This window comes from Micromonospora sp. CA-246542, from assembly GCF_050942905.1.
Taxonomy (GTDB): Bacteria; Actinomycetota; Actinomycetes; order Mycobacteriales; family Micromonosporaceae; genus Micromonospora.
On the sequence record NZ_CP192040.1, the window covers coordinates 3085800 to 3196948 of the forward strand.

111 protein-coding genes and 1 pseudogene (2 of these 112 cut by a window edge) are annotated in these 111149 nt (G+C 71.5%); 67 read left to right on the forward strand and 45 right to left on the reverse strand.

Annotated features, from left to right (window positions below; genetic code table 11):
• Window positions 1–375 carry the beginning of a DUF5919 domain-containing protein gene (locus ACQP0N_RS14405; protein WP_433120718.1) on the reverse strand. Its footprint begins 720 nt before the window's first position, so the window shows 375 of its 1095 coding nt (coding positions 1–375); its start codon is at window positions 373–375; its stop codon lies beyond the left edge, outside the window.
• 154 nt (window positions 376–529) lie between these two features.
• On the opposite strand from ACQP0N_RS14405, the gene ACQP0N_RS14410 reads away from it, so the two are divergent.
• A complete protein-coding gene (locus tag ACQP0N_RS14410; protein WP_355049946.1) occupies window positions 530–1159 on the forward strand; it encodes a hypothetical protein in 630 nt (209 codons plus the stop codon).
• 22 nt (window positions 1160–1181) lie between these two features.
• On the forward strand, window positions 1182–1784 hold the full coding sequence (locus tag ACQP0N_RS14415) for an MBL fold metallo-hydrolase (RefSeq protein ID WP_433120720.1): 603 nt from the start codon (window positions 1182–1184) through the stop codon (window positions 1782–1784).
• 29 nt (window positions 1785–1813) lie between these two features.
• On the opposite strand, the gene ACQP0N_RS14420 is transcribed toward ACQP0N_RS14415, so the two are convergent.
• Window positions 1814–2626: a helix-turn-helix transcriptional regulator gene (locus tag ACQP0N_RS14420; RefSeq protein WP_433120722.1), complete on the reverse strand. Its 813-nt coding sequence runs from the start codon at window positions 2624–2626 to the stop codon at window positions 1814–1816.
• Between the two features lie 69 nt (window positions 2627–2695).
• Between ACQP0N_RS14420 and ACQP0N_RS14425 the strand changes: the two genes are divergently transcribed.
• Both ACQP0N_RS14425 and ACQP0N_RS14430 read left to right on the forward strand, forming a co-directional pair.
• On the forward strand, window positions 2696–3412 hold the full coding sequence (locus ACQP0N_RS14425) for an SDR family oxidoreductase (protein ID WP_433120724.1): 717 nt from the start codon (window positions 2696–2698) through the stop codon (window positions 3410–3412).
• Between the two features lie 163 nt (window positions 3413–3575).
• Window positions 3576–4607, forward strand: coding sequence for an extracellular catalytic domain type 2 short-chain-length polyhydroxyalkanoate depolymerase (locus ACQP0N_RS14430; protein ID WP_433120726.1), 1032 nt, complete (start codon window positions 3576–3578; stop codon window positions 4605–4607).
• Between the two features lie 12 nt (window positions 4608–4619).
• Here ACQP0N_RS14430 and ACQP0N_RS14435 read toward each other — a convergent pair whose 3' ends face one another.
• The 8 genes from ACQP0N_RS14435 to ACQP0N_RS14470 form a co-directional block, all read right to left on the reverse strand.
• Entirely contained in the window at window positions 4620–6050 is a 1431-nt protein-coding gene (locus ACQP0N_RS14435; RefSeq protein WP_433120728.1) for a DUF6297 family protein, read from the reverse strand.
• The gene (locus ACQP0N_RS14440) at window positions 6047–6670 is read right to left on the reverse strand and encodes an ABC transporter ATP-binding protein (RefSeq protein ID WP_355049939.1); all 624 of its coding nucleotides are present in this window, start codon (window positions 6668–6670) and stop codon (window positions 6047–6049) included. Before ACQP0N_RS14440 ends, ACQP0N_RS14435 begins: the two co-directional genes overlap by 4 nt.
• A gap of 72 nt (window positions 6671–6742) precedes the next feature.
• On the reverse strand, window positions 6743–7429 hold the full coding sequence (locus ACQP0N_RS14445; RefSeq protein WP_433120731.1) for a tetratricopeptide repeat protein: 687 nt from the start codon (window positions 7427–7429) through the stop codon (window positions 6743–6745).
• The gene (locus ACQP0N_RS14450; protein WP_433120733.1) at window positions 7387–9141 is read right to left on the reverse strand and encodes a hypothetical protein; all 1755 of its coding nucleotides are present in this window, start codon (window positions 9139–9141) and stop codon (window positions 7387–7389) included. The genes ACQP0N_RS14445 and ACQP0N_RS14450 overlap by 43 nt, the downstream gene beginning before the upstream one ends.
• Window positions 9138–10904, reverse strand: a complete 1767-nt coding sequence (locus tag ACQP0N_RS14455) for an ABC transporter permease subunit (protein ID WP_433120735.1) — start codon at window positions 10902–10904, stop codon at window positions 9138–9140. Before ACQP0N_RS14455 ends, ACQP0N_RS14450 begins: the two co-directional genes overlap by 4 nt.
• Window positions 10901–12181: an extracellular solute-binding protein gene (locus tag ACQP0N_RS14460; protein ID WP_433120737.1), complete on the reverse strand. Its 1281-nt coding sequence runs from the start codon at window positions 12179–12181 to the stop codon at window positions 10901–10903. Before ACQP0N_RS14460 ends, ACQP0N_RS14455 begins: the two co-directional genes overlap by 4 nt.
• Window positions 12178–12810 (reverse strand): ATP-binding cassette domain-containing protein, encoded by a 633-nt coding sequence (locus ACQP0N_RS14465; protein WP_433120739.1) that lies wholly within the window; start codon window positions 12808–12810, stop codon window positions 12178–12180. Before ACQP0N_RS14465 ends, ACQP0N_RS14460 begins: the two co-directional genes overlap by 4 nt.
• Window positions 12811–12901: 91 nt before the next feature.
• On the reverse strand, window positions 12902–13879 hold the full coding sequence (locus ACQP0N_RS14470; protein ID WP_433120741.1) for a helix-turn-helix transcriptional regulator: 978 nt from the start codon (window positions 13877–13879) through the stop codon (window positions 12902–12904).
• Between the two features lie 44 nt (window positions 13880–13923).
• Between ACQP0N_RS14470 and ACQP0N_RS14475 the strand changes: the two genes are divergently transcribed.
• The 5 genes from ACQP0N_RS14475 to ACQP0N_RS14495 are packed head-to-tail and all read left to right on the forward strand — an operon-like array spanning window position 13924 to window position 17846.
• Window positions 13924–14403: a hypothetical protein gene (locus ACQP0N_RS14475; RefSeq protein WP_433120743.1), complete on the forward strand. Its 480-nt coding sequence runs from the start codon at window positions 13924–13926 to the stop codon at window positions 14401–14403.
• Window positions 14403–14864, forward strand: a complete 462-nt coding sequence (locus ACQP0N_RS14480) for a hypothetical protein (protein ID WP_355049932.1) — start codon at window positions 14403–14405, stop codon at window positions 14862–14864. Before ACQP0N_RS14475 ends, ACQP0N_RS14480 begins: the two co-directional genes overlap by 1 nt.
• A gap of 10 nt (window positions 14865–14874) precedes the next feature.
• On the forward strand, window positions 14875–15402 hold the full coding sequence (locus ACQP0N_RS14485) for a PH domain-containing protein (RefSeq protein ID WP_433120745.1): 528 nt from the start codon (window positions 14875–14877) through the stop codon (window positions 15400–15402).
• Between the two features lie 58 nt (window positions 15403–15460).
• Window positions 15461–16987: a flavin-containing monooxygenase gene (locus ACQP0N_RS14490; protein ID WP_433120747.1), complete on the forward strand. Its 1527-nt coding sequence runs from the start codon at window positions 15461–15463 to the stop codon at window positions 16985–16987.
• Window positions 16974–17846: an SDR family NAD(P)-dependent oxidoreductase gene (locus ACQP0N_RS14495; RefSeq protein ID WP_433120749.1), complete on the forward strand. Its 873-nt coding sequence runs from the start codon at window positions 16974–16976 to the stop codon at window positions 17844–17846. Before ACQP0N_RS14490 ends, ACQP0N_RS14495 begins: the two co-directional genes overlap by 14 nt.
• Here ACQP0N_RS14495 and ACQP0N_RS14500 read toward each other — a convergent pair whose 3' ends face one another.
• The 3 genes from ACQP0N_RS14500 to ACQP0N_RS14510 all read right to left on the reverse strand — a co-directional run bounded on the left by ACQP0N_RS14500 (window position 17847) and on the right by ACQP0N_RS14510 (window position 21057).
• Window positions 17847–19316 (reverse strand): cryptochrome/photolyase family protein, encoded by a 1470-nt coding sequence (locus ACQP0N_RS14500; protein ID WP_433120751.1) that lies wholly within the window; start codon window positions 19314–19316, stop codon window positions 17847–17849.
• Between the two features lie 75 nt (window positions 19317–19391).
• Entirely contained in the window at window positions 19392–20567 is a 1176-nt protein-coding gene (locus ACQP0N_RS14505; RefSeq protein WP_433120753.1) for a low temperature requirement protein A, read from the reverse strand.
• Window positions 20568–20637: 70 nt separating this feature from the next.
• The gene (locus ACQP0N_RS14510; RefSeq protein WP_433120755.1) at window positions 20638–21057 is read right to left on the reverse strand and encodes a hypothetical protein; all 420 of its coding nucleotides are present in this window, start codon (window positions 21055–21057) and stop codon (window positions 20638–20640) included.
• Window positions 21058–21239: 182 nt separating this feature from the next.
• Between ACQP0N_RS14510 and ACQP0N_RS14515 the strand changes: the two genes are divergently transcribed.
• The 5 genes from ACQP0N_RS14515 to ACQP0N_RS14535 all read left to right on the forward strand — a co-directional run bounded on the left by ACQP0N_RS14515 (window position 21240) and on the right by ACQP0N_RS14535 (window position 25520).
• On the forward strand, window positions 21240–22325 hold the full coding sequence (locus tag ACQP0N_RS14515) for an S-(hydroxymethyl)mycothiol dehydrogenase (protein ID WP_433120757.1): 1086 nt from the start codon (window positions 21240–21242) through the stop codon (window positions 22323–22325).
• A complete protein-coding gene (locus ACQP0N_RS14520) occupies window positions 22325–22954 on the forward strand; it encodes an MBL fold metallo-hydrolase (RefSeq protein ID WP_433120759.1) in 630 nt (209 codons plus the stop codon). The genes ACQP0N_RS14515 and ACQP0N_RS14520 overlap by 1 nt, the downstream gene beginning before the upstream one ends.
• An 80-nt stretch (window positions 22955–23034) precedes the next feature.
• Entirely contained in the window at window positions 23035–23466 is a 432-nt protein-coding gene (locus ACQP0N_RS14525; RefSeq protein ID WP_433120761.1) for a VOC family protein, read from the forward strand.
• A complete protein-coding gene (locus tag ACQP0N_RS14530; RefSeq protein WP_433120763.1) occupies window positions 23463–24575 on the forward strand; it encodes a DUF3626 domain-containing protein in 1113 nt (370 codons plus the stop codon). Before ACQP0N_RS14525 ends, ACQP0N_RS14530 begins: the two co-directional genes overlap by 4 nt.
• Before the next feature lie 231 nt (window positions 24576–24806).
• Window positions 24807–25520: a hypothetical protein gene (locus ACQP0N_RS14535; RefSeq protein ID WP_433120765.1), complete on the forward strand. Its 714-nt coding sequence runs from the start codon at window positions 24807–24809 to the stop codon at window positions 25518–25520.
• A gap of 59 nt (window positions 25521–25579) precedes the next feature.
• Here ACQP0N_RS14535 and ACQP0N_RS14540 read toward each other — a convergent pair whose 3' ends face one another.
• Window positions 25580–26965, reverse strand: a complete 1386-nt coding sequence (locus ACQP0N_RS14540; protein ID WP_433120767.1) for a hypothetical protein — start codon at window positions 26963–26965, stop codon at window positions 25580–25582.
• Window positions 26966–27180: 215 nt separating this feature from the next.
• Between ACQP0N_RS14540 and ACQP0N_RS14545 the strand changes: the two genes are divergently transcribed.
• The 4 genes from ACQP0N_RS14545 to ACQP0N_RS14560 all read left to right on the forward strand — a co-directional run bounded on the left by ACQP0N_RS14545 (window position 27181) and on the right by ACQP0N_RS14560 (window position 31379).
• Entirely contained in the window at window positions 27181–27492 is a 312-nt protein-coding gene (locus ACQP0N_RS14545; protein WP_396799501.1) for a MazG-like family protein, read from the forward strand.
• A 916-nt stretch (window positions 27493–28408) separates the two neighbouring features.
• Complete coding sequence (locus ACQP0N_RS14550) at window positions 28409–28972, forward strand: hypothetical protein (RefSeq protein ID WP_433120769.1); 564 nt, start codon at window positions 28409–28411, stop codon at window positions 28970–28972.
• A gap of 431 nt (window positions 28973–29403) precedes the next feature.
• Entirely contained in the window at window positions 29404–30198 is a 795-nt protein-coding gene (locus tag ACQP0N_RS14555; protein ID WP_433120770.1) for a hypothetical protein, read from the forward strand.
• A 209-nt stretch (window positions 30199–30407) separates the two neighbouring features.
• Window positions 30408–31379 carry a pirin family protein gene (locus ACQP0N_RS14560; RefSeq protein WP_433120772.1) on the forward strand — a complete coding sequence of 324 codons (972 nt, stop codon included), beginning with the start codon at window positions 30408–30410 and terminating at the stop codon, window positions 31377–31379.
• A gap of 320 nt (window positions 31380–31699) precedes the next feature.
• Here ACQP0N_RS14560 and ACQP0N_RS14565 read toward each other — a convergent pair whose 3' ends face one another.
• Both ACQP0N_RS14565 and ACQP0N_RS14570 read right to left on the reverse strand, forming a co-directional pair.
• Window positions 31700–32368: a DUF1345 domain-containing protein gene (locus tag ACQP0N_RS14565; RefSeq protein WP_433120774.1), complete on the reverse strand. Its 669-nt coding sequence runs from the start codon at window positions 32366–32368 to the stop codon at window positions 31700–31702.
• A 42-nt stretch (window positions 32369–32410) separates the two neighbouring features.
• Window positions 32411–32698, reverse strand: coding sequence for a DUF2795 domain-containing protein (locus tag ACQP0N_RS14570; protein ID WP_433120776.1), 288 nt, complete (start codon window positions 32696–32698; stop codon window positions 32411–32413).
• A gap of 159 nt (window positions 32699–32857) precedes the next feature.
• On the opposite strand from ACQP0N_RS14570, the gene ACQP0N_RS14575 reads away from it, so the two are divergent.
• From ACQP0N_RS14575 to ACQP0N_RS14615, 9 genes are all read left to right on the forward strand, one after another.
• Entirely contained in the window at window positions 32858–33268 is a 411-nt protein-coding gene (locus ACQP0N_RS14575) for a DUF2267 domain-containing protein (protein WP_357121748.1), read from the forward strand.
• Between the two features lie 221 nt (window positions 33269–33489).
• Window positions 33490–34512 carry a TerC/Alx family metal homeostasis membrane protein gene (locus ACQP0N_RS14580; RefSeq protein ID WP_433120779.1) on the forward strand — a complete coding sequence of 341 codons (1023 nt, stop codon included), beginning with the start codon at window positions 33490–33492 and terminating at the stop codon, window positions 34510–34512.
• 75 nt (window positions 34513–34587) lie between these two features.
• Window positions 34588–35187: a sulfite oxidase-like oxidoreductase gene (locus ACQP0N_RS14585; protein ID WP_433120781.1), complete on the forward strand. Its 600-nt coding sequence runs from the start codon at window positions 34588–34590 to the stop codon at window positions 35185–35187.
• A gap of 7 nt (window positions 35188–35194) precedes the next feature.
• Window positions 35195–35959, forward strand: a complete 765-nt coding sequence (locus ACQP0N_RS14590; protein WP_433121628.1) for a ferredoxin reductase — start codon at window positions 35195–35197, stop codon at window positions 35957–35959.
• 40 nt (window positions 35960–35999) lie between these two features.
• Window positions 36000–36293, forward strand: coding sequence for a DUF6510 family protein (locus tag ACQP0N_RS14595; protein WP_355052334.1), 294 nt, complete (start codon window positions 36000–36002; stop codon window positions 36291–36293).
• Window positions 36294–36458: 165 nt separating this feature from the next.
• Complete coding sequence (locus ACQP0N_RS14600) at window positions 36459–37634, forward strand: alginate lyase family protein (RefSeq protein ID WP_433120783.1); 1176 nt, start codon at window positions 36459–36461, stop codon at window positions 37632–37634.
• Between the two features lie 122 nt (window positions 37635–37756).
• Window positions 37757–38164 carry a hypothetical protein gene (locus ACQP0N_RS14605; protein ID WP_433120785.1) on the forward strand — a complete coding sequence of 136 codons (408 nt, stop codon included), beginning with the start codon at window positions 37757–37759 and terminating at the stop codon, window positions 38162–38164.
• 85 nt (window positions 38165–38249) lie between these two features.
• Window positions 38250–38666, forward strand: coding sequence for a DUF5753 domain-containing protein (locus ACQP0N_RS14610; RefSeq protein ID WP_433120787.1), 417 nt, complete (start codon window positions 38250–38252; stop codon window positions 38664–38666).
• On the forward strand, window positions 38657–38845 hold the full coding sequence (locus tag ACQP0N_RS14615) for a DUF397 domain-containing protein (protein WP_433120789.1): 189 nt from the start codon (window positions 38657–38659) through the stop codon (window positions 38843–38845). Before ACQP0N_RS14610 ends, ACQP0N_RS14615 begins: the two co-directional genes overlap by 10 nt.
• Here ACQP0N_RS14615 and ACQP0N_RS14620 read toward each other — a convergent pair.
• Window positions 38832–39122 carry a hypothetical protein gene (locus ACQP0N_RS14620; RefSeq protein WP_433120790.1) on the reverse strand — a complete coding sequence of 97 codons (291 nt, stop codon included), beginning with the start codon at window positions 39120–39122 and terminating at the stop codon, window positions 38832–38834. The two genes, ACQP0N_RS14615 and ACQP0N_RS14620, sit on opposite strands and share 14 nt — an antisense overlap.
• A 149-nt stretch (window positions 39123–39271) precedes the next feature.
• On the opposite strand from ACQP0N_RS14620, the gene ACQP0N_RS14625 reads away from it, so the two are divergent.
• Both ACQP0N_RS14625 and ACQP0N_RS14630 read left to right on the forward strand, forming a co-directional pair.
• Window positions 39272–39988 (forward strand): VOC family protein, encoded by a 717-nt coding sequence (locus ACQP0N_RS14625; RefSeq protein WP_433120792.1) that lies wholly within the window; start codon window positions 39272–39274, stop codon window positions 39986–39988.
• Between the two features lie 82 nt (window positions 39989–40070).
• Window positions 40071–40619, forward strand: coding sequence for a GNAT family N-acetyltransferase (locus ACQP0N_RS14630; protein ID WP_433120794.1), 549 nt, complete (start codon window positions 40071–40073; stop codon window positions 40617–40619).
• A 114-nt stretch (window positions 40620–40733) separates the two neighbouring features.
• Here the strand turns inward: ACQP0N_RS14630 and ACQP0N_RS14635 are convergent, their stop codons facing one another.
• On the reverse strand, window positions 40734–42179 hold the full coding sequence (locus ACQP0N_RS14635) for a M20/M25/M40 family metallo-hydrolase (RefSeq protein WP_433120796.1): 1446 nt from the start codon (window positions 42177–42179) through the stop codon (window positions 40734–40736).
• Window positions 42180–42295: 116 nt separating this feature from the next.
• Here ACQP0N_RS14635 and ACQP0N_RS14640 point away from each other — a divergent pair, with 116 nt between their 5' ends.
• Together ACQP0N_RS14640 and ACQP0N_RS14645 are read left to right on the forward strand one after the other, a co-directional pair.
• On the forward strand, window positions 42296–44449 hold the full coding sequence (locus ACQP0N_RS14640; RefSeq protein ID WP_433120798.1) for an amylo-alpha-1,6-glucosidase: 2154 nt from the start codon (window positions 42296–42298) through the stop codon (window positions 44447–44449).
• Window positions 44450–44503: 54 nt separating this feature from the next.
• The gene (locus tag ACQP0N_RS14645; RefSeq protein WP_433120800.1) at window positions 44504–45805 is read left to right on the forward strand and encodes an NAD(P)/FAD-dependent oxidoreductase; all 1302 of its coding nucleotides are present in this window, start codon (window positions 44504–44506) and stop codon (window positions 45803–45805) included.
• On the opposite strand, the gene ACQP0N_RS14650 is transcribed toward ACQP0N_RS14645, so the two are convergent.
• The 3 genes from ACQP0N_RS14650 to ACQP0N_RS14660 form a co-directional block, all read right to left on the reverse strand.
• Window positions 45776–46849, reverse strand: coding sequence for an AI-2E family transporter (locus tag ACQP0N_RS14650; RefSeq protein ID WP_433120802.1), 1074 nt, complete (start codon window positions 46847–46849; stop codon window positions 45776–45778). The genes ACQP0N_RS14645 and ACQP0N_RS14650 overlap by 30 nt on opposite strands.
• Window positions 46850–46909: 60 nt before the next feature.
• Entirely contained in the window at window positions 46910–47692 is a 783-nt protein-coding gene (locus tag ACQP0N_RS14655; protein ID WP_433120804.1) for a spermidine synthase, read from the reverse strand.
• Between the two features lie 82 nt (window positions 47693–47774).
• Window positions 47775–48749 (reverse strand): DUF2267 domain-containing protein, encoded by a 975-nt coding sequence (locus ACQP0N_RS14660; protein ID WP_433120806.1) that lies wholly within the window; start codon window positions 48747–48749, stop codon window positions 47775–47777.
• A gap of 200 nt (window positions 48750–48949) precedes the next feature.
• On the opposite strand from ACQP0N_RS14660, the gene ACQP0N_RS14665 reads away from it, so the two are divergent.
• Window positions 48950–49264, forward strand: a complete 315-nt coding sequence (locus ACQP0N_RS14665; protein WP_355052350.1) for a hypothetical protein — start codon at window positions 48950–48952, stop codon at window positions 49262–49264.
• Window positions 49265–49345: 81 nt separating this feature from the next.
• Here ACQP0N_RS14665 and ACQP0N_RS14670 read toward each other — a convergent pair whose 3' ends face one another.
• Window positions 49346–49675 carry an STAS domain-containing protein gene (locus tag ACQP0N_RS14670; protein WP_433120809.1) on the reverse strand — a complete coding sequence of 110 codons (330 nt, stop codon included), beginning with the start codon at window positions 49673–49675 and terminating at the stop codon, window positions 49346–49348.
• 58 nt (window positions 49676–49733) lie between these two features.
• Entirely contained in the window at window positions 49734–50132 is a 399-nt protein-coding gene (locus ACQP0N_RS14675; RefSeq protein ID WP_433120811.1) for an STAS domain-containing protein, read from the reverse strand.
• A 186-nt stretch (window positions 50133–50318) separates the two neighbouring features.
• Between ACQP0N_RS14675 and ACQP0N_RS14680 the strand changes: the two are divergent.
• The 5 genes and pseudogenes from ACQP0N_RS14680 (at window position 50319) to ACQP0N_RS14700 (ending at window position 54742) form a co-directional block, all read left to right on the forward strand.
• Window positions 50319–52084 (forward strand): annotated as a pseudogene (locus ACQP0N_RS14680) (SpoIIE family protein phosphatase).
• The gene (locus tag ACQP0N_RS14685; RefSeq protein WP_433120813.1) at window positions 52081–53127 is read left to right on the forward strand and encodes a cobalamin B12-binding domain-containing protein; all 1047 of its coding nucleotides are present in this window, start codon (window positions 52081–52083) and stop codon (window positions 53125–53127) included. Before ACQP0N_RS14680 ends, ACQP0N_RS14685 begins: the two are co-directional and overlap by 4 nt.
• A gap of 110 nt (window positions 53128–53237) precedes the next feature.
• Window positions 53238–53585, forward strand: coding sequence for an STAS domain-containing protein (locus ACQP0N_RS14690; protein ID WP_433120815.1), 348 nt, complete (start codon window positions 53238–53240; stop codon window positions 53583–53585).
• Between the two features lie 70 nt (window positions 53586–53655).
• On the forward strand, window positions 53656–54099 hold the full coding sequence (locus ACQP0N_RS14695; protein ID WP_355052356.1) for a response regulator: 444 nt from the start codon (window positions 53656–53658) through the stop codon (window positions 54097–54099).
• Between the two features lie 109 nt (window positions 54100–54208).
• Window positions 54209–54742: an ATPase gene (locus ACQP0N_RS14700; protein ID WP_433120817.1), complete on the forward strand. Its 534-nt coding sequence runs from the start codon at window positions 54209–54211 to the stop codon at window positions 54740–54742.
• Window positions 54743–54749: 7 nt separating this feature from the next.
• Here the strand turns inward: ACQP0N_RS14700 and ACQP0N_RS14705 are convergent, their stop codons facing one another.
• The 3 genes from ACQP0N_RS14705 to ACQP0N_RS14715 all read right to left on the reverse strand — a co-directional run bounded on the left by ACQP0N_RS14705 (window position 54750) and on the right by ACQP0N_RS14715 (window position 57273).
• On the reverse strand, window positions 54750–55601 hold the full coding sequence (locus tag ACQP0N_RS14705; RefSeq protein ID WP_433120819.1) for a hypothetical protein: 852 nt from the start codon (window positions 55599–55601) through the stop codon (window positions 54750–54752).
• A 252-nt stretch (window positions 55602–55853) separates the two neighbouring features.
• Complete coding sequence (locus ACQP0N_RS14710) at window positions 55854–56279, reverse strand: OsmC family protein (protein ID WP_433120821.1); 426 nt, start codon at window positions 56277–56279, stop codon at window positions 55854–55856.
• Between the two features lie 61 nt (window positions 56280–56340).
• A complete protein-coding gene (locus tag ACQP0N_RS14715; protein ID WP_433120823.1) occupies window positions 56341–57273 on the reverse strand; it encodes a serine/threonine-protein kinase in 933 nt (310 codons plus the stop codon).
• 193 nt (window positions 57274–57466) lie between these two features.
• Between ACQP0N_RS14715 and ACQP0N_RS14720 the strand changes: the two genes are divergently transcribed.
• The 5 genes from ACQP0N_RS14720 to ACQP0N_RS14740 all read left to right on the forward strand — a co-directional run bounded on the left by ACQP0N_RS14720 (window position 57467) and on the right by ACQP0N_RS14740 (window position 63467).
• Window positions 57467–57697 carry a hypothetical protein gene (locus ACQP0N_RS14720; protein ID WP_433120825.1) on the forward strand — a complete coding sequence of 77 codons (231 nt, stop codon included), beginning with the start codon at window positions 57467–57469 and terminating at the stop codon, window positions 57695–57697.
• Between the two features lie 101 nt (window positions 57698–57798).
• Window positions 57799–58545: a response regulator transcription factor gene (locus ACQP0N_RS14725; RefSeq protein WP_357172268.1), complete on the forward strand. Its 747-nt coding sequence runs from the start codon at window positions 57799–57801 to the stop codon at window positions 58543–58545.
• The gene (locus tag ACQP0N_RS14730) at window positions 58523–60034 is read left to right on the forward strand and encodes a sensor histidine kinase (RefSeq protein WP_433120827.1); all 1512 of its coding nucleotides are present in this window, start codon (window positions 58523–58525) and stop codon (window positions 60032–60034) included. Before ACQP0N_RS14725 ends, ACQP0N_RS14730 begins: the two co-directional genes overlap by 23 nt.
• 44 nt (window positions 60035–60078) lie before the next feature.
• The gene (locus tag ACQP0N_RS14735) at window positions 60079–62241 is read left to right on the forward strand and encodes an ArnT family glycosyltransferase (protein ID WP_433120829.1); all 2163 of its coding nucleotides are present in this window, start codon (window positions 60079–60081) and stop codon (window positions 62239–62241) included.
• Window positions 62238–63467, forward strand: a complete 1230-nt coding sequence (locus tag ACQP0N_RS14740; protein ID WP_433120831.1) for a glycosyltransferase — start codon at window positions 62238–62240, stop codon at window positions 63465–63467. Before ACQP0N_RS14735 ends, ACQP0N_RS14740 begins: the two co-directional genes overlap by 4 nt.
• Here the strand turns inward: ACQP0N_RS14740 and ACQP0N_RS14745 are convergent.
• Window positions 63464–64309, reverse strand: coding sequence for an arginase family protein (locus ACQP0N_RS14745; protein ID WP_433121631.1), 846 nt, complete (start codon window positions 64307–64309; stop codon window positions 63464–63466). The two genes, ACQP0N_RS14740 and ACQP0N_RS14745, sit on opposite strands and share 4 nt — an antisense overlap.
• A 190-nt stretch (window positions 64310–64499) precedes the next feature.
• Here ACQP0N_RS14745 and ACQP0N_RS14750 point away from each other — a divergent pair, with 190 nt between their 5' ends.
• The 4 genes from ACQP0N_RS14750 to ACQP0N_RS14765 all read left to right on the forward strand — a co-directional run bounded on the left by ACQP0N_RS14750 (window position 64500) and on the right by ACQP0N_RS14765 (window position 69643).
• The gene (locus tag ACQP0N_RS14750) at window positions 64500–64649 is read left to right on the forward strand and encodes a hypothetical protein (protein WP_167517342.1); all 150 of its coding nucleotides are present in this window, start codon (window positions 64500–64502) and stop codon (window positions 64647–64649) included.
• 14 nt (window positions 64650–64663) lie between these two features.
• A complete protein-coding gene (locus ACQP0N_RS14755) occupies window positions 64664–66091 on the forward strand; it encodes a methyltransferase (RefSeq protein WP_433120833.1) in 1428 nt (475 codons plus the stop codon).
• Window positions 66084–68147 (forward strand): sulfatase-like hydrolase/transferase, encoded by a 2064-nt coding sequence (locus ACQP0N_RS14760; protein ID WP_433120835.1) that lies wholly within the window; start codon window positions 66084–66086, stop codon window positions 68145–68147. The genes ACQP0N_RS14755 and ACQP0N_RS14760 overlap by 8 nt, the downstream gene beginning before the upstream one ends.
• A gap of 212 nt (window positions 68148–68359) precedes the next feature.
• Window positions 68360–69643, forward strand: a complete 1284-nt coding sequence (locus ACQP0N_RS14765) for a citrate synthase (RefSeq protein ID WP_355052368.1) — start codon at window positions 68360–68362, stop codon at window positions 69641–69643.
• 534 nt (window positions 69644–70177) lie between these two features.
• On the opposite strand, the gene ACQP0N_RS14770 is transcribed toward ACQP0N_RS14765, so the two are convergent.
• Window positions 70178–70822 carry a maleylpyruvate isomerase N-terminal domain-containing protein gene (locus ACQP0N_RS14770; RefSeq protein WP_433120837.1) on the reverse strand — a complete coding sequence of 215 codons (645 nt, stop codon included), beginning with the start codon at window positions 70820–70822 and terminating at the stop codon, window positions 70178–70180.
• A 151-nt stretch (window positions 70823–70973) separates the two neighbouring features.
• Window positions 70974–72419 carry a glycosyltransferase family 4 protein gene (locus tag ACQP0N_RS14775; RefSeq protein ID WP_433120839.1) on the reverse strand — a complete coding sequence of 482 codons (1446 nt, stop codon included), beginning with the start codon at window positions 72417–72419 and terminating at the stop codon, window positions 70974–70976.
• 312 nt (window positions 72420–72731) lie between these two features.
• On the opposite strand from ACQP0N_RS14775, the gene glgX reads away from it, so the two are divergent.
• From glgX to cutA, 8 genes are all read left to right on the forward strand, one after another.
• Complete coding sequence (gene glgX, locus ACQP0N_RS14780) at window positions 72732–74849, forward strand: glycogen debranching protein GlgX (protein ID WP_433120841.1); 2118 nt, start codon at window positions 72732–72734, stop codon at window positions 74847–74849.
• 1 nt (window position 74850) lies between these two features.
• Complete coding sequence (gene treY, locus ACQP0N_RS14785) at window positions 74851–77157, forward strand: malto-oligosyltrehalose synthase (RefSeq protein ID WP_433120843.1); 2307 nt, start codon at window positions 74851–74853, stop codon at window positions 77155–77157.
• A complete protein-coding gene (gene treZ, locus ACQP0N_RS14790; RefSeq protein ID WP_433120845.1) occupies window positions 77154–78878 on the forward strand; it encodes a malto-oligosyltrehalose trehalohydrolase in 1725 nt (574 codons plus the stop codon). Before treY ends, treZ begins: the two co-directional genes overlap by 4 nt.
• Before the next feature lie 774 nt (window positions 78879–79652).
• Complete coding sequence (locus ACQP0N_RS14795) at window positions 79653–82958, forward strand: NB-ARC domain-containing protein (RefSeq protein WP_357122196.1); 3306 nt, start codon at window positions 79653–79655, stop codon at window positions 82956–82958.
• Between the two features lie 122 nt (window positions 82959–83080).
• Entirely contained in the window at window positions 83081–84598 is a 1518-nt protein-coding gene (locus tag ACQP0N_RS14800; protein ID WP_433120847.1) for a sugar transferase, read from the forward strand.
• 193 nt (window positions 84599–84791) lie between these two features.
• Window positions 84792–85592 (forward strand): XRE family transcriptional regulator, encoded by an 801-nt coding sequence (locus ACQP0N_RS14805; protein WP_357121859.1) that lies wholly within the window; start codon window positions 84792–84794, stop codon window positions 85590–85592.
• A 148-nt stretch (window positions 85593–85740) separates the two neighbouring features.
• Window positions 85741–86109, forward strand: coding sequence for a helix-turn-helix domain-containing protein (locus ACQP0N_RS14810; RefSeq protein ID WP_357121863.1), 369 nt, complete (start codon window positions 85741–85743; stop codon window positions 86107–86109).
• Window positions 86110–86384: 275 nt separating this feature from the next.
• On the forward strand, window positions 86385–86714 hold the full coding sequence (cutA, locus tag ACQP0N_RS14815; protein ID WP_357121866.1) for a divalent-cation tolerance protein CutA: 330 nt from the start codon (window positions 86385–86387) through the stop codon (window positions 86712–86714).
• Here the strand turns inward: cutA and ACQP0N_RS14820 are convergent.
• Window positions 86635–87885, reverse strand: coding sequence for a helix-turn-helix domain-containing protein (locus ACQP0N_RS14820; RefSeq protein ID WP_357121869.1), 1251 nt, complete (start codon window positions 87883–87885; stop codon window positions 86635–86637). The genes cutA and ACQP0N_RS14820 overlap by 80 nt on opposite strands.
• A gap of 484 nt (window positions 87886–88369) precedes the next feature.
• Between ACQP0N_RS14820 and ACQP0N_RS14825 the strand changes: the two genes are divergently transcribed.
• From ACQP0N_RS14825 to ACQP0N_RS14840, 4 genes are all read left to right on the forward strand, one after another.
• Complete coding sequence (locus tag ACQP0N_RS14825) at window positions 88370–88531, forward strand: hypothetical protein (protein WP_357121872.1); 162 nt, start codon at window positions 88370–88372, stop codon at window positions 88529–88531.
• Window positions 88518–89261: a helix-turn-helix domain-containing protein gene (locus ACQP0N_RS14830; protein ID WP_433120850.1), complete on the forward strand. Its 744-nt coding sequence runs from the start codon at window positions 88518–88520 to the stop codon at window positions 89259–89261. The genes ACQP0N_RS14825 and ACQP0N_RS14830 overlap by 14 nt, the downstream gene beginning before the upstream one ends.
• Window positions 89186–89665 (forward strand): hypothetical protein, encoded by a 480-nt coding sequence (locus tag ACQP0N_RS14835; protein WP_433120852.1) that lies wholly within the window; start codon window positions 89186–89188, stop codon window positions 89663–89665. The genes ACQP0N_RS14830 and ACQP0N_RS14835 overlap by 76 nt, the downstream gene beginning before the upstream one ends.
• Before the next feature lie 231 nt (window positions 89666–89896).
• Entirely contained in the window at window positions 89897–90364 is a 468-nt protein-coding gene (locus ACQP0N_RS14840) for a DUF3592 domain-containing protein (RefSeq protein ID WP_357121877.1), read from the forward strand.
• Between the two features lie 43 nt (window positions 90365–90407).
• Here ACQP0N_RS14840 and ACQP0N_RS14845 read toward each other — a convergent pair whose 3' ends face one another.
• The 4 genes from ACQP0N_RS14845 to ACQP0N_RS14860 form a co-directional block, all read right to left on the reverse strand.
• Entirely contained in the window at window positions 90408–92486 is a 2079-nt protein-coding gene (locus tag ACQP0N_RS14845; protein ID WP_433120854.1) for an ATP-binding protein, read from the reverse strand.
• Window positions 92483–93040 carry a DUF6879 family protein gene (locus ACQP0N_RS14850; protein WP_433120856.1) on the reverse strand — a complete coding sequence of 186 codons (558 nt, stop codon included), beginning with the start codon at window positions 93038–93040 and terminating at the stop codon, window positions 92483–92485. The genes ACQP0N_RS14845 and ACQP0N_RS14850 overlap by 4 nt, the downstream gene beginning before the upstream one ends.
• A 7-nt stretch (window positions 93041–93047) precedes the next feature.
• A complete protein-coding gene (locus ACQP0N_RS14855) occupies window positions 93048–93269 on the reverse strand; it encodes a hypothetical protein (protein WP_357121886.1) in 222 nt (73 codons plus the stop codon).
• Between the two features lie 185 nt (window positions 93270–93454).
• A complete protein-coding gene (locus tag ACQP0N_RS14860) occupies window positions 93455–94120 on the reverse strand; it encodes a winged helix-turn-helix transcriptional regulator (protein WP_433120858.1) in 666 nt (221 codons plus the stop codon).
• Window positions 94121–94195: 75 nt separating this feature from the next.
• On the opposite strand from ACQP0N_RS14860, the gene ACQP0N_RS14865 reads away from it, so the two are divergent.
• Both ACQP0N_RS14865 and ACQP0N_RS14870 read left to right on the forward strand, forming a co-directional pair.
• Window positions 94196–95329, forward strand: coding sequence for a dihydrofolate reductase family protein (locus ACQP0N_RS14865; RefSeq protein ID WP_433120860.1), 1134 nt, complete (start codon window positions 94196–94198; stop codon window positions 95327–95329).
• Between the two features lie 88 nt (window positions 95330–95417).
• Window positions 95418–96530 (forward strand): tetratricopeptide repeat protein, encoded by a 1113-nt coding sequence (locus ACQP0N_RS14870; RefSeq protein WP_433120862.1) that lies wholly within the window; start codon window positions 95418–95420, stop codon window positions 96528–96530.
• Window positions 96531–96541: 11 nt separating this feature from the next.
• Here the strand turns inward: ACQP0N_RS14870 and ACQP0N_RS14875 are convergent, their stop codons facing one another.
• Window positions 96542–99340, reverse strand: coding sequence for a CHAT domain-containing protein (locus ACQP0N_RS14875; protein ID WP_433120864.1), 2799 nt, complete (start codon window positions 99338–99340; stop codon window positions 96542–96544).
• 73 nt (window positions 99341–99413) lie between these two features.
• Here ACQP0N_RS14875 and ACQP0N_RS14880 point away from each other — a divergent pair, with 73 nt between their 5' ends.
• Both ACQP0N_RS14880 and ACQP0N_RS14885 read left to right on the forward strand, forming a co-directional pair.
• The gene (locus ACQP0N_RS14880; RefSeq protein ID WP_433120866.1) at window positions 99414–99815 is read left to right on the forward strand and encodes a hypothetical protein; all 402 of its coding nucleotides are present in this window, start codon (window positions 99414–99416) and stop codon (window positions 99813–99815) included.
• Entirely contained in the window at window positions 99812–100714 is a 903-nt protein-coding gene (locus ACQP0N_RS14885; RefSeq protein ID WP_433120868.1) for a hypothetical protein, read from the forward strand. Before ACQP0N_RS14880 ends, ACQP0N_RS14885 begins: the two co-directional genes overlap by 4 nt.
• Before the next feature lie 36 nt (window positions 100715–100750).
• Here the strand turns inward: ACQP0N_RS14885 and ACQP0N_RS14890 are convergent, their stop codons facing one another.
• Window positions 100751–101797, reverse strand: a complete 1047-nt coding sequence (locus ACQP0N_RS14890) for an aldo/keto reductase (protein ID WP_433120870.1) — start codon at window positions 101795–101797, stop codon at window positions 100751–100753.
• Window positions 101798–101869: 72 nt separating this feature from the next.
• On the opposite strand from ACQP0N_RS14890, the gene ACQP0N_RS14895 reads away from it, so the two are divergent.
• Together ACQP0N_RS14895 and ACQP0N_RS14900 are read left to right on the forward strand one after the other, a co-directional pair.
• Complete coding sequence (locus tag ACQP0N_RS14895; protein ID WP_433120872.1) at window positions 101870–102406, forward strand: TetR/AcrR family transcriptional regulator; 537 nt, start codon at window positions 101870–101872, stop codon at window positions 102404–102406.
• Between the two features lie 242 nt (window positions 102407–102648).
• Window positions 102649–103014 (forward strand): VOC family protein, encoded by a 366-nt coding sequence (locus ACQP0N_RS14900; RefSeq protein WP_433120873.1) that lies wholly within the window; start codon window positions 102649–102651, stop codon window positions 103012–103014.
• A gap of 27 nt (window positions 103015–103041) precedes the next feature.
• Here ACQP0N_RS14900 and ACQP0N_RS14905 read toward each other — a convergent pair whose 3' ends face one another.
• Entirely contained in the window at window positions 103042–103695 is a 654-nt protein-coding gene (locus ACQP0N_RS14905) for a hypothetical protein (protein WP_433120875.1), read from the reverse strand.
• Between the two features lie 111 nt (window positions 103696–103806).
• Between ACQP0N_RS14905 and ACQP0N_RS14910 the strand changes: the two genes are divergently transcribed.
• Window positions 103807–104154: a GlsB/YeaQ/YmgE family stress response membrane protein gene (locus ACQP0N_RS14910; protein ID WP_433120877.1), complete on the forward strand. Its 348-nt coding sequence runs from the start codon at window positions 103807–103809 to the stop codon at window positions 104152–104154.
• Window positions 104155–104201: 47 nt separating this feature from the next.
• Here ACQP0N_RS14910 and ACQP0N_RS14915 read toward each other — a convergent pair whose 3' ends face one another.
• The 5 genes from ACQP0N_RS14915 to ACQP0N_RS14935 all read right to left on the reverse strand — a co-directional run bounded on the left by ACQP0N_RS14915 (window position 104202) and on the right by ACQP0N_RS14935 (window position 106772).
• Window positions 104202–104792, reverse strand: a complete 591-nt coding sequence (locus ACQP0N_RS14915; RefSeq protein ID WP_433120879.1) for a hypothetical protein — start codon at window positions 104790–104792, stop codon at window positions 104202–104204.
• Between the two features lie 157 nt (window positions 104793–104949).
• Window positions 104950–105372 carry an SHOCT-like domain-containing protein gene (locus ACQP0N_RS14920; RefSeq protein ID WP_355052389.1) on the reverse strand — a complete coding sequence of 141 codons (423 nt, stop codon included), beginning with the start codon at window positions 105370–105372 and terminating at the stop codon, window positions 104950–104952.
• An 11-nt stretch (window positions 105373–105383) separates the two neighbouring features.
• Window positions 105384–105644, reverse strand: coding sequence for a hypothetical protein (locus ACQP0N_RS14925; protein ID WP_433120881.1), 261 nt, complete (start codon window positions 105642–105644; stop codon window positions 105384–105386).
• Complete coding sequence (locus ACQP0N_RS14930) at window positions 105641–106018, reverse strand: DUF2089 domain-containing protein (protein WP_357175568.1); 378 nt, start codon at window positions 106016–106018, stop codon at window positions 105641–105643. The genes ACQP0N_RS14925 and ACQP0N_RS14930 overlap by 4 nt, the downstream gene beginning before the upstream one ends.
• A 115-nt stretch (window positions 106019–106133) precedes the next feature.
• Window positions 106134–106772: a TetR/AcrR family transcriptional regulator gene (locus tag ACQP0N_RS14935; RefSeq protein ID WP_433120883.1), complete on the reverse strand. Its 639-nt coding sequence runs from the start codon at window positions 106770–106772 to the stop codon at window positions 106134–106136.
• A gap of 61 nt (window positions 106773–106833) precedes the next feature.
• On the opposite strand from ACQP0N_RS14935, the gene ACQP0N_RS14940 reads away from it, so the two are divergent.
• Window positions 106834–107502, forward strand: coding sequence for a class I SAM-dependent methyltransferase (locus ACQP0N_RS14940; protein WP_433120885.1), 669 nt, complete (start codon window positions 106834–106836; stop codon window positions 107500–107502).
• Window positions 107503–107729: 227 nt separating this feature from the next.
• Here the strand turns inward: ACQP0N_RS14940 and ACQP0N_RS14945 are convergent, their stop codons facing one another.
• The 3 genes from ACQP0N_RS14945 to ACQP0N_RS14955 all read right to left on the reverse strand — a co-directional run bounded on the left by ACQP0N_RS14945 (window position 107730) and on the right by ACQP0N_RS14955 (window position 110169).
• A complete protein-coding gene (locus tag ACQP0N_RS14945) occupies window positions 107730–108506 on the reverse strand; it encodes an alpha/beta hydrolase (RefSeq protein WP_433120887.1) in 777 nt (258 codons plus the stop codon).
• 28 nt (window positions 108507–108534) lie between these two features.
• Complete coding sequence (locus tag ACQP0N_RS14950; RefSeq protein WP_433120889.1) at window positions 108535–109419, reverse strand: S41 family peptidase; 885 nt, start codon at window positions 109417–109419, stop codon at window positions 108535–108537.
• Between the two features lie 84 nt (window positions 109420–109503).
• On the reverse strand, window positions 109504–110169 hold the full coding sequence (locus tag ACQP0N_RS14955; RefSeq protein ID WP_433120891.1) for a TetR family transcriptional regulator: 666 nt from the start codon (window positions 110167–110169) through the stop codon (window positions 109504–109506).
• A gap of 100 nt (window positions 110170–110269) precedes the next feature.
• On the opposite strand from ACQP0N_RS14955, the gene ACQP0N_RS14960 reads away from it, so the two are divergent.
• Window positions 110270–111149 carry the 5' portion of an SDR family NAD(P)-dependent oxidoreductase gene (locus ACQP0N_RS14960; protein ID WP_433120893.1) on the forward strand. The gene runs 35 nt beyond the window's last position, so the window shows 880 of its 915 coding nt (coding positions 1–880); it begins with the start codon at window positions 110270–110272; its stop codon lies off the right edge, out of view.

The window sequence follows — 111149 nt, forward strand, 5'->3', positions numbered from 1 at the left end:
GTTCGCGAGGGCCGTCCGCACCGCCCGCAACGTCTCCTCCCGGTGGGTGTCCTCCAGCAGGATCGTCCAGGTGTCCAGGATGCGCACCCGGCGTGCGCAGCGGTGCAGCCGGGCCACGAACGCGTGCTGGTCGAAGCTCAGGTGCTCCTGCACCCGCGCCCGGCGGGCCTCCTCGAACAACGGGTCGAAGATGACGTACGAGATGGCGGCGAGGACCACGCTGGAGCCGATGTTGAGCAGGAGGTCGCTGAGGAAGCCGCTGCTGCGCCAGGCGGCCAGCAGCATCACGACCGCGACGCCGAGCAGCGCTCCACCGACGACGAAGGCGCGTCGCTGCCGGCCACCACTCTCGCCCCGACCCACCCACTCGGGCATCCGGTCCCCTTCCGTCGTGGCCCGTGCCCACCAGGATGCGGAGGATACGTGCCGGCTTTGCCGCTCGCTGTCCCGTTCGCTTTCGCCGGCCGGGCCCGCTGTGCCACTCGTAGGGTGACGGTATCGGAGTCGGGCGAGCGCGGAAGGTGACGGTGTGGACGACGCGGAACGCGAGAAGGCGCTGTTGAGCGTCCTCAACACCGAGCACTACGCCCTGCAGACGTCCCGCGCCGGCACGATCGACGAGGCCACCGGCCGTGCCACCATCTTTCTGTCCGTGCTGTCGGCGGCCCTGATCGGCCTCGGCTTCGCCGCCGGCAACGACCAGGTGGTCCGGCCCTATCTGGGCGCGGTGCTGCCGATCCTGGTGGTCATCGGGCTCCTGACCTTCCTGCGGCTGGTCGAGACCATGGTGGAGAACTCGCTGGACATGAGGCGGATCCAGCGCATCCGTGCCTACTACCACCACCGTCTCGCCAGCGAGCACGACTTCTTCGCCGACGCGGTGGCGTCCGAGGACAGCGCGGACGCGGCCCGGATGCTGGTGGGCACCCGGCCCGGGCGCTGGGAGTTCCTGCTCACCACGGCCGCGCTCGTGGGCGCGGTCAACGCGGCGCTGGTCGGGTCGGCCGTCGCTCTGGTGCTCGGCATGGTCGGGGACTGGCACTGGCTGATGGTCGTCGCCGGGGTGGCGGTCGCGCTCGCGGCGTTCGGAGCGCAGTTCCTCTACATCGTCCGCATGTCGAGGGGACGTACCACCAGATCCGGCGCCGGTCGTCGCTGATGATCGCGGGTACCGTCACCGGATGCGGATCACCCGATTCACGCACTCCTGCGTCCGCGTCGAGCACGGCGGCGCGGTGCTGGTGATCGACCCGGGCACCTGGAGCGAACCGCGTGCGCTGGTCGGCGCGGACGCCGTCCTGGTCACTCACGAGCACACCGACCACGTGGACGTGCTGCGGCTGGCCGGGCTCGGCGTGCCGGTGTACGCCCCAGAGGGGGCCCGGCTGCCCGACCTCGCCCCGCTGCCGGTCACCCGGGTACGTCCGGGGCAGCGGTTCACCGCCGCCGGCATCCCGGTGAGCGCCCACGGCGGCCGGCACGCCGTGATCCACGACGGTCAGCCCGACTGTCCCAACCTCGGCTACCTGGTCGGTGACGGGCTCTACCACCCGGGCGACTCGGTGCACGTGCCGGACGAGCCGGTGCGCACCCTGCTCGTGCCCGCCCAGGGGTCGTGGCTCCGCCTCGACGAGGCGATCCGCTTCGCCCGCGCGGTGGACGCCGAGGCCGCGTACCCCATCCACGACGCGCAGCTCAACGACCGTGGCCTGGCAAGTGTGGCCGGCTGGTTCGCCGAGACCATTCCCGGCTACCGCCACCTCACCCCGGGCGACACCGCCTGAGCGACGCGGCCGTCAGCGCGTCCCTCGTTTCAGGTCGCCTGCGTGGCCAGCCGGCGCAGGGCCCGCGCGGCAGGTGATCCGGGGTCGGCCGTCATCAGGACGACCTCCTGGTCATCCTCGGGCACGAGCAGGATGTCGCAGTTCAACCGCAGCGCACCGGCCTCTGGGTGGTCCAGGGTCTTGGTGCGATGCCCGGGAGCGTGGACCGGACGCGCCTCCCAGATCTGTCGGAACTCCGCACTGCCGGCGTGCAGTTCGGCCAGCAGCGCGGCCAGCTGCGGGTCACGCGGGTAGCGGTCTGCGGCCCGGCGTAGCCGCGCCACCACGATGTGCCCGAATTCCTCGGCGCTGGAGCTCTCGTACATCTGCCCCTGGCCCAGGAAACGGCGTCGGGCCAGGTTCGTCGTCCCGCCTCCAAGGTCGCCGAGCAGTGCTCGGGCCAGCGGGTTCCAGGTGACAACGTCGTACGCCGCGTCAGTGACGATGGCAGCGGTCTCCGGCAGCCGCTCCAGCATCCGGGCCACGTGTGGGCGCACCCGCCGTACTGCGCTGACGCCGGGCGGCGCGCTCGAACCGGCCAGGCGGAACAGATGGCTGCGCTCGGCCGGCGTGAGCCGCAGTGAGCGGGCCAGCGCGTCCAGGATCCGGGGCGACGGCCGCGGCCCCCGGGCCTGCTCCAGCCGCGTGTAGTAGTCGACCGACATGTGGGCGAGTTCCGCCACCTCTTCGCGGCGCAGACCCGGCGTACGGCGGTCGGTGCCCGTCACCGCCAGGCCGATATCGGCCGGACGCAGGGCCGCCCGGCGGTCCCGCAGGTAGTGCGCCAGCTCCTGCCTCGCCATGTCGCCTCCTTGACTGCCTGGTACCGGCTGTCCCTGCCAGGGCACCCCCGACCAGGGAAAACTGGGGTCATGGATGAACGCACAGCTCTGGTCACCGGCGCCAACAAGGGCATCGGCAAGGATATCGCCCGCCTGCTCGCGGCCGAGGGTGTCACCGTGTACGTGGGCTCCCGTGACCCCGGGCGCGGGCAGCGGGCCGTCGAGGAGATCGGAGCCGGAGCCCGTCTGCTGATCCTGGACGTGACGGATCCCGACGCCGTCGCACAGGCCGCGGCTCAGCTCGACCGCTTGGACGTGCTGGTCAACAACGCCGGCATCTCGCCGTCCCTCGATCCGCCGACCGGCACCGGCGTCGAGGAGTACCGGCGCACCTACGAGACCAACGTGTTCGGGGTGGTGACGGTGACCAATGCCTTCCTACCCGCCCTGCGCCGGTCCCCGAGTCCGCGCATCGTCAACATCTCCAGTGGCACCGCGTCGCTGACCTGGAGCACCACCCCCAACCCCCAGTTCACCCCGGGAAGCGGCGCCGCAGCCGCCTACCGGTCGTCCAAGGCCGCTCTCAATGCCCTCACCGTCCTGTACGCCCAGACGCTGGCGGACGACGGCTTCAAGGTCAATGCGCTCGCCCCCGGCCTGCGGGCCACCGATCTCAACCCCCGGGCCGCCGCTTCCGGCGGTGACCCGGCCGAGGCCGCGCAGGGTGCGCTCCGCCTGGCCCTGCTGCCGGACGACGGCCCCACCGGTGGCTTCTTCTCCTGGGACGGAACGCCGGTGCCCTGGTGAGTCGTTTGGCGGCGGCGGGCGCGTCGCCACCACCCCAGTGGGTGGGCGGCGCACACAACGGCATCGACAAGCGTGTCGGTCGGGCTCATGTCGGGTGTGGTCCACGTCACGATAGCTTCGGCGCGCGTCGACGCCCCCGCCGGCGCTGCCGAGGAGAGCGTCCATGACCACACCGCGCAGAGCCGCCACCGCCCTGACCGCCGTCCTGCTGCTGATCCTGACCGCCGCGGCCCCCGCCCAGGCCGCCACCCCCGCCACCACGCCACCGGTGTCCGGCTCGCTGGGCACCTACAACATCTCCGGGGTGTACGTGGCCGGGGTGTCCTCCGGTGGCTACATGGCCACCCAGCTGCACGTCGCCTACTCGTCCCGGATCCGGGGCGCGGCCGTCTTCGCCGCCGGCCCCTACTACTGCTCCCAGAACACCGTCGCCCAGGCGCTCTACGGCTGCGGTGACAACATCTACCCGACGAACGTGTCGGCGCTGGAGACGTACACCCGCGCCTGGGCGTCGTACGGCTGGGTCGACCCGGTCGGCAACCTCTCCGGCGATCCGGTGTACGTGTTCCACGGCAACAACGACACCGCCGTCAAGAAGTCCGTCACCGACGACCTGGTCCGCTACTACCAGCGCTTCGGCGCCAGCGTGCAGTACGACAGCGGCTCGGCCGCCGGCCACGCGTGGGTCACCCCGTACGGCACGCTGGGATGTACGGCGACCGCGTCGCCCTACCTCAACGACTGCGGCACCGATCCGCAGAACGCCCTGCTGCGCAAACTGCTCGGCGGCGTCAACGCGCGCAACACCGGAGCGCTGGGCGGCACGCTCGTGCGCTTCGACCAGAACACGTTCGCCGTCAACGGGTGGGCCAACGGGTTGAGCATGGACGCCAACGGCTACGCGTACGTCCCGTCGGCGTGCGCGGCCGGCCAGTCGTGCCGTCTGCTGGTCGCGCTGCACGGCTGTGCGCAGGGGGCCGGGTCGGTGGGCACGGCGTTCGTCGACCGGGCCAACCTCAACCAGTACGCGGACACCAACAACCTGGTCGTGCTCTATCCGCAGGCCGGCACGGCGCTGAGCAACCCCAACGGCTGCTGGGACTGGTGGGGCTACCTGGGCGCGACCAACTTCCCGATCAAGGGCGGCGCCCAGCTCGAAACGATCATGAACATGGTCCGCCGCCTGGACGGCTGACGGCGATGGCCCTCAGCCCAGGAACAGCTGGAGCAGGACGACCACGGCGAGCAGCGCCGGCCCTCGGGAACCCTGCCGCAGCAGGTCGACCGGGACCATTCCGAACGGCGTGTTGACCGTCGCGCCGCCGTAGTCGATCGCCGGGCGGGTGCCGGCCCGGAAGGCGGCGGCCACCACCCCGAGCACCAGCGTCGGCGCGAGCCAGGTCGGGCCCGCGCCGACGCTGGGCAGGCTCGGCAGGGTCAGCAGCCACCACAGGCCCGCGCCGATCGCCGGCACCACCACGTGGACGCCGCGCAGGAGGGCGTCGCTGCCGCCGAGCGCCCGGCGCAGCCCGGCCGACCGGCTGACCGCGCGCAGTCCGCCGGTGAGCCGGTCGACGGCGAGGTACGCCAAGACCACCTGCGCGGCCCCGGCCAGGCCGGGCAGGGCGAGCGCGGCCGCGTACTGGACACCGACGAGACCCGCCCAGATCAGCAGGGCGCTGGGGTGCCGGCGCAGTCGTCGGACGTCCGCCTGGAGCAACGCCCACCAGCCCGGACCGGGCAGGAATCGGCTGCTGCGGACCCGGCCGACCCGCCGCCAACGACGGCTCTCCACCAGGCCGGTCAACAGGCTCGGGTCGAGCAGGATCGTGGCCGTTGCGGCGGCGTTGGCGAACTGCGCGCCGGTGGTCAGGGTGGCCCGGTCGACGAGGGGTAGCGCGCGTACCGCCAACACCGTGGCGACGACCGCGAGCGGCACGGCGACGGCGACCAGCGCGATCGTCGGCGTCGACGAGGGCCGGGGCAGTCCCTCGCCGAGGCGGCCGGTGAGCACCACGACGGCGGTGATGAAGGCCGCGGCCACCATCGGGACCGCGCCGGCCAGCGCCGGCCACCGCCGTCCCGTGCGGCTGCTCTGGGCGACGACGCTGAGCGCCAGCGTGGCGGCACCCCAGCCCGCGCCGGCGGCGGCCGCCCAGCCCAGGGTCGCCGGGTCGCTGACACCGCCGAGCGCCGCCACGGCCACCCCGAGCGCGGCCGTGCCGACCGCCGCGCCCGCCACCAGGACCGCGAGGCGCGGCGCCAGCCAGGCCCGCCGATCGATCGGCGCGCTGGTCACCCAGCTCTGGGTGGCCGGGGTGACCAGCAGCGGGCCGAACGCGCGCAGGCCGCGCCAGACGAGCCCGGCGCCGGCGAGCAGCGCGGCGAGGGCCAGCCACCACCGCACCCCCGGCTCGGCCTGGCCCACGGTGGGGGAGTCCAGCATGTTGCGGCTGGCGCTGATCGCGAACCAGCCGTACATGCCCACGAACAGGACCATGACGTAGGCGTCGCCCAGCACATCGCCGAGCGAGTGCTCGTGGTGGCGGCGGCGGGCGCGGCGCAGGTGCGTACGGACCTGTCGGGCCGTGGGCAGCCCGGCGGGCGCCTCGGCGATCGTGGTCGGCGCGGCCGTCACCGGCCGATCTCGATCCGCTCGTCCACGACCGCGTCGATCAGCTCCGGGTCGTGCGAGGCCATCAGCACGGTGGTGCCGGCGTCGCGTTCGCGCCGCAGCCGGTCGGCGAGCCACTGCCGTCCGGCGACGTCGAGGCGCTGCTCCGGCTCGTCGAGGATCAGCACCCGACGCGGCCGGACGAAACAGGACGCCAGCGCGAGCCGGCGGCGCTGCCCGCTGGACAGGGTGACCGGGAGTTGATCACGGGCCGGTTCCAGGCCCAGCTCGGTGAGGACCTCCTCGACCGGCTCGGCGTTGCCCCCGTGCGCGTACGCGACCAGCTCCAGGTGCTCGACCACGGACAGGTCGGGGAAGAAGTCGATGTCGTCCAGGGCGGCGGCCACCAGTGAGCGCACCTGCGGGTCGGTCTCGTCGGCCCGGTACCCGTGCACCCGCACCTCGCCCGCGTCCGGCCGGTCGGCGCCCACCACGCAGCGCAGCAGCGTGGTCTTGCCACTGCCGTTGGGGCCCAGCACCACCGCGATCCGGCCCGGCGGCAACGTGAAGGTCACATCGTCGAGCACGACCAGGTTGCCGAAGTTGCGGCTGAGTCCCCGCACCGAGAGAGCGTCCACGGTCACACACTCTCCCAGACCGACGCCACCGACCACGACGAGCGATCGACATCACGCCGACCCGGGGGGACACACCGCTCAGTGGGTGGCCGGCGGCGCTTCGACGTCGTGTACCAGGCGTTCGTCGGCGGCGGCCAGCGCCCGATCGTCGCCGACCTCTTCGGCCACCGTCGCCGCGTCCGCCCACAGCCGCCGCGCGTCGGACCGGTCGCCCAGCGCGGCGGCGGCGTCGCCCAGGTAGAGCAGGGTACGCCCCAGCCCCGCCGTGGGCCGGACGTCCTCGCGCAGCCGTCGGCTCTCGGCCAGCAGCTCGTACGCCGTCCGCGCCTGCCCGGGCGCGTTGGTCAGCAGCGTCGCCCCGGCGTTGAGCAGCGCGGCGGCGCGGCTGGTCGGATCGTTGACCGACTCGTACTCGCGCAGGGCGGCCCGCCAGGCCTGCGCCGCGTCCAGGTGCTCGCCGAGGCTGGCGTGCACCAGCACCAGGTTGGTCAGCGCGGCGGCGTAGCCTCGTGCGTCACCCACCGACCGGAACGTGTTCGCCGCCCGCACCAGATGGTGGTGCGCGGCGTCCAGCTCGCCCCGGGCCAGCTGCGCCGCGCCGAGGCCCAGCTGGGTGAGGGCGTGCCCGGCCCGGTCCGCGGACGATCGGTGCCGGCGCGACAGCTCCAGGTGCTCCACCGCGTCGTCGAGTTGCCCCAGGTCGAGCAGGGCCAGGCCGAGGTTCATCCGCGCCTGGGCGGTGCCCCGCCGGCCGCGTTCGGCCACCGCGAGGGTGAGCGCCGCTGCCGCCCCTGCGGGTCGTGCCGACGTCGGCGCAGCACGCCCAGCTCGTTGTGCGCCCAGCCGGCGATCTCCGGTCGGTCGTCGGCCGTCGGGGTGGCCAGGACGGTGCGGCACACCTGCTCCCACTCGTCGAGCCGTTCGACGTGGGCGAGCCATCCGCACAGCGCCACGGCCAACCGGAACCACCACCGGCGTACCCGTCGGGGCAGCGTCTCGGCCGCCCCGGCGGGCACCCGGACGACCGCGAGCAGCAACTCCTGGTGCAGGTCGAACCAGCCGTACGGGTCGTCGTCCAGCGGCAGCGACCACTCCCGGTCCGGCGGGGAGCCCAGCACGGTCAGGTTGGCGGCGTGCCGTTCCGCCCGCCGGGCCAGCTGCCGGGTGAGCCGGGCCTGCGCGGCGACCCGGGAACGGGCCGGATCGGCGTCGCGCAGGTGCAGGCGGGCGTTCGCGGCGAGCAGCGGACGGACCTCGTACCGGTCGCCGGGGGCGCCGACCACGAACGCAGCGGCGGCCAACTGGTCCAGCAGCCCGGTGATCCGCTCGGGGTGCCGGCGGGCCAGCGCGGCGATGGTCGGCCGGTCCACCGGGGCGGGCGCCAGCGACATCAGCCGGTAGAGCCGGCGGGCCTCGCGGGTCAACGCCCGGTAGGCGGTGTCCCGTTCGGTGACGAGCTGGGCGGCCGGCGAGACGGCGACCCGCTGGTGCGGCGGGGTGCGTACCGCCCGGCGCAGCGCGTCCAGGACGTCGATGTGCCGCCAGCCGTGCTGGGCCGTGCGGTAGCCCAGCGCGCGGACGGTGCGCGGCTGCCGGCCGCACAGGTCGACGATCTCGCGCACGGCCGGGTCGGTACGAGGGTCGGCGCGACGGACCCGGGCGGCCGGGGCGGCGCCGCCCGCGGCGGCGAACAGCTCGACCGCCTCGTCCGGGCCGGGCTCGGCGATCCAGTGCTCCACCACTCCGTTCAAGCCGCTGAGCGCGGGTCCGCCGGCCAGCAGCAGCCGGCAGGTACGCGCGGTCGGCGGTAGCAGCGCGCGGACCTGCTCGGGCCGGTCGACGTTGTCCAGGACCAGCAGGATCTTGCGCCCGTCGATCTTGCGGCGGATCGCGGCGGCCGCGGCCGCGAGGGCGTCCGGGCGACCGGACACCGGTGGTGCGCTGCCCAGGACCGCCGCCAACGCGGTGAGCACCTGTCGGGGAGAACGGGGTCGACCACCCCGGCGCAGGTCGAAGTGGTACTGCCCGTCCGGGAAGTCCGCCCGGCACAGGTTCGCCGCCTCGATGGCGCAGGCCGACGTGCCCACCGCCCGCCGGCCCAGCACCGCCACGGCATGTTCGCGCGCGAGCAGGTCCAGCACCGCCCGGACGTGCTCGTCGCGGCCGGTGAACCCCGCCGTGTACGGCAGGGTCGGCACATCGTCGACCGGCGTGCTGACCACCTCGGTGGGTTCCGAAGAGGTCTCCCGCCCCGACCGGCGCTGATGCGCGTACACCCCGAAGCCGATCGCACCGACGAGCCCGATCACGATGCTCGCCGGACCGAGCAGCTCGGCGGCCGGGCCGAGCGCACTGCTCACCAGCTCGGAGAGCAGATTGATGCCCACGTTGCCGAGCACGCCGCCGAGCAGCGAGAAGACGGCGGCGAGCAGCGGCCACCTCGGCCCTCGGCCCGGCGCCCCGGTGGGGCGGGTCACCGTACGCCCCCGGAGACCAGGCCGGCGACGAGTTGCCGCCGGGCGAGCACCATGAGCGCCACCGGCAGCACCGAGGCGAGCACCGAGCCGGCGGCCAGGATCCCGCTGTTGGACACGAAGCCGCGGCTCTGCCCGGCCAGGAACAACCCGAGCGGAGTGGCCTCCGGGCCGCTGAACAGCAGGCCCACCGCCAGGTCGTTCCAGACCTGGACGAACTCCAGCACGGAGACGGCGATCACGGCGGGCAGGTTGTGCCGGGCCAGTCGACGCAGCGTCCCCCACCAGCGTCGACCACCCAGCCGAGCGCCGCGTACCTGGTCGGCCGGCAGGTCGGCGAACGCGTTGCGCAGCACCAGCACCGCGAACGGCACCCCGAGCGCCACGTGCACCAGCGCCAACCCGCGTGCGGTGCCGGAGGAGAGCACCAGGCCGAGCACCTCGTTGACCGGCCCGGCGATCACCTGCACCGGGACGACGGTGGCGGCCATCAGCAGCAGGCCGGTCGCCTGTGCGGCCGGGCCGGTCAGCCACGCCAGCGGGTAGGCGGCCAGCAGCCCGACGACGAGAACCGTCGCGGTGACGACGGTGGCCAGCAGCAGGGTGAAGCCGAGCGCCCGCCACAGCTCGTCGCCGCCGAGCAGGGCCTCGTAGGAGCCCGCGCCGGGCGGGGCCGACCACCAGCCCTGCGCGGCGGCGTCGACCTGCCCGTGCGCGGAGGTCGCCAGCAGCACCACCAGCGGAAAGAGCCAGGCCACCGCGGCGGCGGCGGCGAGCACCCGGAACAGCCGGCGCGGCGGCAGCACCGGCGCCGGATCGGGCGTCGCCTCCACGCGCGGCGGCGGCCACGCCTGGCGGACGAAGAACGCCGCCACCAGCATTCCGGCGGCCACCGCCGCCAGCCAGACGACGCCGAGCGCGGCGCCCTGCCCGGTGGTGGTGCCGCCCGAGGTCTGCCAGACCCGCAGGGCGAGCACCGCCGCGTCGTCGCGGACCGACCCGGGCGTCATCACCAGGATCAGGTCGAAGGTACGGCTCGTGCCGAGCGCCACCAGGGCGAAGACCACCGCGACGGTACGCAACAACAGCGGCCGCCACTGCGCGTCCCACAGGACGTGTCGCCGGCCGCCGCCGTAGGCGCGCACCGCGTCGGCCAGGCTCGGCGGTACGCGGTCCAGCGCGGCCCGGAAGACCAGCACGGCCAGCCCCACCCACGCCCAGACGAACGCCGACATCAACGCCACCGTCACGAGGCCCGGCCCGAGCAGTTGCGGGGCGTCCTCGGCCCAGCGTCCGGTCACCCGCGCCGCGAGCAGGGTCACCAGGCCACGGGTCGGGTCGGGGTCGTACATGAGCCGGAAGGTGACGCCGGTGACGACCAGCGGCAACGCCACCGGCACCAGCAGGATCAGGCGGACCAGGCCACCCTCCTGGGAGCGGCGCGACACGACGGCGAACAGGTAGCCCAACGCCGTCACCACGGCCGGCACCAGCACCGCCCACAGCACCGTACGGCCGACCACCGCGCCGGTGTGCGGCGCGTCGAGGGCGGCCCGGAAGTGCTCCGCGCCGACCCAGTGACCGTCGGTGGTGACGCTGGCGTGCAGCGTGCGCAGCACCGGCCACAGCACCAGCGCGCCGAGCAGCAGCGCGGCCGGCAGCAGCAGCGCGGAGGTCGCGCCGGCCGCCGGGTAGGCCCGGCCCCGGCGCGGCGGGCCCACGTCGTCGAGCACCGCCAGCTCGCCGAGCACCCGGGTCTCGCTCACCGGTCACTGCCCGCGTCACGGGCCGCCGCGGCGAGCTGCGCGGTGGCGTCGTCGATCGCCCGACGGGCCGGCACGCCGCCGGTGACGTCGGCGAAGAAGTCCTGCATGATGCGCCAGATGCCGACGCCGTCGGAGCCGGTGAACGCCCCCGGCAGCTGGTCGGAGAGGTCGAAGTGCAGGGTGTCCGGTCCGCGCATCTCGCGGGCCAGTTGCCGGCGGACCGGGTCGTCGTACTCGGTCAGCGCGATCGTGGTGTTCGGCGACAGGTAGCCGCCGGCCTGCAACCAGGGAGCGAACGAGTCGGCCCGGGTCAACCACTCGACCAGCTCCAGGCCACCCCGGTCGTGGTCGAACGCCACCGCGACGTCGCCGCCGACGATCAGCGCGCCGCTGCCCGCCCCCGCGCTCGGAAAGCGGAAGGTGACCGGCTCCTCGGTGCCGCCGCGGAACCGGCCCACCACCTCGGCGGTGAAATCGGCCTCGAAGACCATCACCGCCCGCCGTGAGCGCACCACCTGGATCACCGACTCCTCGTACTGGGTGAGCAGGGCACGTTTGCCACCGCCGGGAAACGCGCCGTCGATGCTCCACAGCTCGGCGAGCCGGTCCAGGGCGTCGCGCACCGCCCGGCCCTGCCAGTCACCCTCGGAGGCGGCGAGAGCGTCGTACGCGGTGGGCGCGAGGTCGGCCAGCACGTTCTCGAACCAGTCGGTGAGGACCCAGCCGTCCGCCGCGCCGATGGCCAGTGGCGCCGGGCCGCCGTCGCGGGCGAGCGCGCCGAGACGACGGGTCAACGAGACCAGCTCGTCCCAGCTCGTCGGCGGCTCGGGCAGCATCGAGGGCAGATGCCAGATCAGGGACTTGTGCGCCGCCTTGACCCAGAGGCCGTAGCGCTGCCCCTTGGCCATCAGCAGGTCGCCGAGGCCGATCGGCACCGCGTACTCGACCGACGGTCGTACCGGGCGGAGCCAGCCCTTCGCGGCGTACTCGGTGACCAGGCCGGGACGCGAGAGGATCGCCACGTCCGGCGAGGTGCCCGCGAGGTGCCGGGCGCGCAGGAACGCGTCGATGTCGTTGCCGGCGCTGACCACCCGCACCGGGGCGGGGGCGCGGTACGCGTCCACGACCTTCTGGAAGCGCTCCAGCTCACTGCCGCTCCAGACCACCGCCACCTGTATCGAGCGGGTGCCGCCGCCGCACCCGGCCGCCGTGGCCGCCGCGCCGACGGCGGCGGCGCGCAGCAGCGTACGGCGGGTGAGGCCGCCGGCCGGCGTCACCGGGGGACCTCGTCGGGCTCGGTGAACAGGTGGTGCCGCGTCGGGATCTCGGCCAGGGTGGACGGATCGGCGGTGCAGACCAGCGTGGCGACCCCCGGCGTCTCCGACGGGGCGAGTCGGGGCAGCAGGTCGCCCAGGCGGCTGCCGCCGGCCGGCTCGACCGGCAGGTCGACGACGAGCACCTCGGGCAGGCAGACGGCGGCCCGGGCCAGCGCGACCCGGAACCGCTGCGCGTCGGAGAGCACGTGCGGAAGCAGGTCGAGCGTCGGCGCCAACTCCAGCCGCTCCACCACCGTCGTCGTCCAGTCGTCGGCCATCTCGTGCACCCGTTCGCGTTTGCGTTGGCCGTACTCGATGTTGCGGCGCACGGTGAGCTGCGGCAGCAGCGCGCCGCCCGCCGGCACGTAGCCGATCTGCCGGCGCGGCGGCGGCAGCGCCGTGACGTCCCGCTCGCCCACCATGATCCGACCGGTGACCGGGGCGGCCAGGCCGGCCAGCACCCGGGCCACGGCCGTGCCGACCCGGGGCGGCGCGACCAGCGCGGCCGTCCCGCCGGGCGCGACGTCGAGGGTGGCCGGCCCGGTGCCGGGGACGGCGACCAGCGCGCGTAGTCGTAACGTTGCCCTCACCTCCGGTGACCGCTGACGCGTCCCAGGGTGGCATACGTGGCCGACAGTCGATGTCCCGTGGATCTTCCAATGTGGTGGAAGGCGGCGGCGCCTACCCGGGGGCGTAGAGGGCGGCCAGGCCGGCGGCCGTGGCGGCCAGGCGTTCGCGCAGCGCGCCCGGGCTGAGCACCTCCACGTCGGCGCCGAGACGCAACAGGTCACCGTGGGCGTGGGTCAACGACTCGATCGGCAGCACGGCGGTCACCCAACCCTGGGCGTCGGCGGGACCGGCGGTGGCGTCCACGGCGGCCACCACCGGATCACTGCCGATCTCCCGCAGCCGCTCCCGGCCGGCGGGGGACAGGCGTACGGTGGCCTCGTCCCGGTGCAGTTGGGCGCGGAACCGCACCACGTGTTTCCGCCACCAGGCCGGCAGGTCGAAGTCGGCCGGCCGGTCGAACTCCTCGGCGAGCGGGGTCAACGCGAGGATCTGGTTGACCCGGTAGGTCGCCGGCTCGGCCCGGCCCGGTTGCGTGGCCACCACGTACCACCGGCCACCCTTGAGGACCAGGCCGTACGGCTCCAGCACCCGGGTCACCTCACCCCGCCAACCGCGGTAACGCACCCGCACGCGTTGCTGCCGCCAGACGGCCTCGGCCGTGCGGGCCAGTTCGGGGGAGGCGTCGCCGTCCGCGTACCAGCCGGGTGTGTCGAGGTGGAAGCGTTGCTGAAGTTGGATGGCGCGGTCGCGCAACGGCGTCGGCAGCGCATCGTTCAGCTTGAGTCGCAGTGCCGCCACCACGTCGCCGTAGCCCAACTCGTCGGCGGGGCCGGGCAGCCCGGCCAGGAAGAGCCGCTCGGCCTCCTCGGCGGTCAGGCCGGTCAGCCGGGTCCGCCAGCCGTCGACGAGCTGGTAACCGCCGGCGTGCCCGGCCTCGGAGTAGAGCGGGATGCCGGCGGCGTGCAGCGACTCCACGTCGCGGTAGATGGTGCGCGGGGAGACGGACAGCCGCTCGGCGAGCTGCGCGGCGGTCAGCCGGCCGTGCGACTGGAGTAGCAGCAGGACGGAGATGAGTCGACTGGCCCGCATTTCACTGACACTAGCTGTCAGCGAAGTGGTCCTACCGTCCCGGCATGGCATTTCACGACAAGGATCTACGAACGCTGGAGCCGATCGTGGTGGACGGTTGGCAGCTCAAGCGTTACCACATCGACCAGCCGGGGCAGCCGATCGAACCGGAGGTGGAGAAGGCCGCGTACGACGTACTGCCGGCGCTGCTGGCCCGCGCGGTGCGTGACGACACACCGGCCGCCGGGTGGGTGGTGCTGCACCGGGGCGCGGACACCGGCGCCTACCTGCTGGCGTACACCTGGGTGTGGGACAACGCGTTGCAGGTGCACATCGCGGTGGCCGGTCAGCCGGTGCTGGACTGCCCGGACGACGACCCGACCCACTTCGTCGAGTTGGCTCGGCGCGAGGTCGGCTGCGTCTGGGAGCTGGCGGTGCTGGAGCACGAGCGGGCCGCCTGGGTCCGGCACCTGCTGGCCCCGGAGAGCCCCGACCTGGCCGGTTACCTGGGCGACTCGCGAGCGGACGGGCCGGTGGGCCACTGATGGGCGACTTCGACTTCTACGTGGGCACCTGGAACGTGGTCAATCGGCGGCTCCGCGAACGGCTGACCGGCTGCGACGAGTGGGACGAGTTCCCCGGTGTGTCGGTGGCGCACAGCTTCTTCGGCGGGGGCGGCAACTTCGACGAGATCACCTTTCCCACCAGGGGTTTCTCCGGCGCCACGATCAGGATCTTCGACCCGGCGAGCGAGCAGTGGTCGATCTACTGGATGAACAGCGGTCGCGGCGAGTTGGAGCAGCCGCCGGTGGTCGGTCGTTTCGTCGACGGGGTCGGCCGCTTCTACGCCGACGACCAGCACGAGGGGCGTCCGGTCCGGTGCCGGTTCATCTGGTCCGGGATCACCGCGACGACGGCCCGCTGGGAGCAGGCGTTCTCGGTCGACGGCGAACGCACCTGGGAGACGAACTGGATCATGGAATCGACGCGAGCGTCCATGGACTAGCCTGCGGGTCGTGCGCAGATGGCGGCGGATGGATCCGTGGGGTGCGACGCAGGCGTTCGCCGGATTGATGGTGCTGGCCGGGTCGGCGATGGCTGTCGCAGTAGTGATCAGTGCCGGACGCGGGCTGGTGCAGGGCCGCATGGTCGCGCCGGCCGTCCTCAGTCTGGCCGTCGCGCTGCCGTTCCTCGGGTTGTGGCTGACCTTCGTCCTGCGGATGTACCTGGCCGGTGTCTACGTCAACGACGAGGGCGTACGGCTGCGGCACGTGTTCCGTACTCGGACGCTGCGGTGGTCGGAGGTGACCGGATTCGAGACGCGTCCCGCGCTGTTGTTCGGCGAGCCCACCGTGCGCGACGCCTGCTGGGTGCAGACGACGAGCGGGGCGTTCGAGTCGGCGGTGCAGCGGCGTTCCCGGGAGGTGGGCTGGCGCAAGAACGTCGGGCCGGTCCTCTCCTCGGACGACTTCGAGGGGATGCTCGCTCGGCTCGACGCCGAGCGGGCGTCCCGCCGCTTTGGCCCGCAGGTGGTCCGGCGCTAGTTAACGGCCGTTCGGTCGCGGTGCTAGGGTCCGATCACCGCCCCGGATGGAGGAAGCGATGCCCTCCGACCACGTCGACGTGCTCATCGTCGGCGCCGGCCTGTCCGGCGTCGGCGCGGCCTGCCACCTGCGCCGCGACTGCCCCGACAAGACGTACGCGGTGCTCGAGGCGCGCGACGCCGTCGGCGGCACCTGGGACCTGTTCCGCTACCCGGGCGTCCGGTCCGACTCGGACATGTTCACCCTCGGCTACTCGTTCCGGCCGTGGACCGACGCGCGGTCGATCGCGGACGGCGCGAGCATCCTCGAGTACGTGCGCGAAACGGCCCGGGAGTACGACGTGCAGCGGCACATCCGCTTCTCCCACCGGGTGACGCGCGCGGAGTGGGACAGCGCCGCCGCCCGCTGGACGGTGTACGCCGAGCGCACCGACACCGCCGAGCGCACCGACACCGCCGAGCGCACCGACACCGCCGAGACGGTGGTGCTGACCTGCTCGTTCCTGTTCGCCTGCACCGGCTACTACCGGTACGACGAGGGCTACACGCCCGCTCTGCCGGGCGTCGACGCGTACGCCGGGCGGTTGGTGCACCCGCAGCACTGGCCGGACGACCTGGACCACGCCGGCAAGCGGGTGGTGGTGATCGGCAGCGGCGCGACCGCCGTGACGTTGGTGCCGGCCCTGGCGCGGCGGGCCGCCCACGTGACGATGCTGCAACGCTCACCGTCGTACCTCATCGCCCTGGCCGCACGCGACCGGCTGGCCGACTCCCTGCGGCGTCGGCTGCCGGCGGGCGTCGCGTATCCGGTGGTGCGGTGGAAGAACGTGCTGCTGTCCACGGCCACGTTCCAGCTCAGCCGGCGCGCGCCGGGGCTGGTGAGACGGCTGCTGCGCCGGGCCGCGACGCGCCTGCTGCCGGTCGGGTACGACGTGGACCGGCACTTCTCGCCCCGGTACGACCCGTGGGACCAGCGCCTCTGCGTGGTGCCCGACGGCGATCTCTTCACCGCCGTGTCGCAGGGCCGGGCGTCGGTGGTGACCGACACCATCGACACGTTCACCGCCGACGGCCTCCGGTTGGCCTCGGGCGACGAGGTGCGCGCCGACATCGTGGTCACCGCGACCGGGCTCAACCTGCTCGCCCTCGGCGGCCTGACGCTGCGCGTCGACGGTGTCGACGTCGACCTGGCCGACACCGTCGCCTACAAGGGCATGATGCTCTCCGGCGTGCCGAACTTCGCGCTGACCATCGGCTACACCAACGCGTCGTGGACCCTCAAGGCCGACCTGGTCGCCGGCTACGTCTGCCGGCTGCTGCGCCACCTGGACCGGACCGGCCAACACGTCGTGACCCCGCTGCCGCCGCCCGGTGACGAGCGGGTGCCGCTGATCGACCTGCGCTCCTCGTACGTGCTGCGCGGTGTCGCCGCCCTGCCCCGGCAGGGCGCGCGGACGCCGTGGCGGCTGCACCAGAACTACGTCCGCGACGTGCTGCTGATGCGGCACGGCCGGCTCACCGACGAGGGTGTGCGGTTCTCCCGCCGCGCCCGCCAGGGAAGGAGCACCGATCGTGCGGAGGTTTGAGTTCGCTGGCGCGACGGCCGTGGTGACCGGCGCGGCCAGTGGCATCGGCGCGGCGCTGGCGCACGCCTTGGCCGACCGGGGCGCCGACCTGGTGCTCCTGGACCGGGACGCCGAGCGGCTGGACGCCGTCGTCGCCGCCATCGGCCTCGCCCACCCGGACCGACGCGTGCGCACGTACCGGGTGGACCTCGCCGACCCGGCGGCCACCGCGCGGGTGGCGGCCGAGATCGGCCAGCGTCATCCGCGGATCCGGCTGCTGGTGAACAACGCCGGTGTCGGCCTCGGCGGTCGGTTCGACCAGGTCACGTTCGACGAGTTCAGCTGGGTCATCGAGATCAACTTCCGGGCGGTGGCGCAGATGACGCACGCGCTGCTGCCCGCGCTCAAGGCCGAACCGGGCGCGCACCTGGTCAACATTTCCAGCCTGTTCGGGCTGATCGCGCCGGCCGGGCAGGTCGCGTACGCGGCGAGCAAGTTCGCCGTCCGGGGCCTCACCGAGGCGCTGCGGCACGAGTTGGTCGACGACGGCATCGGCGTGACGTCGGTGCACCCGGGCGGGATCCGGACCCGGATCACCGAGAACGCCCGCGTCGGCAGCGGCGTGCCGGCCCAGGAGTACGCCGCCGGTCGGGCGCAGTTCGAGAAGCTGCTCACGATCGCTCCGGAGCGGGCCGCCGAGGTGATCCTGCGGGGCGTCGAGCGACGGCGGGGCCGGGTGCTCATCGGCTGGTCGGCGAAGGTGCCCGACCTGCTGGCGCGGATCATGCCGGCGTCGTACCACCGGGTGCTGATGGTCGGCCTGAACCGGGGCGTGGCCCGGCCCGCGCCGGTCCCGCCGCCGGTCGCCGACCCCACCTGATCAGGGCGGGCTGCCGCCGCGCTTCTCCTCCTGGGCCAGCACCGCCTCCCGGTGTTCGGGCTCGTCGCGGCGGGCCAGCTCGGCGGCGAGTCGCGGGTCGGCCACCAACCGCTCCCGGTTGCGGTGCAGGAAGCTCTCGAAACCCCCGGTGTACGGGCAGGCCAACTCGCCGAGCGCCCGCTCCGGCGCGTACCGGCAGCCGGCGCAGTAGTCGCTGATCTCGTCGATGTCGGTGCCGTCCACCGCGTACGGGCGAGTGTCCACCCTGGCCAGGTCGGCGTACTGGCTCATGCCGATCACGGTCGCGTTCATCACCCAGTCGGCGCCGTCGACGAAGCAGCGCTGGAACCAGTCCGCCACCTCGGCGGGACGCCAGCCGCGCTGCAACGCGTAGTTGCCCAGCACCAGCAGCCGGGGGCTCTGGTGCGTCCAGGCCCGGTCCCGGACGGCGGCGAGCACGTCGCCCAGACAGCGCGCCTCCACCGCGTCGGCGTCCAGATCGGCGAACCACTGTGGCATCGGCTCGGTCGCGGCCAGCCAGTTCGCGCCCCGGAACTGCGGCTCGTGGTACCAGTACAACTGCCAGAGGAACTCCCGCCAACCGAGCAGCCCGCGGATGAACGGCTCCACCGCCGTACGGGGGGCGGCACCGGACCGCCACGCCTGCTCGGCGGCGCGCACGGCCGGCTCGGGGTGCAGCAGCCCCAGGTTGAACGACGACGAGAGCGTCGAGTGCGCGAACAGCGGGTCGTCGGCGCTCATCACGTCGGCGTAGCGGCCGAACCCGGGCAGCCGGTGCGCGAGGAAGTGCGCCAACCGGGCCTGCGCCTCCTCGTGCGTGGCCGGGTACCGCCGGGGGCCGTCCCGACCGACGAACCGCACCCCGTCGGCGGCCCACCCGTCGAGGTCGCGGCGGACCTGCGCGTCGATGTCGTCCTCGACGATGGGCGGTGGTGGCGGCGGGGTGGCGGGTACCGCGGGGGCCTCACCGCGCGGGCGGCGCGGCGTCGGGGCCGTGGCGGGGAGCCGGGCCGGCCCGGTCAGCACGTCGTGCCGGCGACGGGCCTGCCGGTAGTGGTCGGCCATCCGCAGCGGGCCGCGCCGGGTGCGGTCCGCCCAGGCTGCGAAGTCGGACTGGCTGGTGATGAAACCGCGCGGCGGCAGCACGGTCAGGCCGGGCACCGAACGGGCGAACGCCAGCGCGGCCCGGGAGTGCGGGTGGCACACCTCCACCGGCTCGGCGACCTGTGTCAGCGCCTCGCGGAACGTGTCGGTACGCAGCAGCAGCGCCCGGTCGCCCAGCTCGGCGGCGCGGTGGCGCAGGGCGGAGAGGATCAGGTGCGCCTTCTGCCGGTGCATCGGACGGCGGCGGAACAGCTCCCGGATCTCCACCAGGAGGACCGGTTGATCGGGGTCGTCGAGGAAATGTGGCCCGAGTTGGTCGGCCAGCAACCATCGGCGGCGTAACATCCCGCAATTCTGCCCATTTTCGGGCCGTCCCGCGCGCCGGCAGGCCGGATGATCGATGTCTGATCCAGATCGATGTCAGGCGGCGCGGCTCGTGACGGCCCCGGCGTCACGTCTGCGCAGCACCACCGTCACGGCCACGAGGGCGACCAGCAGCAGCGCGAGCACCGGCACCGGGGCCGGTCCGAGCGGCACGAGCAGCGCCACCCCGGCGACGACCGGATAGGCGACCACCACCGCGCCGTGCTGCTGACGGCGGACGTGCAGCACCCAGACGGTGAGCAGGAAGACGGCCAACGGCACGGCCACCGCGTACGCGGCGGTCGTACCGGACACGTGGGCGAGGTGCCGCTCGTGGTCCACCACCACGGGCAGGCCGGCACCGACGGCGGCGATCGCGCCGAAGATGAGGTAGTGGCCGTAGCCCCAGATCAAGGAGTACGGCAGCCGGTCCGGCGCCTCGACCGGGCGGTCGAAGTAGAGCCACCAGAGCGCGTACACGATGACCGCGCCGGCCGCCGCGAGCGCCCAGAGACCGTGGTCGCCCGCGTCCAGTCCGGTCTGGATCGCCACCGAGATCGCCAGCACCGCCTCGCCGAGCACGATCAGCGTGAACAGCCCGTACCGTTCGCCGATGTGCCCGGGGTGCCAGGGCGTCATGCCCGGCCGCTCGGCCACCGCCGGAACGAGCAGGTCGGCGAACGCCAGCAGCAGGAACGTGACCATGGCCCAGCCGTCGGGCAGCGCCAACCGCAGCAGCCAGCCGAGCTGCACGACGGTCACGCCGATCGCGTACCTGCGCGCCGCGGCCCGGTGCGCCGGATCGCCGGCGGCGGCCCGGCTCCACTGCACGACGGCGGCCAGCCGCATGACCACGTACCCGTAGGTGATGACGGTGAAGTCGCCCTCGGTGAACGCGCGCGGCACCCCGGCCGCCAGGATCAACGCCCCGGTGATCTGCACCAGCGTGGTGATCCGGTAGACGTCGTCGTCGGTGTCGTACGCCGAGGCGAACCAGGTGAAGTTCATCCACGACCACCAGATCGCGAAGAACACCATCAGGTAGCTGCGCAGCGCGTGGTCGAGGTGCCCCTCGGCGACGTCGTGGTGCAGGGCGGACGCCGCCTGCGCCACGGCCACCACGAAACACAGGTCGAAGAAGAGTTCCAGCGGCGTGGCCGCGCGGTGTGGCTCGTCCCGGCGTCGGGGCCGCATGGGCCGGTAGAACGGCCGGACCGAACGACTGTTGGTCACCGCAGCTCCTCAGGCCGGCCGTCGGGGTCGGGCACACGATAACGGGTGCCGGCGGCGCGGTTCGGCCAGGTCAGCCGCGCCGACGGCGGTGGGTCAGCCCCTCCAGCACGAGCGTCAGGCCGGCGCCGACCAGCCAGACGTCCTTGGCCAGCCCGGCGCCCTGCTGCGTCGGTCGGATGCTGCCGGGCCGCCGCATACCCGGCGTCTTCAGGTAGAGCTGCACGAGACCCGCGCCGAACGCGGTCAGGCCGAGCCCCACCAGGGGCGTCGGCACGAACGGCGCGAGCAGCGCCGCTCCGAGGGCGATCTCCGAGTACGACAGCAGCTTGGCGAACCGGGGTGGGTCCAGTTGGCCGAGCTGCGGCATCGCCGCCACCGCCATCCCGTGCATGGCCTGCGCGGCCTCGCCCTCCAGATTGCGCTTGCCGAGACCCGAGTCGAGGAAGTACGCGCCGATGCTGGCCCGCAGCGGCAGGTGCGCGATTTTCATGATCACTCCCGGTGGCCGTGGTCCGAATCGTGGCCCGCGTACCCCGCGTGACCCGCGATAACCCGCCCCCCGGCCGACTGGGCCGGCCGTGGTGATCGCGGTAGGTTCGCCCGGGGCCCACCGCCGAGCCCGCTTCACCGCCCGGCCCCGGGTCCCGCCACCGACCACCACCAGGAGGCGCAGTGAGCCAGGAAGTCCGGGGAGTCATCTCCCGCAGCAAGGGCGCACCGGTCGAGGTCACCACCATCGTGGTGCCCGACCCCGGCCCCGGTGAGGCGATCGTCCGGGTCCAGTCCTGCGGCGTCTGCCACACCGACCTGCACTATCGCGAGGGCGGCATCAACGACGAGTACCCGTTCCTGCTCGGCCACGAGGCGGCCGGCATCGTCGAACAGGTGGGGGAGGGCGTCACCGACGTGGCCCCGGGCGACTTCGTGGTGCTCAACTGGCGGGCGGTCTGCGGCGAATGCCGCGCCTGCCGTCGCGGCCGGCCCTGGTACTGCTTCAACACCCACAACGCGAAGCAGCGGATGACCCTCACCGACGGCACGGAACTCGCCCCGGCGCTGGGCATCGGCGCGTTCGCCGAGAAGACGCTGGTGCACGCCGGGCAGTGCACGAAGGTGGACCCGGCGGCGCGGCCGGCCGCGGTGGGCCTGCTCGGCTGCGGCGTGATGGCCGGTCTCGGCGCGGCCATGAACACCGGCAACGTGACCCGCGGCGACTCGGTCGCGGTGATCGGTTGCGGTGGCGTCGGGGACGCGGCGATCGCCGGCGCGGCCCTCGCCGGCGCGACGACGATCGTGGCCGTGGACACCGACAGCCGCAAGCTCGACTGGGCGCGGAAGTTCGGTGCCACGCACACCGTGAACGCCTCCGACACCGACCCGGTCGAGGCGATCCGCGCCGCCACCGGCGGTTTCGGCGCCGACGTGGTCATCGACGCGGTGGGCCGACCGGAGACCTGGAAGCAGGCGTTCTACGCCCGGGACCTGGCCGGCACCGTCGTGCTGGTCGGCGTACCGACCCCGCAGATGCGGATCGAGCTGCCACTGCTGGACGTCTTCGGGCGCGGCGGCGCGCTCAAGTCCAGCTGGTACGGCGACTGCCTGCCCAGCCGGGACTTCCCGATGCTCACCGAGCTGTACCGGCAGGGCCGCCTCGGCCTGGACGCCTTCGTCACCGAGGAGATCGCCCTCGACCAGGTCGAGAACGCGTTCGAGCGGATGCACCACGGCGACGTGCTGCGTTCGGTGGTGGTGTTCTGATGACCCTCCGGGTCGACCACGCGGTCACCGCCGGCACGTTCTCACTCGACGGGCAGACCTTCGAGGTGGACAACAACGTGTGGGTGATCGGCGACGACGACGAGTGCGTCATTCTCGACGCGCCGCACGATGTGGCCGCGATCCTCGCGCTGGTGGGCGAGCGTCGGGTGCGGGCCATCCTCGCCACCCACGCGCACGACGACCACGTATGGGTCGCTCCCGAACTGGCCGAGGCCACCGGCGCCCCGATCCTGCTGCACGCCGACGACCGGGTGCTCTGGGACCTGGTTCACCCCCACCTGCCGCCGCACGGCGAATTGCACGACGGGCAGATCGTCAAGGTGGCCGGCACCGCCCTGGAGGTGCTGCACACCCCGGGGCACAGTCCCGGCGCGTGCAGCTTCCACGCCCCGGGCCTGGGCGCGGTGTTCACCGGCGACACCCTGTTCCAGGGCGGACCGGGCGCGACCGGGCGGTCGTACAGCGACTTCGACACCATCGTCGAGTCGATCCGTACCCGACTGTTGACCCTGCCACCGGACACGGTCGTGCACACCGGCCACGGCGACGACACCACCATCGGCGCGGAGGCCCCGCACCTGCCGGAGTGGCTGGCCCGGGGTCACTGACCCGAGCGGCCGGCGGACGCGTCGGCGTTCGCCGGCCGCGCCCAGCACCGGAACCAGGCCCTGGGGTTACGATCCGGCGCATGGCCGCCGAGCACACCGCCCCCGTCGTCCGTCAGCTGCGTCTCGTCGTGGAGGCGGCCGATCACGAGGCCGCCGTGGCGTTCTTCCGGGACGCTCTCGGCCTGCCAGTGGAGGCCGAGTTCACCAGCGACGGGGACGCGCGGGTGGTGATCCTGGACGCCGGCCGGGCCACGCTGGAGATCGCCAACCCGGCGCAGAAGCGCCTGATCGACGAGGTCGAGGTGGGCCGTCAGGTGGCCCCGCGCATGCGGGTGGCCTTCGAGGTGGACGACGCCGCCGCGACCACGGCCCGACTCGTCGCCGCCGGCGCGAGCGAGGTCGCGCCGCCGACGCTGACGCCGTGGCAGTCCCTCAACGCGCGCCTCGACGCCCCCGCCGACCTGCACATCACCGTCTTCCAGGAGCTGGACACGGAGCCGGACACGCCGTGACCGCGACGTCGGAGCGCGATGAGCCGCGCTCCGGGTCTCTGACGCCGGCGCAGGCGACTGCCCTCGCGTACGTGCGGTCGGCGGCGATGACCGAGCGGACGGCGGCGCTCACCACGATCGCCCGCCACCTCGCCGCCGCCGCTGTCGACGATCCGGCGCAGCGGTTGCTCGCCACCGTCGAGCGCGGCCGGATCACCGTCAACTTCCACCCGGATCGACTGTGCGCCGACGGGCGTACCGTCGCGACCGCCCTGGCCGAGGACGGGGTGTACCGCAGTCAGTTCGTCACAGGGATCTCCGCCGGCGGGCTCACCGCGTACCCCGGTGGCGACCGCGACCGCTGGGAGCGGCGGATGTTCGGCGGCGCGTACCAACAGACCGGGGTGACCCCGGCGGACCGCCCGATCTACGGCGGGTTGAACCTGCTCGACCACGCGGACGGCGCCTGCCCCCGCTTCGGCTCCTGCCACCTGCGGCTGCGCCCGGCGGTGCTGGCGCGGGCGACCTTCTGCCTCGGCGACAGCTACCTCGGCCCCCGGGTGGCGGGGACGGTGGACGCCTTCGAGGCGCTACTCGCCGGGCTCCTGGCCGAGGTGGCCCGCACTGGCGTGTGCCTCGGCCGCGCCGAAACGGACGTCGCCTCCCTGACGCGGACGCTGCTCGACGGCCCGCCCACGCCGGGAACGGTCGGTCGGGCGCTCGACGACTACGTGGAGGCCCAGGTCCACGGCACCCTCGACCTCGCGTCCGACGTCGAGGAACTGGTGGCGGACCCGTCCTTCGTCGGCACCGCCACCGGCGAGCAGTTGGAATGTCTCGCGCGTCGGTACGGTTTCCCGCTGCGCTGGCACCCCGGCTTCGTGCTGCCCGTCGGGGAGGTCGACGCCGAGTTCCGGGGTCCCGCCATCCCGGTGCTCGCGGCACGTCTGCACCGGGAGTTCGGCCAACCGGACGCGCCGGTCGACGCGGCACTGATCGGCCGGGGCGCCGTGTCGCTGGTGACCGAGCCCCAGCGGTGGGCCGACCGGGGTCCGGTGGCCGACACCCTTGCGCACCTCAAGCAGCTCTGGCACGTGCTCGTCCGGTTCGGCGTCGCCCATCCGGGCTGACCCGTCTGCGTCGATGGTCCGGTTCCGCCCACCGGTCACCCGGGTCCGGCCGGCCATCCGAATTCCCCGGAGTGACCGGGTCCCCAGCTCGGGGTGACTCCGGCATTTCCGGAATGACCGACTCGTCAACCCGGTTGTGTCCCCCGTACCGCCGGAGCCCAAACCCCTTTCCGCGGTCACTCCCGAGGGGCGTTCACCCCGGAGCGCTCCGCACGATCGAAAGGAACCATCGTGAAGCCCGACTTCACTCGATGGCTCCCCGCCATCGCCAAGGACTCGTACCGCAAGACCGCGCTCGGCGTGGTGGGTGTGGCCGCCCTCGGTGGTCTGGCGCTCGCGCCGACCGCGACCGCCGCCCCGGTCACCTCCGGGCCGCACCAGGGCGCCGTCGCCGCCATCGACCTCGCCACCGGCAAGGCCGCCACCGCCGTGCAGCACCAGGAGCAGCCCGTCGAATCCGGCCTGACCACCGGCTCCGCCACCGGCAAGCCGCCGGCCGGCAAGCCGAGCCGCGACGAGCTGATCCCGCACGGCATCGAGGGCGCGCAGTCGCGCATCCCGCTCGACAAGGCGCAGCTCGACAACGCCCGCTCGATCGTCGACGCGGCCAAGAAGACCGGCGTCGGCGACCGTGGCGCGGTGATCGGTGTCGCCACCTCGTTGCAGGAGTCGAAGCTCTACAACCTCGGCCACCTCGGCGCGTACAACGACCACGACTCGCAGGGCCTGTTCCAGCAGCGTCCGTCGTCCGGTTGGGGTTCGCCCGAGCAGATCACCGACCCGGAGTACGCCGCCACGGCGTTCTTCGACGCGCTCAAGAACGTGGGCGGTTGGCAGGACCTGCCGCTGACCACCGCCGCGCAGACCGTGCAGGTCTCCGCCTTCCCGTACGCGTACGCGCAGTGGGAGGAGCAGGCGGCGGACATCGTCCAGCAGCTCTGGTGACCGCATCCTGAACACACCGGCCGGCCCCCGTCACGGGGGCCGGCCGGTCTCGTCTTTCGTCAGCAGGGGGCGTAGAGGCGGCGGGTGCCATCCCCGGCGGCGTACGCCTCCCGGTCGCTGAACCGGCAGCCGTAGTCGGGTCGGGCCACCACCGCCGGATCGGTCACGGTGTCGCCGGCCGGGCGCTTGCCGGTGCGTACCCAGGACACCAGGTCGTCCCAGGCGGCGCCGGCCTCGGCCGGGCTGAACTCGCAGTGCTGCGCGGCCCGGATGGCCCGCTGCACCACCAGCCGGCTACGACCGTGCCGTGCCACGTCGGTGGCGTACGCCTGCTCCATGCTGAACGGTACGAACAGATCGCCGAGGTCGTGCAGGCTGACCACCGGCGCGCTGGGACGGCCGGCGATGCGCGGCACCTCCGTGAGCGTCGGCAGGAGCCGCTGCCGGACGTTCTCCGGCGCGACCCGCCGCACGGTCGAGTTCAGGTCGACCGGACTGTTCGGGCGGTAGCGGGTGAGCAGGTTCGTGGCGAGCTGTCCGGGCCGCTGGGCGGGGGAGTCGCCGCCGTCGGTCACCATGATCGAGAAGAGGAAGTCCTTCCACACCGCGAACGCCGCGTCAGCGCCGGGACGCGGCCCGCCCGAACGGTCCACCGTCACGGCCCGCAACTGCTTGCCCCGCTCGGTGGTCGTGTCCGGGCCGGTCGGCGAGAGCCCGGCCAGCCCCAGCGTCGCCTGGATGCGCGGCACGGCGTTGCTCAGGTAGTCGGCCGGCGTGGGATAGGCCGACACCTCGGCGAGCGCCTGCGCGACCAGGTTGTAGTCCAGGTAGAAGTCGAGCAGCGCCTGGTCGCCGAGCACTCCGCACATGGGCAGGGCGCCGTCGTAGTAGCCGGGATACTGCTCCAGCGAGCGACCGATGACGTACCCGCCCATCGACACCCCGGCGAGGTACGTGCGGTGCGGTCGGCGCACCGTCCGTCCGAAGTGGTCCGCGAGATCCTTGGTGCCCAGCACCCCGGAGCGGATGTCGAAGCCGTTGCGGTCGTACGACGACGACGCCCACGCGTACCCCTGGGACAGCATCCGTTGGCGCAGTTCGAGGCCCGGCGGCTCCGGCGAGAGCACCGTGCCCTGACCCCGGTAGCCGTGCGCCCACAGCACCAGGTCGCCGTTCCACCGGGCGGGAACCTCGATGATGTACGCGGCGTGCCGGTGCACACCCTGACGTACCGTCGTCGGCTTACCCGCCACCGTCAGCGGCGTCAGCGGCGGGTTCTGAAAGGTGTAGCCGGGCAGCGGCTGGTCGCCGTCGGAGCCGCGATCCGCTGCGGCGCCTGCCGCTGCGGCGGCGGTGGGTGCGGGGCCGATCAGCCCGACGGCCAGGGTCAGCGTCGCGGTGGCGGCGATCAGGCGGCGCAGGGTACGAACGGGTACGGACAGCATCGATGCTCCCCATCGGACGGATGTCGCCTGCGGGGCGACCAGGCGGGACGGTTGCCTACCGGCCGGTAGCGCCCTGAACCTAGGACCGCCGTCGACCGGAGTCAATGGATACGCTGACCGAACGGTCAGGCCGCGGCCGTCGGGCTGGTGCGGTCCGGCTCTCGGCGCGGGTGCCGGTGTTCGGTTGGTCCGGTCCGCTGCGGTTGACTGTCGTCGTGGACGACTCGATCTGGGCGGCGGCCCGGGCTGCGCGGAGCTGGCTGGACACCGCGAACGGCACCGGGGAAACGGAACTGACCTGCCGCATCCTCAAGCTGACCGAGGAGGCGGGCGAGGCGTCCGCCGCCTGGATCGGTCTGCTCGGGCAGAATCCGCGCAAGGGTGTCACCCACACGCGCGAGGACGTGGCAGCCGAACTGGCCGACGTGGTGTTCACCGCCCTGGTGGCGATCGAGAGCCTGGGACTCGACGCGCAGACCGTTCTGGAGTCTTGTGCGAACAAGGTCCGATCCCGCCTGGGGGAGTGAGGTCCGCCGCCCTGCCCCCTGACCCGGCGGTCGTGCGGTGCCGTGATCGACACGACTTCGCCCATGTGGGGGCATCAACCGGTCCCGGACACCCCGACTTCGGCGATCCGGAGTCGACCATCCGGTCCGACCGCCGCACGCGGGCGGTATGTCCGATTGGCGAGGGCTGCTGTGGTGGCCGGGTGCCCCGTGGCCGGGTGTCCCGGGGCCGGGGAGTCGTTGGCACGCCCGGCCGTCGTGACCCCCGGACGATCGCAGGACCACAGGTCACCGCCCGCCGCCCGTCGCCCGTCGGGTCGGGCCCCATCACCTCGCGTCCTTTGCTCTGCTTCAACCCAGGAGACACCCGGTGTCCGATTATCGGACGGGCAGGTGTTTCCTGGGCTGAAGCAGAGCAAAGGCGGGTCACCGCCCCCCGGCCCCCGGGAATGACCCCGAGCCGCAGGTCGTTACACAGGGGTCCCGGCGCGGCGAGCCCCGCTCCCCGTGGGTCGTCAGCCCTCGGGAATGGCCCCCACCCTCGGGTCGTTACACAGGGGTCCCGGCGCGGCGAGCCCCGCTCACCGCGGGTCGTCAGCCCCCGGGAATGGCCCCCACCCTCGGGTCGTTACACAGGGTCCCGGCGCGACGAGCCCCGCTCACCGCGGATCGTCAGCCCCCGGGAATGGCCCCGAACCGCAGGTCATTACACAGGGTCCCGGCGCGACGAGCCCCGCTCAACGCGGATGGTCAGCCGCCGGGAATGGCCCCGACCCCCGGGTCGTTACACACGGACCGGCCGCCACGAGCCCCCCGCTCGCAGGCCGCCCCCCTCTCAAGACTTTTGAGCGCCCGGACGAGGTGCTGACACCCCCGTCACCTGATCCCCCGAACGGTGGTGTGTGGGTGTTTCCTACCCCCGAAGGAGCAACCCCTGATGAACGCGATCTTCCGCAAGAGCATGCTGTCCATCGCTGGTCTCGCGTTCGCCGGTGGCGTCTTCGCCGGCCCCATCGCCGCCCACGCCGCCCCGGCCGTGGACGCCAAGCCCGCCACCGTCGCGGTGCAGACCACCGCGCCCAAGCCGCAGGGCGACCAGTCCCACATCGACCTGAACGGTGAGCAGACCGCCAACGCCAAGGCCATCATCGCCGCCACGAAGAAGGCCGGCCTGCCCGAGCGGGCCGCGGTCATCTCGATCGCCACGAGCCTGCAGGAGTCGAAGCTGGAGAACCTGGGCCACCTCGGCGACGCCAACGACCACGACTCGTTGGGTCTGTTCCAGCAGCGCCCGACCTCCGGTTGGGGCACGCCCGAGCAGATCACCAACCCCGAGTACTCGACGACGGCGTTCCTCAAGGGCCTGCGCCAGGTTGACGGCTGGCAGGACATGCCGCTGACCGACGCCGCGCAGACCGTGCAGGTCTCGGCCTACCCGGACGCGTACGCCCAGTGGGAGCAGCAGGCCACCGACCTGGTCGCCCACAACTGGAACAGCTAAGAGATCACCGATGGCCGGCACCCGACAACGGGTGCCGGCCATCGCCGTACTCGCAGATCTTGGACAGTTTCCGTCAGCTCGGAACGGAAACTGTCCAAGATCTCGTGGGGCGACGTAGCGCAGTGGCCTTGTCGCCGCCCGCTGATCCGATCGACGGTCGTGTCCGTACCCTCCGGCGGGGACCGGCGGAGGGACAGGGCATGGCCGTGGTGGGTGACGGCAACGAACCTCAAGGCGAGCATCGAAGCGAGCATCAAGCGACACGCCGCGCAGGTCGGCGACCTGCGGAGACGACGGCCGCGGCCCGGACGGCTGCGGCGCACCTGCCCGCCGACGGCCCTGCGACGAACCAACCAGTGCCCGAGCCGGCCAGCCGGGACCGGGCGACAACGGGGAAACCGCCGCCCGAGACAGAGCCGGCGCCACCGGAAGTGGACGTCGCGTCGGGACGCTGGTCCGTCGGTGCCCGCCTGCTGCTGACCGCCGCTGCCGTCGTGCTGGTACTCGGCGTCATGGCGGTCGCGGTGATCGTGAGTGACCCCTACCGCCTCGGTCCGACCTACAGCGACACGGGTCCACGGGACACGAGGCAGGACGCGGCGGCGGCCTCCGATCAGACGATGACCGCGCCGTTGGCGGGCCGGCAGAAGGCTACGTTCGTGCTCGTCGACGGGTTGACGTCGTTCGACCTGCGGGTGACGGACCTGGGTGACGACCTGTACCGGATCAGCAGTCCGTCCGGCACGGGTGTGGCGGCCCGGCCGGTGCTCGACGGGGAGACGGTCCGGCTCGGCGTGGTGGCCGCCGGCGCGTCCGACGGACGGGCCGTACGGGTGTTGCTCAGCGAGCGGGTCGCCTGGCGTCTGCGCCTGGAGGGCGGGGTGAGCGACCAGGCGCTGGATCTGACGCGGGCGCGTCTGCGGGGAGTGGACCTTGTCGGCGGTTCCGCTCGCACCGATCTCATCCTGCCGCCCGTGGATCGCGGCGTCATGACGGTGCGGTTGACCGGCGGGACCAGCCGGCTGTCCGTCCGGGTGCCGGGCGTGCCGCCGGTGCGGGTGCGGGCGGGCGCGGGCGCCGGCTCGGTGGTGGTCCGCGACCAGCGGTGGAACGGGGTCGCCGCCGGGGATCTGGTGAGCACGCCGGGATGGGACCGCTCGCCCAACCGGATCTTCCTGGACCTGGTCGCGGGCGTCAACGCGGTGACGGTGACCGAGGCGCGGTGACCGAGGCGCGGTGACGGAGGCGCGGTGACGGAGGCGCGGTGACCGAGGCGCGGTGACCGAGGCGCGGTGGCGGTGGCGGCCCGGCGTCGATGGCCGGGGCGACGCCGGGTGGATCGAGCGCGGATCCGAACGCCCGCGCGGTTGAGGTGGCGGTCACCCCGAATCGGAAGCGCGGCTGTCGGGGGAGCGCGCGAGCGTACAGTCGGGCGGTGGAGCGTACCGAATCGATGCTGGCGCAGACCCGACCGCCCGGCGTGGCCGACGTCGATCCCGGCAGTGTGCTGCTGCCCGGCCACGACGTGCCGCTGGGTCGGTACACGACGGTGCGGCGTCTGCTGCCGCAGCGGCCCCGACGGATGGTCGGCGCGTGGTGCTTCGTGGACCATTTCGGCCCGGACGATGTGGCGCAGCGACCCGGCATGGAGGTTCCGCCGCACCCGCACACGGGGCTGCAGACGGTGACATGGCTGCTCGACGGCGAGATCATCCACCGGGACAGCCTGGGCAACGTCCAGGCGATCCGACCCGGCCAGTTGAACGTGATGACCTCCGGGCACGGCATCGCCCACTCGGAGCGGTCGCCGGCCACGCACCCGCCGGTCATGCACGGGGTGCAGCTCTGGGTGGCGCTGCCGGACCCGGCGCGGGCCGGCGCGGCCGACTTCGCCCACCACGCCGACCTGCCGCGCTGGCGCGACGGTGAGGTCGACGCGACGCTGCTGGTGGGCGAGTTCGCCGGGCAGCGGTCGCCGGCGGTGGTGCACACCCCGCTGGTGGGCGTGCAGCTCGAACTGGGCGGGTCGACGCCCACGACGCTGCCGTTGCGGCCCGACTTCGAGTACGCCGTGCTGGCGATGTCCGGCGCGGCCGAGGCCGCCGGGGTGGGCTTCGAGCCGGGGGCGCTGCTCTACCTGGGTACGGGTCGGCGTGAGCTGACCGTGCGCGGCGGGGCGGGGGCGCGGCTGTTGCTGCTGGGCGGTACGCCGTTCGAGGAGCCGCTGGTCATGTGGTGGAACTTCGTGGGCCGTTCGCACGAGGAGATCGCCACGGCTCGGGAGGACTGGATGGCCGGGCGGCGTTTCGGTGTGGTGGCCGACGACGCGGCGTCGCCGCTGCCCGCGCCCGCCCTGCCCACCACCCGGCTCAAGGCCCGCGACCGTACCGGCGGCATGCACGGCTGACCCGACGCATTCTCCGCAACGGCCGCCGGGCGCTGACGTGGGCTGGCCCACAGTTCAGCAAAAACTGACCGTACGGAGGATGTTCTGTCGTATGGTTGTACCCGGCAGTGCTGACCGCTCGGTTCGGGCGGGCATCCACCGCCTGGTGGCCGCGACCGGTTCGGACGTGGTCCACCGCCTGGGCAGGTTTGCGTGGCGCCCCCGGTCGCGGTTCGTGGCCAAGGGGCGCCCGCCTGTCCCGGCGAACGTTCGCCAACTCCGGCACGACCGTCGAGCAGGCAGGATCCGACGGGACAGGGCGCCGGCCCGCGCCCACCCACTCAGCGTGCCAGCCCCGCCAGCAGGTTCACCGTGACGGCGATGACGAACGCGCCGAACAGGTACGACACCATCGAGTGCCGCAGCACCGTCCGACGCATCTCGTTGCTCGTCAGGTTGGTGTCGGAGACCTGGAACGTCGCCCCGACGGTGAACGCGACGTACGCGAAGTCCGAGTACCGGGGCGGTTCGCTCTGGTTGAAGTTCACCCCGCCGTCCGGGCCCGTGTAGTAGATCCGCGCGTAGCGGGCGGCGAAGACGGTGTGCACGACCAGCCAGGACAGCACCACGCTGAGGACGCCTAGTACGCCGTACAGGTCGCGGCGCACTCCGGGTGGCGCGGCGTGCGCGCTGGCCAGGACCAGCCCGACGGCCAGCAGGCTGGCGAGGCAGGCGATCAGCAGGACCACGTCCCGGGTGGGCCGGTTGGGGTCCTCGTGCACGGCGAGTTGGGCGGTGCGGGCGGCGTCCATCGGCCAGAGTTTGTGCCACACCAGCACCAGCCAGCTCAGCGCGGCGGCGTCCCAGCCGGCCAGCGGGGACAGCGCGGGCGACAGCGTCAGAGCGAAGACGCCGCCCACGAGAATGCCGACCACTGCCACGATCACCAGTTGCGTCGCCGCGGGGATGCCTCCGTCCGGCGGGCGGGACAGCGGACCGGTGCCGGTCATCCGCGACGCCGGCTCGGCACGGCGGACACCTCCACGGCGCGGTCAGATGCCGCGCAGATGCTGCGACACCCGGTTGTGCTTCTTGTCCCGGGCCTGCATGGCGCGTTGGGCCGTCGCGTGTTGCGCCGGGCCCACCTCGGGGGCGGCCTCGATGCCGGCCGAGCGGGCCACCTCGGTGCCGTTGGCGTAGTCGACCGGGGGCAGCGCGCGCAGCGCCTTGAGCACGTCCGGCGGGGCGCCTTCGCGTTCGGCCTCGCGGATCACGTCGTCCTTCTCGGCCGGGTAGTCCAGGCTCGACAGGTACTGCAGGACGTCCGCGTAGCTCGCCATGTCTGGGGCTCCCTCGGGGCATGGATTGGTCGCGTCCGGCGGCGGTTACCCGTCCGCCGCCGGGTCACGCCCGGGTCGGTAGGGGAAATCCGGCGTCGTTTCCACCGGGGCGCCGCGGGTACCCGCAGGCGCCGCAGACACCGTTCGAGGGAGTACGCGATGAACTACGACACCTTCGTCGACCAGGTTTCCCAGCGCACCCGTACGTCGTCGGAGCAGGCCGTCGAGCTGACCCGGGCGGTGCTGGAGACGTTCGCCGAGCGGCTGACCGGTGGCGAGGTGCTGGACCTGGCGGCCCAGTTGCCGCAGCCGCTGCAACTGGTGCTCAAGCCGAGCCCGAGCACCGAGCAGGCGGACCGCTTCGGTGCGGCCGAGTTCGTGGCGCGCGTGGCGTTGCGGGCGCGGGTCGAGGAGCCGGCGGCGCGGGACGCCGTCCGGGCGGTGTTCACCACGCTGCGCGAGGCGATCACGGGCGGCGAGTTCGACGACGTGGCGACGCAGTTGCCGCGCGACTATCGGGATCTCGTGGAGCAGGCGATGGCCCCCGGCGCGACGCTACGGCGCGCCTGAGGGCGGGTGGGAGAGCAGGCGCACACAGCGGTTGGCCAGGGCAACCATCGACGTCCGGCTTGGCGTGTCGATCCGGCCTGGCCTAACCTGGTCGTGGCGAGGGGAGTACTTCCCACGAACCATTCCGGTCAGTACGGCACGCCCGGCGTGCCTCGGGTGGTTGCCCATCGGGTGATGGGTGAAGGAGACCTCGAACATGACACGGTGTTCGAGGAGACCCCATGACCGAATTGTCCCCCCTGGCCGCGGCGAGTGACCTGTCGTCGATCGGTACGCCCACCCTCTGGGCGGTGACGATCGCCGGCGTGCTGCTCCTGCTGGTGCTGGACTTCCTGGTGACGCGCAAGCCGCACGAGGTGTCCATGCGGGAGGCGATCGGCTGGTCGACCTTCTACATCGCCCTGCCGCTGGCCTTCGGCGGGTGGCTCTGGGCCCGCTACGGCTCCCAGCAGGGCGTGGAGTACCTGACCGGTTACCTCGTCGAGAAGTCTCTCTCGGTCGACAACCTCTTCGTCTTCATGCTGCTGCTGGCCGCGTTCGCGGTGCCGGCCGTGCTGGCCCAGCGGGTGCTGCTCTACGGCATCGCGGGCGCCCTGGTGCTGCGGGCGGTCTTCATCGCCCTCGGCGCGGCGGCGTTGCAGACCCTCGACTTCGCGTTCCTGCTCTTCGCGATCATCCTCATCGCCACCGCGGTGAAGCTTCTGCGCGACGCCCTCTCCGGGCACGAGCAGGAGGTCGACATCAACAAGATGCGCTCGGTCAAGCTGCTGCGCAAGGTCATGCCGGTGGTCGACGAGTACCACGGCACCCGGATGACCGTCCGGGAGGGCGCACGGCGTGCGCTCACCCCGTTCGCCCTGGTGGTGGTCGCGGTGTTGGCCACCGACATCGTCTTCGCCGTCGACTCGGTGCCGGCGGTCTACGGCATCACCGAGGACCCGTACCTGGTCTTCGCCACCAACGCCTTCGCCCTGCTCGGCCTGCGGGCGCTCTACTTCGTCCTGCACGCGGCGCTGAGCCGGCTCGTGCACCTCAGCTACGGCCTGGCGATCATCCTGGCGTTCATCGGGCTCAAGCTGGGTCTGCACTGGGCGCACGGCATCTGGGAGAGCGTGCCGCAGATCCCCACCCTGGCCTCGCTCGGCGTGATCATCGGTGTGCTGGTGGTGGTCACCCTGACCAGTCTGCGCGCCACCCGGGGCGACACGCCCGCCGAGCGCGAGGTCGTGACCGAACGGCACTGAGCGCGCCGCGCCGGGTCCACGAGGGGGTACGCGGGAAAGCTCCCGCCCGGCCGGCCCGGGTGGTACGACTGTGCAATGGGAATCGTGTCACCGGGCTTCCAGGGTCGGCCCCGATCACAGGAGCCGGCCCTGCCGCCCGGTCAGTACCTGACCGAGGACTTTCCGGTGCTCTCGGCCGGCCCGACACCCCGGGTCTCCCTGGACACCTGGGAGTTCGTCATCGCCGCCGAGAACGGCGCCGAGTACCGGTGGTCGTGGCAGGAGTTGATGGCGCTTCCGCAGGAGACGCCGACCGTCGACATCCACTGCGTCACCCACTGGTCGAAGCTCGGCACCTCGTGGACGGGCGTCTCCCTGGACACCCTGCTCGAGGGTGTGGACACGGGCGCGCACTTCGCGCTCGCGCACTCCTACGGCGGCTACACCACAAACGTGCCCCTGGACGACCTGCGCGGCGGCCGGGCGTGGGTGGCGCACACCTTCGACGGCGCGCCGCTGCCGGCCGAGCACGGCGGTCCGGCCCGGCTGCTGGTGCCGCACCTGTACTTCTGGAAGTCCGCCAAGTGGGTGCGCGGCATCCGGCTCAAGACGATGGACGAGCCGGGCTTCTGGGAGACCGCCGGGTACCACGACTACGGCGACCCGTGGCGCGAGCAGCGGTACCAGGGTGACTGAGCGGGCCGTGGCGACGGGCACCCCGGCCCGCGCGCCGATCAAGTGGCAGGTGGCCCGGCTGGTGGAGCGCCGGGTGGAGACGGCGTCCGCGCAGACGCTGGTGCTGGAGGTGCCCGACTGGCCGGGGCACCTGCCCGGCCAGCACGTCGACGTGCGCCTGACCGCCCCGGACGGCTACCAGGCCGCCCGGTCGTACTCGATCGCCGGGCCGGTCGTGGACGGGCCCGGTGGCCCGCGCATCGAGGTGACCGTCCAGCGGGTCCACGACGGCGAGGTGTCTCCGTACCTCATCGACGTTTTTGCCGCCGGCGACCCGGTGGAGATCCGCGGACCGCTCGGTGGCTGGTTCATCTGGCGTCCGGAGCAGACCGATCCGGTGCAGCTCGTGGCCGGCGGCTCCGGGGTCGTCCCGCTGATGGCGATGATCCGGGCGCGGCGGGAGGTAGGCAGCAAGGTGCCGTTCCGGCTGATCTACTCGGTCCGGACGCCGCAGGACGTGATCTACGCGGACGAGCTGCGCCGTCGGGGCCGCGACGACTTCGGCCTGGACGTGGCGTACGTCTACACGCGCGAGGCCCCCGACGGGTGGCGCGGCGAGCCGCACCGGGTCGGCCTGGCCGACGTCAACACGCATGGTTGGCCGCCGGATCTGCAACCGCTCACGTACGTCTGCGGTCCGACCGGGTTCGTGGAGGCTGTGGCCGACCTGCTGGTGGGGCTGGGCCATCCGTCGCGGCGGATCAGGACCGAACGCTTCGGCCCCACCGGCTGAGAGCGCCGCCCGCCGCTCACCGTCTTGTCGAGGAGATCCGATGACCAACATGTCCTACCTGGACGGCAACATGCTCGACGGTCCGCTGCGCGAGCTGTTCGCCGTCGATCTGAGCACCGCGATGGGCCGCTGTGAGAACTGCGGGATGACCGGATCGATGGCCAGCCTGCACGTCTACTCGCACGCCCCGGGTCTGGTCGGCCGCTGCCCGTCCTGCGAGTCGGTGATGGTACGGCTGGTGCGCGGGCCGGACCGGGCCTGGCTGGACATGCGTGGTGTCACCTACCTCCAGGTGCCGATGCCGATGGAGCAGACGCTGCCCGAGCCGCTCTGACGGGGCAGCTCAGCGGGGTGAGCGCGGGAAAGTGGATAAATACTTGATTTTCCATAGTCTTGAATTTATCGATGCCTTCTTGCCCGGTTTCCCGGTATGCGGTCGGATGTCCGGCAACTGTTAAGACGGTTGTCTATTCATCCACCCGTACCGAGGAGAGCCCCCATGCGCTGTCGACGCGTACTCCTGGCGGTGGTCATCGCGCTCGCCGCCGGCGCGGTGACCACCACCGCATCCCCGAGCGCCCAGGCTGCCCCGGCCACCTTCACCCATCCCGGTGTGCTGGTCAGCCGGCCGCAGCTCGACTTCGTCAAGGCGAAGGTGCAGGCCGGCGAGCAGCCGTGGCGCAACGCCTACAACCAGATGATGGGCAGCCGGTACGCCTCGCTGTCCCGGGTCCCCGCACCGCGCGCGACCGTCGAGTGCGGTCAGACCTCCAACCCGAACTACGGCTGCACCGACGAGCGCGAGGACGCCATCGCCGCGTACACCGACGCGCTGGCCTGGTACATCACCGGCAACTCGGCGTACGCGCAGAAGTCGATCGCCCTGATGGACGCCTGGTCCGCCACGATCCAGCGGCACACCAACGCCAACGCCCCGTTGCAGACCGGTTGGGCCGGCTCGGTCTGGCCGCGCGCCGCCGAGATCATCCGCTACACGTACGGCAACTGGCCCAACCAGGCCCGGTTCGCGACCATGCTGCGCACCGTCTACCTGCCCGTGGTCATCGCCGGTGACTCCCGTACCAGCAACTGGGACCTGACCCTCGCCGAGGCGGCCATCGGCATCTCGATCTTCCTGGAGGACCGCACGTCGTACGACCGGGCGCTCGCCCGGTTCCGGGCCGCGGCCGCCGCGTCCATCTACATCGCCGCGGACGGGGTCCGACCCCTGTACCCGCCGGCCACCAGCGTCGACACGCCCGCCGAACTCGTGTCCCGCTGGCACGGCCAGGCCACCTACACCGACGGTCACGCGCAGGAGACCTGCCGCGACTGGGTCCACACCGGCTACAGCATCTCCGCCATCTCGCACGTCGCCGAGACCACCCGCATCCAGGGCGGCGACCTCTACCCGGAGCTTCAGGACCGGCTGCGCCACGCCCTCGGCTTCCACACCAAGTACGAGAACGGCACCGCCGTGCCGTCGAGCGTGTGCGGCGGCTCGGTCGTCCTCGGCCTCGGCCCGATCACCGAGGTCGGCTTCAACGCGCTGCACAACCGGATGGGCATCGGCATGGCCAACACCCAGAGTTACACCGAGCGTAAGCGTCCCCAGGGCACGAACAACCTCTTCGTCGCCTGGGAGACCCTGACCCACGCCAACAACCCGGCGTAGCCGGCGGTTCAGCCCTTGATCGACTCCGTTTCGCCGTTGTGGGGGTGTCGAAGCGCCCCGGATACCCCCACATCGGCGATCGGGGTGCCACCCGTGTCGGGGCCACACGGCAGACTGACCGGATGAGCACCGGTCGGTGGCGCGACGTTCCCCTGCGGGTCCGGCTGGTCGTGTCGGTGGCCGTGCTGGTCTTCGCGTACGGCGGCGTCGTGCACGTACTCCAGCTGTTCGTCCCCGGTCTCCGGCCGCAGCTCGCCCTGCCCGGCTGGCTCGCGGTCTACTTCGCGTCCCTGACCCTGTGGGATCCGCTGGCGGCGCTGCTGCTGGCGGCCCGCCGTTCGGCGGGGCTCGCGCTGGGCTGCGCCGTGCTGGTCACGGACGCCGCCGCCAACGGGTACGCCAACTACGTGCTCGACCCGGCCGGTGGCGTCACCCCGGGCCGGATCGGGCAGGCCGTCATCACCGTTCTCGCCCTCGCGCTCGTCGCGCTCACCCCGTGGCTGGCCCGGTGGTTCAGTCCGGCGCGATGAGCGGGCGGCGGTACGGGGTCCAGCCGACGAACCGCGCTATGCGCGGGCGCTGCACCAGGGTGCCAGTCCGTTGCTGGGTGATGAGATGGAGCAGCAGGTCGCTGCCCGGATGCAACGTCAGGGGATTCTCTCTCGCGAGAAGCCGCCCCTGTTCGTCGCCGTGCTCGACGACACCGTCCTCGAACGGCCCGTGGGCGGGCCGGCGGTGATGCGCGAGCAGCTACAGCACCTGCTTGAGGTCGGTCGGCGGCCACGGGTGCACCTGCACCTCGTACCTCGTAGTGTGGGCGCCTATCCCGGGCTGAACGGCGCCTTCGTGATCGCCACGCCGGCCGACGGGGAGGACGTGGCCTACCTGGACAATCCTCTACAGGGGACGGTGGTCGAGCGCACCGCCGACGTACTATCGCTGCGGCAGTCGTGGGAATCGGTACGGGCCGAGGCGTTGTCGCACCGGCAGACCCTCGACGTGATCACGGAGGCGGCAGCGGCATGGACCTGACCGGCGCGATCTGGCACAAGAGCACCCGCAGCAGCGGCAATTCCGGCGACTGCATCGAGGTCGCGGCCAACCTGCCGGGCGTGGTGGGCGTACGCGACAGCAAGGACCCGGCCGGTCCGGCGCTGGTCGTCACCCCGGCGGCCTGGCGGGCCTTCGTCACGTTCGTCACGCGCCACTGACCGGGCCGGCGAGCGCCGACCGGATCAGCCTCTCGACCAGCCGTGGCGTGACCGGCTCCAGGGCGAACACCTCGGCCACCCGCTCGGGATCCGTGGTGATGATCGGTCCGTAGTTGAGCCACGGGTCGTCGAAGGCGACCCGCTCCTCCAGCCGGACGTCCGGGCCGCCGTCGACGGTCCACACCCGGACCACGACGTGGCCCGGATCGGCCTGGCTGACCGTCCATCGATAGTCGACGTCGTCGACGCGGATCGTCCGCTTACGGGTCCTGGCCACGGTGCGAGGTTAGGCGGCGGGCGGGCGCGGCGGTAGCGGGATTCGCGCCGGACGAGGGGCTCCGTCGAATACTCGGATGCGGACCGGCGTGCTCATCCTTAGGCTTCCGCTCCACGGCGTCCGCATTGGGATCGGAGATGAGCAGACCGATGACCTCTCACCTGTTCGCGATCAGCTTCGACGCGCTCGAACCTCTGCCGCTGGCGCGGTTCTGGTCCGGCATCCTCGGCTGGGAGATCGTCGACGATCCGCGCGAGGGTGTGGGGCTCGTGCCCACCGACGACACCGGGTTCCGCCTCCGCTTCCCGCCGACCGAGCAGCCGAAGGTCGTCCAGAACCTCATGCACTTCGACCTGACGAGCACCTCGCTACAGGATCAGGAGCTGACGGTCTCCAGAGCGATCGAGCTGGGTGGACGGCACCTCGACATCGGCCAGGGCCCGGACGCCGACCACGTGGTGCTGGCCGACCCGGAGGGCAACGAGTTCGACGTCATCCCGCCGGGCAACAACTTCCTCGCTGGCTGCGGGTTCGTCGGCGCGCTGGCCTGCGACGGCACGCCGGAGGTCGGGTACTTCTGGGCCGAGGCGCTCGGTTGGCCGCTGGTCTGGGACCAGGACCAGGAGACCGCCATCCAGTCCCCGCGCGGCGGCACGAAGATCACCTGGGGTGGGCCGCCCTACATGTCGAGCGAGGGCAGGGGCCGGGTGAGCTTCGACCTCGCCCCACCCGTCGACGGTGACCAGCAGGCGGAGGTGGACCGTCTGCTCGCCCTCGGCGCGACCCGGGTCGGCACCGACCCGGCGGGCGCGGTGGTGCTGGCCGATTCCGACGGCACCCCCTTCCGGCTGCTGACGCCCCGCTAGGCCGTCCCCGGCTGGGCGTGCGGCCGGTATGAACGGCGGGCCGGTTGGACAACTGTCGCGCCGGTCGTCAGAGTGGTCCGCCGTGAGATACCTGCGCAGCGGTGGTCCCGCCGCGATCCGGCGACCCCGGCCGACCGACGTCGACGAGTTCGTGGCGGCCGTGCGGCGGAGTCGGGACCTGCACCACCCGTGGCTGGCCGCGCCGGAAACGCCCGAGGAGTACGACCGTTACCTCGCCCGGATCCGCCGCCGGGACAGCGCCGGCTACCTGATCTGCGACCGGGCCAGCGGAGCGATCGCCGGCTACGTGAACATCAGCGGCATCGTGCTCGGCGCGCTGCGTGGCGGGTACCTGGGGTACGCGGCGTTCGAGCCGTACAGCGGCACCGGCCACGCCTCGGCGGGCATCGCCCTGGTCATCGACCACGCGTTCACGAGCGTGGGGTTGCACCGCCTGGAGGCGAACATCCAGCCCGGCAACGAGCCGTCCCGGCGGGTCGCCCGCAAGCTCGGCTTCCGCCTGGAGGGCTTCTCCCCCGACTACCTCTTCATCGACGGCGCCTGGCGCGACCACGAACGCTGGGCCATAACAGCCCTCACCCCACCCACCCCCACCCCACCTCCCGCGTGATCAAGAGGTTTGCGTCACGACACGCCGAGGCGCGTGACGCAAACCTCTTGATCAACAAGACCGGGACGGTGGGGCGGGGAGGGGGCAGGGGGCAGGGGGCAGGGGGCAGGGGGGTTAGGCGCCGGGGCGGGGGAAGGCTACCGGGCTGTGGAGGCCGGCGCGGTTGACGGCGCGGATGCCGAAGAAGACGTTGTCCTTGGACAGGTCGATGCTGACCTCGGTGACGTCGCCGACCCCGATGACGCGCTGCCACTCGGCGGCCGTGGTCTCGCGCCACACCACCTCGTAGCCGGCCAGGTCCGGCTCGTCGCCGCGCTGCCAGCGCAGCGTGGTGTTGTTGGTCAGGTCGGTGGTCACGATGATGGCGCCCTTGGGCGTACCGGGGGCCTGGGCCAGGGACCACAGCGCGGCGCCGTTCACCCTCGCCACCCGCGCGATGTACGCGAAGTCGCAGAACTCCGGCAGGTCACCGAACTGCTTGCCGTCCTGCACGCGGACGTCCTGGTGCTGGTGGGCGAAGTCCTCGTTCGGCTCCGTGAACCGGGCCGCCGGCCAGCCCTCGCGCAGGAACGAGATGTGGTCGCTGCCGCGCAGGTAGCGGTCCCGCCGGTAGATCACCCGGACCCGCATGCCGGTCGTTTCGTTGTCCGCCACGTCCCGGACGAACCGGGCGAGTTGGCGCGACGGTGAGTCGTTCTCGCCGCCGACGGACTGGCGGGTGGTGGCCTCCTCCGGAGTCTCCGCGGTCGGCACGCCCTCGGCGAACAGCCGCACCGTGTACGGGTCGCGGGCGCCGTCGTCGGCGGTGCTGCTGCCCACGATGTCGTCGCTGAACATGCCCTGCACGTCGACGCCGGCCGCCTTGAGCTGCGCGGCCAGGTACGCCGAGCCGTACAGGCCCTGTTCCTCGGCGGCCACTGCGGCGAACACGATGGTGGCGGCCGTCGGCCGGGTGGCCATCAGTCGGGCCAGCTCCAGCACCACGGCCACGCCCGAGGCGTCGTCGTCCGCTCCGGGGGCGTCGCTGACGGCGTCCATCACGTCGGTGACCCGGGAGTCGTAGTGGCCCGTCACCACGTAGGTGCGGTTCGGCGACGTCGCGCCACGCAGGGTCGCGACCACGTTGGTGATCCGGGTGGCGGTGGGAATCCGGGACGCGGGCTGCTGGACGTACGACTGGAGCTCGACCGTCATCCGGCCGCCGGAGGTGGCCGCGTACTCCTGCAACCGGGCGTGGATCCAGTCCCGGGCGGCGCCGATCCCCCGCTCGGGGTCGTCCTGGCTGGAGAGGGTGTGCCGGGTGCCGAACGCGGCGAGCCGGCGCACGATCGCCTCGATCCGGCGTGGGTCGACCTGGCGCAGCAGCTCGCGCAGCTCGCGGTCGGGCCGCTGCGGGTGTGCTGCGCGCCCGGGGCCGGCGGGGCCGGCGTCAGCGGCGGCGGGCGCGGCCAGGGCCGGCAGCGCGACGGTGGCGGCGGTCGCCGCGGTGGCGGCGGAGGCGGACAGGAAGGTGCGGCGGGTGGGCCTCGTGGGCGACCCGCCGATGTCGTCTGATCCCATTGGGGCATCCTGCCCATCGATGGTGGTGTCTGTCCATATCGTTCGACGTGGATGTTGGGGGAGTTCACCCGATCCGGGTGATGACACTCCGTAACTCGGTCCCTACGGTGGGTGTCATGGCTGTCGTGCGCGCGACCCCCGCCAACCCGACCGTGGGCGTGGCTTCCGCGACGGGGGATAGTGGTGACCAGCGCGCGATGCCGCCCGAGCTGGGCCCCAACTCGCTCGCCGTGCTCAGCGGCCCCACCTTCCTTTACTCCGACGCGCGCGGCGACGTGCCACCCGGCAGCATCGGCGGGCTCGTGCACCTGGACACCCGCCTGATCAGCGGCTGGACCCTCACCGTCAACGGTGGTCAGCTGCTGGTGTTGCGGGCCAGGACCATCGAGCACTACTCCGCGCAGTACGTGCTCACCAACCCGCAACTGCCCGGGCTGGCGCCGAACGGTCTCGCCATCCGGCGGTTGCGCTACGTCAGCGACGGCTTCCACGAGCGGGTGGAGCTGGTGTCGTACCAGCCCGAGCCGGTGCGGGTGGAGCTGCGCCTCGCCGTCGACGTGGACTTCGCCGACCTGTTCGAGGTCAAGTCCGTGGTCCGGGACCGCTCCGCGCAGATCGTCCGCGGCCACGCCGCCGACGGCTCCGAGCTGTGCTTCTCCTACCGCAACGGAGACTTCACCGCCGAGACCCGGGTGCGTTGCGCGACCCCGGCGGACCGGATCGAGGGGGACGATCTGGTCTGGGACCTGCACCTGCGTCCGCGCGAGGACTGGCTGGTGGACCTACACGTGCCGCTGGCGCCGGGCCTGGGAGTGGTCGAACCGGTGCGGGGCGACATCATCGATGTCCTCCAAGGCAGGGCCGAAGACCCGCTGCGCCGGTGGACCGAGGATCGGGCCGTGCTGCGCAGCGACAGCCAGGCGCTGGAGTGCACCGTCCGCCAGTCCCGCGACGACCTGGCCGCGCTGCGGCTCGACCTGGAGGTCAAAGGTCAGCGGATCCTGCTGCCCGGCGCGGGGCTGCCCTGGTTCCTGAGCGTCTTCGGGCGGGACACGCTGATCACCGCGTACCAGACGTTGGTGGCCGGGCCGGCGCTGGCGAAGGGGGCGCTGCTCGCGCTCGCCCGACTACAGGGCGAGGCCTGTGACGATTTCACCGACGAGGAGCCTGGCAAGATCCTGCACGAGGCCCGCAGCGGCGAGCTGACCCGTACCGGCCAGAAGCCGTACGGCCCCTACTACGGCACCGCCGACGCCACTCAGCTCTGGCTGATCCTGCTCTCGGAGTACTGGCGGTGGACCCGCGACGACGAGACCGTCCGGCACCTGCGCGACAACGCGCTGGCCGCGCTGCGGTGGATCGACGAGTACGGCGACCGCGACGGCGACGGCTTCGTGGAGTACGCCACCCGGTCTCCGGAAGGGCTGGGCAACCAGTGCTGGCGGGACTCGCCGGACGGCGTCTGCTTCGCCGACGGGCGTATCCCGGTGCTGCCGCTGGCAACGGCCGACGTCCAGGGCTACACCTTCGACGCGAAGGTGCGGCTGGCCGAACTGTTCGACGGCCCGCTGGGCGACCCCACCCTGGCGGCACGGCTGCGCGACGAGGCCGGCACCCTGTACGAGCGGTTCAACCGGGACTTCTGGATCGACGAGCGGGGCGGCTACTACGCGGTGGCCCTCGACGGCGACAAGAACGTGGTCGACTCCAAGACGTCCAGCATGGGTCACCTGCTGTGGAGCGGGATCGTGCCGCCGGGGCGGGCGGACGCGGTGGTGCGCCAGCTCATGTCGCCCGACATGTTCTCCGGCTGGGGCATCCGGACGCTGTCCGCCGAGGAACGCCTCTACCGGCCCCTCAGCTACCACCTGGGCACGGTCTGGCCGCACGACAACTCGCTGATCGCCCTCGGCCTGGCCCGCTACGGCTACCGGGCGGAGGCGAACCGGGTCAGCCTGGCGATGATCGACGCTGCCGAGCAGTTCGATCACCGACTGCCCGAGGCGCTCAGCGGGTCCGACCGGCAACGGCTGCTGTTCGCCATCCCGTATCCCACCGCGTGCAGCCCACAGGCGTGGGCGGCCGGAGCGCCCCTGGCGCTGGTCCGCGCGATGCTGGGGCTCAACCCGGTCGAGGGTCGGCTCGTGCTCGACCCGGCGGTTCCACCGGAGATCGGCCGGATCTCGGCCAACCGGGTGCGGGCCTTCGGTCAGGAGTGGGGTGTGGAGGCGACGGGCTCCAGCGGCCACGTCTGGATCGAGCGGAGCTGACCGCGCGCCTGCGCTTCGACGTTTGTCCTGGGCTGCGGCGGGAAACGGCCGGCAATGACGAAACCTCGTGTGGTGATCGTGGGGGCCGGGTTCGCCGGTTACCACGCGGCGAAGACGTTGAGCCGGATCGCCCGGGACCGGGCCGAGATCGTGGTGCTGAACTCCACCGACTACTTCCTGTACCTGCCGCTGCTGCCCGAGGTGGCGGCCGGGGTGGTCGAGCCGTCGCGCATCGCCGTGCCGCTGACCGGGACCCTCAAGGGCGTCCGGGTCGTGATCGGCGAGGCGGACCACGTCGACCTCCAGAACCGCTGGGTCGGCTTCACCCAGCCCGAGGGGGAGAAGAACCGCCTGGCGTACGACCGGCTGGTCCTCGCCGTGGGCAGCGTCAACAAGCTGCTCCCCATCCCGGGCGTCACCGAGTACGCGCACGGCTTCCGCGGCCTGCCCGAGGCCGTCTACCTGCACGACCACATCGTCCGCCAGGTGGAGTTGGCCGAGCAGGCCGAGGACCTGGCCGAGCAGCGGGCCCGCTCCACCTTCGTGGTGGTCGGTGCGGGGTACACCGGCACCGAGGTTGCCGCGCACGGCCAACTGTTCACCGACGCCCTGCACGCGCAGCGACCCCGGCTGACCGTCCGGCCCCGCTGGATGCTGCTCGACGTCGCCCCCCGCGTGCTGCCGGAGCTGGACAAGAGAATGTCCGACACCTCGCACAAGGTGCTCAACAAGCGCGGCGTGGACGTGCGGATGGGCACCTCGGTGGCCGAGGCGACCTGCGACGGGGTCAAGCTCACCGACGGCGAGTACATCCCCACCTGCACGCTGGTGTGGTGCGTGGGCGTACGGCCCGACCCGTTCGTCAACGAGTTGGGCCTGCGCACCGAGCGGGGCCGGCTGGTCACCGACGAGTACCTCAACGTCCCCGGCTATCCGGAGGTCTTCGCCTGTGGTGACGCGGCCGCCGTGCCCGACCTGGTCAACCCGGGGCAGATCTGCGGCATGACGGCGCAGCACGCGGAGCGGCAGGGCAAGCGGGTGGCGCACAACATCGCCGCGTCGTACGGGTTCGGCAAGCGCCGGCCGTACAAGCACCACGACCTGGGCTGGGTGGTCGACCTGGGTGGCAAGGACGCCGCCGCGAACCCGCTACAGGTCAACCTGGCCGGGCTGCCCGCCAAGGCGGTCACCCGGGCGTACCACCTGATGGCGATGCCGGGTAACCGCACCCGCGTGGGGGCCGACTGGGTGCTCGACGCCGCGCTCACCCGCTCGGCGGTGCAGTTGGGGCTGGTCCCGGCGAACGCGGTGCCGTTGGAGAGCACCTCACCCGAGGTCGCGGCGCGCGGTCGCTGAGCGGGGCGGGTTCGCCCGTCGCGGGCCGTACTCGCGCAGCAGGATCTGGACGATGCCGGCGGCGGGGATGGCCAGCAGCGCGCCGAGCAGTCCGGCCAGCTCCGCCGCGAGCAGCAGGCTCAGCAGCACAGTCAGCGGATTGAGTCGTACCGCGCGGGCCAGGATGAGCGGCTGGAGCAGGTGGTTCTCCACCTGCTGGTAGACGACGAAGAAGACGAGCACGACGACGCCGGCGGTGGGGGAGTGCAGGAACCCCGCCCCGGCGGCGAGCACCGCGCCGATCGTCGCGCCCACCAGCGGTATCAGGTCGGCCACCGCCACGAGCAGCGCGATCACCCCGGCGAACGGCACCCCCGTGAGGCTCAACACCAGGAAGGTCAACGCGCCACAGATCACGCTGATCAGCAGGTTGCCGGTGAGGTAGCCGGTGACCGTGCGGGACACCTCCCGGCCGACGCGGCGCAACCGCTCGCCCGGACCGTCCCCGGCCACCGCGAGCACGCCGCGGGTGATCCGCGGCGATTCCAACACCATGAGGTACGCCAGCACGACGACCGTGACCAGCCCCGCGACCCCCTCCGCCACGCCGCGCAGCACCCCGACGGCGGGCTGCCGCAGCCGCGCTCCGGCGTTGCGCAGCTCGTCCGCGTGCGCGCTGGCGTAGCGCCGTACCCCGGTGCGTTCCAGGAACTGACCCAGCGGACCGCGCCCGGCGCGCGCGTCGCGCAGCAGCTCGGGCCCCCGCTCGGCGAACCGGCCCACCTCGTCCAACAGCGGCACCAGGATCACCGTGGCGAGGACCGTCAGCACGACGAACGCGGCGAGGAAGACGAGCAGCGTGGCCAGCGCCCGGCGGCGGACGAACCGGCGTTGCAGCCGGTCCACGGCCGGTTTGAGCGCGACCGCGAAGAAGGCGGCCACCACCGCCCAGACGAGCACCCGGCGGGTCGCGTACACGAAGGCGAGCGCCAGCGCGGTGGCCAGCACCAGCGCGATCACGACCAGGGTCCGGCGGGCGGTGGCCCGATCGTCGGCGTTGCTCACCCGCCGCGCCTTCCCCGCGCAGACCGTAGGAAACCCGGCATCGCGGCCGGTCGGCCCTAATCAGCCGTCGGTGTCGAGAAGCGGGTGGGCGCCGGCCACGAAGGTGTCGAGGGCGGCGGCGTGCAGCAGCCCACCCGCGATCGGGTCGCGCAGCGCGGCCACGGCGAGCCGACCGACCGGCAGCCCGCCGGGGCGGTGCGTCGCGGCGAGCACCAGGTTGCCGTAGCGCCGACCACGCAGCATCCGGCGGTCGCCGAACACGCAGACGTCCCCGAAGACCGCCCGCAGCGTCGCCACCTGCACGCGGGTGCCGACCAGCGGTGGCAGATCCGTCACGTTGACCAGGTAGAGCCCTCCGGGCCGCAGGACACGGGCCACCTCGGCGGCGAACTCCACGGTGCGGACGTGCCCGGGCATCCGGGCGGCCCGGTAGATGTCGGCGATCACCAGGTCGTACGCGTCCGCCTCGGCGGCGCTGACCGCCTCCCGCGCGTCGCCGACCTCCACCCGCACCTCGGGTGGCAGCGGCGGCAACTCCCGCGCCACCAGGTCGACAACCGCCCGGTCCCGTTCCACGACCCGCTGTTCCGAGCCCGGCCGGGTGGCGGCCAGCCAGCGGGGCAGCGTCAACGCGCCGCCGCCGAGGTGCAGCACGTCCAGGGGTACGCCGGCCGGCGCCGCCAGATCCACGGCCGACGCGATCCGGCGGACGTACTCGAAGTGCAGGTGCCGGGGGTCCTCGACGTCCACGTACGACTGCTCGACGCCGGCGGAGAGCAGCGTCCGTCCGGTCCTGCGGACCGGATCGGCGACCAACTCCAGACGGTCGGCGGCGCGGTTCATGACGGCACGCTAACCGAGCAGCCGACGGGCCGGCGGCGCGGGAGCACCCGCGTCCGCCGGCCCGCGTACGCCGTGACGGTGGTCAGCCGCCGGCCATCCCGGCGCCGACCTCGTCGATCGCGTCGTCGATCGCGTGGGCCAGGTCCACGTCCAGCGCGCTCACCCCGTCCGCCTGGTTCGTGCGGACGGTCAGCACGGCTGCCGTGTCGCCGGGCCGCCCGATGCTCGGGCCCCGGCCGGTCTCCTGACGCAGCCGGTCGAGTCGGGCGAGCACCCGGTCGAGGTTGTCCGGCGGCAGCGCGACCACCCGGTACAGGGCGGTGGTGTCGCCGGCCCAGTACGGCAGGTCGTCCAGCGCCGCCTGGACCTGCTCCTCGTCCAGGGTGGGTGTGGTGGTGGAGGCCCCCACGATGCCACCGCCGGCCGCTGGCGGGTTCAGCAGCTCCCGCAGGCCGTCGGGGACGTGCAGGGACTCGATCAGGTCGCCGTCCTGCTCGGCGAGCGCGGCGATCGTCGCCTCCGCCTGGTAGCGGGCCTGCTCGGGCGTACGCCCGCTGATCCGGCCCACCTCGGCCAGGAAGCCGGGCAGATCCCGGTGCCGCTCGATGCCGTCCACGGGCACCACGTCGTGCAGCGAGTTCGGCACGGCGGCGAGCAGTCGTTGCCGCTCCGCCGTGTCGAGCGCGAAGGCCAGCACCAGCACGGTCGCCTCGGCGCCCACCTTCGCCGTCGGGAAGTCGACCCCGGACCGGCGTCCGACGTCCTCGACCAGGTCCTTGTAGCCCACGCTCGTCACACCGGCCGCGCCACCGGGAGGCGGCTGCGGTCGCGGATTGTCCGGGGTACCCCTGGACGGCGGCGCCGGTCCACCACGCGTGGTGTCCGCCTTGTGCCGTCCGGCCGGCGGCGGCCCGGCCCGTCTGCTCTGGTCCAGGCTGGTGAGCTGCTTGGAGGCGCTCAGGCTCGCGCCGTACTCGCTGGGCTGGCCGCCCTGTTCGCGGGCCTGCCGGGCCAGCGCCCGGCGGCGCTGGTTGTCGCCCTCCATCTGCTTGCGCATGGTGACGCCCCTTCCGCTGGGGATCGATCCTGCGACGGTCGCGTTCCCGCCGTCCCGGGAGCCGAAACGGACGCTGCCGGCCGAGTAGGGCTGAGCGTGGGCCGGGCTTCATCCGCCCGGGGTGAGGGGCGCTCACCCGCGCGGCCCGCAGGATCGGGGCAGGAGGCAGTTCTTCCGAGGTACGCGGAAGGAAGGTCGTCATGAAACGGATCGTCGAAATCGTTCCCGCTCGACCTGGCTGGTACGCCCGCTGGCAGCTCACGCCCGACGCCACCCGGTGCTACCCGGTGAGCCTGTGGGCGCTGTTGGAGGAGGCCGACGGGACCGGCCGGGAAGTGGTCGGAATGGACTGCATCGGCCAGTGGCCGGGTGCGGACGACAACGAGGCGGGTGGGGAGTTTGTCCGCTACCTGTACCAGACGCCCGACTCGGGGGAACCCGACGACATCGAACCTCCGTCGACCGTCGAACTGCGCGACGGCGGGCCCCGACTCCAGCCGATGACCGCGCCCTAGGCATTTTTCCGGCCCCCGGCCCCAGGTCCCAGGGTCGGGGGCCACCCCCCTCGCGCGTGGGGTGGTCGCTCGGTGCGCCCGTCAGCCGGTGGCGCGCAGGTCGTCGTCGCCCTGCACGGCCAGCAGTTCGGTGAGGCCGGTGCGGTCCAGCAACTGCTGGATCTGCGGGCTGACCCCGGTGAGCTGGATCGCGCCGACGCTCCGACGCGCGATCAGCAGGGCGCTGAGCCCGGACGAGTCGCAGAGGCCGACGCCGCTCAGGTCGATCGTCACCTGCTGCTCGCCGTGCAGGCCGGCCGCGGCGGCCACCAGCTCGGGCGCGGTGTCGTAGTCGAGCTCGCCGGTCAGCCGTAGCCGGACGTGACCGGCGTCGGGCCGGCTCACCTCGATGGTCAACAGCTGGTGGGGCATTGCACCATGTTCCCAGTCCGCGCGCGGAACGCAAACTGTGGGGCCGCGCGTCGCCGGATCACGCCGTGGCGGAAAACGCCTCGGCGTCGGGGCCGTCCTCCGGACGGGCGGTGGGCAACGGCCGACCGATGAGCGTCGCCACGCCGGTGATGTCCAGGATCGTCGCCAGGAAGCGGGGGACCGAGCGCAGCCGCAGCGCGGCGCCGACCGCCTGGCCCTCCCGCCAGGCGTGCACGATGACGGCGAGACCGGTGCTGTCGATGAAGGTCAGATCGGCGAAGTCCAGCACGATCGCGCGTGGCGCGTCGGCCAGGATCCGGTCGATCTCGGCGTGCAGAGGGGCCGAGGTCGCGTACGCCAGCTCGCCGCCGACGCGGATCAGGGGCACGTCGGGGTCGGACCGGTCGACGGCGACGCTCAGTGGCTTCGCGTCGGCCCTACGCCCTTCCGACAGCACGATCAGGCCCCTTCCCCCGGGCCGGCACTCCGACCGGCGCGAAGGGATCGTAACAACCGTCGAGCGGGGCCGCTCGCTACCGGAACCGGGGCCCGACCTGCTGTCGGATGCCGGTCACGGCGCACCGGCGTAGGGTGGGTGGCCAGGTGCACGTTCGGGTGGACGACAAGGAGTGAGGCTCAGCTGGTGACTGCTTCCGACGTCAGGGACTGGGACCCGGGCGACGGACGGATCTCCACGCCGAGTACCACACGGGCCCCGGCGTGGTCCGCCGACGCACCGTCCTGGTCCGCGCCCGCGCTGCCGCCGCTGGCCCCCGACCGTGACCCGGCCACTCCGGACTGGTCCGAGGTCGTCGAACACTTCCGCGAGGGCCTGGTGGTCTGCGACGCGGACGGTGTCGTCCGGCACGTGAGCCCGGTGGCCGAGCGGCTGTTGCCCGAGGTGGTACCCGGTGAACCGCTGGCCGCGTCCGGCGTGCCGGGGTTGGGCGAGGGCGTGCCCGGGAACTTCACCCACCACGACCGTCGACTCACCGCCCGCCGGGTGCCGCTGTCCGCCGGCCGCTGCTGCTGGTACGTCGAGGACGTCACCGAGAGCGTCAGCCGGGCCGACGCGTTGCTCGCCGAGCGGGCCCGGTCCGCCTTCCTGGCCGTGGTGGGCGACAAGCTGGGCAACCCGCTGCACCCCGACCGGGCCGCCGCCGCGGTCGTCCGACTCGCCGTGCCGACCCTGGCCGAGGTGGCGGTGCTGGTGCTCGCGCCCCGCGCGGGCGGGGCCGCTGGTGGCGGGCCACCCGGGTCGACGACGAGGCCCCGATGGTCGACAGCGGCGTCCTGACCGGCGGCACCCTCCCGCCGGCCATCGCCGACGGGCTGACCGGTGTCGAGCCGCACACGGTCGACTGGCTGGTGGAGCAGGCGGTCGACGCCGGCTGGCTGCCCGGCCTCACGGGCGTCGACAGCACCGCCCGGGTCGTCCCGCTGCCCGGCCGCGACACCCCCGTCGGGGTGCTGTTGGTCGCCCGGCGCTCCAGCCGCTGGTACGACGAGGACGACGTCGAGTTGATCCGGGCGTTCGCGGCCCGGGCCGGCGCGGCGTTGACCACCGCCCAGCTCTACCGCGACCAGGCGGAGGTCGCCGACACCCTGCAGGCCAGCCTGCTGCCGGTCGAGCCGACCGAGACCGCGGGCGTGCAGTGGGGCACCGCCTACCGTCCGGCGCAGGCGGGACTGCGCATCGGCGGCGACTTCTATGGCTCGCACCGGCTCGCCGACGGCGGTTCCGTCTTCTTCCTCGGCGACGTCTCCGGCAAGGGCGTCGAGGCGGCCGTGTTCACCGGTCAGCTCCGCCAGTGCCTGCAGGCGCTGCACCGGGTGGAGTCCCACCCGGGCCGGCTGCTGCGGCTGCTCAACGACGCCCTGTTCGAGACGACCCAGGCCAACGGCCAGGGCCGCTTCGCCACCATCGTGCTGGGCGTGGCCCGTCCGCAGCGCGACGGAGGCGTCACCCTCACGATGGCCGGGGGCGGGCACCTGCCGCCGCTCGTGCTGCGCGACTCGGGCGAGGTCGAGGCGGTGCCGCTGCGCGGCATGCTGATCGGGGTGGTGCCCGACCCGCGCGTCGGCGAGGTGACCGTACGTCTGGCGCCGGGCGAGACCTGCCTGCTCTACAGCGACGGCGTCACCGAGGCCCGTGGGGGTCGTCGCGGTGACGAGCAGTTCGGCGCGGAGCGGCTGGTGACGGCCGTGACGGGTTGCCAGCGCATGCCGGCGCCGGCCCTGGCCGAGCGCGTCGAGCAGGTCACCTGTGACTGGCTGGGGCACGGCGACCACGACGACATCGCCGTCCTGGCGCTGCGCGCGGTCAGCCCCGGCGGTCGTGCCGCGCGGCACCTGCACGCCGTTCCCGCCCCGACGACCGCCGACGAACAGAGGATGAGCCCCGCGTGACCGCCCCCGCCGCGACGACGGAACCGACCGACGCCTACCCCGGCTACCTGGCCTGCCTCGCCGACGCCGACGAGTACGCCGCGATCGACGTGGCGATCGGCCTGTTGGAGGCGGGCGTGTCGCCGGAGCGGGTGCTGCTCGACCTGGTCGCGCCGGCACAGGCCGAGGTGGGCGAGCGGTGGGCCCGCAACGAGTGGAGCGTGGCGCAGGAGCACGCCGCCACCCACATCAGCGAGCGGGTAGTTGCCGCCGTGGCGGCGCACGCCAAATCGCGTCCGACCGGCGGTCATGTCGTGGTGGCCTGCATGGACGGCGAGTGGCACGCCCTGCCGCCCCGGCTGGTGGCCGAGGTGCTGCGGCTCCGCGGTTGGCAGGTGACCTTCCTGGGCGCCAGCGTGCCGGCCGCGCACCTCGTGTCGTACCTGCACCGCAACGACGCGCAGGCGGTCGCGCTGGCCTGCGCGCTGCCGATGCGGCTGCCGCACGCCCACCGGATGATCGAGGCGTGCCGGCGTTCGGACGTGCCGGTCGTGGTCGGTGGGCGGGGCTTCGGCGCGGACGGCCGGTGGGCGGCCCGGCTCGGCGCGGCCTGGGCGCCGAACGCGCCGGCGGCGGCCGAGGTGATCGCCGACGAGCGGGCGCTGCGGCGGGTGCCGGCGGCGCGACTCGCGCACCTGGCCGATGACGAGTACGCGAGTCTGGTCCGCCGCCGTGGCGATCTGATCGACAGCGCGCTGACCGATCTGCGGGAGACGGCGCCGGCGACGCGCGAGTACACGGCCACCCAGCTCGACTCGACGGTGAGCGACCTGGGTCACATCCTGGACTCGCTGGCCGCCGCGTTGTACGTCGACGACGCCTCGCTGTTCACCGAGTTCGTCGACTGGCTCGCGGAGATCCTGACGAGCCGGCGGGTGCCGGCCAGCGCCGTCGCCCTGACCCTGGAGCACTTCGCCGCCGAGTTGCGGGACTACCCCCGGGCGGCGCACGCGCTGGAGCTGGGGCGTGCCGGGCTGGCCGCCGCGTCCCGTTCCGCCGGCTGACCCGGGTCGGCCAGACGATCACCACGCGCTGCGGAGCGTCGTACCCCCCTGCGTATACTTGCCGCACTGCAAACGTCCCACCCGCCGGTGGAGCGAGCGAGGGGGAGACGGTGACGTTCAGTGTCAGCGACGCCGGGCGCGACGGTGGTGTCGCCTGCCTGCGGCTCGCCGGTGAGCTGGACCTGAGCACCGCGGACGAGCTGACCGCCGCCATCGACCGGCTCACCGCGGACGGCGAGCGCCGGGTGTTGCTCGACCTCACCGACCTGAGCTTCTGCGACTCCACCGGGATGGCCGTGTTCGTCCGGGGCGACAACCAGGCGGCCGCCGACGGGGGCTGGCTGAGGATCACCGGCGCCGCCGGTCGGGTCGAGCGCGTGTTGCGGATCACCGGTCTGGCCGACGTGCTCCGCTACGTGCCCGACACGGCCGACCCGGCGTCCCACAGCGCCCTCTGATGGGCTAGATTTCCCCGCCAGCATGGTGACCGTCCGGTTTCCATGCTCCGCCGACCCGAGGCAGGTAGTGATGGGCGACAGCCCGCAGCCGGTACGCATCCTGGTGGTCGACGACGATCCCGGCGACGTGCTGATGATCGAGGAGGCGCTGGCCGACTCCGACGTCGAGAAGATCATCGACGTGGTGAGCGACGGCGAGGAGGCGATGGAGTTCCTCCGCGCCGAGGGTCGCCACTTGCAGGCCCGTCGGCCGGACGTGATCCTGCTCGACCTCAACATGCCGCGCATGGACGGGCGTCAGGTGCTCGGTGCGGTCAAGCAGGACGAGGATCTGCGGACCATCCCGATCGTGGTGCTGACCACCTCCAACGCGGACACCGACATCGTCGGCAGCTACACGTTGCAGGCCAACGCGTACGTCACCAAGCCGATCGACCTGGACGACTTCAACGACGTGGTGCGCCGCATCGACGAGTTCTTCGGCCGCGTGGTCGTGCTGCCCAAGCGCCCCTGATCCGCCCGTCCCGCGCATGCTGAACAATTTTCCCGAACCGCCTCGGTAGGTGTCGTCGCGCCCGAGGATCCAGGTGGGGAAGTAACAGCGGCTGCCTGGGGGCGACAGTATGAGGTTCTCCGTCGTGAAGACCGGCTACGACCAGCGACAGGTGGATTCCTGCCTGGATGAGCTGGGGATCAGGTTGTCCCGGCTGGCGGCGCGGGCGGAGGGCGCGGCCGGGGCGACCCGGGAGTGGGACGAGATCCGCCAGGAGGCGACCTGGCTCAGTGGGCTGCTCCAGCGACTGGACCTGGACGACGCCGCGGCCACCCGCGGGGCCGGCGACGTGGTGCGTCAGGAGGCGGACGAGATCCTGGCACAGGCCCGCCGCGCGCTGGACGAGGCCCGCGAGGAGGCCCGTCGGGTCCGGGAGCAGGCGTACGCGGATGCCGTGCAGGCCCGGCGTGACTTCGAAGAGGCGCTGCACGCGCGCCGCCGCCGCGAGGCCCTGGTGGACGAGATCCTCATCGGGGTGACGGTCGAGCCGGTGCCGGCCGACACGCCCACGGCGGCGGCCGGCACGGGCGTACCCGCGACCCGGGCGGCGGCCGGCGACCGGGACAGCGGGGCGCAGCCGCCCACCGGGCGTACGGCCCGCTGAGACCGCCTCAGGCGAGCAGCGCCGCCGCCACGGTGGTGGCACGGTCCTCGTGCGGGGCGTACGCGTCGGGGTACGCCGAGACCTGCACGGCCTGGGCGGCGGCGGTGAGGCTCATGTCCTCCCAGCCGGGGATCTCGGCGAGGGCGGTGTAGAAGGCCCGGGCGGCGTACGACGGGCGCATCAGCTCGGCGACCGTGCCCCACCCGCTGCTGGGCCGCTGCTGGAACAGCCCGACCGAGTCGTGGTCGGAGCCGCTGCCCTGGTGCGGGTACTCGCTCGACTCCGGCAGCACGTCGCTGGCCAGGTTGTAGAGGTTGCTCTCCTGCATCGCGGTGGCGAGCGCCACGACCAGGGCGCGACGCGGCATCTTCAGCTCCACGCCGACGTCCACGATGATCTTCGCGTTGTCCATCTGCTGCTGGTCGAGCCCGGCGACCGGGCGCGGCCGGCGGGGCTTGACCGGCTTCTTGGGCGCCTTGCGGGTGACGGTGGGCCGGGGGGTGGGCGAGGCCGTGGGGGTGGGGGTGGCCCGGGCCGGGGCGAGGTCGCGGTCCAGCGACCGGGAGGCGCGCTCGTCGGCGATGGCGGCACGGTCGGCCAGCGCGTCGGCGATCGGCCGGACGGGCTGCGGGGCTTCCTGCCCGTCGCGGGCGGCGGCGAACGCGCCCAGGCCGAGGCAGCAGGTGACGCCGGTGGCCAGGGCGATCCGGACCGGGGTGGAGCCGAGCAGGGCGCGGCGCGGCGGCGGTTCGGGGGCCCGGTGACGGCCGATCGTCCGTTCGGTTGATGCGGCGTCCCTCGTGCGGGTGGTCGAGGGCGCGTCGGTCAGCTTCTGGGCGGTGGGGTCGTCGGGATGCACCCGCCGAGGCTAGATAGTCGGCTGCCCGCTGCCACCGGCCCCAAGAGTGGCATGCGCCACAATTTGCCCGAATCCATGGTGCGGGACCGGTCGAACTCCGCTTATACCGGCATAACCTCGCCGATCAGGCGAGCCGGGTATTCCCGATTCGCCTGGTCAGACCGGTCACCGGGACATGCGCGCACGTCGCTGTGGCTCGCGCTCCGGCCCTCGTCCGACCGGTGGATGGTCGCATCCACCGAAAGGTGGGCCTCAGTGCCGGCCGTTCTCCGCCGGGCTGACCGTCAACCGGTGCCGCGTGTTGTCGCTGCTGGAGAAGGGCCAGAGTCGATCGGCGTACTCGACCAGGTCGGCCAACTGCGCCCGGCTCAGGCCGGCCGACGAGATCGAGGCGTGCACGTCGGCCCGGTACCGGCCGTCGTCGTCGCGCCCCAACCTCGCCTCGGCGCGCACCTGGACCGTGTGCGCCTCGTCGGTGATCTCCCCGGCCGCCTCCACGGCGGCGTGGTGCAGGCAGGAGGCGAAGGCCGCCGCCAACAGCTGCTCCGGTCTCAGGCCGGTGCAGTGCGCCGCCAGCGGCGACGCGAGCGGCGTGGAGAGCCCGCCGTCATCGGTTCGGACGTGGCCACCCTCGGCGGTGGCGGTGGCCTCGTGCAGCCAGGAACTCGGACTCGGCATCGCGTTCCTCCCGTCGCTCACCCGCCCGGCTACCCGGCCGGGGGCGGGCGAAACGCTCAGGTCAGCTCCCGTCGACGACCGACAGCGCCTCGGTGGGCTGCGCCGCCGCCCGCTCGGTCCACGGCGACGGCGACGGCGACGGTGGCCGTTGGGTGGGGATCGCCATCGGCACGTACACCCGGGCGTCCACGACCTCGGCCAGCAGGAGGGCCGCGACCAGGCTGGTCGGACGCTCGGCGGGATCGTCGTCCAGGCAGGAGCGGCACAACTCGGACACCTCGGGCGGGAGGCCGTCGACCTCCGGCAGCGGCTCGGGCGGCCGGGACCGGCGCGCGGCCAGCAGCTCGGCCGGGGTCTGGGCCCGGTAGGGGAGACGACCGGTGAGGCAGTAGTAGAGCAGCACGCCGAGGGCGTACATGTCGGCGGCCGGCGTGGCGGGGGCGCCGTCGAGCTGTTCGGGCGCCAGGTACGCCGGGGTGCCGAGCAGCATGCCGTCGGGCATCGGGTCCGCCGTGCCGGTCGGGGTGGCGATGCCGAAGTCGAGGACCTTCACCCCCGCCGGGGTGAGCATGACGTTGGCCGGCTTGACGTCGCGGTGCACGATGCCGCTCGCGTGCGCGGCGGACAGCGCGGCGGCGACCTCCGCGCAGACCCGTACCGAGATACGCCAGTCCAGCGGGCCCGCCCGCAGGTGCGCCGCGAGGGTCTCGCCCTCGGCCAGCTCCATGACGATGTAGGGGGCCTGGCGGCCGGGAAGCGTCGAGGAGGTGCCGAAGTCGTGCACGCTCGCGACGTTCGGATGCACCAGCCGGGCCGCCGAACGGGCCTCCGTGCGGATCCGGTCCACCGTGTCGTGGTGGCCGTCCGGGCCGGGCGCGATCAGCTTCACGGCGACCGGTCGGTCCAGCACCCGATCGTGGGCCCGCCACACCTCGGACATCCCGCCGACGCCGATGCGCTGTTCGAGCTGGTACCGCCCGTCCAGCGTCCGCATCGTCAGCTCCTCGTCCTCGTCCCACCCGGCGGCGGGGCCTGGGAATCGCGGTACCCGGGGGCCGAGCTGGGCAAACCGCGACGGCCGCCGATCACGCCGTACCTCGGCCGGGGTCGCCGCCGGGTGCGGTAGCTTGCGACCCAGGGCCGTACGCACCGAGCGTGCCGGCGTCGTCACGCAAGGGAGCGCCGCGATGGGTGAGGTCACCGTACGCTTCGTCGGCGGTCCCGCGGACGGGCTGGTCCGCGCGGTACCGGCCGAGCCGGACGGCGCTCCTCCGCACCGGTGGATCATGCGGCATCCGGGCGGCACCGGCCCGACGCAGCCCGGCCCCGACCACCTCTACGAGCGCGACCAGCCCGACGGCCAGGGCGGGTGGAGCATGCGCTTCGTCCGGACCGACGCGTACGGGGTGTCCGAGTGACCACGGTCGGAGGCTGAGCGGTGGCCCGGCGGCCCGGCCGCACAGCTGGCACACAGGCGGCGCAGAGGCGCGACACAGCGGAGGTGTCCACGATGGGGGGCATGGTCATCCAGGGGCAGACCGTGCCGGGCCGGATCGAGTTGCGCCGCCCGGACGGTGAACCGGTCCGCGTGCTGGTGGTGGACGACGAGGCGACGCTTACCGATCTGCTCTCCATGGCGCTGCGCTACGAGGGCTGGCAGGTGCGCAGCGCCGGCAACGGCATGGCGGCGTTGAGCGCCGCGCGGCAGTTCCAGCCGGACGCCGTCGTCCTCGACGTCATGCTGCCCGACCTCGACGGCTTCCAGGTGCTGCGTCGGCTGCGCGAGCACGCCCCGACCGTGCCGGTGCTCTTCCTGACCGCCCGGGACGCCGTCGAGGAGCGCATCGCCGGGCTGACCGTGGGCGGCGACGACTACGTGACCAAACCGTTCAGCCTGGAGGAGGTGATCGCCCGGCTCCGCGCGCTGCTGCGCCGCTCGGGCTTCGCGGTCGCCGCCCACGAGGAGGCGCTGCTGACCGTCGGCGACCTCAGCCTCGACGAGGACAGTCACGAGGTCCGCCGTGCCGGCCAGCTCGTCACGCTGACCGCGACCGAGTTCGAGCTGCTGCGCTACCTGATGCGCAACCCGCGCCGGGTGCTCAGCAAGGCGCAGATCCTCGACCGGGTGTGGAACTACGACTTCGGCGGCCAGGCCAACGTGGTGGAGCTGTACATCTCGTACCTGCGCAAGAAGATCGACGCCGGGCGACCGCCGATGATCCACACGCTGCGCGGCGCGGGCTATGTCCTCAAACCCGCCGACTAGGGCACTCGCCCGGCTGCGGCGCTGGTGGGCCGGCCGACCGCTGCGGACCCGGCTGGTGCTCGCCCTGGTGGCGCTGCTCGCCCTGGTCAGCGTCGCCATCGGCGGGCTCACCACGCTGGCCCTGCGGCACGTGCTGGTCGCCCAGGTCGACACCCAGTTGACGATGGGGGACCGGCCGCGCGACCTGCCGCCGTGGTTCCGCCCGGGAGGCGACCCCGGGCGGCCCTCCCCACGGCCGGGCGTGGCCGCACCGACCCCGCCGGAGCCTCCGCGCGGCTTCCCGCCGGGCTCGCTCGCCGTCCGCCGTGCCGACGGCGTCACCACGGCGACGCGGAGCACCGCGAGCGGCAGCCTCGCCGACGTGCCCGCCGCCGACGCCGCACGGCTGGTCGCGCTGCCCACCGACGGCCGGCCCCGCACCGTCACCCTCGACCAGGGGGACGTCCGGGCGGTGGCCCGGCAACTGCCCAACGGGGTCGTGGTCGCCGTGGGCATTCCGCTCAGCGGCGTGCAGGACACCGTCTGGGCGCTGGTCGCCGCGCAGGCCGGGGTCGTCGGCCTCGGCCTGTTCCTGGCCGGTGGCGCGGGCGCGTTGATCGTCCGGGCCACGCTGCGACCGCTGAACCGGGTGGCCGCGACTGCCGCCCGGGTCACCGAGCTGCCACTGGACCGGGGCGAGGTGGCGCTCGCCGTCCGGGTGCCGGCCGCCGACACCGACCCGCGTACCGAGGTCGGCCAGGTCGGCGCGGCGTTGAACCGGATGCTGGGCCACGTCGCCGACGCGCTGGCCGCGCGGCAGGCCAGCGAGACCCGGGTACGCCAGTTCGTCGCCGACGCCAGCCACGAGCTGCGCACTCCGCTCGCGGCGATCCGTGGGTACGCCGAGGTGGCCCGGCGGGGCCGCGACGAGGTCCCCGCCGACGTGGCGCACGCCCTGCGCCGCGTCGAGTCCGAGAGCGCCCGGATGACCAGCCTCGTCGACGACCTGCTGCTGCTGGCCCGGCTCGACGCCGGCCGGCCGCTCGCGGCGGACCCGGTCGATCTGTCCGCCCTCGTGGTCGACGCGGTCAGCGACGCGCACGTCGCCGGCCCCGAGCACCACTGGCGGCTCGACCTGCCCGAGGTCGTCATCCGGGTGCCCGGCGACGCCGCCCGCCTGCACCAGGTGGTGGCGAACCTGCTGGCCAACGCGCGCGTGCACACCCCGCCCGGCACGACTGTCACCACCACTCTCGCCGTGGAGGCGGACGCCGCCGTCCTCACCGTCGCCGACGACGGGCCGGGCGTGCCGGCCCAGCTGCGACCGGAGATGTTCGAGCGGTTCGCCCGGGGTGACAGCTCCCGCTCCCGGGCGCACGGCAGCACCGGGCTCGGCCTGGCGATCGTGGCGGCTGTCGTCGAGGCGCACCACGGCACGGTCGGCGTCGACAGCCGTCCCGGCCGGACGGTGTTCGCCGTCCGCCTGCCGGATCCCACAGCTGACGCATAGGCGGCGCACGGGGTCCCGCCAGTTCGGCCGCCAAGGCTGGCGGCATGGACCGAACAGACACCCTGTCGACGACGCCCGGCGACCCGGTCGGGCCGCCGCACCCGAGCACGCGCCCCGAGGAACATCCGCCTCCGGCCGGCCGTGCGGCGACCTGGACCCGGCCCGCTCTGGTGGCCCTGCTCCTGGGCACCGGCCTGCTCTACCTCTGGGGCCTGGGCGCCTCCGGCTGGGCCAACTCGTTCTACGCTGCCGCCGTGCAGGCCGGCTCGGTGAGCGGCAAGGCGTTCTTCTACGGCTCGTCCGACGCGGCCAACTCGATCACCGTGGACAAGACGCCCGCCTCGCTCTGGCTGATGGCCCTGTCGGTGCGGATCTTCGGGTTGAACAGCTGGGCGATGCTCGTCCCGCAGGCGCTGTGCGGGGTCGCCTCCGTCGGCGTGCTGTACGCGAGCGTGAAGCGCTGGTACGGGCCCGTGGCCGGCCTGATCGCCGGAGCGGTACTCGCCGTCACCCCGGTGGCGACGCTCATGTTCCGTTTCAACAACCCCGACGCCCTGCTCGTGCTCCTGCTGCTCGGCGGCGCGTACGCCACCGTGCGCGCGGTGGAGACGGCGAGTACCCGGTGGATCGTGCTGGCCGGCGTGCTGGTCGGGTTCGGCTTCCTGACCAAGATGCTCCAGGCTTTCCTGCTGGTGCCGGTGTTCGCCGGCGTCTACCTGCTGGCCGCCCCGACCGGGCTGTGGCGGCGGGTGCGGCAACTCCTGCTCGCCGGCCTCGCGGTGGTGGTGTCCGCCGGCTGGTGGGTGGCCGTCGTCGAACTCGTCCCGGCCAGCGCGCGTCCGTACGTCGGCGGGTCGCAGGGCAACAGCATCCTGGAGCTGACCCTCGGCTACAACGGTCTCGGCCGGATCACCGGCGACGAGGTGGGCAGCGTCGGCGGCGGCGCCGGACGGATGGGCGGTGGCGGCGGGCCGTTCTCGGGGCGGACGGGCCTGCTGCGGATGTTCGACGGCGAGGTCGGCGGTCAGATCTCCTGGCTGCTCCCGGCCGCGTTGATCCTGCTGGTCGCGGGCCTGCTGGTGGCCGGTCGGGCCGCGCGTACCGACCGCACCCGGGCCGGTCTGCTGCTGTGGGGTGGCTGGCTGCTGGTCACCGGACTGATCTTCAGCTTCATGTCCGGGATCTTCCACGCCTACTACACCGTGGCGCTCGCGCCGGCCGTCGGCGCGCTGGTCGGCATCGGCGTCACCCTGCTCTGGCGCCAGCGCCGACCGCGGCCCGCCCCGGCCGCCGACGCACACGAGGAACCGGTGGTGGTGTCCCGGTGGCAGCGGTGGCGTCCACTGGCCGCCACGGCGACCCTCGCCGCCACCCTCGCGGTCACCGTCTGGTGGGCATGGGTGCTGCTCGGGCGCAGCCCCGACTGGTACCCGTGGCTGCGTGCCGTCGTGCTGGTCGCCGGCCTGCTCGGCGCGGCCCTGCTCCTGTGGACCGTCCGACTGCCCCGGTGGCTGGGGGCCGTGGCACTGGGCGTCGGCGCGGCGGCGGCCCTCGCGGGGCCGGCGGCGTACGCGGCGCAGACCGCCGCGACCCCGCACACCGGCTCGATCCCGAGCGCCGGCCCGGCGGTGGCGGGCGGATTCGGCCGCGGTGGCTTCCCCGGCGGACGACCGCCGGGCGGCATGGGGTTCCCCGGCCGCGGGCAGTTCCCCGGCGACGGCCGCAACGGCGCGTCGGTGCCGGGCGGCGAGAACCGCAACGGCAACCAGGACGGTGGGCGGTTCCCGGGCCTTCCGGGCGGAGGACAGATGCCCGGTGCTCGCGGCGGCGGCATGGGAGGTCTGCTCGACGCCCGCGAGCCCAGCGCCGCGCTGCGCGAGTTGCTCGAGCGCGACAGCGACGACTACACCTGGGTGGCGGCCACCATCGGTTCCAACAACGCCTCCGGCTATCAGCTGGCCACCGGCGAACCGGTGATGCCGATCGGCGGGTTCAACGGCAGCGACCCGTCACCGACCCTCGCCCAGTTCCAGCGCTACGTCGCCGACCGCAAGATCCACTACTTCGTGGGCGGTGGCGGCTTCCGCGCCAACGGTGGCAGCTCGGCCTCGCAGGAGATCTCCACCTGGGTCGAGGAGACCTTCACGGCACAGACCGTGGACGGGGCCACCGTCTACGACCTGAGCACCGGCGCGGACGCGTCGTGACCGCGCTCGGCGGCCCGCGTTCCGCCGTCCGGACCCGGTCCACCACCGGCGGGGCGGTGCTGGACGTGGTGATCCCCGTCCACAACGAGGAGATCGACCTCGGGCCGTGCGTACGCCGGCTGCACGCCCACCTCACCGAGCACTTCCCGTACCCGTTCCGAATCACCGTCGCCGACAACGCCAGCGTGGACGGCACCCTGACGGTCGCCGAGGGCCTCCGCGCCGAACTGCCGGGCGTCGAGGTGCTGCACCTGGGCGCCAAGGGTCGGGGGCGAGCGCTGTCCGCCGCGTGGTCGGCCTCGTCCGCGCCGGTGCTGGCGTACATGGACGTGGACCTGTCCACCGATCTCGCGGCGCTGCTGCCGCTGGTCGCGCCGCTCATCTCCGGCCACTCCGATCTGGCGATCGGCACCCGACTGGCGCGTACGTCCCGGGTGGTTCGCGGCGCCAGACGGGAGGTCATCTCCCGGGCCTACAACCTGCTGCTGCGCGGCACGCTGTTCGCGCGGTTCTCCGACGCGCAGTGCGGGTTCAAGGCGATCCGCGCGGACGTGGCCGGTGAGCTGCTGCCCCTCGTGCGGGACACCGGGTGGTTCTTCGACACCGAGCTGCTGGTGCTGGCGCAGCGGGCCGGGCTGCGCATCCACGAGGTGCCGGTGGACTGGGTCGACGACCCGGACAGTCGCGTCGACATCGTCGCCACCGCCCTGGCCGACCTGCGGGGGATGGGTCGACTCGGGCGGTCCCTGGTGACCGGCGCGCTGCCCCTGGCCGAGCTACGTGCCCAGCTCGGTCGGGCACCGCTGGCCGCGCCACCGGCACAGGTGCCGGTCGGGCTTCCCGGGCAGCTGGTCCGGTTCGCCGCCGTCGGGGTGGCCAGCACACTGGCGTACCTGCTGCTGTTCGTGACCACCCGGGGCGCCCTCGGCGCGCAGCCGGCGAACCTGCTGGCGCTGTTTCTGACGGCGGTGGCGAACACGGCCGCGAACCGACGGCTGACGTTCGGGATCACCAGCAGCCGGAATGCCGGTCGGCACCACGCGCAGGGGCTGCTGGCGTTCGGCCTCGGCCTGGCGTTGACCAGTGGCGCGCTGGCGGCGCTGCACGCGCTCGTCGCCGTACCCGCCCGGTCGGTGGAACTGGCCGTGCTGGTGGTCGCGAACCTGGTCGCCACCGTGCTGCGCTTCGTGCTGCTGCGCCTGGGCATGCACCACCGGCGCAGCTAGGCCAGCATCTGCGCGAGGACCTCGACGACGCGCCGGGTGTGCCGCCCGTCGGGGTCCTCGTCGGGGTTCAGGTCGGTCACGCTCATCCCGAGCAGCCGGTCGGCGCGCGCCAACGGCGTGACCAGTGCGACGAGGTCCGCCCACCGTGGCCCGTCCGGCTCCGGGTAGGTCACCGCCGGCAGGTCGCGCGGATCCACCACGTCCAGGTCGAGGTGCAGCCAGGCCGGCCCGTCGTCGCCGTTGGCCAGGCCCGCCCCGACCGCCCCGGCACCGAGGCGCAGCAGGTCGGCGGCGGGCACCTGGTGGATCGCCGGGTCGATCCGGGCCGCCTCGACACGGCTGTCCTCGTCGGTGGGCGGTCGGTGGCCGAGCAGGTGCACCCGGGCGGGGTCGAGCAGCGCGTCGTCGACGCCGATCGCGGCGGCCGGGCCGTGCCCGGTGACCACCGACAGGTCCATGTCGGCGGCCTCGCCGGTCGGCGACGTCGCGCCGTCGAGGAAGTCGGGATGCGCGTCGACGAACCACAGCTCGGTCGTGCGGGGCAGCGCGCGGCAGATGCCGGGCAGGATCGCGCAGTCGCCGCCGAGCACCAGCGGTCGGTGACCGTCCGCGATCAGCCCGCCGATCCGTGCGCTGATCGCGGCGCCGGCCCGGACGAGGCCGGCGGCGTCGATCACCCCGCTCGCCGGCTCCCGGTTCGGGTCCCGCAACCGGGCCTCGTCGATCTGCCCGTCGTCGTCGGCGGCCAGGGCGTCCAGCAGGCCGGCCCGACGCAGGGCGGCCGGCGCCCGTTCCTCGCCGCGCCGAGCGCCGGAGGAGTCCAGTGGCGCGTCCACGACCATCCAGCGCACGCTTCGCAGCCTACCGACGCAGGTCGCTTCCTGTGGCCGGGCTGGGAGTCCTCGGATGTGGGCGCGGTGGCGCGGACGAGCAGCGTACGGTGATGGACAAGTCCGGCTTACTGGGTCAAAAGCCTCATTGCTACCGCCCCGGGACGCCGGTGTCGAGACGGGCGAGGGGAAGGAGCGGTCGGTGATCCATCTGGCCTACCTGGACGCGGGATCGGGCAGCCTGATCGTGCAGGCCGTCGTCGGCGGGGTGGCCGGCGTCGCGGTCGCCGCCAAGCTCTACTGGCGGCGGCTGGTCGACCGGTTCCGCCGGCAACCCACCGACCAGCGGTAACGGTCGCGGCGACCATGACGAGCACACCCACCGGGGTACGCCCCGAGCCCGCCTCCTTCCGCGACCCCGCCAACCGGGTCTTCCACGTCGGCGACGAGGTGCTGCGTGGCCTCGACGCCCAGGCCGCCGCGCACTGGCGCACCCTCGCGGCCAGCCCGTTCTTTCCCACCCTCGTCTCGGCGGGCAAGGTCTGCGCCACCGAGGACGCCCCCGCGACGCTGGCGCCCGCCGCCGGCCCCGAATGGGCGGCGGTGCTGCGCCACGAACGCATCCCGTTCGTCTCGCACCCGTACGAGTGGTCCTTCGCCATGCTGCGCGACGCCGCGCTGCTGCACCTGGAGATCCTGCGTACCGCCCTCGCCGAGGGGTTCACCACCAAGGACGGCTCCGCCTACAACCTCCAGTGGCGCGGCGCGAAACCCGTCTTCATCGACATCGGCTCCTTCACGCCGGTCCGCGACGGCGAACCGTGGGCCGGCTACCGCCAGTTCTGCCAGACCCTGCTCTACCCGCTGCTGCTCACCGCGCACCTGGGCGTGGACTTCCAACCCTGGCTACGCGCCCAGGTGGACGGCATCGAGGCCGAGCAGTTGCGTCCCCTCTTCGGCGGAACCCGTCGGCTGCGCCCCGGCGTCCTGACCCACCTGCACCTGCACGGCGCCATGCAGCAACGCAACGCCGCCGCCAGCACCACCGACGTCAAGGCCCAGCTCCGGGCCGCCGGCTACTCGCGCCAGTTGCAGGCGGCCACCGTACGCGGCATCGAGAAGCTGGTTCGCCGCCTGGAGCACCGCCCCTCCGGCAGCCACTGGTCGGACTACCAGCGCACCTGCGGCTACTCGGCCCGCGACCGGGTCGCCAAGGAGCAGTTCGTGGTCGCCGCCGTGGCCGCCGCCGGCCGTCCCCGCCTGGTGCTCGACCTCGGGGCCAACGACGGCCGGTACTCCCGACTGGCGGCCGGGCACGCCGACTACGTGGTCGCCGTCGAGCAGGACCCGGCGGTGGTCGACGAGCTGTACCGGGCGCTGCGCTCCGAGGGGCAGCAACGGATCCTGCCGCTGGTGGTCGACCTGGCCGACCCGTCCCCGGGCGGCGGCTGGCGCGGCGTCGAGCGGGCCGGCTTCGCCCAGCGGGCGTCGGCGGACGTCGTGCTCGCGCTGGCTCTCGCGCACCACCTGGCGATCGGCCGCAACGTGCCGCTGCCGGAGGTCGTCGACTGGCTGGCCGGGCTGACCGCTCCCGGCGGGGCCGTGGTGGTGGAGTTCGTCCACCCGGACGACCCGATGGCCGCCCGACTGCTGGCCAACAAGCCCGACGGCCTCTTCCCGGACTACCGGCGGGACACCTTCGAACGGCTCCTCGCCGCCCGGGGCCGGATCACCGACCGGCTGGAACTGCCCTCGGGCACCCGCACGCTCTACCGGACGGTGATGGGTGGCTGACCCGCCCGTCGAGCCCGCGCCACCCGCCTCGTCACCGTCGACCCGGCCACCCGCCGCTGTCGGGCGGGGGGAGCGGGGGTGGCGCGGGGAGCTGGGTCGGGTGCTGGAGATCGTCGCGCTGGTCGGGCTGGTCGTCACCCAGCCGCTGCTGGACGTGCTCGGCCGCAGCCCCGACTTCTTCCTGTTCCACCGCGCCGACACCGGCCAGATCCTGCTGCTGGTCACGCTGGTGGCGCTCGTACCCACCCTGCCCGTGGCGGCGCTGGGCGCGCTCAGTCGACTGGTCGGCCGGACCGCCCGCGCGCTCACCCACACGGTGCTGGTGGGCCTGCTGGTCGCCGCCCTCGCCGTGCAGGTGGGCCGGCACGTGACGACGCTTCGGGGCGTACCCCTGCTGGGGCTTGCCGGTCTGGCCGGTGTGGCCGGCGCGGCGGCGCACCGGCGGTGGCGGGCCCCGGGCCGCGCGCTGCGACTGGCCGCCGCCGGGCCGGTGGCGTTCGTGGCGCTGTTCCTGTTCGTGTCGCCCACCTCGGCGGTCGTGCTGCCGCGCGGCGACGGCGGGGCGGTCGGCACCGCGCAGGGCACCGCCGTGCACCCGCCGGTGGTCATGCTGATCCTCGACGAGCTGCCGCTGGTCAGCCTGCTCGGCGGCGACGGCCGGATCGACGCGGCCCGGTTCCCGCACTTCGCCGAGTTGGCCGGAGCGTCGACCTGGTACCGCAACGCCACCGGGGTCAGCGGCTGGACGCCCAACGCGCTGCCGGCGATGCTCACCGGTCGCTACCCGGCGCGGTCGGTGGCACCGCACTACTCGCAGTACCCGGACAACCTCTTCACCGCCTTCGGCGGCCTGTACGACATCCAGGCCGAGGAGAGCATCACCCGGCTCTGCCCACCCAGCCGCTGCGAAGAGCCGGTCGCACCGGAACAGGGCCTCGGCGTGCTGGTGAAGGAGACCGGCAAGCTGCTCGGCCGGGTCGCCGGGCCGACGGAGAGCGCGGTCGACCCGGAGGACTCGTACCGGGAGCGGACGCGCGCCGAGGCCGGCCTGGACGCCGCCGAGCCGGTACCGGCCGACCCCAAGTTCCGCTGGGACAGCCTCGACGACAACCAGCCCGCCCGGTTCACCAGCTTCCTCGCCGGGTTGAAGCCGCAGCCCCGGCCCACCCTGCACTTCCTGCACCTGCTGATGCCGCACTCCCCGTGGGCGTACCTGCCGTCCGGCGCGCGGTACGACGCACCCGAGGACCTGCCCAACGACGGCGCCGGCTGGATCGACCTGGCCCGTCAGCGCCACCTCGCCCAACTCGGCTACACCGACCGGCTGATCGGCGAGACGCTGCGCACACTGCGCGCCAGCGGCCTCTACGACCAGGCCCTCGTCGTCGTCACCGCCGACCACGGGGTGAGCTTCACACCGGGCGCGCAGGGCCGGGGGATGGACGCCATCAAGGCAGCCGCCGGCGAGGTCGCCTGGGTGCCGATGTTCGTCAAGGAACCACGGCAGCAGAACGGCCGGGTGGACGACCGCAACTGGGAACACGTCGACCTGCTGCCCACCGTCGCCGACGAGGCCGGCATCCGCCTGCCCTGGCGGGTCGACGGTCGCTCCGCCCGCCAGAGCCCGCGCGCCGACGCCACGAAACACTTCTACGACACCCCCGGCGAGGCGGTCACCTTCCCCGGCGGGGTACCCACCCCACCGCCGCTGCCGACACCACACCGGCTGGTCGGCACCGAGGTACGCGCCGGCCCCAGCGGCGGCAGCGCCCGCGTCGCCGACCTGGCCGCGTTCCGGGCCACCGACCCGGACACCGGCACCCTCCCGGCGCTCATCTGGGGTGACGTCCCCGACGCCATCCCGGACGGCACGCTGCTGGCCGTCGCCGTCAACGGTCGGATCGGCGCGGTCGTCCCGGTGGTGCCGACCGACCCGGGCGGGCGTCGGTTCGCCGCGCTGCTCACCGACGACCGGCTGTTCCACGCCGGCACCAACCAGCTCGACGTCTACCAGGTCACGGCCACGGGTACGCTGCGCCGCCTGGCGCTGTCCTGAAACCGGCTGTCCGTCGGACTGCCGGGGACAGGTCGTTTGCGGCTTTCGTGGGCTTCCCGCCTGCCGGGATTGCGGGTTTCCCGGCCTGCTGGTCGGGAATCGGGTGACGCATACCTCACCGCCGAACCACGGCGGGCAGTGTCCCCCGAGCCGCAATTACGGTAGAAGCGAAGGCAATTCAACGTAGATCTGCCGGCGAAGCGAGGAACCACATGACGGAAGTCAAGCTCGACCACCCCGGCGGGCAGCTGTCGATGCCGGTGCATTCCGCGGTCGAGGGCCCCGCTGGCATCGGGGTGAGCAAGCTGTTGAAGGAAACCGGGATGACGACGTACGACCCCGGTTTCGTCAACACCGCGGCTGCCTCATCCGCGATCACCTACATCGACGGCGACGCGGGCATCCTGCGTTACCGGGGGTACCCGATCGAGCAGCTGGCCGAGAAGTCCTCCTTCCTGGAGGTCTCGTACCTGCTCATCTACGGTGAGCTGCCCACCGAGCAGCAGCTGACCGAGTTCACCGAGTGGATCCGGCGGCACTCGCTGCTGCACGAGGAGATGCGTCGGTTCTTCGACGGCTTCCCCCGCGACGCCCACCCGATGGCGGTGCTGTCGTCCGCCGTGAGCGCGCTGTCGACCTTCTACCAGGACAGCCTGGACCCGTTCGACTCCGAGCACGTGGAGATCTCCACGGTCCGGCTCATGGCGAAGGTCCCCACCATCGCCTCGTACGCGTACAAGAAGTCCATCGGGCAGCCGCTGCTGTACCCGGACAACTCCCTCGGGTACGTGGACAACCTGCTGCGCATGACGTTCGGCGTGCCGGCGGAGCCGTACGAGGTCGACCCGGTCATGTCGAAGGTGCTGGACATGCTCTTCGTGCTGCACGCCGACCACGAGCAGAACTGCTCCACGTCGACCGTCCGGCTGGTCGGCTCCAGCAACGCCAACCTGTTCGCCTCCGTCTCGGCGGGCGTGAACGCGCTGTTCGGCCCGCTGCACGGCGGCGCGAACCAGGCGGTGCTGGAGATGCTCCAGCAGATCCACGCTGGCGACGACGACGTCCGGTCCTTCGTCCGCAAGGTCAAGGACAAGCAGGACGGCGTCAAGCTGATGGGCTTCGGCCACCGGGTCTACAAGAACTACGACCCGCGGGCGGCGATCGTCAAGAAGGCCGCGCAGGACGTGCTGGGCCGGATGGCCAAGCCGGACCCGCTGCTGGACATCGCCATGGAGCTGGAGGAGATCGCCCTCGCCGACGACTTCTTCGTCTCCCGGCGGCTCTACCCGAACGTGGACTTCTACACCGGCCTGATCTACAAGGCCATGGGCTTCCCCACGAAGATGTTCACGGTGCTCTTCGCGCTCGGCCGGCTCCCCGGCTGGATCGCACAGTGGCGCGAGATGATCAGCGACCCGGAGACCAAGATCGGCCGTCCGCGGCAGGTCTACGTCGGCGCCGCCGAGCGGGACTACGTCCCGTTCAACGAGCGCTGACCTCCGCTCCTGGCACGACCACAGGCCGTCGACCCGATTCGGGGTCGGCGGCCTGCGTCGTTCCCAGGGTCCTGCCGTGCGGTGGTCCGTGACGCTTCTGCGCGGTGGCCCGCGGTGGCCCGCGGTGGCCCGGGGTGGCCCGCGGTGATTCGGGGTGGCCCGCCGTACCCCGGGTCTGTTGTTCGCCTCCTGTCGAGCTGCCCCGGATATGGGGCGCGGAGTGGCGGGTTCACCCCCACCCGATCCCGGTCGTGCCGGCGGGCCGGTTCGCGAGCGTCGGCCCGGCGGACGGCGCACCGCTGCCCGGACCCGGCCGCACCGCCCCTTGTTGAGCGACCTCGACGGTCGGTCGCGCCGCTTGTCGATCAAGGTGGCGTCCAGGTCCGTGGACCTGCCGGTCACAGTTACCCGGGGCTTCGGGCTCGCGGCGGGCAGCCGCCCGCAGCGGGGCAGGGCAGCCGCCCCATTTCTGGGGCAGCTCGACAGGGGACGCACCAGAGACCTGGGGGCGAGACCGGAGGTGTGCGGCCGGGCTCAGAAGGCGGCGATGTCGCGGGCTCGTTCGCTGCGGCTGAGCGCGCCGATCAGCGCGGACTGACCGTGCCGGCGGACGGCCAGCCGGACCAGCAGGTCGCGTACGGGGTCGAAGACCTCCGGCGGGAAGACCGGCGTGGGCACGCCGACGCTGACCGCCAGGTCGTCCGAGTGCACGACGATCTCCAACTGGCGGGTGAGCAGGAAGTCGGCGCGGCGCAGGGACCAGCCCTGCCACGGGATCGGCACCACGTCGACGGCGGCTCCCCGGGTCAGCAGGTCACCGACCTGCGCGAGGGCCTCGGTGGAGCGGGCGTGCAGGTCGTCCGGTCCACGGACCGCGTCAGCCTCGTCCGGGCCCTCGGCGACCGCGTCCTGGTCCGGCGTGCCCTCAGTGACCCAGGAGGCCCGTTCGTAGTGGTCGTCGGCCGAGTCGAGCGTGGGCAGCTCGGCGGGGGTCGGCAGCAATTCCGCCGCACGGATCGCCTGCCGTCCGAGGTGGCACGCCAGACCACCCACGGACAGGTGCGGCAGGGCGCTCGGGCGCGACCACCGCGCGGCGACCTCGGGGTGCCGGATCAGGTCCAGCGCGATCGAAGCGGCGACCGGGAAGGCCGAATCCAGGGAGTCGACAGGATGAGACATCCGCACAGTCTGGCAGCCCCGGCTGCCCGCCGCCGGGCGGCGCCGCCCGACCGCCGCCCGGCGATCGACTCGCCTTGCCGGAAGTCGGGGTGTCCCAGGACGTCGGACACCCCGACTTCATGAAACCCGGGTCGATCACCCGATCGGGGCCTCAGCGGAGGCCGGCGGCGGCCAGCAGGTTGCCGTCGGGCAGCGCCGGAAGCGCCCGGCCCTGCGACATGCGCTGTTCGGCGCGCTCGGTCGTGAACGCGGCGTCGTTGGCGATGGCGGCGCCGTAGCTGGCGGCGGTGCGCTGGGCGATGGCCGTCCAGCCATACTGCTCGGTGACCATCCGACGGGCTCGGCGGGCCATGGCGCGCGCCCGTTCGCGGTCGGACAGCAGCGCGTCGACGGCATCGGCGAGGCTGTCCGGGTCGTGCGGGCGGAACGTCATGCCGGTCGCTCCCGACTCGACGATCTCGGCGAGACCACCGGTGGCGGCGACGGCCAGGGGCGCACCGGCGGCGGCCCCTTCGAGGGCGACCATGCCGAACGGCTCGTAGATGCTCGGCACGGCGAAGCAGTCGGACGCGGCCATCAGCGCCGGCAGGTCGGTGCCGCCGAGGAAGCCGGGCATGCTGACCATGCCGCCGAGGCCACGGCGGTGCACCTCGGCCTCCAGCTCGGCGCGGTACGGGCCGTCGCCGGCGATCACGGCGCGCAGCCCGGGGTGCCGCTCGCGCAGCCGGGGGAGGGCGGCGACCAGGTGCTGGACGCCCTTCTCGTACACGAGGCGGCCGGCGAAGGTGACCAGCGGGCCGTCCTCGGCGAACCGGGCGCGCGCCGCCGCCACGTCGCGTGCCGGCACCTTCCAGCGGTACGACTCGACGCCGTTGGCGACCACGTCGACCCGGCTGGCCGGTACGCCGAACAGGGCGTTGACCTCGTCGCGCATGTAGCCGGAGCAGACAATCACCCGGTTGGACTCGCTGCTGAGCCACTGCTCGACACCGTGGATGGTGCGGTTCATCTCCTCGGGCAGCCAGCCCTGGTGCCGGCCCGCCTCGGTGGCGTGGATCGTGCTGACGAGCGGGATGTCCAGGTGGTCGCGCAACGTCATCGCGGTGTGCGCGACGAGCCAGTCGTGGGCGTGGATGACGTCGTAGGCGCCGGCCTGGGTGGCGCGCAGGGCCGTGCGGGTGAGGGTGTGGTTGAACGCCATGGTCCAGGCCAGCAGGGAGCCGGTGGCCAGGGGGAACGTCACCGGGTCTTCGGGGGCGCGCAAGATGCGCACGCCGTCGGCGTACTCCTCCAGGGGCGCGCCCTCGGTGTGGCGGGTGACGACGGTGACCTCGTGCCCGGCGGCGGCCAGGGCCACGGACAGGGCGTGGACGTGGCGGCCGAGGCCGCCGACCAGCACCGGCGGGTACTCCCACGACAGCATGAGGATGCGACGGGTCTGCGGCGGCACACCGGGCCCGCGCTGCGCCGGCACGGCGGAGCCGGGCTGCGCGGACGGACCGGGCGAGGTCGAAGGCTGGGGCCGGGAGGTCACGGTGGGTCGGTGGGTCCGGTCCTTGGTGGCAGCGAGCTGCTCATCGACCCGCAGGGTCGTCACATCTGTCTCCGTCCAGGCATGGTGGGGCGCGCCGGCGTCAGTGGCGGCGGAGAGGGTGGAAAAAGGGTGGCCGAGGGCCGACGGGCGCACGCGGGTGCGTGTCCCCCGACAAGCAAAGGCCATCGGACGCCGGTTCGCATCTCGAAATCGGCCATGGTGACGGAAGACACCTGAGGGTGTAGCGCGCATCAGACAGGTGGATTCCGGTCACCGCCTGAAAGGATGGATTGGCGCGCCCGGAGCGGGGGCACTACCCGCTTGCGCGCGGGCCGCTGAGCCGGCGCGCACATCACCATGGCTTGAGGGAGCGACATGCAGGTCTGGCCGGGCGAGCGGTATCCCCTGGGCGCCACCTACGACGGGATGGGCACCAACTTCGCCATCTTCTCCGAGGTGGCCGAGCGGATCGAGCTGTGCCTGTTCGACGAGTGGGACACCGGCGCGGAGCGTCGCGTCGAGTTGCGGGAGGTCGACGCGTACGTCTGGCACGCGTACCTGCCGGGCATCGAGCCGGGGCAGCGCTACGGCTACCGGGTGTACGGGCCGTACGACCCGGCGAACGGGCTGCGCTGCAACCCGCACAAGCTGCTGCTCGACCCGTACGCCAAAGCCATCGACGGTGACGTCACGTGGGACCCGGCGGTGTACGACTACGAGCTGGGCGACCCGGAGACGATGAACGAGACCGACTCGGCGCCGTTCATGCCGAAGTCGGTGGTGGTGAACCCGTACTTCGACTGGGGCAACGACAAGCCGCCGCGCACCCCGTACCACCACTCGGTGATCTACGAGGCGCACGTGCGCGGGCTGACCATGCGACACCCGGACATCCCGGAGGAGCTGCGCGGCACGTACGCCGGGATCGCCTCCCCGCCGATGATCGAGTATCTGACCCGGCTCGGGGTGACGGCGATCGAGCTGATGCCGGTGCACCAGTTCGTGCACGACCACCGGCTGCACGACCTGGGTCTGCGCAACTACTGGGGTTACAACACGATCGGCTTCTTCGCCCCGCACCACGGCTACTCGGCGCTCGGCCGTCTGGGACAGCAGGTGCAGGAGTTCCGGGGCATGGTCAAGGCGCTGCACGCGGCGGGCATCGAGGTCATCCTCGACGTGGTCTACAACCACACCGCCGAGGGCAACCACCTCGGGCCGACGTTGAGCTTCAAGGGCGTGGACGCGCCGAGCTACTACCGGCTCAGCGAGGAGGACCGCCGCTACTTCGTCGACTACACGGGCACCGGCAACAGCCTGAACGTGCGCGCCCCGCACTCGCTGCAACTGATCATGGATTCGTTGCGGTACTGGGTGACCGAGATGCACGTCGACGGGTTCCGCTTCGACCTGGCGGCCACCCTGGCCCGCGAGTTCTACGAGGTGGACCGGCTGTCCACGTTCTTCGAGGTGGTGCAGCAGGACCCGGTGGTCAGCCAGGTGAAGTTGATCGCCGAGCCGTGGGACGTCGGCCCCGGCGGCTACCAGGTGGGCAACTTCCCGCCGTTGTGGACGGAGTGGAACGGCAAGTACCGGGACACCGTGCGGGACTTCTGGCGCGGTGAGCCGGCGACCCTGGCCGAGTTCGCGTCGCGGATCTCCGGCTCGGCCGACCTCTACCAGGACGACGGCCGCCGCCCGTTCCACAGCATCAACTTCGTGACCGTGCACGACGGGTTCACCCTCACCGACCTGGTGTCGTACAACGACAAGCACAACGAGGCCAACGGCGAGGAGAACCGGGACGGCGAGAGCCACAACCGGTCGTGGAACTGCGGCGTGGAGGGCGACACCGACGACGAGGCGGTGCTCGCGCTGCGGGCCAAGCAGCGACGCAACTTCCTGGCCACGATCCTGCTGTCGCAGGGTGTGCCGATGATCGGGCACGGCGACGAGTTGGGGCGTACCCAGCACGGCAACAACAACGTGTACTGCCAGGACAGCGAGCTGGCCTGGGTCGACTGGGACAACGCCGACGAGCAGTTGCTGGACTTCGTCCGCACGCTCACCGACTTCCGCAAACGCCACCAGGTGTTCCGTCGTCGCCGGTTTTTCACCGGCCTGCCGGTGGGCGGGCGTGGCACCGACGAGCCGCTGCCCGACCTGGCCTGGCACACCCCGGACGGGCGGGAGATGACCGGCGACGACTGGGGCAACGACTTCGGCCGGTCGGTGGCGCTGTTCGTCAACGGCGAGGGCATCCGTGAGCGCGGCCAGTACGGCCAGAAGCACCACGACGCCTCGTTCCTGTTGTGCTTCAACGCCCACGACGCGCCGTTGGACTTCACGATGCCGGGCAGCGAGTACGGGCAGAAGTGGGAACGGGTCATCAGCACCGCCGAACCGGAGCCGGGCGACGCCACGGTGATCAGCGCGGGCGGCACCATCCGGGTGCCGGACCGGTCCCTCGTCGTGTTGGAGAGGATGATCTGACATGCCGGCCACCCCTCCCAAGGCCACCTACCGCGTCCAGGTCCGCCCCGGTTTCGACCTGGACGCCACCGCCGCGATCGTCGACTACCTGGACGACCTCGGCGTCAGTCACCTCTACACCGCCCCGCTGCTGGCCGCCACGCCCGGCTCGCAGCACGGCTACGACGTCGTCGACCACCGTGCCGTCAACCCGGAGTTGGGCGGGGAGGCCGCCCGGCAGCGGCTGGTGCGCGCCCTGCGCGAGCGGCAACTCGGCCTGGTCGTCGACATCGTGCCCAACCACGCCGGGGTCGCCGTACCGCCGGCCAACCCGGCCTGGTGGGACGTGCTGCGCCGGGGGCGCGACTCGTCGTACGCCGACTGGTTCGACATCGACTGGGACCGGGGCCGGCTGCTGCTCCCGGTCCTGGCCGACGACCCGGCCGCCCTGGACGACCTCAAGGTCGTCGACGGCGAGCTGCGCTACCACGAACACCGCTTCCCGATCGCCGACGGCACCGGCGACGGCAGCGCCCGCGAGGTGCACGACCGACAGCGCTACGAGCTGGTCTCCTGGCGACGCGGGGACGCCGAGCTGACGTACCGCCGGTTCTTCGCCATCGCGGGCCTGGCGGGCCTGCGGGTGGAGGACCCGGCGGTGTTCGCGGCCGTGCACGAGCTGATCCTGCGCTGGGCGGCGGACGGCGAGGTCGACGGCATCCGCGTCGACCACCCGGACGGCCTGCGCGACCCGGCCGGCTACCTCGCGCGGCTGCGCGAGGCCGCGCCGGACGCCTGGCTCGTGGTGGAGAAGATCCTGGAGTACGGCGAGGAGCTGCCGGACTGGCCGGTGGACGGCACCACCGGGTACGACGCTCTCGCCGCCGTGAACGGGCTCTTCGTCGACACCGACGCCGAGGGCGACTTCACCGTGCTGGACACCCGGCTGACCGGGCAGCGCACCTCGTGGGAGGACCTGACCCACTCGACCAAGCTGGCCGCCGCCACGACGCTGCTGGGTGCCGAGCTGACCCGGCTCGCCGCGCTCGCGCCCGAGGTGCCGACCGAGCAGGCCCGCGCGGCGCTCGCCGAGCTGGCCGCGGTGTTCCCGGTCTACCGGGGCTACCCGCCGCAGGGCGCCCGGCACCTCGCCGCCGCCCGCTCCGAGGCGGGCCGTCGCCGCCCCGACCTGACCGGCGCGCTGGACGCGATCACCCGCCGGCTGCGCGACCCCGACGACGAGCTGGGCATGCGCTTCCCACAGCTCACCGGCGCGGTGATGGCCAAGGGCGTCGAGGACACCGCCTTCTACCGGTGGACCCGCTTCGTGGCGCTCAACGAGGTGGGCGGCAGCCCCGCCCACTTCGGGGTGCCGCCGGCGGAGTTCCACCGCTACGCCGCCGCGCAGCAGGTCCGCTGGCCCGCCAGCATGACCACCCTCTCCACCCACGACACCAAGCGCGGCGAGGACGTGCGCGCCCGCCTCGCCGTACTCAGCGAGCTGCCGGGCCGCTGGGCGGAGCAGGTCAAGACCTGGATGGAGTACGCGCCGCTGCCCGACCCGGCGTTCGCCCACCTGCTCTGGCAGACGGCCGTCGGCGCGTGGCCGATCGAGCGGGAGCGGCTGCACGCGTACGCCGAGAAGGCCGCCCGGGAGGCCGCGGCCTCGACCAGTTGGGCGGACCCCGACCCGGGCTTCGAGCAGGCCATGCACGCGGTCATCGACCGCATGTACGACGACCCGGCGCTGCACGACGAGCTGACCGAACTCGCCGCCGCGATCGCCCCGGCCGGCTGGTGCAACTCGCTCGGGCAGAAGCTGATCCAGCTCACGATGCCCGGCGTCCCGGACACCTACCAGGGCACCGAGCTGTGGGACAACTCCCTGGTCGACCCGGACAATCGGCGGCCGGTCGACTTCGACGTACGCCGGGAGATGCTGGCACGGCTCGACGGCGGCTGGCGTCCCCCGGTCGACACCGACGGAGCGGCGAAGCTGCTCGTCGTGTCGCGGACGCTGCGGCTGCGGCGGGCGCACCCGGAGCTGTTCACCACCTACCGGCCGGTGCCGGCGCACGGCCCGGTCGGTCGGCACGTGGTGGCGTTCGACCGGGGTGGCGTGATCGCCGTGGCGACCCGCCTGCCGCTCGGCCTGGCACGGGCCGGTGGCTGGTGTGACACAGCCCTGTCGCTCGGCGTTAACGAAGTGAAGGACCTGTTCACCGGCCGGGTCTACAGTGGCGGGGAGGTCCCGTTGGACAATCTCCTCGCGGACTACCCCGTTGCTCTGCTGGCTCCTCCCACCGCTGCCGAGGAGGCCTCGTCATGACCACATTCTCCGTCTGGGCGCCGGACGCCAGCCGGGTGCGCCTACGCCTGGCCGGCGACACCGACCACGACATGCGCGCCGCCGCCGACGGCTGGTGGACCGTCGAGGTGCCCGACGCCGGCCTCGACTACTCCTTTCTGCTGAACGACGACGAAACAGCGCTGCCCGACCCCCGCTCGCCGTGGCAGCCTGCGGGTGTGCACGGGCCGAGCCGCCGCTACGACCATTCCGCCTTCGAGTGGTCCGACAGCGCGTGGACGGGCCGCCAACTGCCCGGCAGCGTCCTCTACGAGCTGCACATCGGCACCTTCACCCCGGAGGGCACCTTCGACGCGGCCATCGACCGCCTCGACCACCTGGTCGACCTCGGCGTCGACCTGATCGAACTGCTCCCCGTCAACGCCTTCAACGGCGAACACAACTGGGGGTACGACGGCGTCTGCTGGTACGCCCCACACGAGCCCTACGGCGGCCCGGACGGCCTGAAACGGTTCGTCGACGCCGCCCACTCTCGCGGTTTGGGGGTGATCCTCGACGTCGTCTACAACCATTTCGGGCCCTCCGGGGCCTACGCGCCGAGGTTCGGCCCCTACCTGGCCGAGCAGAGCAACAGTTGGGGCCGCTCGATCAACCTGGACGGCCCGCACTCGGACGAGGTACGCCGCTACATCATCGACAGCGTGCTCATGTGGCTGCGCGACTACCACGTCGACGGGTTGCGCCTGGACGCCGTGCACGCGCTGCCGGACACCCGGGCGGTGCCGTTGCTCGAAGAGCTTGCCGTCGAGGTCGAGTCGTTGTCGACGCACCTGGGCCGGCCGCTGTCGCTGATCGCCGAGTCCGACCTGAACGACCCGCGGCTCATCACGCCCCGGGAGGCGGGCGGGTTCGGGCTGCACGCCCAGTGGAACGACGACGCCCACCACGCCCTACACACGCTGCTGACGGGGGAGCGGCAGGGCTACTACGGCGACTTCGGCTCCCTGGAGACCCTGTCAGACGTTCTCACCGGTGGGTTCTTCCACGCGGGCACCTGGTCGAGCTTCCGTAACCGGCACCACGGGCGGCCCCTGGATTCGCGCGTTCCTGGTCATCGGCTGGTCGCCTACTTGCAGAACCACGACCAGATCGGCAACCGGGCCACCGGGGACCGGATCTCGGCCTCCCTGTCGTCTGCGCTCGTGCGGGTCGGGGCGATGCTGCTGTTGACGGCGCCGTTCACGCCGATGCTGTTCATGGGGGAGGAGTGGGCCGCGTCTACGCCGTGGCAGTTCTTCACGTCGCACCCGGAGCCGGAGTTGGCCTCGGCGGTGCGGACCGGGCGGCGGCGGGAGTTCGCTTCGCACGGGTGGCCTGAGGGGGACGTGCCCGATCCGCAGGACCCGGAGACGTTCGTACGGTCCCGGTTGGACTGGGCCGAGCTGGACAAGCCCGAGCATGCTTCGATGCTGGCGTTCTACCAGCGGTTGATCGCGTTGCGGCGGTCGGTGGCGGACCTGTCGGATCCTCGGATGCACGCGGTTTCTGTGCAGCACGGCGATCAGTTCCTGCTGATGCGGCGGGGGGACACGTTGGTGGTCGCCAACTTCGCTGGGCGGGGGCAGGGGGTGTCGCTGCCTGGGGTGGCTCGGCGGGTGCTGCTGGCTACGGGGGAGGGCGTCACCGTTATGCGGGACCGGATCGAGCTGCCAGCGGAGACAGCGGCGATCGTGGCGCTGTGAGGTCTGCGTTACTTGCTCGCGGGGCCCTGGCCGGTGCAGGAGCACGGTCATCAGGGCGGGTGGAACAGGAAGGTTTTACACCAGGCCTTCATTCGTCCTGATGCCACCGGTCCTGATGCCACCGGTCCTATTGCCGACACTCCATCAACCAGTTGTAGGGTGTTCTCAACCGCCTGCTGCTGTAAGTATTCCTTGATCGATTGGGACAGCCATTAAGCACGTCCCAAGAGGAGCAAGGTGCGGGAGGCTAAAGGGTGGTGCGCTGGATGGCCAGGCTCGACCTTAAAGCAGGGTCCGTCAAGGGATCGGCAGCAACGCTTCCGGACTTTCCTGGAAACGGCCGCCGGGGGTCTGAGTCCTGCGCCAACGCCTACCTGTACGGAATGCCCGGTTTATGACGGATCCAACCCGAAGTTCGGTCGTGGTCGCCCTTGGTCCTCCTTGGAACGGACGTCGGAACATCGCTACCTTTGCTCGATCCTCGGCAGGAGCAGTGGGCGATCGGTGCGCCCGATGATCAGAGCCAATTGGCGACCGGCCACGATTGTGCTAGTAAGCGTTGTCGTTAGCGCTCTAACAAATCTAGCTACGAGCGGCTTCGACGTCGGTAGGTGGAGATGGTGGATTACGGCTGGGGTAATTTTGACAGGCATCGGTTGGGCAATCCTAGATGCCTCAACGGCCCATGAAGCAATTTTTGATGGCAACGGCAGTATCCTCCGCGCGGCGATCAGCACTCGGCAGGAGCAGCGCGCAGATCAATCTGTTCCGTGGATGCAACCCCGGATTGACAGCCCAGCAATTTCCCGTTTGGGTTTGGCTCAAGAGCTTGAGCGGCTACTTGTTCCAAGCGCCTCTAATCCGCAAGGATCCGTTACGGCGCTAGTGGGAGCGGGTGGATTTGGAAAGACCGTTCTAGCGTCTCAGGTTTGTCAGGGAGAAATATGGCGCGTCCACTTCCCAGGTGGCCTCCTCTGGGTCACAATCGGGGAGGCGAGAAGCGGGCCGGAACTGGCAGGCGCGCTAAACGACCTTAGTGAACAGTTGGCAGGACGGCGGCCCGCCTTTGCCGACCCTGAACAAGCTGGCTATCACTTAGGTCAGCTACTCGACTCGCGCCCGCCGACTCTTCTCGTGATCGACGATGTTTGGACAGTGGACCAGCTTCGTCCCTTCCTTGCCGGAGGGAGGGAAGCGGTCCGTCTAGTAACAACCCGAATGGCTGGCGTTCTTCCTTACGATGCGTCTATCGTTAGGGTCGTTGAGATGACCACCACGGAGGCTCGGGAGGTCATCTGGTCTCGACTGCCCGGCGAGGCGCCGCATCATGTAGATAAACTTCTCGAATTGACCGGCCGGTGGCCGTTATTGCTCTCACTGGTGAACGGTGCCTTAAGGCAAGCAAGTCGGGACAATGTCAACATTGACGAAGCAGCTCTAAAGCTGGCGCAACGTCTTCAGGTAGATGGTCCGACGACTCTCGATACATCAATCGAAACCCGCCGTGACCGAGCGGTAGAGCGAGCGATACGTGCAAGCCTGGAAATACTTCCAGAATTCGACAGCCAGCGCTACTTCGAGCTTGCAATCTTTCCAGAGGCAACCGAGGTGTCGCTAGACGCGGTCGCCCTGCTCTGGTCCGACTCGGGCGTCAGCGAGGCACGTACAGATCAGATCTGTGTTCAGCTTTTCGAGCTATCGCTAATCGGTACCTATGACAGAGCCCGCCGGGTGGTCAAGATCCACGACGTGCTGCGGGCATATTTGCGTCACAGCCTCGGCGAGGATGCGCTCATTCAAGGTAACAAGAAATATCTCAAGCGCGTTCAGGACGCTGTAGTGCCGCTTAACGGCGACATTAACTCGACAGTGCCCGCATGGTGGCTGATGGCTGAGAGCGAGGTCTTCTTTTGGAATTCGATAACCTACCACCTGGCCGAGGCCCACAAGTTCGATGAATTAGTGACGCTTGTCTGCGATCTGCGATGGGTAGAGGCACGGATAAGGTGTCATGGTGTGGCGTCAATTGAGACCGACTTGCAGCGGAGTGACGAGCCGCTTGCCAAAGCACTTAAGCGCGCAATTGCACGGAACTCCCATTTGCTCGACCCTATAGAGCCTGACTACTCGCGAGGAGACGTTTTAGCGTCTCGGCTTCGTGACGAGCCTGATTTGAGGGAGATCGTCGAAGCCTATGCGGGAAATCGTCCAGCGGCCCTCCCAGGACTTCGCAATCGCTGGAGAATGCCAGATCGTCAGCCCGCTCTTGAACGCGTCTTGACTGGTGCAAAGCGGGCTCTAACCAGTTGCGCAGTAGCTCCTGATGGCTCGTGGCTCTTGGCGGCCGGGCTGGATGGCATTGGCTACATATGGGATTCCATTACAGGCGAGCAACGAGCTCGTCTGATTGGTCATGCATCCGCAATCAGTGCATGCGCAATCGCTCCCAGCGGGTATTGGCTCGTGACCGGAAGCATCGATGGGACCACGCGCATCTGGGGTGCTGAGGGCGGCCTGCGGAAAGTCTTGGCCGGGCATCAAGCGCCGGTTCTCAGCTGTGCAATTTCTCCCGACGGGGGGTTAATAGCGACGTCTGGGCAGGATAGGGCTCTCCGTATCTGGGATGCGAATACGGGAAGGCAGTTAGCAAACCTTGGGGGGCGGCGCCTCTCTGATCACATAGATCGAATCAGCGCCTGCGCCTTCATGCCCAACGGCAAGTTCTTGGTGACGGGTGGCATAGATGGTTTGCTAATTCTGTGGGACGTCCGGATTGGTTCGCAGGTATTTTCGGTTCGAGCGCACGAAGGAGCCATTAACTCCTGCTCCGTCTCGCCCGATGGGCGATCGGTATATACAACAGGCGACGACGGTGTCGTAGGTCGGTGGGATGCCGAGTCCGGCCGAAGACGAGGCGTCTTTATAGGGCATACTGGGCCCGTTAACGACTGTACCGTTTCCGGAGATGGAAGCTGGCTGGCGACGGTGGGCTCGGACCGCACAACCCGAATCTGGGATCCCGCTTCCGGCGTTCTCCGTCTATTGCTTACCGGCCACACGGAACCGGTGAGTAGCTGCGCTGCCGCGCCTAATAGTGAGTGGCTGGTCACCTGTAGCTGGGATAATACTGCGAGGATCTGGAACCCCCACGAACAGACGGATGAAGCCAAGATTCAGCGGCACACCGATGTCGTCACTTCCTGCTGCGCATTGTCGGGCGGCGCAACCCTTGTCACATCGAGCTGGGATCATACGGTCAGGTTATGGGATCCGGTTTCTGAGGAATTGCGGCAGGTGTTTCGAGGCCACGAGGATAAGGTTACTGCTTGTTCCGTCGCACCTCGGCGACGGTGGGTTGTAACAACGAGTTTGGATGGCACCGCTCGGATATGGGATCCTCGCCAAGAAAAAGAAGTTAGAATTCTTACCGGCCATACTGACCAGATTCACTGCGCTGCAGTCTCCCCCGACGGCTCATGGATTGCCACGGGTGGCGATGACCAGACTATTCGGATCTGGCATGCGAGGTCAGGGAAATGTGTGTCCATCCTTGAAGGACACTTGGATCGAGTGAATCGGTGCGCTGCGTCCCCCGACGGCCGCTGGCTTGTCTCGGTTGGAGATGATATGCAAACACTTGTTTGGAGTGTATCAAGTCGTCGACTTGAAGCGAGGCTTCCTGCTGACGGGGCTGCCAACCGGTGCTGTGCCTTCTCTCCTGATGGAAGGACATTGCTAACAGGCGGTATCGATGGTGCGATTCGGATGTGGCGTTCGGTTGACTTGATGATATTCGACTCTCTGGAAGGCCACACGGGGAGCGTGACCGCGTGCGACGTATCGCCTGACGGCCTATGGTTGGCATCAACGGGAGAGGATAAGACGTTGCGTATATGGAGCATGCGTGATCGGTGTTTGGTAGCGTCAATGCGTGTGGACGGTGTTTTGATGTCCACCAGTTGGGTGTCGGGAAGCGCAGGTGTGTGTGCTGTCGGGCAAAGCGGGACTTACCTCTTCTCATTCTCGCCTGGGACTGCTCGCCTGGCGACTTCCGGAGGTTCATCTGATGGAACCAACTAACCGGCGTACAGCAAGATCCCAGGCGCGAACGACTGTCCAGTTTCGGGATGTGGGCTGGTATAGCCGTCGAGGATGTGGCCCTCGTGTTCAGGTTGAGGAAGCCCGTAGATGGGACCGCGATCATGCAGCCATTTAACGTCGAGGAAGTGCCAAGGACGTACGCCGTAGATCCCACCGGCGCGGATTCCCCAAGGCGGGAAGCTGAGAATCCTTCGCTGCTTGAGGAAGTGGGGCAGGCGCGGCGCGCCTACGTGCGTGCCCTCGTTGTGCTCGACACGGGCCTACTCGGTCTTGCTGTGCTTGGCGCTTACGTCCTCTGCTTCGAGGGGAGCCCGAGTACCCCGGCGGACGTGCCGTACGCCATCGTCGTACCTGCGCTGCTGGCGACTTGGTTGATCTCACTCAAGTTGCAGGGGTCGTATGACGATGAGGTGCTCGGATACGGCGCGGACGAGTATCGACGCATTATGAATGCAAGTCTGCGTCTCGCCGTATCGGTGGCGGCTGCAGCATTCGTTATCGATTTTCGAGTATCTCGTGGATTTCTCGCTGTCGCCTTCGCTATGGGCACGTTGGCTGTATGCGCTAGTCGGTTTGCCGCTCGCAAGAGACTGTATCGAGCCCGGAGTCGGGGCAAAGGCTGGTCTCGCAGGGTGCTTGTCGTCGGAGACACGGGACATGTGCTGGCCCTAGTTCAGACACTTCATCAGGACAGGCGGGCGGGCTACCAGGTAGTGGGGGCGTGCTTACCGGACGCACTCCTTGCTCCGGTCGCTCAAGTCGTGGGTCGTGTCCCTGTGGTTGGCTCCTTTCGGGGAATTCCCGACGCTGCTGTGGCGGTGGGCGCTGACACGGTTGCGGTTACGGCCTCGGGGGAGTTGACGGCGACCCGCCTACGGCGCCTTGGCTGGCAGTTGGAAGGCTCTGGCATCGAACTTATGCTTGCTCCCGCCCTCACTGATGTTGCAGGTCCACTCATTGACGTGCGGCCGGTAGCTGGTATGCCTTTGATGCACGCGGAGGCACCTGAATTTCGGGGAATCCCTAAGTTGGTCAAGGGGCTCGTCGACAGGTCGGTGTCGTCGCTGGCGCTGGCACTGCTGCTGCCGCTTATCGCGTTCATCGCGTTGGCCATCAAGCTGGACAGCCGGGGTCCGGTGCTGTTCCGGCAGGTTCGCGTCGGCCGGGGCGGGCAGGAGTTCGGCGTCTTCAAGTTCCGGACGATGGTGGTCAACGCCGACGCGCTGCTCGCCGAGCTGGCGGCCCGCAACGAGACCGACGGCCTGATGTTCAAGATGCGTGACGACCCCCGGCTCACCCGCGTCGGCCGGCTGCTGCGCAAGTGGTCGCTCGATGAGCTGCCGCAGCTGGTCAACGTGCTGCTGGGCCAGATGAGCCTGGTCGGGCCGCGTCCACCACTGCCCTCGGAGGTCGCCCGATACGACGGCGACGTCGCCCGCCTGCTGCTGATCAAGCCCGGCATGACCGGGCTGTGGCAGGTCAGCGGCCGCTCCGACCTGAGCTGGGAGGACGGCATCCGACTCGATCTCTACTACGTGGAGAACTGGTCGCTCGCCGCCGACCTTACCATCCTCTGGAAGACCGCCGGCGCGATCCTGGACAGCCGAGGCGCATATTAGGTTCACGAGAACGTTTTGCGGACGTATTAACGAAAGCTATCTCCTGCCATAGCTGATGCCTCCGAACGTTCCAAGCCTTCCCGAAGATCGACGCCGTTACGGCGAGCGCCGTGCGTCGACCTACCCGGCGGAACGCCTGGCAGCCGAGATCGCCCGAGCCGATCAACTCCGCAATTCGTGCAACTACCCGGCCATGGCGCGGATGCTCCCGGGCCTGCTGCTCGAAGCCGCTGCCGTGGGCGGGACGACGCTCGGCCAGGTCGCCTACCTGGCCTCCACTTGCATCCGGCACCTCGGCTACCGCCACCTGGCCCTCAACGCGGCCCGGGTATCCGTGGCCACCGCCGAGGACGTCGACGATCGAGCGTGGCTGGGCGGGTCTCGGTTCGTGTACGCGCAGAGCCTTCCGATCGAATCCGCGCGACTGGCGGCCAACTCCGCTGACCGGTCACTGACGGAGCTTCAGGGGGACGCCTCAGACATCCGGGTGCGTCAGATGCTCGGCCAACTCCACCTCATGGCCGGGCTCGCCTCGACCGTGGACGGACGTTCCGACGTGGCCCGCGACCACCTCGCGGAGGCCACGCGCGAGGCCGAGAGCCTGGGAGATCCCGCCGACGGTGGCGGGTTCAACGGGTGCTGCTTCGGGCCGACCAACGTCGGGCTCTGGAAGATGTCGATCGCGGCGGAACAGGGCGAGTCCGGCAAGGTGATCGAGCTGTCCCAGACGATCCCGCCGCAGGTGCTCAAGGCGTTGAACCGCCAACTGTCCTACTGGCTCGACGTCGGCCGCGCTCTCGCGGACGGTGGTCGGCGGGATGCCGAAGCGCTCGCCGCGTTCGTGCAGGCTGAGCGGGCCGCGCCGATCCCGTTCGCCATCAACCCGCTGGCCCGCGACGCCGTGGTGACCCTGGCCCAGCGCGCCCAGCGCCGCGCCATCCCCGACGACCTGCGCCTGCTGTCCGGTCGCATCGGCATCAACCTGGCGGCATAACTGCCAGTAATCACTACACCATCAATCTGTCCTACGGTGCCTGGTGGGACGTGAGCGTGTCCCGTCAGTCTCGGACAGGCGGGGAGTACGGTCGATGAAGGGGGACTGCCGGTAATCATCGCCGCCGCCGCAAGGTAGGAGTGAAGCGATGCCCCCACGTGCAACCACAATCGTCGACCCTCGGTTCGCCAGTGAACTACGGCGACTTCGCGAGGCGCGGGGCCCGTCTCTCCGGCAGCTCGCCGCCGTCACCTACGGCAAGAGCCTGATTTACCAGTTGGAAGCCGGACAGGCGAAGCCGACCGTCGACGTGGCGGCTCGACTTGACGAGGCGCTGACGGCGGGCGGCGCCCTGGCGAGGCTCGTTATCGACGCACCCGAGGGTGGCGGTCGGTTGGCGTACACGGTGGTGCACCCGCATCGGGTCGATCGGGCAACCGCGGCGGCACTCGTTGGGCTGCTCGCTGGCTACCGCCGCTTCGAGGATGCCACAGCGAAGGCGGTGTCACCCTCGTAGATGTTGGCCCAGGTCCGGTCCGCCCGCGTGTCGCAGCACTGGCACACGAACTCGCGTACCTGGCGGCTGCTCTCATCGATCACGAGATTCACGGCGCGAACAGTAATGGCAATGAGCGTCCCAGACGATCTCTCGGGTGGTGGCTCTCAGCGCATCGGTCGGCAGGGCTTGTCCGCATCCGGGCTGTCTCCGAACAGCCCACACCAGATAACGCCTCTATTTGTCGCATTTCTGGATGGTTTGAGTCGTGTCGCGATGCCGCTAGGGTGTAACGGATGAGCGACTACCTCCAAGTGTCAACGGCCACCGAGACACGCGAGGTCGGCGTCCGGCTCGCGAAAGGGGCTGTCGCCGCCCGGCTCGCCGCCAGCGGACAGGTGATCGGTCCCGTCACCAGTGTGTTCTGGCACCACGGCGCACAGGGCTCGGGCGAGGAGTGGCAGGTGCTGCTTTACACCACGGCAGAGCGATACCCACAGTTGGAGCGATTCGTCTTGGACGAGCATCCGTGGACCAACCCGCAGATCAGTGCGGTTCCGATCGTGCAGGGTTCGACGGAGTACCTGGAGTGGTTGAGTCGTTCCGTCGAGGGCGCGGAGGCATAGCCGCAACGAGGGCCCGAAGATCGGCGACGCAGGGCAGCCCTGCGTGTGGCTCCACGCGACGTAGGAATGCGTCAATTCGCTGCTGTGGCCGGACGGAACCGACGCCGGAGGCAAGGCGGACGGCGCTTGTCGCAGCCTGGCACGCCTGCTCGATCTCGTTCGCGTCCAGGTAGGCATCAGCAAGCCAGGACAGGTAGAGCGCCTTATCGCGGGCCTGCGTGTCGCAGAAGGTCGCCAAGGCGCGCTCCAACACCGGAATTGCGCGAAGCGGCCGGTGGAGCACGGTCTGGCAGCGGCCGGTCATGATCTCGCCTTCTGTGCCGTCCACCCAGTACACCCAGTCCGGCTCGGGCCGGTTGTCGTGCTCGGCAAGAAGGGTCGTACCGGTTCCGAGATGCCGGTCGGCGGTGGGCGCATCGCCGGCGACAGCGGATGCCCAGGCGGCCCGCAGGTGCAGCAACGCCCGTACCCGTGGTGTCGCCGTGGTGCCGGCGGTCTCGCAGGCCGCGCTGGCCACGTCCGCACCCCGATGCCCGGTGGCGAGTTGCTGGTACGCAAGGAATGCCATCCCGTTCGCCATTAGCGCGTTGTCGTCGGCCTCCCGTGCGGCGGCAAGGCTGATTCGGAACTTGCCATCCGCGTCGGGATGGTCACCCGCGTCGAACGCCGCCCAACCGGCCAACTGCGCTTGCTCGGCGAGGACCGCCAGCAGTCGGCGGCCGGTGCGCTCTGCGTACACGCCGTTCTGGATCAGTCGCGTTGTCGTCTCCACCTCGGCCGCGTAGATCTGACGGGTGTCAGCGCCACCGAGATAGTTGTCGAGCCGGCGTAATCTCGCCGTGCGCTCAGCCAGCTGCGCAGGCGTGCCACTCCCGACATGTCGACCGCGGGCGAGCAGGGTTTGTGGGAGTGTGGCAGTAAGGCCGGCGGCGGCGACGAAATCACGACGGCGGATGCCCTGACGCGTTGCGGCCAGTGCGGACAGCTCACCACCGGCGTGAAGAGCCTCGTCGACGTGTCGGGCGACCTGAGCGGTGGGTGGCTTCGCGCCGGTCTCCAGCTCGTGCAGGTAGGACTTGCCGTAGTAGGTGAGCTTCGCAAGCTCACGCAGTGACAGACCACGCTGGCCGCGAAGCTGGCGCATGCGCTCGGAGAACGACACTTCAGTCATCGCGATCACCTCAGGTCGACTGGTGGCAGCTCTCCAACCCCTGCGGGTCAAGGATTGCCATCCGTCACGCTAACGCTGCCGACTGTCGCCGTCACGTCTGGACTATCGGCATTGTCGTCCGCGGACGGGCGGAAGCACCCGTATACCTGAGGTCGTTACTTGGCGTCGTACTGATCGGACGTGAGGGCGTAGTCGACCGAAGCGGGCGACTCGGCTTCTGAGCTGCACCTCGCCGTCGCGCAGGCGCAGGCCGGGGACGTGGCGGCTGCGCGCGAAACCAACGCGGCAGCAGACGCCATCGCCCTTGCCGCAGCCTCCCGGGAACTCGCCCGTGAAGTGGCCGAGACGGTCCACCACCTTCGCCTGTCCGCTACGCCGTGACGGACGCGTTTCGCCTGGTAAGGCACCGATTTTCGCATCGACGATGGTGGTGGGTGACGGGTTAGATGGCTGACGCCGTGCCCACTGGTCGATGGAGGTGGGTGTGCGAGGCGACGAGCAGTCGAGCAAGGGTGAACAGGCTGAAGCTGCCGAGCGGGAGGCGGCCAAGCAGCGCATCCTGGCTCAGGCCGAGGCGGAGCGCGTACCCGTGGAGGACACGACCCGCGCGATCCCGGACCGGCGGTGGCGGCGTGACCAGCGATGACGTCCCGATCGGGCGGCGGGTGGCGAGCTGGCGGGTACGGCGGCAGATGACCCAGCAGGTGCTGGCCGACCGGCTGCGTAGGTCGAAGAGCTGGGTCGACAAGATCGAGCGGGGCGTCCGCCCCCTGGACCGGTACTCGGTCATCCAGGAGGTGGCCCACGTCCTGCGGGTCGAGCCGGAGGCGTTGCTCGGCCCGCCGCGCGGCACTCCGGCGGGTACGCCGGACGGGGTGGACGACATCCGGGCCGCGCTCGCCCGCTACGACGTCCCGGAGGCTACCCAGCAGACGCCGGAAGAGGCTAGACGGCAGGTCGGGCACGCCTGGTTGACCTATCAGCACGCGCACTACGGCGAGTTGCTGCGGGTGCTGCCGGGTTTGCTCGACGCCGCCCAGGGTGCGCGGTCGGCGGAGCTGCTGGTGTCGGCGTACCGGATCACCTCGTCGCTGCTGGTCAAACTCGGCGAGGCCGATCTTGCCTGGTTGGCCGCCGACCGGGCGATGGGTGCCGCCGGTGACGACCCCGTCCTCGCGGCGACGGCGGCCGTGTCGGTCGGGCAGGCGCTGCGCGCGTCGGGCCGTGACCGCCTGGCCCTGGCCGCGACGCTCGCCGCCGCGAACCGCGTCCGGCCGCAGCGGTCGGCGGGGAGTGGGCCGTGGGCGGGACGCTGCTTCTCCAGGCCGCTCTCGCCGCCGCCGGCTGCGGCGAGCACCGGCACGCCGCCGCGCTGACCGACCGGGCCGCGGGCGTCGCCGCAAACCTTCGGGGGTACGACGATCAGCATCGCACCAGCTTCGGCCCGGTCGCCGTCGAGCTGGTACGGGTGCTGCTGGCGGCCGCGCGGGACAACTCGGTGGAGGCGCTACGGCGGCACTCGATCGTGGTGCGGCGGGAGGGCTGGCGGTGGTTGCCGGCCGAGTATCGGGGCGCTTACCTGCTCGACGCCGCGCGGGTGTACGTGCACGCCGGGGACCTGCGCGGGGCGGCACGGGCGCTTGTCGACGCGGACAGTGTCGCGCCGGCCGAGGTTCGGGGGCGGCCTCTGGCGCGTACCCTCATCGCCGATTGTGCGCGGGCGCGGCCGGCGCCGGCCGGCGTGGCGCGACTGGCGACGCTGGTCGGCCTCACCCGATGAATCGGTACGCCGCCGAGCTGATCGGCCTGGTCGGCGGGTCCGGCGCACCAGGGCGTGGGGGCGGGTACTCCGATGAGGTTGATGACTCAGCGGTATTTTGATGCCTCAGAGTCATCAGCCTCAATCGGGAGTTGCCTCGGGCGCTGCGCCACGCCGACGATCAGCCAGCCGGTGGACTGAGGACCGTGCCTACCCCGCAACCCCTTGCGTGGCACGGATAACCTCTCGGCCATGGCTGAGTACCGCAATCCCACTGGTGTCTCGGCGCTGCGGGCCGCACTGACGGCAATCATGTGCGGAATCCTGGTGACCGGTCTCGGCGTCACCATCGTTTGGGATCATCGAGGGTGGCCGGGGGAGGTCTACACCAGCGCCACGCTGATCAGCTCATCTGAGACGCCACCACGCGCGAGTCGCCATGGCACGTACTACGAGTTTCAGTACGCCGTACCCGATGGACGGCAGGTGCTCCTCCAGGAGTTGGTCACCCGCAGCGGCTCCCCGAACCGCGACGGTGACTCGGTCACGGTCCTCTACTCGCCGGATGCCCCGGAGCGGGGCCGGCTGTGGGTGTCCCGAGGCGGGGCGGAGTATCTGGTCGCGCTCGGCGGGATAGCGCTCGCGTTCGTCGGGCTCTGGGGCGTCATCCATGAGCTTCGCAAACGGCGTCGCCGACGGCGCGCGGCAACCCCCGCATAGTTGACGCGACGCGTGCCGGCGCTACGACGGCACTCGATCGTGGTTAGGTGCTCTGGTCGCTGCCGATCTGCGCGAGAGAGCTGCGAACGACACCAGCATGGGGATCTGCCAGGGGATCGAGGATCTGTAGTGCCTGCTGCCAACAGCGTTGCGCGTCTTCGTGCTGGCCTGCGGCGTGATGGGTGTCGCCAAGCGCTGCCAGCGTGAGTCCTTCGCAGCGTCGGTCGTCGAACCTGCGGAACAGATCCAGGGCGTGCGTGTGCCGTTCCAGGGCCTCGTCGAGTCGGCCGAGCTGCTGATACGCCAGGCCGAGGGGATACGAGGCCCAGGCGACGCTCCAGTCATCGTTGATGCTGCCGAGGATGGCGACTGCTTCCTGGTAATGGGCGATGGCCGTGTCGAGGTGTCCTCGTGCGCGGTGCCCGTTGCCGAGGCTGAGCAACGACATGCCCTCACCTCGGGTGACGTCGTGGCGGCGGAAGACCTCTCGCGCTTGCCGGTAGAGTTCCATGGCTTCGTCGGTCTGCCCAAGCTCCTCGTGGATGAGGCCCAGGCCGCGAAGGCAAAATCCTTCCACCCAGTGGTCGCCGACCTCACGGCTCGCGGCGACGCCTTGGTGATAGCAGTCGAGCGCGGTGTCGCGCTCCCCTGTGCGCCAGTAGGCGTCGCCGAGGCAGCGGAGATTGGCGGCTTCGCCGAGACGCGATCCGGCCGAGCGTGCCGCGCGTAGGCCGGTGAGGTGGATATCGCGCCAGTCGGCCCAGTACGACCTCAGTTCGAAGAAACCGTCGCTGACCACCGGCAGTTGCCAGGCGATGTCGAGTTCTCCCAGATCGTCGGCCTGCCGGACGGTGTCCAGAAGGTTCAGCCGCTCACGTTCGAACCATGCCATCGCCTCGGCCACCGTGCGTGGAGCGGCGAGGGCGACGCCTGGTTCGGCTGGGGCCAGGCCCACGGCATGCGAGTACGGCAGAATCACCTTGCGGCCCTCTTCGGCCATCAAGAGATACCAGGAGTAGACACGGCGGCGTGATTGGCGCTGCTGCTCGGGCGTCTCCTCGGCCTGTGCTCGTTCGAGCGCGTAGGCGCGGAGAAGATCGTGGAACAGGTATCGGTCGCGGGCGGGGTTCTGCACCAGGTGCGCTGCGGTGAGCTGGTCGAGCAGACTGCGGGCTCGGGGCAGACTCACGCCAGCGAGGGCCGCCGCTGCCGCCGCCGAGATGTCGGAGCCGGCGTGAAGGCCGAGTAGTCGAAAGAACCGTGCCGTGTCGGTGGGCAGCGTCTGGTAGGACCACGAGAACACCGCCCGTACGTCGGAAAGCTCGTCATCGTCGACCGCGAGGGCGTCAAGTTGATGCTCGGCCAGGGCGAGATTTGCCACGAACTCCGCGAGGGTGACATGGGGAGAGTTGGCGATGCGCTCCCCGATGATCCGCAGAGCGAGGGGGAGGTAGGCGCAGCGGCGAGCAAGTTCAGCGGCGGCCTGCGGTTCCGCTCCGACGCGGTCCCCGCCGATGCTGTCGCTGAGCAGCGCGATTGCCTCGTCAGAAGACAGAACGTCCAAAGTCATCCGTGACGCTCCTTCCCGTGCCACGAGGCCGGAAAGTCGGCTGCGGCTGGTGACGATCGCCATGCAGGTCGGTGTGGCCGGGAGTAGCGGCCGGACTTGACCGACGGTGGACACATTGTCCACCACGATCAGGACGCGCTTGCCGCTCAGGACGGACCTGAACAGGGCAGCACGTCCGTCAGTGTCCGTGGGGATTTGCTCCGCCGGTACGTGCAGAGCGCGGAGCAACGTGTCCAGTGCCTGGCCGACATCGAGGGCTGGACCAGGGCCGTAGCCGCGCATGTCGACGTAGAGATCGCCGTCGGTGAACCAGCTGCGTGCTCGGTGAGCCCAATGGACGGCCAGCGCTGTCTTGCCAACGCCGGGGGCGCCCGCGATGGCAGCCACGGTCATCGGGAGGCCCGCAACCGTGTGGTTTTCATCGGTCGGCAATGCCGCGTCCAGGCGGGTGAGGGTCTGCTCGCGGTTGACGAAGCCGGTCGCGTTGCGGGGAAGTTGACGCGGCGGCTGGAGGCCCGCACGCTGCCACCCCGTCGGCGAGCGATCAGTCATGGGACCTTGATCTGTCGCAGGTCTGTGACCTTCCTATAAGGGACCGATGCCGCGACGGCCGCATCACGCCACAGATTGGCCTGCACGATCTGTTCTGCCTCGCTGACCAACTCGCCGGAGACGAAGCGCCCCTCCTCGTCGTAGTGCATGGCCACCAGCCGTGTTGAGTCGAACAACCAGTAGTCGTAGTGCGGTAACGCGGCCGGCCAGTCGTCGTCGGAGACCACGATGAGGCGGACGTCCTCGCCTGCCTCGACGGTGTGCTCGTAGGCCCAGCCGCACTCGAACCGCACGTAATCCGACGGCGGCTCGGTGATGACATGGACCCGATGCATGCGCTTGCCCGCCGACACCGCCGCCCGCACGGTGTCGCACCAAGCCGCGATCCCCGGAAACTCGCCGCGGGTCTCACCCGCCAGGAACCGCGCGAACTCGTCCTGCTCGTACGACACGTCGTATTGCTGAAGCGTCTCCAGCCGGTAGGCCGTGTAACGGAAGTCGCGGAACAGTTGGTTGAACTCGTCGTCATCTAGGGACGTGAACGACCGGGTCAACGCTCGATCACCGCTGCTCGGACTGGCGGTAGCGCTCAATGGCACCGAGCAGAACCTGGGCGGGAATCCGCACCGCGCCTTCACCAGGAAGAACGTTCTCCAGCTGGCCGACGGTGTCCTCGTCGATGAGGTTCCCCTGAACGACAAGCTCCCCGCTCTCTCCGAGGTAGACGGTAGGGCACCCGTTCCCACCCGAGCCGGGATCCTTGTAGAGCTTGGTCAGCTTCATGGTGACCTCCATCAGAGAAGCGGACGGGCTGACAAGTGCTGTCGGTCAGGAGAGTAGTGCGCAGCGTAGTTGCCCAACAAGCCGATACCGTGCGTCTGGCCCGTTGACGCGTACTCTCATCGCCGATGTCGCCCGCGCGCAGCCGGCCCCGGCCGGCGTGGCGCGACTGGCGACGCTTGTCGGCCTCACCGCGTGAACGCCGACGTGAACGGGGTAAGGAGAAGGTCGGTGAGGCGCCGCTGGGCGTCCTCGTCGCCGGTGAGGCGCAACGCGCCCGACTCCACTGCCGCCGAGAGGGTGATCTCGGAGCCGCAGACGGCCCGGAGGGTGTCGATGTCGGTGGTGAGCGTCGCGTCGGGGTCGGGCGCCGTGCCGCGACGGATCTGCACCGCGTCCTCGGCGACCTCGGCGAGGATCGTGTCGGCGTCGATGTGGAACGCGTAGGTGCCGGCGAGTTCCGGGGCTCGCGCCGGATCGAAGGACGCCTTGACGCTGAGCAGCAGAGAGTCGATGCCCAGAGTGCCCTCGGGCATCTGCGGTGACTGGCTTCCCCAGCGCCCGAACTGCAGGAGGATGGGCTCCAGGGCGCGGCCCCACTCGGTCAGCTCGTAGAGGTGGACCCGCGTCGGCGGCCCGAGGTCCCGCCGTTGCACGACGCCCTGCTCGGTCAGTTGGCGCAGCCGCTGGCTCAGCACGTTGGGGCTCACGCCGGGCAGGCCGCCGAGCAGGTCGTTGAAACGCCGGGGGCCGAGCAGGAGGTCGCGGACCACCAGCAGCGCCCACCGCTCCCCGATGACGTCCAGTCCACGCGCGACACCGCACGGATCCCCATAGCTACGCACGCCGCTCATGACCGTCAGCCTACCTCGATCCTGCTTTAGGAGTTGCACTTGTTCTGTAGGAGTTGACCCTCTACGTTGACTCCCATGAGCCTGCCCGACGCCGAGGCGGCGAACCTGCCGCAAGGTGACCTGAAGCTGCTGGACACCGCCCTGGCGCAACGCCTGCTCGGCGCGCCCGTGGCACGCCTCGCCTACACCAGCCGGGACCTGACGCCGCGACTGATCCCGGTGAACTTCCTGTGGACCGGTGACGAGCTGGTCGTCGGCGCGTTCGCCGGCACCTACAAGATCCGTGACCTGCGCGCCCGGCCGGACGTGGCCATCTGCATCGACACGGCGGACGGGCTTCCGGAGGTGCTCATGCTGCGCGGGAAGGTCACCCTGGCGGAGGTCGACGGCGTCCTACCCGAGTACGCCACCATCCAGCGCGCCGGGATGGGCGACGAGGCGGGTGCCGCCTACCTGGAGGCGATCGACAAGCCGGGCCTGCGGATGGTCCGGATCGGCCTGCGCCCCACCTGGGTCGGACTCATCGATTTCCAGCAGCGGTTCCCGAGCCGGACACCAGAACCCGTCCGAGCCGCGCTCAGCGGCGGTCACCGAGCCCCAACCATCACAAAGGACGAGGGTATGCGCAAGATAGTCGTGTCGATGTGGACCACGCTCGACGGGTTCGTCGCCGGTCCGGACGACGAGATGGACTGGCTGCTGTTCGGTGAGCAACTTCAGCGGTACGAGCGGAGCCTGGTGGACAACGCTGGCAGCCTGCTGCTGGGCCGGGTCACCCACGCCGACTTCGCCAGCTACTGGCCGCTGGCCGCGCAGAACCCCGATGAACCGGACGAGGTTCGGGGGTATGCCCAGCGCGTCGACGCCCTGGAGAAGATCGTCATCTCCGCCTCCGGCAACACCGCGACCTGGAACAACACCCGGAGACTGGCCCGTATCGACCCCGACGAGATCGCCGAGCTCAAGCGCGGGTCCGGCGGGGACATCGTGGTCTACGGCAGCCTCAGCGTGATCCGGTCCCTTGCCGATCTCCGGCTCATCGACGAGATCCATCTCCTCGTGCACCCCCTCTTCCTCCGCCAGGGCAAGGCGCTGTTCGACAGCGGTCAGCCGCCCGTACGACTGGAGCTGGTGTCCGCCGAACCCTTCGCCTCCGGGGTCGTCCTGATGACGTACCGACCGACGCCGCTCGTCGGCCTCACCCGTTGAGAACCTGCGGCGACGGAATCAGCCAGGATCGATAGTCTGCTCCCTGTGACGGGCCGTGAGGTCGTCGACACCGGGGGAGGTGCGTGCAGTGGGCAGATGGTTCAACCGCAGCCGCAAGCGTGACGACGAGCCGCCGCGCGAACCCGAGCCGACCGGCCCGGTCATCGAGATCACCGTCAGCGGCGGCGGCCGTCCACCGGTGACGCAGACCATCGGTGGTCCGACCGCCTTCGGGTTGCAGTACCACGCCTTCCACGACCAGTACGGCGGGGCCGACCCGCGGACGTTGGACGCGGGACACCGCTACGCGCAGGAGTTGATGCGTACCAGGGACGTCGACAACGCCGTGACCGTCTACCAAGAGGTCGTCGGGTTGCGCAGCTCGGCGCAGGGGGCGGAGCATCCCGACACCCTGCGCACCAAGCACAGCCTGGCCTTCGCGCTCTGGCAGCGCGGTTCGCACGCCGAGGCGGAACTGGTGCAACGGGACGTCTACGAGGCACGCCGCCGGGTGCTGGGCGACGACGACGCCGAGACGTTGCGCAGCGGCAACAACCTCGGCTGGTTGCTGATCGAGTTGCGTCGGATGGACGAGGCCGAGCCGCTGCTGCGGCGGGTCGCCGACGGTATGGCGCGGACGCTGGGCCGGGACGACGCGGACACCCTGGCCTGCCAGATGAAACTGGCCGGCCTTCAACACCTGCGGGGCGACAGCCAGCCGGCCGAACGGGCCCTGCGGGACGTGGTCCGGCGGATGACCAGGACGTTGGGGCCCACCAGCCCGGTGACGCTCCAGGCGCGCAGCAACCTGCTTGTCGTCCTGCTCGACTCCGGCCGGGCGGCCGAGGCGGTCGACCCGGCCCGGGCGCTCGCCGACGACGCGGGGCGCGTGCTCAGCACCACCGACGGTGTCTCTCTGCATGCCCGGCACTCCCTGGCCAGAGCGCTCGCCGGAACGGGGCGGCAGGCTGAGGCGATCCGGTTGCTGGCCGACACGCTGCCGGACAGTGAGCGGGGCCGGGGCGTCGACCATCCCGGCACCCTGGAGATGCGCACGCTCTTCGCCCAACTGCTCATCGAGGCGGGGGACGGGCGGGCGGGCAGTGTGGCGCGCGCCGCGCTGGCCGGCTGCGAACGCGTGCACGGCCCGGGTCACCCCGACACGGAGAAGGCCCGCGCGCTGGTCCGGCGTACCCGCTGACCCCGACGGGGTCAGCCTCCGGTGTGGATGTGCGCCGCCCACAGCGTCGGCGCGAGCGGATAGCGGTCCCGCAGCCCGCGCACGGCCGAGTGCAGCGCGTACGCCGCCGATCCGGTCGCGTCGCCGTGCGCGTAGAAGGCGGTGGTCAGGGCGAGGGAGATCGCGTCGTCGACCTCCCACAGGGTGCCGATGACGTGCCGGAACCCGGCGAGTTGGAAGGCGCCGGTGATGTGCAGCGCCTCGTCGACGAGGGTCGGTGGGGCCTGGGCGGTCGCGCAGGCCGACAGGAAGGCGAACTCCGCGTCCAGGTCGAGCCGGGACACGTCGGCCACGGTGAGTGGGCTGTCCTGGTGGTCGTGCACGAGCAGCCGGCCCTGCGCCGGGTCGTGCGGATCGGCCACGGCGTGGCAGGCGAAGTGCGCGTAGGCCGAGTCGGCCAGCCGGTCCAGGACCTGCTGCCGGGTGGCCGTCGCGTCCAGCCCGGTCCACGCCCCCGGCAGCGCACGCGCCGCCGACGCGGCCTCGCGTTCGGCGCTGGGCAGCGCGCCCAGACCGCCGGGGGTGGCGCGCATCGCCACGACGCAGGACCGGGCGTCGCCGCGGGACCGCCGCTGCGCGGTGCGTCGCCGGGCGAGCGCGGTCACCGTCGGTGTGTAGGAGGAGACCACCCGGTCGAGGGCGGACCGGCCGGCGTCGGCCTGCGCGGCGTGCAGGGGAAAGAACGCCAGCGGGCCGACCGGGCACCACCAGACGCGCGGCAGCTCGCCGCCCGCCTCGGGCGCGCCGATCGCGTCCAGCACCGGCCCGACCAGGGAAGACCACAACCAATTGAGTACGTCGCCGAGCACCGACTGGGCGCGCAGGCGGCTCCGCGCGTCCGCCGACGGATCGGACGCCGTGGTGGTGGCCTCCTGGAGCAGCCGCAACTGCGTCACCGCGTCGCTCAGCGACAGATCCGGCAGCGGCAGCACCGTCACGCGGTGCTCCCGCAGGATGAGCGCGTCGCACCGCAACTCGCTCGCGATCGGCACGATCACGGTCCCGTCGACCTGGTCGAGCAGTTGTCGTGCGCTGGGCGGGCGCAGGAAGTCACCCAGGCCGGGCAGCTCCCGGATCGTCGTCAGCAGCACGTTCCACTCGGTCTCCCGGTCCCGGCCGAAGGTGGTGGGTCGGGACGATTCGGGGGCGGGCGCTTCGAAGTCCCGGCGCATCCGCTGGAAGTCGGCCGCCAGACGCCCGTCGGCGCGTTGGAGCGCCGCCCACTCGCCGTCCGCCGTCAACCGTTGGTGCAGCAGCAGGCCCCGGCCACGCTCCAGCAGCTCCAAGGCCCGCTCCGGCTGCCCCGCGCCGATCGCGCAGGAGGCGGCGGTCGCCGCCAGCCCGGCCGTCGAGCCGAGGTCGGCGTACTGGTCGTGCCGGGTACGCCCCCGTGACGCCAACCGGGGCAGCAGCGTGATGGCCTCGTCGAAGGCGTCCGCCGCCTCCCGCCACCGGTCCAGCGCGGTCAGCGTGTAGGCCGCCTTGTCGAAGGCCTGGATCCGGACCGGCACGGCACCGGACTCGATCCGGCCGGCGGCGAGCGCCCGCTCGGCGGCCTCGGTGAGCAGGGCGGGTTCGCCGGTACGCAGGTACGTCGCCCGCAACGCCTGGGCGATGGACAGCCCGGTCTCGACCCGCTGCGGATCGCGTGCCGGCAGGGCGTCCAGCGCCTCGCGCAGCAGGACGAGCGACTCTTCCAGGTAGGCGGGCTCCCCGGTGGCGTCGTAGAGCAACCGCAGGCTGTAGCCCAACTGGTCCAGGTACAACGCGTGGTTGCCCTCGCCGCGTACGGACAGCGCGAGCGCCCGGCGTAGCAGGCCTATCGCGATCTCCAGGGCGGAGACGTCGCCCGTCAGCTGGTGCGTCTTCATGCCGACGGTGGACAGGCTCGCGAGCGCCCTCCGATGGTGCGGATGGCGCTCGCCGACGGTGCCCATCGCGCCGGCGAACTCCTCCCAGGCCTGGCCGAGCAGTTCGGCACGGCCGGTGCGGTCGACAAGGGTGAGCAGCGTCTGCCCGAGCAGGAAACGCACGTCGACGCTCTGCGAACCGTGGTCCCGCAGCACCGCGACGGCCCGTTCGACATCAGCGGTGTGGGTGGTCCCGGCCGCCCTGGCCAGCAGGCACCGGGCTCGCAACATGACGATCTGGTCCTGGTTGGGCCCGCTGGTATCCACCGACGACAGCAGGTCCAGCGCCTCGTCGACGTAGTCCTCCACACCGGTGAGCTGGTAGGCGCGTAACAGCGCCTCCGCGTGGATGCCCCGCAACGCGGGTCGGTGCTGCTCGCTGATCCAGTTCTCGGCCAACTGCGCGATGGAAGTGAGCCGGTAGAGCGTGTCGACCGAGCCGTCGAAGTCGTGCCGGACCCGATAGACCTGGCACTTCTTGAGCATCAGCACCGCGCTGTTGCCGAGGTCGGCCGAGGCGTCCTCGGCGAACTGCAGATACTGCTCGGCGATGTCCAGGAGCTGCGGCTCACTCTCGATCCGGGCCCGGGCCAGCAGCACATCGGTGTACGTGACCAGCGCGCGGACACCGTGCGTCGTACCCAACTCGTCGGCCAGGAAGGAGTCGGCCATCGTGCGGATCGCGGCCTCCAGCACGACGGTGGCCTCGATCAGGTCCTGCCGCGCCCGGTCCGCGTGGTAGCGGTCGAGCAGCGCGGCCCCCAGCTCCACCTGGGCCTCCGCCCAGCGCCGGTCCCCGCGCCGCTGACCGGCCGCGACACGACGCCAGTCGTTCACGGCGTCCCTTGCGTTGCGACCCACCGGCGCACCTCCCCGTCGCGGTTGCTCCCCAGCCTGCCAGCCGTGCGCCACATCGACAGGAGATAATCAGCCGATGAGCCAATCGGCGCCGGACAGGCGACTCGACGGCGACCGGGCGACCCGGCTGGCCCGGATCTGCGCCGACATCGCGCAGGTGGGCGACCTGCTCGGGCCGGAGCCGGCCCGGGCCCTGGCGCGGCTGCGGGATCGGTCACTGTCCGACCAGGACGTGGACGCGGTGCTCGCCGAGGTGACCGAGTTGATGCGCGTCGGTGGCCTGGTCGGTGGTGACACCACCGTCCGGGGAGATCGCTACCTGCCGTTGGCCGGCATCCACGGCCGCCGCCCGGAAGTGGTCCAGGTGTGCCCCGCCGACCTGTGCGACCGGGTCGAGATTCCCCGGCCGGACGCCGGCCCGTCGCCGCACTGCGCCGTGTGGGACTGCCCACTGCCGACGTTCCGGATGGACCGGTGAACGCGCTCATCGCCTCGCTCGGCGGCAAGTTGGCAGAGCGGTGGCTCGCCGGGCTGGCGTTGCCCGGTGTGGTGTTCGTGGCGACGGTCGCCGCGGCGGCGCGACTCGGCCACGCCCACTGGTGGGACCTGGGGCTGTTGCGGCAGGAGGCGGACCGGCTCGCCCTCGGACCACCGGCCCGGAGCACCGGGTCCGCGCTGCTGATCGTCCTCGGTGTCGTGCTGGGCGGTGTCGTCGCCGCGATGACCGCCCAGAGCCTGGAACGCCTGGTCGTGGCCCTGTGGACCCAGCACTGGGGTCGGGCCGGCGACGCGTTGACCCGCCGGCGGCGGCGCCGGTGGAACGCCGCCATGGACCGGTACGAGGACGCCCTGCGGGACAAGGCACGCCGGTTGCGGTCTGCCGCCGACGACGCGGGACCGCTACCGGACACCCAGGCGCTCGCCCGCGCCTGCGACCGGATCGCGTTGACCGAGCCGGACCGCCCGACGTGGATCGGTGACCGGATGCAGGCCACGGAGGTACGGGTGCGGGCCTGCTACGGCCTGGACCTGGCCGCCGCCTGGCCCCGGCTGTGGCTGCTACTGCCCGAGGAGACCAGGGGGCCGCTCGCCCTCGCGCAGGCCGACTTCGCCGCCGCCGCCCGACGGGTGGGCTGGGGGCTGCTGTATCTGGCGCTCGGCCTGCTGTGGTGGCCCGCGGCGGTCGTCGGCCTCGGCCTGTGCGTGGCGGGCTGGCGACGGGGCCGGGGCACGGTGTCCGTGCTGGCCGACCTGGTGGAGGCGGTGGTCGACCTGCACGTACGCACCCTCGGCGTCGCGCTGGGCCACCCCACCGACGGCCCCTTCGGCACGGCCGACGGAGAGGCCGTGACCCTCCTGCTCCGCAAGGACCGGTGAATTTCGGGGTCAGCTGCCGGCGCCCCGGCGGCGTTGTCAGATGGCGGGAACGACAGGACGGTCGAGCAGGGTGCGGTCGCCGTCGACGCCCTGATCCAGCGCGGCCGCGACATCCTCGTGCGGGGCGCCGGGTCGGACGGCACTGACGTCGTCCAGACGCCGGTAGTGCTGGTCGCTGAGGTCGAGGTCGAGAGACTTCAGGTATTCCTCCAACTGGGTCGGGGTGCGCGGGCCGACGATCGGGATCATGGCCGTGGACGCCAGTGCCGCCCGGCGACGCAGCCAGGCCAGGGAGACCTGGGCCGCGCTCACACCGAGTTCCTCGGCGATCGCGAGTACGGCGTCGACGACGGCGGTGCGCTGCGCGGTGCCCTCGACCGCGTCGCCCCGGGCGGTCAGCCGGCCCGGTGCGCCCTGCCGGTACTTGCCGGTCAGCAGCCCGCCGGCCAGCGGGGAGTAGAGGACCGCGCCCAGGCCGTGGGCCTGCGCCATCGGCAGCAGTTCCCGGTCGGCGGATCGCTCGGCCAGGCTGTATTCGGTCTGTATGCCGACCAGGGGAGCCAGGCCGCGCAGCTCGGCGTGGACCGCGGCACCGGCGACCCGCCAGGCGGGGAAGTTGGACAACGCGCCGTGCAGGATCTTGCCGGAGCGGATCAGGTCGTCGAACCCGGCCAGGATCTCCTCGATCGGCGTGACACCGTCGGGGAAGTGCGGCATGAAGATGTCGACGTAGTCGGTGTTCAGGCGGCGCAGACTCGCCTCGAGAGACCGGACCATGATCTTGCGGCTATTGCCGGTCGTGCCGGGGCGCGGCTGGGCCTGCCGGCTCCCGCTGTACTTGGTGATGATCACAAAGTCGTCCCGTTGACGCCCGAGGAGCCCGCCCAGCACGGTCTCGGCCTCCCCGTCCCGGTAGAGGTTCGAGGTGTCGAACGTGGTGCCGCCGGCCTCGACGAAGGCCTCGAAGATCTGTCGTGAAGCCTCCGGGCCGGCGCCGGCGTCCGAGGTGCTGAAGTTCGCCGTCCCGAGCGCGTACTGCGACACACGCAGTCCGGTCAGACGGCCGAAGGTCTGGTAGCGCATGGCGGGCTCCTGAGTTGCGGTGCGAGGAGGTACGCTCTCGACAGTAGCAAGAAAAACGAGGGGTCACTCTTTATGCCCAGGGTCAGTCAAGCCCATCTCGACTCTCGCCGCCAGCAGATCGTGGCTGCCGCCCGCGCCCGGTTCGCCAGCCACGGCTTCGCCCACACGTCGATGGCCGACATCGTCGCCGAGTCCGGGCTCTCCAACGGAGCCATCTACCGGTACTTCACGAGCAAGGACGAGATCGTCGTCGCGGTCTGCGAACAGGGGACCGACGCGCTGCCGAGGGCGCTCACCGCCGAGGCGGTGGGGGGTTTCCTCGAGTACGTGCGTACCCAGGCCCGGGACACCCACCACGCCCGGCTGGTTGCCCAGATCTACGCCGAGGCGGCGGTGTCGCCGCTGCTGGCGGCCGTTGTGCAACGGCAGCTCTCGGCCATGCGGGCCGCGGTCGCCGAGCTGGTGCCCGACCGTCAGCGCCCGCGAGCCGGACAAATCGCCGAAGCGTTCGTGGCCCTCTGCGTCAGCTATAGCCTGCAACTGGCGGTCCGCGGCGACGTGGACCCGGCACCCTACGCCGCAGCGTTGATGGCGATCATCAACGCCTAGGCGGGCCCGATCGCCGCCGGCCGGCGAGCGCTCGTCCGGGCCTCGGACGACGCCCTCGGACGGCTTCGCCCAGCCCCGGTGATCATGAAGTTGTTGCCTCGACACGCCGATGACGGTGGCAATAACTTCATGATCACCGCGCCGGGAGTCGGACGACGGCCCTCGGAGATGGCTGAGCAAAAAAGAGTGAACCGTCATTTTTGGTGCTAGGGTCGATCAGCGTCCCGTCTTCTGGAGGAGCCATGCCGGTAGCTCACATCGCCGCGATCAACCTGGACTGCCCGGACCCGGCCGACCTGGCCCGCTTCTGGGCCGCCATGCTCGACGGTGAGGTCGCGGTCCAGACGCCGGACTTCTGCGCGGTCAAGGCGGGGCCGCTGCTGCTCGGCGCCGTTCGCGTCGACGACTACCAGCCACCGACCTGGCCCTCGGGCGAGCGGTCGCAGCAGATCCACTTCGACCTGGCCGCCGATGACCCCGACAGCCTCGACGACGCTGAGGCCCGCGCGATCGAACTCGGAGCGGTCAAGGAAGAGCAGCAGTTCGCGCCGGACCGTTATCGCGTCCTGCGCGACCCGGCCGGCCATCCCTTCTGCCTACGCCGCTGACCTGCCGATGCTGGTCGGGCTGACTGCTCACGACCAGCGGGCACACTCGGCGACGAGGCGTGGGTCGGTGCGTACCCAGACCTCGCCCCCGGCGGCCTCGGCTGGGGAGTCGACCCGTTCGAGGCCGAGAAATTCGATCAGCGGCAGCAGGGTGGCGCGTTCGGCCCGGTCGTCGTCGACGTCGTGCCCGTCGAAGAAGACGTAGTGCTGGTCGCTGGGGTCGACGTAGCCCGAGTCGGCCCAGATCCGGCCGACCTCTTCGAGCGCCGCTGTCTCCGTCGTGATCGTGGCGGCGCGGGCGGCACCGCGGGCCTCCGGTGCCGCGTCGAGGTCGGCGAGGTCGGCGAACCACTGGCCGAAGTGGTCGAGGCCGCGACAGCCGTTCTCGAAGAACAGCATCGCGCTCGGGAGGTAGCGGTTGGGCCGATCGACCCGTAGGTGTGCCGACCGGGGCGGGTCCGCCTCCTCGATCCGGGAGATCACCCCCAGGTGGGGCATGAGCACCAAAGTCTGCCGCGCTGGCTCGTCCCTGATCGTGTACGTGGCGGACTCGCGGCCCCGGAAGAACGCGGAGAACGCCACGTAGGCCTCCTGCGGGTCGCTCACCGAGACCTGGCGCGTGGTGCCGTCACCGGCGGTGAAGACGAACTGCTTCGGTCCGGGGCGGTAGGGGCGGCCCATGTACGTCCTTCGTTCAGGGGTGAAAGGCCCGTCAGCGTATCGGGGGTCGGGTTTCCGCGAACGTGAGATCCGGGCATGTATTCCGACACTGCTGGAAGGGGAGAGACAGCGATGTTGGTAACCGGTTATCTCGGCGCGGTGCTCATCGGCGCACTCGTCGGCCTGCTCGGCCGGCTCATCCTGCCGGGGAGGCAGCGCATCGGCATCTTCGCCACGTTCGTCCTCGGCGTCGGCTCGGCGGTGCTGGGCACCGTGGTCGCCCGGGCGCTGCACGTCGACGACGACGCCGGCGTGAAGGCGTGGGTGCTGCGCTGGGACTGGATCGTGCTCGCGATCCAGGTCGGCCTCGCGATCGTCGCCGTGGCGCTGGCGAACATGCTGACCTTCACCCGGCTTGCCGGCGGCGACGAAACCCCTCGTCGGCGGGTCCGTCGCCGAAAGGCCAAGAGCGAGTCATGATCGGCGACCGTGCCTGCTGCCGCGAGCACGGCCCTTGCACGCCAGGTTCATCCAGCGGGCGCGTTGCGCTCCGACGCCGCGACCGGTGGCAGGTGGCGGGCGAGTTCGCTACGCAGGACGCCGGTTCCGGGCCGAACCAGACCGACGTGGACCGTGTAGACCGGCTGATCGGCACGGATCCGTGGACGAAGCGTCGTGGCGGGCGGTGCGTCCGCTCCCGGGCGCAGGGTCACCTGGAGGACGGCGAATGGGCCCGGACGGCGAATCGTCGCCGACTGGATCGTCTCCCACGGCAGGAGGACCGATCGCCCCTTCTCGACGAGGCCCAGTGCCGAGCCGGTGACGTCGACCGATGACCAGGACTTCCGGTGAAACAGAACCGTGAAAGCGCCGAAGCCGACGGCGTAGATGACACCTGTGACAGCGATGTTCGTGTAGTCGGTCGCCATCCGCCCAGCGACGAGTGCCAGCACAGCCTGGACGAGAACCCAGGCCGGTAGGCCCAGCAGCAGCATGAACACGAACATGAGGCGGGCCGACGTGCGGAATGTCGTCCGGTCGTTCTCGTCCATGATGGTCCCTCCGTCGACCGTGCCGTCGACTGTAGGACAGCTCCCGCGGTAGCGCCCGTCCGTCACGGCGCGAAGGGACCACTCGCCCGAGTGGTCCCTTCGCTGGTCGTCGAGGAGTGGCTAGACTTCAGGTTGGCACTTCACCTGCGCTCCGCTGCGGCGGGCGCAGCCTCGGGAGGGTGTTGCAGCACCCTCTCGAGGGGCCGTCCCGTCGGGACGGCGGCTATTCGCAGAAGACCCGCACGGTGGCATCGGGGGAGTCCACCTCCACGGTCACGTCGTCGAGGTGCTCGACGAGCGCCTCCAACTGCTCGGGCTTGAGCTGCGTCAGGTCGATTGGCACCCCCGAGTCGCTGAGCGAGGCGTTGGCCTTGACCAGGGCCTGCGGCGGCACCAGCGCCGCCAGCCGCACGCCGGCCCGCAGCAGTTGCAGCGGCACCCGCACGTTGACCCGCGACGGCTCGCCGTTGTCGGTGGCGTCCACCACCACCCGCAGGTACTTCACCTTCCCCTTGGGCCGGGCGTCGGGGCCCGCCACCGCCGGTGCCTGGTCCCGTTCGAGGGCGGCGATGAGCTGCTCCGCCTCCTCCGCAGTGATCTTGCCGGCGGCAAGCATGTCGAGGATGTCCTTGCGTTGTTCGGTCATGCGAACCTCTCCTATCGGATGGCCACGAGCACGGCCAGGCGGCCCTGCTCGATGTCGAAGCGGGCGCCGGGCAGCGCGGAGACGACGCGCCATCCGGCGCCGAGCGCCCGCATCACCCGGATGCGGAACACGAGGCAGGCCACGATCGCCGCGAGGACGACCAGGAGCAGAACCGGCAGGAGTACGAGCACCACGGGGAGCACCGGAACCCAGAAACGGACGGGTCGGCGGGCGGTGCGATTGACCCGGACGGTCACCAGCTGGGGCATCATGAGCGGCCGTCCAGCTCGGCCAACGCCTGCTGCGCCGTGATCTCACCGCGGCGCAACCGGTCGATGATGTCGGCCCGGGACGGGGCGGGATCGGTCTCGACGAAGTCGAGCATCTGCGTGATCCGGTTGAGCCGCGACTTGATCGTCGGATAGCTCACCCCGAAGATGCGTTCCATCTCCTTGATCGAACCGTGGCAGCGCACGAACGCCGTGACGAAGACCTGGTCCTCGACGTTGAGCTGGGCCAGTTGCGGTAGCTCGAACGCGCCCTCGATCGCGACGCCGTTGCTCGCCAGGCGCACGCGCTCGACGACGAACGGCTGACCTCGCGTCAGGCTGGTCAGTTCCTGCCAGTCCATCGCCTGCTCTGTCATACTTAAAGTTATATCTTAAGAATCCTGAACTTCCAAGAGTCAAACCTTAATTTTCTTGAGTACGAGGGCACTCCGGCCGGTCTGGCTACGACCACCGCGCGCGTTCGGCGGCTGGTCAGTCGGGGTCGGCGCAGAGTTGGGTGGTCAGGGCGGTGCGGGCCCACTCTTCCCACGCCTCCGGTGACCACTCGCGGTCGCGGACGAAGACCAGGTAGAGCTGCGGGCTGAGCAGGCCGAACAGCAGATCGGCCGCCATGTCGACGGAGAGGCCGGTGCGGGCGTCGGGCTTGCCCATGAGGGCTTCGGCCGCTGCGTACTGCACCGTGTAACGCGGATCGGGGCCATCCGTCCACTGTGCGGCGATCTCCGGGTCGGTGGCTGCGGCAGCCGCGATGAGCGGCATGATCGGGGCGACCCGGCCCAGGATCTCGCCGGTGCCGTGCACGTGTGCGCGTAACTGCCCGGCTGCGGTGGGCTCGGCGCACGCGGCGCGAAACCACTCACGGTCCATGGTGGCGACCGGCTCGGTGTCCCCGGCGATGGACGTGTCGACGACGTCCTTGAACAGGGTGCGCTTGTTACGGAAGACGAAGTAGACCGTCTGGACGGCCACCCCCGCGCGATCCGCCACCTCCTGCAGGCTCGTCGCCCCGTACCCCTGCGCGACGAACAGCTCGCGAGCCGCGTCGATGACCTTCTGGCGGGTGCGGTGCGAGCGCTCGGCTCGCTTGTCCGGCCTCTTGACCGTGCTCATGATGCGAGCCTATCTTCAGAGTATGTCACTAGAGTTTAACTCTAAGTTCTTGGAGGAGACGATGACGCAGCCCAACGCCGCCCAGGGGTCGGCCCCCGCCCCGGCCTCCCCGCAGCGGGACCAGGAGGAGGAAGCGGTTCACCGCGCACTGGAGAGCTACTACCGCGCCGGCACGCCGCCATGGGACACCGGCGTGACACCGCCCGAGTTGGTCGACCTGGTGGAGGGGCGCAACGCGCTGCCGCCCGGGCGGGCCCTCGAACTCGGCTGCGGCACGGGGACCAACGCCGTCTACCTCGCGCGGCACGACTGGGAGGTGGCCGCCGTGGATCTGATCGACACCGCCGTCGACCTGGCCAGGGAGAAGGTCGCGGCGGCGGGAGTGGCGGTACGGGTGCGGCACGGAGACGCCACCCGCCTCGACGAGCTGGACGTGCCGGGCCCCTTCGACCTGTTCTTCGACCTGAGCTGCTTTTGCGGAATTCCACTGCATCGCCGCGACGCCTACGCTGCCGGGCTCACCCACCGCGCCGCTCCGGGGGCACTGTTGCTGATGTTCGGGTACGGCCCCGAGCCACTCGACAATCCGACCACCGAGATCGCGTCATGGGCGGCCGGCGTCACGGCGGACGAAGTCCGCGCCAGGTTCCCCGGCTGGGCACTTGTCGACGTCACACCGGGCACCAACGCGGTGCCGACCTTCTGGTTCACACTGCGCCGCGACGCCTAGCGACCTCCGATCGCGCGGAGCCGCCGTGCGCGGTGTTCCTCCTTCCCGGGCTTGCTGGCACGCCGCGGGCGGCGGCGTAGACCCGGACGGTCGGGCGGGAGTTGAAGTACTGCGTCCACCAGCGACCGGGCGTGACGCCGTCGGGGGCGTCGACCCCGGAAGGATCCGGCCCGACGTACGTTCGGGAGTACGCGCCGAAGCCGGAGGTCTGGCCGGCAGGTCGGTGCTCAGCTCGTGGCCCTCCGGTCGAGGAGGAACAGCGCCGTGGCGTCGATGACGTCGTCGAAGTGCCCGCCGTCGCGGGGGTAGTGGAATCCGTGCTCGGCGTCCTCGTACTCGAGGAGGGCGCACTCGTTGCCGGCGCGCGCCATCGCGTCGCGGAAGCGCCGCGCGCAGTCGATCGGCTCGACCTCGTCGCGGGTGCCGTGGTGGATCTGCGTCGGCGGACTGCCCGGCCGGACCCGCTCGGTCAGCGAATACTCGATCAGTCTGCCCGCATCGAGGCCAACCTGCCGTTCCAGGCGGCGCTGCGCGTCCGGCGTGTGGACGCCCAGGTCGAGTCCCGCCGGGTTGAGGGCCACCACGGCCGCGACGCCGGGCTCCGGTGCCGCGCGGGACGGCGTCAGGGCCGCCAGCATCGCCAGGTGTGCGCCGGCCGAGCTGCCACCCGAGGCCAGCTGCGACGCTGCGAGCCCGCGCGACGCCGCCAACCGCCCGAACCGCGCGACCGCGCGCCGCACGTCGGCGAGGCAGTCGTCGATGCTTGTCGCGCCGTGACCGAGCAGCCGGTACGCGGCCGACACCGCGAGGATTCCCCGCGACGCCAGTGTCCGGCAGTGCGGCGCGAGCCCGTCGGGTGATCCGCCGCGCAGCGCGCCGCCATGGAACAGGACGACGCCAGCGCGCGGCGGTACGTCGTCGCCCGGCTCGAAGACCAACAGGGGCAGCTCAGTGCCGTCGGCGGCCCGGTACGAGGTCGAGGACGTACGACAGGTCCCCGGCATGACGGCATCCGATCATCGACCGCGTGCCCTAGGCGTCCGCGATGGCCTTCAGCGCCGTGTCGAGTGCCTGGTCGGCCGGAACGGGTACGTCGGGGACCACTCCGACGCCCTCCCAGTTGCTCCCGGTGACGCTGTTGATGGTCCGGGCGGTCGGAACGGTCACCAGGATGTGTTCGGTGACCGCGTGGCGGGCCGTCGGATGGGCCCCGCCCCGTGTCGTCTCACCGACGACGACGGCACGACCGTGTGCCTGGAGGGTGTACGCGACGTCCTCGCCCCCGGAGAACGTCGTCGCGCTGGTGAGCACGAAGACCGGGCGGTCCACGTAGCGCGGCGCGGGAAGGTGCGCGGCGGTCCAGAACTGGCGGGTGGCGCCGGTGGAACGCTCGTAGAAGTCGTTGAGGTGCACCTGGTCGTCGCGGAAGAAGTAGCTGCACCACATCGCGGCTCCCTCCGGCGCTCCGCCGGAGCACGCGCGCAGGTCCAGGATGAGCGCCGAGCTGAGCGCGACCAGTTGCATGGCGGCGCCGATCACGCTGGCCCCCTCGTCGGCGTACGCGATGCGCCGCACGTCGATGAGCCCGACCTTGCCGTCCACCTGCTCGACCCGGCGGATGCCCTGGTTCTCCGTCCGGAGCAGCGCGAGGAACGCCGCCTTGCCCCCGTCCTCGTCCGCTGGATCCAGCGACTGTGGCTGGTCCGACCACAGCAGCCGCAGATGCCTGTCCGGGCACGCCTGCTGAAGGTGGGCGGTCACCGTCTCGCAGAGCACCGGCCCGTCCAGGTCGTCGTACTCACCCGCTGCGAGACGACGCCGGATCGTGGCGTCGATGTCCGGGACCTTCGCCGGAAAGACGTACCCGGCCTCGATCCGGTCCAGGGCCCGTCCGATGATCTCTTCGTTTGACAGCACGGCGGGTCACGATAGACCGGACGAAGCCCCAGGGCCATCGAATATCGCGAGGCTCGGCACCGGAACGGCCGGGATGGGTCGGAGTCAGGCGCGCGGCAGGACGCCCACGAGCTGCGTGATGATCGCGATGCGCAGGGCTGTCTGCGGGTCGATGTGGTAGACCGCGAGCGTCGGCTCGGACTCGTAGACGGCGAGCAGGCTCGGCGGTGGCGTGCTGTAGGCGGAGAACGCGCCGGCCACGATGAGGACCTGAAGACAGAACAGGTCGGCGCGGTCGCCGACCTCGGGCAAATGCCGGCGGATGAGGTCGGCCATCGCCGTGAGGTTGGCCAGCGACGCTCGCTTGTGCCGGCGGGCCGCCTCGACCGAGACGTTGTGTTCGAGCACCCCGCCCTGCGCGCCGAAGAGATCACAGAGCACCGTCTCGGTGGCCAGCGACCGGCTGAGCACGTCGGCCACCTGCTCGGCCCGCTCCGACGCGGATGGTTTCGGCTCGACGCCCCGGGCCAACTCCTGGTCCAGCTTGGCCAGCCAGGTGGTCGTCCGGTCGTCGAGGAGGTCGAGCAGCACCGCCTCGCGGGATTCGAAATAGCGCAGCACCGCCGTCTTGGCCAGGCCGACCCGCCGGCTCAGCTCGTTGAGGGTCACGTCGGCCACCGGCATCTCGTCGAGCATCGCCGAGGTCGTCTCCAGGATCGCCTGGCGACGGACAGCGCGCTGCTCCTCGCTGCGCGCCCGCTGGAACGTCATGCGCCAACCCTAACTTAGGTACCGCCGGTCTCTTGACAGCGTACCGGCGGTACATTAACGTTTCGAGCATAACTTACCGGCGGTACCTTAGGAGCCCGAGATGAACTGGACCGAGCAGCAGATTCCGCGCCAGGACGGCCGGGTGGCCGTGGTCACCGGCGCCAACACCGGCCTGGGCTTCGAGACCGCCCGGCTCCTCGCCGAACGTGGGGCTTCGGTCGTGCTGGCCGTACGCGACACCGAGAAGGGCAAGCGCGCCGCCGCCCGGATGAACGGCGACGTCTCCGTACAGGAACTGGATCTGACCTCGCTGGAGTCGGTGCGCGCCGCCGCGGCCGGGCTGCGCGCCACCCACCCGCGGATCGACCTGCTCATCAACAACGCCGGCGTCATGTACACGCCGAAGCAGACCACCCGCGACGGCTTCGAGATGCAGTTCGGCACCAACCACCTGGGTCACTTCGCGTTCACCGGCCTGCTGCTCGACCTGCTACTGCCGGTGCCCGGCTCCCGGGTGGTCACGGTCAGCAGCGTCGGCCACCGGATCCGTGCCGCGATCCACTTCGACGACCTGCAGTGGGAACGGTCGTACGGCCGGGTCGCCGCGTACGGTCAGTCGAAGCTCGCCAACCTGATGTTCACCTACGAGTTGCAGCGCCGGCTCGCCCCACACGGCACCACCGTCGCGGTGGCCGCACACCCCGGTGTCTCCGACACCGAACTGGTCCGCAACTCCCCGGCGCTCGTCCGCGCGCCGATCACCCTGCTCGCCCCGGTGGTCACCCAGCCCGCTGCGGCAGGCGCGCTGCCCACCGTGCGCGCCGCGACCGACCCGTCCGTCCTCGGCGGGCAGTACTACGGCCCCGACGGCCTGGGCGAGACGCGCGGCCACCCGAAGCTGGTCACGTCCAGCCCCGAGTCCTACGACCTGACCGTGCAGCAGCGCCTGTGGGCCGTCTCGGAAGACCTCACCGGCGTGC

Excerpts from the sequence above, each read along its gene's own strand:
- ACQP0N_RS14415 (WP_433120720.1), top strand. The coding sequence starts at position 1,182 with ATGCGGATCACCCGATTCACGCACTCCTGCGTCCGCGTCGAGCACGGC.
- ACQP0N_RS14420 (WP_433120722.1), bottom strand. The coding sequence starts at position 2,626 with ATGGCGAGGCAGGAGCTGGCGCACTACCTGCGGGACCGCCGGGCGGCC.
- ACQP0N_RS14425 (WP_433120724.1), top strand. The coding sequence starts at position 2,696 with ATGGATGAACGCACAGCTCTGGTCACCGGCGCCAACAAGGGCATCGGC.
- ACQP0N_RS14430 (WP_433120726.1), top strand. The coding sequence starts at position 3,576 with ATGACCACACCGCGCAGAGCCGCCACCGCCCTGACCGCCGTCCTGCTG.
- ACQP0N_RS14470 (WP_433120741.1), bottom strand. The coding sequence starts at position 13,879 with ATGCGGGCCAGTCGACTCATCTCCGTCCTGCTGCTACTCCAGTCGCAC.
- ACQP0N_RS14475 (WP_433120743.1), top strand. The coding sequence starts at position 13,924 with ATGGCATTTCACGACAAGGATCTACGAACGCTGGAGCCGATCGTGGTG.
- ACQP0N_RS14480 (WP_355049932.1), top strand. The coding sequence starts at position 14,403 with ATGGGCGACTTCGACTTCTACGTGGGCACCTGGAACGTGGTCAATCGG.
- ACQP0N_RS14490 (WP_433120747.1), top strand. The coding sequence starts at position 15,461 with ATGCCCTCCGACCACGTCGACGTGCTCATCGTCGGCGCCGGCCTGTCC.
- ACQP0N_RS14500 (WP_433120751.1), bottom strand. The coding sequence starts at position 19,316 with ATGTTACGCCGCCGATGGTTGCTGGCCGACCAACTCGGGCCACATTTC.
- ACQP0N_RS14510 (WP_433120755.1), bottom strand. The coding sequence starts at position 21,057 with ATGAAAATCGCGCACCTGCCGCTGCGGGCCAGCATCGGCGCGTACTTC.
- ACQP0N_RS14520 (WP_433120759.1), top strand. The coding sequence starts at position 22,325 with ATGACCCTCCGGGTCGACCACGCGGTCACCGCCGGCACGTTCTCACTC.
- ACQP0N_RS14525 (WP_433120761.1), top strand. The coding sequence starts at position 23,035 with ATGGCCGCCGAGCACACCGCCCCCGTCGTCCGTCAGCTGCGTCTCGTC.
- ACQP0N_RS14540 (WP_433120767.1), bottom strand. The coding sequence starts at position 26,965 with ATGCTGTCCGTACCCGTTCGTACCCTGCGCCGCCTGATCGCCGCCACC.
- ACQP0N_RS14550 (WP_433120769.1), top strand. The coding sequence starts at position 28,409 with ATGAACGCGATCTTCCGCAAGAGCATGCTGTCCATCGCTGGTCTCGCG.
- ACQP0N_RS14565 (WP_433120774.1), bottom strand. The coding sequence starts at position 32,368 with ATGACCGGCACCGGTCCGCTGTCCCGCCCGCCGGACGGAGGCATCCCC.
- ACQP0N_RS14570 (WP_433120776.1), bottom strand. The coding sequence starts at position 32,698 with ATGGCGAGCTACGCGGACGTCCTGCAGTACCTGTCGAGCCTGGACTAC.
- ACQP0N_RS14575 (WP_357121748.1), top strand. The coding sequence starts at position 32,858 with ATGAACTACGACACCTTCGTCGACCAGGTTTCCCAGCGCACCCGTACG.
- ACQP0N_RS14580 (WP_433120779.1), top strand. The coding sequence starts at position 33,490 with ATGACCGAATTGTCCCCCCTGGCCGCGGCGAGTGACCTGTCGTCGATC.
- ACQP0N_RS14585 (WP_433120781.1), top strand. The coding sequence starts at position 34,588 with ATGGGAATCGTGTCACCGGGCTTCCAGGGTCGGCCCCGATCACAGGAG.
- ACQP0N_RS14595 (WP_355052334.1), top strand. The coding sequence starts at position 36,000 with ATGACCAACATGTCCTACCTGGACGGCAACATGCTCGACGGTCCGCTG.
- ACQP0N_RS14600 (WP_433120783.1), top strand. The coding sequence starts at position 36,459 with ATGCGCTGTCGACGCGTACTCCTGGCGGTGGTCATCGCGCTCGCCGCC.
- ACQP0N_RS14605 (WP_433120785.1), top strand. The coding sequence starts at position 37,757 with ATGAGCACCGGTCGGTGGCGCGACGTTCCCCTGCGGGTCCGGCTGGTC.
- ACQP0N_RS14610 (WP_433120787.1), top strand. The coding sequence starts at position 38,250 with ATGGAGCAGCAGGTCGCTGCCCGGATGCAACGTCAGGGGATTCTCTCT.
- ACQP0N_RS14615 (WP_433120789.1), top strand. The coding sequence starts at position 38,657 with ATGGACCTGACCGGCGCGATCTGGCACAAGAGCACCCGCAGCAGCGGC.
- ACQP0N_RS14625 (WP_433120792.1), top strand. The coding sequence starts at position 39,272 with ATGACCTCTCACCTGTTCGCGATCAGCTTCGACGCGCTCGAACCTCTG.
- ACQP0N_RS14635 (WP_433120796.1), bottom strand. The coding sequence starts at position 42,179 with ATGGGATCAGACGACATCGGCGGGTCGCCCACGAGGCCCACCCGCCGC.
- ACQP0N_RS14640 (WP_433120798.1), top strand. The coding sequence starts at position 42,296 with ATGGCTGTCGTGCGCGCGACCCCCGCCAACCCGACCGTGGGCGTGGCT.
- ACQP0N_RS14645 (WP_433120800.1), top strand. The coding sequence starts at position 44,504 with ATGACGAAACCTCGTGTGGTGATCGTGGGGGCCGGGTTCGCCGGTTAC.
- ACQP0N_RS14655 (WP_433120804.1), bottom strand. The coding sequence starts at position 47,692 with ATGAACCGCGCCGCCGACCGTCTGGAGTTGGTCGCCGATCCGGTCCGC.
- ACQP0N_RS14660 (WP_433120806.1), bottom strand. The coding sequence starts at position 48,749 with ATGCGCAAGCAGATGGAGGGCGACAACCAGCGCCGCCGGGCGCTGGCC.
- ACQP0N_RS14665 (WP_355052350.1), top strand. The coding sequence starts at position 48,950 with ATGAAACGGATCGTCGAAATCGTTCCCGCTCGACCTGGCTGGTACGCC.
- ACQP0N_RS14670 (WP_433120809.1), bottom strand. The coding sequence starts at position 49,675 with ATGCCCCACCAGCTGTTGACCATCGAGGTGAGCCGGCCCGACGCCGGT.
- ACQP0N_RS14695 (WP_355052356.1), top strand. The coding sequence starts at position 53,656 with ATGGGCGACAGCCCGCAGCCGGTACGCATCCTGGTGGTCGACGACGAT.
- ACQP0N_RS14700 (WP_433120817.1), top strand. The coding sequence starts at position 54,209 with ATGAGGTTCTCCGTCGTGAAGACCGGCTACGACCAGCGACAGGTGGAT.
- ACQP0N_RS14710 (WP_433120821.1), bottom strand. The coding sequence starts at position 56,279 with ATGCCGAGTCCGAGTTCCTGGCTGCACGAGGCCACCGCCACCGCCGAG.
- ACQP0N_RS14715 (WP_433120823.1), bottom strand. The coding sequence starts at position 57,273 with ATGCGGACGCTGGACGGGCGGTACCAGCTCGAACAGCGCATCGGCGTC.
- ACQP0N_RS14720 (WP_433120825.1), top strand. The coding sequence starts at position 57,467 with ATGGGTGAGGTCACCGTACGCTTCGTCGGCGGTCCCGCGGACGGGCTG.
- ACQP0N_RS14725 (WP_357172268.1), top strand. The coding sequence starts at position 57,799 with ATGGTCATCCAGGGGCAGACCGTGCCGGGCCGGATCGAGTTGCGCCGC.
- ACQP0N_RS14730 (WP_433120827.1), top strand. The coding sequence starts at position 58,523 with ATGTCCTCAAACCCGCCGACTAGGGCACTCGCCCGGCTGCGGCGCTGG.
- ACQP0N_RS14735 (WP_433120829.1), top strand. The coding sequence starts at position 60,079 with ATGGACCGAACAGACACCCTGTCGACGACGCCCGGCGACCCGGTCGGG.
- ACQP0N_RS14745 (WP_433121631.1), bottom strand. The coding sequence starts at position 64,309 with ATGGTCGTGGACGCGCCACTGGACTCCTCCGGCGCTCGGCGCGGCGAG.
- ACQP0N_RS14755 (WP_433120833.1), top strand. The coding sequence starts at position 64,664 with ATGACGAGCACACCCACCGGGGTACGCCCCGAGCCCGCCTCCTTCCGC.
- ACQP0N_RS14765 (WP_355052368.1), top strand. The coding sequence starts at position 68,360 with ATGACGGAAGTCAAGCTCGACCACCCCGGCGGGCAGCTGTCGATGCCG.
- ACQP0N_RS14770 (WP_433120837.1), bottom strand. The coding sequence starts at position 70,822 with ATGTCTCATCCTGTCGACTCCCTGGATTCGGCCTTCCCGGTCGCCGCT.
- glgX (WP_433120841.1), top strand. The coding sequence starts at position 72,732 with ATGCAGGTCTGGCCGGGCGAGCGGTATCCCCTGGGCGCCACCTACGAC.
- treY (WP_433120843.1), top strand. The coding sequence starts at position 74,851 with ATGCCGGCCACCCCTCCCAAGGCCACCTACCGCGTCCAGGTCCGCCCC.
- treZ (WP_433120845.1), top strand. The coding sequence starts at position 77,154 with ATGACCACATTCTCCGTCTGGGCGCCGGACGCCAGCCGGGTGCGCCTA.
- ACQP0N_RS14795 (WP_357122196.1), top strand. The coding sequence starts at position 79,653 with ATGCAACCCCGGATTGACAGCCCAGCAATTTCCCGTTTGGGTTTGGCT.
- ACQP0N_RS14800 (WP_433120847.1), top strand. The coding sequence starts at position 83,081 with ATGCAGCCATTTAACGTCGAGGAAGTGCCAAGGACGTACGCCGTAGAT.
- ACQP0N_RS14805 (WP_357121859.1), top strand. The coding sequence starts at position 84,792 with ATGGCGCGGATGCTCCCGGGCCTGCTGCTCGAAGCCGCTGCCGTGGGC.
- ACQP0N_RS14810 (WP_357121863.1), top strand. The coding sequence starts at position 85,741 with ATGCCCCCACGTGCAACCACAATCGTCGACCCTCGGTTCGCCAGTGAA.
- cutA (WP_357121866.1), top strand. The coding sequence starts at position 86,385 with ATGAGCGACTACCTCCAAGTGTCAACGGCCACCGAGACACGCGAGGTC.
- ACQP0N_RS14820 (WP_357121869.1), bottom strand. The coding sequence starts at position 87,885 with ATGACTGAAGTGTCGTTCTCCGAGCGCATGCGCCAGCTTCGCGGCCAG.
- ACQP0N_RS14840 (WP_357121877.1), top strand. The coding sequence starts at position 89,897 with ATGGCTGAGTACCGCAATCCCACTGGTGTCTCGGCGCTGCGGGCCGCA.
- ACQP0N_RS14845 (WP_433120854.1), bottom strand. The coding sequence starts at position 92,486 with ATGACTGATCGCTCGCCGACGGGGTGGCAGCGTGCGGGCCTCCAGCCG.
- ACQP0N_RS14855 (WP_357121886.1), bottom strand. The coding sequence starts at position 93,269 with ATGAAGCTGACCAAGCTCTACAAGGATCCCGGCTCGGGTGGGAACGGG.
- ACQP0N_RS14860 (WP_433120858.1), bottom strand. The coding sequence starts at position 94,120 with ATGAGCGGCGTGCGTAGCTATGGGGATCCGTGCGGTGTCGCGCGTGGA.
- ACQP0N_RS14865 (WP_433120860.1), top strand. The coding sequence starts at position 94,196 with ATGAGCCTGCCCGACGCCGAGGCGGCGAACCTGCCGCAAGGTGACCTG.
- ACQP0N_RS14880 (WP_433120866.1), top strand. The coding sequence starts at position 99,414 with ATGAGCCAATCGGCGCCGGACAGGCGACTCGACGGCGACCGGGCGACC.
- ACQP0N_RS14890 (WP_433120870.1), bottom strand. The coding sequence starts at position 101,797 with ATGCGCTACCAGACCTTCGGCCGTCTGACCGGACTGCGTGTGTCGCAG.
- ACQP0N_RS14895 (WP_433120872.1), top strand. The coding sequence starts at position 101,870 with ATGCCCAGGGTCAGTCAAGCCCATCTCGACTCTCGCCGCCAGCAGATC.
- ACQP0N_RS14900 (WP_433120873.1), top strand. The coding sequence starts at position 102,649 with ATGCCGGTAGCTCACATCGCCGCGATCAACCTGGACTGCCCGGACCCG.
- ACQP0N_RS14905 (WP_433120875.1), bottom strand. The coding sequence starts at position 103,695 with ATGGGCCGCCCCTACCGCCCCGGACCGAAGCAGTTCGTCTTCACCGCC.
- ACQP0N_RS14910 (WP_433120877.1), top strand. The coding sequence starts at position 103,807 with ATGTTGGTAACCGGTTATCTCGGCGCGGTGCTCATCGGCGCACTCGTC.
- ACQP0N_RS14920 (WP_355052389.1), bottom strand. The coding sequence starts at position 105,372 with ATGACCGAACAACGCAAGGACATCCTCGACATGCTTGCCGCCGGCAAG.
- ACQP0N_RS14925 (WP_433120881.1), bottom strand. The coding sequence starts at position 105,644 with ATGATGCCCCAGCTGGTGACCGTCCGGGTCAATCGCACCGCCCGCCGA.
- ACQP0N_RS14930 (WP_357175568.1), bottom strand. The coding sequence starts at position 106,018 with ATGACAGAGCAGGCGATGGACTGGCAGGAACTGACCAGCCTGACGCGA.
- ACQP0N_RS14935 (WP_433120883.1), bottom strand. The coding sequence starts at position 106,772 with ATGAGCACGGTCAAGAGGCCGGACAAGCGAGCCGAGCGCTCGCACCGC.
- ACQP0N_RS14940 (WP_433120885.1), top strand. The coding sequence starts at position 106,834 with ATGACGCAGCCCAACGCCGCCCAGGGGTCGGCCCCCGCCCCGGCCTCC.
- ACQP0N_RS14945 (WP_433120887.1), bottom strand. The coding sequence starts at position 108,506 with ATGCCGGGGACCTGTCGTACGTCCTCGACCTCGTACCGGGCCGCCGAC.
- ACQP0N_RS14955 (WP_433120891.1), bottom strand. The coding sequence starts at position 110,169 with ATGACGTTCCAGCGGGCGCGCAGCGAGGAGCAGCGCGCTGTCCGTCGC.